The organism is Brachybacterium sp. AOP43-C2-M15, from assembly GCF_052446295.1.
Lineage (GTDB): Bacteria > Actinomycetota > Actinomycetes > Actinomycetales > Dermabacteraceae > Brachybacterium.
In genome coordinates this window covers 55768-167354 of record NZ_JBQSWB010000010.1, presented here as the reverse complement: position 1 = coordinate 167354, position 111587 = coordinate 55768, and the positions used below count along the sequence as shown (strand labels likewise).

105 protein-coding genes and 2 pseudogenes (2 of these 107 only partly in view) are annotated in these 111587 nt (G+C 71.0%); 50 read left to right on the top strand and 57 right to left on the bottom strand.

Annotated elements, in window-relative coordinates; translation table 11 throughout:
• Both mca and ACT3SP_RS12900 read left to right on the top strand, forming a co-directional pair.
• Positions 1-167 carry the end of a mycothiol conjugate amidase Mca gene (gene mca, locus ACT3SP_RS12905; protein WP_444587696.1) on the top strand. Its footprint begins 745 nt before the window's first position, so the window shows 167 of its 912 coding nt (coding positions 746-912); its start codon lies off the left edge, out of view; the stop codon is at positions 165-167.
• On the top strand, positions 164-514 hold the full coding sequence (locus ACT3SP_RS12900) for a hypothetical protein (RefSeq protein WP_444587695.1): 351 nt from the start codon (positions 164-166) through the stop codon (positions 512-514). The genes mca and ACT3SP_RS12900 overlap by 4 nt, the downstream gene beginning before the upstream one ends.
• A 118-nt stretch (positions 515-632) precedes the next feature.
• Here ACT3SP_RS12900 and trhA read toward each other — a convergent pair whose 3' ends face one another.
• On the bottom strand, positions 633-1439 hold the full coding sequence (trhA, locus tag ACT3SP_RS12895) for a PAQR family membrane homeostasis protein TrhA (RefSeq protein WP_444587694.1): 807 nt from the start codon (positions 1437-1439) through the stop codon (positions 633-635).
• A gap of 192 nt (positions 1440-1631) precedes the next feature.
• On the opposite strand from trhA, the gene ACT3SP_RS12890 reads away from it, so the two are divergent.
• The 3 genes from ACT3SP_RS12890 (at position 1632) to ACT3SP_RS12880 (ending at position 5481) form a co-directional block, all read left to right on the top strand.
• The gene (locus tag ACT3SP_RS12890; RefSeq protein ID WP_444587693.1) at positions 1632-2390 is read left to right on the top strand and encodes an isoprenyl transferase; all 759 of its coding nucleotides are present in this window, start codon (positions 1632-1634) and stop codon (positions 2388-2390) included.
• Positions 2391-2666: 276 nt separating this feature from the next.
• The gene (locus tag ACT3SP_RS12885; protein ID WP_444587692.1) at positions 2667-4127 is read left to right on the top strand and encodes a PhoH family protein; all 1461 of its coding nucleotides are present in this window, start codon (positions 2667-2669) and stop codon (positions 4125-4127) included.
• Between the two features lie 433 nt (positions 4128-4560).
• Positions 4561-5481: an endonuclease domain-containing protein gene (locus tag ACT3SP_RS12880; protein WP_444587691.1), complete on the top strand. Its 921-nt coding sequence runs from the start codon at positions 4561-4563 to the stop codon at positions 5479-5481.
• 301 nt (positions 5482-5782) lie between these two features.
• Here the strand turns inward: ACT3SP_RS12880 and ACT3SP_RS12875 are convergent, their stop codons facing one another.
• Both ACT3SP_RS12875 and ACT3SP_RS12870 read right to left on the bottom strand, forming a co-directional pair.
• Entirely contained in the window at positions 5783-7198 is a 1416-nt protein-coding gene (locus ACT3SP_RS12875) for a class II fumarate hydratase (RefSeq protein WP_444587690.1), read from the bottom strand.
• Between the two features lie 153 nt (positions 7199-7351).
• Entirely contained in the window at positions 7352-8263 is a 912-nt protein-coding gene (locus ACT3SP_RS12870; RefSeq protein ID WP_444587689.1) for a carbohydrate kinase family protein, read from the bottom strand.
• A 175-nt stretch (positions 8264-8438) separates the two neighbouring features.
• Here ACT3SP_RS12870 and ACT3SP_RS12865 point away from each other — a divergent pair, with 175 nt between their 5' ends.
• Positions 8439-9167 (top strand): DUF4245 family protein, encoded by a 729-nt coding sequence (locus ACT3SP_RS12865; RefSeq protein ID WP_444587688.1) that lies wholly within the window; start codon positions 8439-8441, stop codon positions 9165-9167.
• Between the two features lie 137 nt (positions 9168-9304).
• Here ACT3SP_RS12865 and ACT3SP_RS12860 read toward each other — a convergent pair whose 3' ends face one another.
• A complete protein-coding gene (locus tag ACT3SP_RS12860) occupies positions 9305-9679 on the bottom strand; it encodes an exodeoxyribonuclease VII small subunit (RefSeq protein ID WP_444587687.1) in 375 nt (124 codons plus the stop codon).
• Positions 9676-11010: an exodeoxyribonuclease VII large subunit gene (gene xseA, locus ACT3SP_RS12855; protein WP_444587686.1), complete on the bottom strand. Its 1335-nt coding sequence runs from the start codon at positions 11008-11010 to the stop codon at positions 9676-9678. The genes ACT3SP_RS12860 and xseA overlap by 4 nt, the downstream gene beginning before the upstream one ends.
• 126 nt (positions 11011-11136) lie before the next feature.
• Between xseA and ACT3SP_RS12850 the strand changes: the two genes are divergently transcribed.
• Both ACT3SP_RS12850 and ACT3SP_RS12845 read left to right on the top strand, forming a co-directional pair.
• Positions 11137-12150 carry a 4-hydroxy-3-methylbut-2-enyl diphosphate reductase gene (locus tag ACT3SP_RS12850; protein WP_444587685.1) on the top strand — a complete coding sequence of 338 codons (1014 nt, stop codon included), beginning with the start codon at positions 11137-11139 and terminating at the stop codon, positions 12148-12150.
• A gap of 79 nt (positions 12151-12229) precedes the next feature.
• Entirely contained in the window at positions 12230-14245 is a 2016-nt protein-coding gene (locus ACT3SP_RS12845) for a vWA domain-containing protein (RefSeq protein ID WP_444587684.1), read from the top strand.
• Positions 14246-14305: 60 nt separating this feature from the next.
• Here the strand turns inward: ACT3SP_RS12845 and ACT3SP_RS12840 are convergent, their stop codons facing one another.
• Together ACT3SP_RS12840 and ACT3SP_RS12835 are read right to left on the bottom strand one after the other, a co-directional pair.
• Positions 14306-15142 carry an ABC transporter permease gene (locus ACT3SP_RS12840; RefSeq protein ID WP_444587683.1) on the bottom strand — a complete coding sequence of 279 codons (837 nt, stop codon included), beginning with the start codon at positions 15140-15142 and terminating at the stop codon, positions 14306-14308.
• 81 nt (positions 15143-15223) lie between these two features.
• The gene (locus tag ACT3SP_RS12835; RefSeq protein WP_444587682.1) at positions 15224-16120 is read right to left on the bottom strand and encodes an ABC transporter ATP-binding protein; all 897 of its coding nucleotides are present in this window, start codon (positions 16118-16120) and stop codon (positions 15224-15226) included.
• 163 nt (positions 16121-16283) lie between these two features.
• Between ACT3SP_RS12835 and ACT3SP_RS12830 the strand changes: the two genes are divergently transcribed.
• Positions 16284-17084, top strand: coding sequence for a TetR/AcrR family transcriptional regulator (locus ACT3SP_RS12830; RefSeq protein WP_444587681.1), 801 nt, complete (start codon positions 16284-16286; stop codon positions 17082-17084).
• Here ACT3SP_RS12830 and ACT3SP_RS12825 read toward each other — a convergent pair.
• The 3 genes from ACT3SP_RS12825 to ACT3SP_RS12815 form a co-directional block, all read right to left on the bottom strand.
• Positions 17075-18856 (bottom strand): ABC transporter ATP-binding protein, encoded by a 1782-nt coding sequence (locus ACT3SP_RS12825; protein WP_444587680.1) that lies wholly within the window; start codon positions 18854-18856, stop codon positions 17075-17077. The genes ACT3SP_RS12830 and ACT3SP_RS12825 overlap by 10 nt on opposite strands.
• Positions 18849-20723: an ATP-binding cassette domain-containing protein gene (locus tag ACT3SP_RS12820; RefSeq protein WP_444587679.1), complete on the bottom strand. Its 1875-nt coding sequence runs from the start codon at positions 20721-20723 to the stop codon at positions 18849-18851. Before ACT3SP_RS12820 ends, ACT3SP_RS12825 begins: the two co-directional genes overlap by 8 nt.
• A 79-nt stretch (positions 20724-20802) precedes the next feature.
• Positions 20803-22011, bottom strand: a complete 1209-nt coding sequence (locus ACT3SP_RS12815) for a DNA recombination protein RmuC (protein WP_444587678.1) — start codon at positions 22009-22011, stop codon at positions 20803-20805.
• Positions 22012-22192: 181 nt separating this feature from the next.
• Between ACT3SP_RS12815 and ACT3SP_RS12810 the strand changes: the two genes are divergently transcribed.
• Positions 22193-23017: a hypothetical protein gene (locus tag ACT3SP_RS12810; protein ID WP_444587677.1), complete on the top strand. Its 825-nt coding sequence runs from the start codon at positions 22193-22195 to the stop codon at positions 23015-23017.
• A 97-nt stretch (positions 23018-23114) separates the two neighbouring features.
• On the opposite strand, the gene ACT3SP_RS12805 is transcribed toward ACT3SP_RS12810, so the two are convergent.
• Positions 23115-23522 (bottom strand): hypothetical protein, encoded by a 408-nt coding sequence (locus ACT3SP_RS12805; RefSeq protein ID WP_444587676.1) that lies wholly within the window; start codon positions 23520-23522, stop codon positions 23115-23117.
• 163 nt (positions 23523-23685) lie between these two features.
• On the opposite strand from ACT3SP_RS12805, the gene ACT3SP_RS12800 reads away from it, so the two are divergent.
• The 3 genes from ACT3SP_RS12800 to ychF all read left to right on the top strand — a co-directional run bounded on the left by ACT3SP_RS12800 (position 23686) and on the right by ychF (position 26839).
• A complete protein-coding gene (locus tag ACT3SP_RS12800; protein ID WP_444587675.1) occupies positions 23686-24738 on the top strand; it encodes a hypothetical protein in 1053 nt (350 codons plus the stop codon).
• A gap of 84 nt (positions 24739-24822) precedes the next feature.
• Positions 24823-25647, top strand: a complete 825-nt coding sequence (locus ACT3SP_RS12795) for a hypothetical protein (RefSeq protein ID WP_444587674.1) — start codon at positions 24823-24825, stop codon at positions 25645-25647.
• A gap of 106 nt (positions 25648-25753) precedes the next feature.
• Entirely contained in the window at positions 25754-26839 is a 1086-nt protein-coding gene (gene ychF / locus ACT3SP_RS12790) for a redox-regulated ATPase YchF (RefSeq protein WP_444587673.1), read from the top strand.
• Positions 26840-27137: 298 nt separating this feature from the next.
• Here ychF and ACT3SP_RS12785 read toward each other — a convergent pair whose 3' ends face one another.
• Positions 27138-28025, bottom strand: a complete 888-nt coding sequence (locus ACT3SP_RS12785) for a transposase (RefSeq protein ID WP_444587715.1) — start codon at positions 28023-28025, stop codon at positions 27138-27140.
• A gap of 120 nt (positions 28026-28145) precedes the next feature.
• Between ACT3SP_RS12785 and ACT3SP_RS12780 the strand changes: the two genes are divergently transcribed.
• The 9 genes from ACT3SP_RS12780 to ACT3SP_RS12740 all read left to right on the top strand — a co-directional run bounded on the left by ACT3SP_RS12780 (position 28146) and on the right by ACT3SP_RS12740 (position 36972).
• Positions 28146-28361: a helix-turn-helix domain-containing protein gene (locus ACT3SP_RS12780; protein WP_444587672.1), complete on the top strand. Its 216-nt coding sequence runs from the start codon at positions 28146-28148 to the stop codon at positions 28359-28361.
• A 6-nt stretch (positions 28362-28367) separates the two neighbouring features.
• Positions 28368-28511, top strand: coding sequence for a TrmH family RNA methyltransferase (locus tag ACT3SP_RS12775; protein ID WP_081014865.1), 144 nt, complete (start codon positions 28368-28370; stop codon positions 28509-28511).
• 94 nt (positions 28512-28605) lie between these two features.
• Positions 28606-30177, top strand: a complete 1572-nt coding sequence (locus tag ACT3SP_RS12770) for a type I restriction-modification system subunit M (protein ID WP_443337890.1) — start codon at positions 28606-28608, stop codon at positions 30175-30177.
• Positions 30174-31100 carry a restriction endonuclease gene (locus ACT3SP_RS12765; protein WP_444587671.1) on the top strand — a complete coding sequence of 309 codons (927 nt, stop codon included), beginning with the start codon at positions 30174-30176 and terminating at the stop codon, positions 31098-31100. The genes ACT3SP_RS12770 and ACT3SP_RS12765 overlap by 4 nt, the downstream gene beginning before the upstream one ends.
• Entirely contained in the window at positions 31097-32272 is a 1176-nt protein-coding gene (locus tag ACT3SP_RS12760) for a restriction endonuclease subunit S (RefSeq protein ID WP_444587670.1), read from the top strand. The genes ACT3SP_RS12765 and ACT3SP_RS12760 overlap by 4 nt, the downstream gene beginning before the upstream one ends.
• On the top strand, positions 32269-35403 hold the full coding sequence (locus tag ACT3SP_RS12755; protein ID WP_444587669.1) for a type I restriction endonuclease subunit R: 3135 nt from the start codon (positions 32269-32271) through the stop codon (positions 35401-35403). Before ACT3SP_RS12760 ends, ACT3SP_RS12755 begins: the two co-directional genes overlap by 4 nt.
• 501 nt (positions 35404-35904) lie before the next feature.
• Complete coding sequence (locus tag ACT3SP_RS12750; protein WP_444587668.1) at positions 35905-36186, top strand: type II toxin-antitoxin system RelE/ParE family toxin; 282 nt, start codon at positions 35905-35907, stop codon at positions 36184-36186.
• A complete protein-coding gene (locus ACT3SP_RS12745) occupies positions 36161-36481 on the top strand; it encodes a HigA family addiction module antitoxin (RefSeq protein WP_444587667.1) in 321 nt (106 codons plus the stop codon). Before ACT3SP_RS12750 ends, ACT3SP_RS12745 begins: the two co-directional genes overlap by 26 nt.
• Complete coding sequence (locus ACT3SP_RS12740; RefSeq protein ID WP_444587666.1) at positions 36478-36972, top strand: HIT family protein; 495 nt, start codon at positions 36478-36480, stop codon at positions 36970-36972. Before ACT3SP_RS12745 ends, ACT3SP_RS12740 begins: the two co-directional genes overlap by 4 nt.
• A 43-nt stretch (positions 36973-37015) precedes the next feature.
• Here ACT3SP_RS12740 and ACT3SP_RS12735 read toward each other — a convergent pair whose 3' ends face one another.
• Positions 37016-37267: a hypothetical protein gene (locus tag ACT3SP_RS12735; RefSeq protein WP_444587665.1), complete on the bottom strand. Its 252-nt coding sequence runs from the start codon at positions 37265-37267 to the stop codon at positions 37016-37018.
• 289 nt (positions 37268-37556) lie between these two features.
• On the opposite strand from ACT3SP_RS12735, the gene vapB reads away from it, so the two are divergent.
• From vapB to ACT3SP_RS12710, 5 genes and pseudogenes are all read left to right on the top strand, one after another.
• A complete protein-coding gene (gene vapB, locus ACT3SP_RS12730) occupies positions 37557-37781 on the top strand; it encodes a type II toxin-antitoxin system VapB family antitoxin (protein WP_444587664.1) in 225 nt (74 codons plus the stop codon).
• On the top strand, positions 37772-38191 hold the full coding sequence (locus tag ACT3SP_RS12725; RefSeq protein ID WP_444587663.1) for a PIN domain nuclease: 420 nt from the start codon (positions 37772-37774) through the stop codon (positions 38189-38191). The genes vapB and ACT3SP_RS12725 overlap by 10 nt, the downstream gene beginning before the upstream one ends.
• 188 nt (positions 38192-38379) lie before the next feature.
• Positions 38380-38571 carry a hypothetical protein gene (locus tag ACT3SP_RS12720; protein ID WP_444587662.1) on the top strand — a complete coding sequence of 64 codons (192 nt, stop codon included), beginning with the start codon at positions 38380-38382 and terminating at the stop codon, positions 38569-38571.
• A gap of 36 nt (positions 38572-38607) precedes the next feature.
• Positions 38608-38727, top strand: a pseudogene (locus ACT3SP_RS12715) (VOC family protein); the annotation flags it as partial.
• A gap of 3 nt (positions 38728-38730) precedes the next feature.
• Complete coding sequence (locus tag ACT3SP_RS12710) at positions 38731-39204, top strand: VOC family protein (protein WP_444587714.1); 474 nt, start codon at positions 38731-38733, stop codon at positions 39202-39204.
• A gap of 30 nt (positions 39205-39234) precedes the next feature.
• On the opposite strand, the gene ACT3SP_RS12705 is transcribed toward ACT3SP_RS12710, so the two are convergent.
• The gene (locus ACT3SP_RS12705; protein ID WP_444587661.1) at positions 39235-40086 is read right to left on the bottom strand and encodes an NAD(P)H-binding protein; all 852 of its coding nucleotides are present in this window, start codon (positions 40084-40086) and stop codon (positions 39235-39237) included.
• 139 nt (positions 40087-40225) lie between these two features.
• Here ACT3SP_RS12705 and ACT3SP_RS12700 point away from each other — a divergent pair, with 139 nt between their 5' ends.
• Positions 40226-40819, top strand: a complete 594-nt coding sequence (locus tag ACT3SP_RS12700; RefSeq protein WP_444587660.1) for a TetR/AcrR family transcriptional regulator — start codon at positions 40226-40228, stop codon at positions 40817-40819.
• 886 nt (positions 40820-41705) lie between these two features.
• Here ACT3SP_RS12700 and ACT3SP_RS12695 read toward each other — a convergent pair.
• Positions 41706-43325, bottom strand: a complete 1620-nt coding sequence (locus ACT3SP_RS12695; RefSeq protein ID WP_444587659.1) for an ABC-F family ATP-binding cassette domain-containing protein — start codon at positions 43323-43325, stop codon at positions 41706-41708.
• Between the two features lie 310 nt (positions 43326-43635).
• On the opposite strand from ACT3SP_RS12695, the gene ACT3SP_RS12690 reads away from it, so the two are divergent.
• Positions 43636-44277: a hypothetical protein gene (locus ACT3SP_RS12690; protein WP_444587658.1), complete on the top strand. Its 642-nt coding sequence runs from the start codon at positions 43636-43638 to the stop codon at positions 44275-44277.
• Between the two features lie 242 nt (positions 44278-44519).
• Here ACT3SP_RS12690 and ACT3SP_RS12685 read toward each other — a convergent pair whose 3' ends face one another.
• The 3 genes from ACT3SP_RS12685 to ACT3SP_RS12675 form a co-directional block, all read right to left on the bottom strand.
• The gene (locus tag ACT3SP_RS12685) at positions 44520-46148 is read right to left on the bottom strand and encodes an alkaline phosphatase D family protein (protein WP_444587657.1); all 1629 of its coding nucleotides are present in this window, start codon (positions 46146-46148) and stop codon (positions 44520-44522) included.
• Between the two features lie 91 nt (positions 46149-46239).
• Complete coding sequence (locus ACT3SP_RS12680; protein ID WP_444587656.1) at positions 46240-47466, bottom strand: N(5)-(carboxyethyl)ornithine synthase; 1227 nt, start codon at positions 47464-47466, stop codon at positions 46240-46242.
• 112 nt (positions 47467-47578) lie between these two features.
• Positions 47579-47818, bottom strand: coding sequence for a PspC domain-containing protein (locus tag ACT3SP_RS12675; RefSeq protein ID WP_444587655.1), 240 nt, complete (start codon positions 47816-47818; stop codon positions 47579-47581).
• A 180-nt stretch (positions 47819-47998) separates the two neighbouring features.
• Here ACT3SP_RS12675 and ACT3SP_RS12670 point away from each other — a divergent pair, with 180 nt between their 5' ends.
• Both ACT3SP_RS12670 and ACT3SP_RS12665 read left to right on the top strand, forming a co-directional pair.
• The gene (locus tag ACT3SP_RS12670; protein WP_444587654.1) at positions 47999-49009 is read left to right on the top strand and encodes a hypothetical protein; all 1011 of its coding nucleotides are present in this window, start codon (positions 47999-48001) and stop codon (positions 49007-49009) included.
• A 132-nt stretch (positions 49010-49141) separates the two neighbouring features.
• The gene (locus ACT3SP_RS12665) at positions 49142-49909 is read left to right on the top strand and encodes a phosphatase PAP2 family protein (RefSeq protein ID WP_444587653.1); all 768 of its coding nucleotides are present in this window, start codon (positions 49142-49144) and stop codon (positions 49907-49909) included.
• Positions 49910-49994: 85 nt separating this feature from the next.
• On the opposite strand, the gene ACT3SP_RS12660 is transcribed toward ACT3SP_RS12665, so the two are convergent.
• From ACT3SP_RS12660 to arfB, 4 genes are all read right to left on the bottom strand, one after another.
• The gene (locus tag ACT3SP_RS12660; RefSeq protein ID WP_444587652.1) at positions 49995-50354 is read right to left on the bottom strand and encodes a TraR/DksA family transcriptional regulator; all 360 of its coding nucleotides are present in this window, start codon (positions 50352-50354) and stop codon (positions 49995-49997) included.
• Positions 50355-50451: 97 nt separating this feature from the next.
• Positions 50452-51537 (bottom strand): LLM class flavin-dependent oxidoreductase, encoded by a 1086-nt coding sequence (locus ACT3SP_RS12655; protein ID WP_444587651.1) that lies wholly within the window; start codon positions 51535-51537, stop codon positions 50452-50454.
• Between the two features lie 181 nt (positions 51538-51718).
• Positions 51719-52327 (bottom strand): 1-acyl-sn-glycerol-3-phosphate acyltransferase, encoded by a 609-nt coding sequence (locus ACT3SP_RS12650; protein WP_444587650.1) that lies wholly within the window; start codon positions 52325-52327, stop codon positions 51719-51721.
• A gap of 131 nt (positions 52328-52458) precedes the next feature.
• Positions 52459-52899, bottom strand: a complete 441-nt coding sequence (gene arfB / locus ACT3SP_RS12645; protein ID WP_444587649.1) for an alternative ribosome rescue aminoacyl-tRNA hydrolase ArfB — start codon at positions 52897-52899, stop codon at positions 52459-52461.
• A 74-nt stretch (positions 52900-52973) separates the two neighbouring features.
• Here arfB and ACT3SP_RS12640 point away from each other — a divergent pair, with 74 nt between their 5' ends.
• Positions 52974-53288, top strand: a complete 315-nt coding sequence (locus ACT3SP_RS12640) for a 4a-hydroxytetrahydrobiopterin dehydratase (protein WP_444587648.1) — start codon at positions 52974-52976, stop codon at positions 53286-53288.
• Between the two features lie 98 nt (positions 53289-53386).
• On the opposite strand, the gene ACT3SP_RS12635 is transcribed toward ACT3SP_RS12640, so the two are convergent.
• On the bottom strand, positions 53387-53596 hold the full coding sequence (locus ACT3SP_RS12635) for a dodecin (RefSeq protein WP_444587647.1): 210 nt from the start codon (positions 53594-53596) through the stop codon (positions 53387-53389).
• A 272-nt stretch (positions 53597-53868) separates the two neighbouring features.
• Here ACT3SP_RS12635 and ACT3SP_RS12630 point away from each other — a divergent pair, with 272 nt between their 5' ends.
• Complete coding sequence (locus ACT3SP_RS12630; RefSeq protein WP_444587646.1) at positions 53869-56319, top strand: sodium-translocating pyrophosphatase; 2451 nt, start codon at positions 53869-53871, stop codon at positions 56317-56319.
• A 28-nt stretch (positions 56320-56347) separates the two neighbouring features.
• Here ACT3SP_RS12630 and ACT3SP_RS12625 read toward each other — a convergent pair whose 3' ends face one another.
• The gene (locus ACT3SP_RS12625) at positions 56348-56713 is read right to left on the bottom strand and encodes a hypothetical protein (RefSeq protein ID WP_444587645.1); all 366 of its coding nucleotides are present in this window, start codon (positions 56711-56713) and stop codon (positions 56348-56350) included.
• A 252-nt stretch (positions 56714-56965) separates the two neighbouring features.
• On the opposite strand from ACT3SP_RS12625, the gene ACT3SP_RS12620 reads away from it, so the two are divergent.
• Positions 56966-58627 (top strand): ABC-F family ATP-binding cassette domain-containing protein, encoded by a 1662-nt coding sequence (locus tag ACT3SP_RS12620; protein ID WP_444587644.1) that lies wholly within the window; start codon positions 56966-56968, stop codon positions 58625-58627.
• A 9-nt stretch (positions 58628-58636) separates the two neighbouring features.
• On the opposite strand, the gene ACT3SP_RS12615 is transcribed toward ACT3SP_RS12620, so the two are convergent.
• The gene (locus ACT3SP_RS12615; protein ID WP_444587643.1) at positions 58637-59536 is read right to left on the bottom strand and encodes an SDR family oxidoreductase; all 900 of its coding nucleotides are present in this window, start codon (positions 59534-59536) and stop codon (positions 58637-58639) included.
• Between the two features lie 148 nt (positions 59537-59684).
• On the opposite strand from ACT3SP_RS12615, the gene ACT3SP_RS12610 reads away from it, so the two are divergent.
• The 5 genes from ACT3SP_RS12610 to betC all read left to right on the top strand — a co-directional run bounded on the left by ACT3SP_RS12610 (position 59685) and on the right by betC (position 67659).
• On the top strand, positions 59685-60635 hold the full coding sequence (locus tag ACT3SP_RS12610; RefSeq protein WP_444587642.1) for an L-lactate dehydrogenase: 951 nt from the start codon (positions 59685-59687) through the stop codon (positions 60633-60635).
• A 245-nt stretch (positions 60636-60880) separates the two neighbouring features.
• Positions 60881-61873, top strand: a complete 993-nt coding sequence (locus ACT3SP_RS12605; protein WP_444587641.1) for a TAXI family TRAP transporter solute-binding subunit — start codon at positions 60881-60883, stop codon at positions 61871-61873.
• Between the two features lies 1 nt (position 61874).
• The gene (locus tag ACT3SP_RS12600; RefSeq protein WP_444587640.1) at positions 61875-63875 is read left to right on the top strand and encodes a TRAP transporter permease; all 2001 of its coding nucleotides are present in this window, start codon (positions 61875-61877) and stop codon (positions 63873-63875) included.
• Between the two features lie 138 nt (positions 63876-64013).
• Positions 64014-66047, top strand: a complete 2034-nt coding sequence (locus ACT3SP_RS12595; RefSeq protein WP_444587639.1) for a BCCT family transporter — start codon at positions 64014-64016, stop codon at positions 66045-66047.
• A 49-nt stretch (positions 66048-66096) separates the two neighbouring features.
• The gene (gene betC, locus ACT3SP_RS12590) at positions 66097-67659 is read left to right on the top strand and encodes a choline-sulfatase (protein ID WP_444587638.1); all 1563 of its coding nucleotides are present in this window, start codon (positions 66097-66099) and stop codon (positions 67657-67659) included.
• A gap of 12 nt (positions 67660-67671) precedes the next feature.
• On the opposite strand, the gene ACT3SP_RS12585 is transcribed toward betC, so the two are convergent.
• The 4 genes from ACT3SP_RS12585 to ACT3SP_RS12570 all read right to left on the bottom strand — a co-directional run bounded on the left by ACT3SP_RS12585 (position 67672) and on the right by ACT3SP_RS12570 (position 71559).
• Complete coding sequence (locus ACT3SP_RS12585; protein ID WP_444587637.1) at positions 67672-68166, bottom strand: flavin reductase family protein; 495 nt, start codon at positions 68164-68166, stop codon at positions 67672-67674.
• Between the two features lie 185 nt (positions 68167-68351).
• Complete coding sequence (locus ACT3SP_RS12580) at positions 68352-69149, bottom strand: VOC family protein (protein ID WP_444587636.1); 798 nt, start codon at positions 69147-69149, stop codon at positions 68352-68354.
• Between the two features lie 120 nt (positions 69150-69269).
• The gene (locus ACT3SP_RS12575) at positions 69270-70016 is read right to left on the bottom strand and encodes a helix-turn-helix transcriptional regulator (RefSeq protein ID WP_444587635.1); all 747 of its coding nucleotides are present in this window, start codon (positions 70014-70016) and stop codon (positions 69270-69272) included.
• Positions 70017-70116: 100 nt separating this feature from the next.
• Positions 70117-71559 carry an MDR family MFS transporter gene (locus tag ACT3SP_RS12570; RefSeq protein WP_444587634.1) on the bottom strand — a complete coding sequence of 481 codons (1443 nt, stop codon included), beginning with the start codon at positions 71557-71559 and terminating at the stop codon, positions 70117-70119.
• Between the two features lie 296 nt (positions 71560-71855).
• On the opposite strand from ACT3SP_RS12570, the gene ACT3SP_RS12565 reads away from it, so the two are divergent.
• Positions 71856-72770, top strand: a complete 915-nt coding sequence (locus ACT3SP_RS12565; protein ID WP_444587633.1) for an NADP-dependent oxidoreductase — start codon at positions 71856-71858, stop codon at positions 72768-72770.
• Between the two features lie 88 nt (positions 72771-72858).
• Here the strand turns inward: ACT3SP_RS12565 and ACT3SP_RS12560 are convergent, their stop codons facing one another.
• Genes ACT3SP_RS12560 through betT form a run of 3 tightly spaced genes read right to left on the bottom strand, consistent with a single transcriptional unit; the run spans position 72859 to position 78159 of the window.
• Complete coding sequence (locus tag ACT3SP_RS12560) at positions 72859-74448, bottom strand: GMC family oxidoreductase (RefSeq protein ID WP_444587632.1); 1590 nt, start codon at positions 74446-74448, stop codon at positions 72859-72861.
• Between the two features lie 29 nt (positions 74449-74477).
• Positions 74478-75962, bottom strand: a complete 1485-nt coding sequence (locus ACT3SP_RS12555; protein ID WP_444587631.1) for an aldehyde dehydrogenase family protein — start codon at positions 75960-75962, stop codon at positions 74478-74480.
• The gene (gene betT, locus ACT3SP_RS12550; protein ID WP_444587630.1) at positions 75955-78159 is read right to left on the bottom strand and encodes a choline BCCT transporter BetT; all 2205 of its coding nucleotides are present in this window, start codon (positions 78157-78159) and stop codon (positions 75955-75957) included. The genes ACT3SP_RS12555 and betT overlap by 8 nt, the downstream gene beginning before the upstream one ends.
• A 387-nt stretch (positions 78160-78546) precedes the next feature.
• On the opposite strand from betT, the gene ACT3SP_RS12545 reads away from it, so the two are divergent.
• Positions 78547-79182, top strand: coding sequence for a dihydrofolate reductase family protein (locus ACT3SP_RS12545; RefSeq protein ID WP_444587629.1), 636 nt, complete (start codon positions 78547-78549; stop codon positions 79180-79182).
• Positions 79183-79185: 3 nt separating this feature from the next.
• Positions 79186-79956, top strand: coding sequence for a DUF899 family protein (locus ACT3SP_RS12540; RefSeq protein ID WP_444587628.1), 771 nt, complete (start codon positions 79186-79188; stop codon positions 79954-79956).
• A gap of 20 nt (positions 79957-79976) precedes the next feature.
• Here ACT3SP_RS12540 and ACT3SP_RS12535 read toward each other — a convergent pair whose 3' ends face one another.
• The gene (locus tag ACT3SP_RS12535) at positions 79977-80783 is read right to left on the bottom strand and encodes an alpha/beta fold hydrolase (protein ID WP_444587627.1); all 807 of its coding nucleotides are present in this window, start codon (positions 80781-80783) and stop codon (positions 79977-79979) included.
• A 48-nt stretch (positions 80784-80831) separates the two neighbouring features.
• Between ACT3SP_RS12535 and ACT3SP_RS12530 the strand changes: the two genes are divergently transcribed.
• Positions 80832-82592, top strand: coding sequence for a GNAT family N-acetyltransferase (locus tag ACT3SP_RS12530; RefSeq protein ID WP_444587626.1), 1761 nt, complete (start codon positions 80832-80834; stop codon positions 82590-82592).
• A gap of 63 nt (positions 82593-82655) precedes the next feature.
• Here ACT3SP_RS12530 and ACT3SP_RS12525 read toward each other — a convergent pair whose 3' ends face one another.
• From ACT3SP_RS12525 to ACT3SP_RS12510, 4 genes are all read right to left on the bottom strand, one after another.
• The gene (locus ACT3SP_RS12525) at positions 82656-83972 is read right to left on the bottom strand and encodes an LLM class flavin-dependent oxidoreductase (RefSeq protein WP_444587625.1); all 1317 of its coding nucleotides are present in this window, start codon (positions 83970-83972) and stop codon (positions 82656-82658) included.
• Positions 83973-83974: 2 nt separating this feature from the next.
• Entirely contained in the window at positions 83975-85432 is a 1458-nt protein-coding gene (locus tag ACT3SP_RS12520) for an O-acetylhomoserine aminocarboxypropyltransferase/cysteine synthase family protein (protein ID WP_444587624.1), read from the bottom strand.
• Between the two features lie 203 nt (positions 85433-85635).
• Positions 85636-85956, bottom strand: a complete 321-nt coding sequence (locus ACT3SP_RS12515) for a putative quinol monooxygenase (protein WP_444587623.1) — start codon at positions 85954-85956, stop codon at positions 85636-85638.
• A gap of 53 nt (positions 85957-86009) precedes the next feature.
• Complete coding sequence (locus ACT3SP_RS12510) at positions 86010-86354, bottom strand: universal stress protein (protein ID WP_444587622.1); 345 nt, start codon at positions 86352-86354, stop codon at positions 86010-86012.
• Between the two features lie 160 nt (positions 86355-86514).
• On the opposite strand from ACT3SP_RS12510, the gene ACT3SP_RS12505 reads away from it, so the two are divergent.
• The 3 genes from ACT3SP_RS12505 to ACT3SP_RS12495 are packed head-to-tail and all read left to right on the top strand — an operon-like array spanning position 86515 to position 89587.
• Positions 86515-87540 (top strand): tripartite tricarboxylate transporter substrate binding protein, encoded by a 1026-nt coding sequence (locus ACT3SP_RS12505; RefSeq protein ID WP_444587621.1) that lies wholly within the window; start codon positions 86515-86517, stop codon positions 87538-87540.
• Positions 87537-88079, top strand: a complete 543-nt coding sequence (locus tag ACT3SP_RS12500) for a tripartite tricarboxylate transporter TctB family protein (RefSeq protein WP_444587620.1) — start codon at positions 87537-87539, stop codon at positions 88077-88079. Before ACT3SP_RS12505 ends, ACT3SP_RS12500 begins: the two co-directional genes overlap by 4 nt.
• The gene (locus ACT3SP_RS12495; RefSeq protein ID WP_444587619.1) at positions 88079-89587 is read left to right on the top strand and encodes a tripartite tricarboxylate transporter permease; all 1509 of its coding nucleotides are present in this window, start codon (positions 88079-88081) and stop codon (positions 89585-89587) included. The genes ACT3SP_RS12500 and ACT3SP_RS12495 overlap by 1 nt, the downstream gene beginning before the upstream one ends.
• Before the next feature lie 119 nt (positions 89588-89706).
• On the opposite strand, the gene ACT3SP_RS12490 is transcribed toward ACT3SP_RS12495, so the two are convergent.
• A complete protein-coding gene (locus ACT3SP_RS12490; protein WP_444587618.1) occupies positions 89707-90513 on the bottom strand; it encodes a SurA N-terminal domain-containing protein in 807 nt (268 codons plus the stop codon).
• A 169-nt stretch (positions 90514-90682) separates the two neighbouring features.
• Positions 90683-91531, bottom strand: a complete 849-nt coding sequence (locus ACT3SP_RS12485) for a MerR family transcriptional regulator (RefSeq protein WP_444587617.1) — start codon at positions 91529-91531, stop codon at positions 90683-90685.
• Between the two features lie 222 nt (positions 91532-91753).
• Between ACT3SP_RS12485 and ACT3SP_RS12480 the strand changes: the two genes are divergently transcribed.
• Positions 91754-92143: a hypothetical protein gene (locus ACT3SP_RS12480; RefSeq protein WP_444587616.1), complete on the top strand. Its 390-nt coding sequence runs from the start codon at positions 91754-91756 to the stop codon at positions 92141-92143.
• Between the two features lie 16 nt (positions 92144-92159).
• Here the strand turns inward: ACT3SP_RS12480 and ACT3SP_RS12475 are convergent, their stop codons facing one another.
• The 5 genes from ACT3SP_RS12475 to ACT3SP_RS12455 all read right to left on the bottom strand — a co-directional run bounded on the left by ACT3SP_RS12475 (position 92160) and on the right by ACT3SP_RS12455 (position 98789).
• Positions 92160-93008: a sugar phosphate isomerase/epimerase family protein gene (locus ACT3SP_RS12475; protein ID WP_444587615.1), complete on the bottom strand. Its 849-nt coding sequence runs from the start codon at positions 93006-93008 to the stop codon at positions 92160-92162.
• 89 nt (positions 93009-93097) lie between these two features.
• On the bottom strand, positions 93098-94270 hold the full coding sequence (locus ACT3SP_RS12470) for a Gfo/Idh/MocA family protein (protein ID WP_444587614.1): 1173 nt from the start codon (positions 94268-94270) through the stop codon (positions 93098-93100).
• 238 nt (positions 94271-94508) lie between these two features.
• On the bottom strand, positions 94509-95975 hold the full coding sequence (locus ACT3SP_RS12465; protein WP_444587613.1) for an MFS transporter: 1467 nt from the start codon (positions 95973-95975) through the stop codon (positions 94509-94511).
• A gap of 543 nt (positions 95976-96518) precedes the next feature.
• Complete coding sequence (locus ACT3SP_RS12460) at positions 96519-97520, bottom strand: transglycosylase family protein (RefSeq protein ID WP_444587612.1); 1002 nt, start codon at positions 97518-97520, stop codon at positions 96519-96521.
• A 348-nt stretch (positions 97521-97868) separates the two neighbouring features.
• Positions 97869-98789: a macrolide 2'-phosphotransferase gene (locus tag ACT3SP_RS12455; protein ID WP_444587611.1), complete on the bottom strand. Its 921-nt coding sequence runs from the start codon at positions 98787-98789 to the stop codon at positions 97869-97871.
• 87 nt (positions 98790-98876) lie between these two features.
• Here ACT3SP_RS12455 and ACT3SP_RS12450 point away from each other — a divergent pair, with 87 nt between their 5' ends.
• Complete coding sequence (locus tag ACT3SP_RS12450) at positions 98877-99398, top strand: globin domain-containing protein (protein ID WP_444587610.1); 522 nt, start codon at positions 98877-98879, stop codon at positions 99396-99398.
• 2 nt (positions 99399-99400) lie between these two features.
• Entirely contained in the window at positions 99401-100150 is a 750-nt protein-coding gene (locus ACT3SP_RS12445; protein ID WP_444587609.1) for a lysoplasmalogenase family protein, read from the top strand.
• Here the strand turns inward: ACT3SP_RS12445 and ACT3SP_RS12440 are convergent.
• The 10 genes and pseudogenes from ACT3SP_RS12440 to ACT3SP_RS12395 form a co-directional block, all read right to left on the bottom strand.
• Complete coding sequence (locus ACT3SP_RS12440; RefSeq protein WP_444587608.1) at positions 100083-101474, bottom strand: TerC family protein; 1392 nt, start codon at positions 101472-101474, stop codon at positions 100083-100085. The genes ACT3SP_RS12445 and ACT3SP_RS12440 overlap by 68 nt on opposite strands.
• 215 nt (positions 101475-101689) lie before the next feature.
• Positions 101690-102016 (bottom strand): plasmid stabilization protein, encoded by a 327-nt coding sequence (locus ACT3SP_RS12435; RefSeq protein ID WP_444587607.1) that lies wholly within the window; start codon positions 102014-102016, stop codon positions 101690-101692.
• 97 nt (positions 102017-102113) lie between these two features.
• Positions 102114-103220: a baeRF2 domain-containing protein gene (locus ACT3SP_RS12430; protein ID WP_444587606.1), complete on the bottom strand. Its 1107-nt coding sequence runs from the start codon at positions 103218-103220 to the stop codon at positions 102114-102116.
• A gap of 131 nt (positions 103221-103351) precedes the next feature.
• On the bottom strand, positions 103352-104332 hold the full coding sequence (locus ACT3SP_RS12425; protein WP_444587605.1) for an ATP-grasp domain-containing protein: 981 nt from the start codon (positions 104330-104332) through the stop codon (positions 103352-103354).
• A 110-nt stretch (positions 104333-104442) separates the two neighbouring features.
• Positions 104443-105261 carry an ABC transporter ATP-binding protein gene (locus ACT3SP_RS12420; RefSeq protein ID WP_444587604.1) on the bottom strand — a complete coding sequence of 273 codons (819 nt, stop codon included), beginning with the start codon at positions 105259-105261 and terminating at the stop codon, positions 104443-104445.
• Positions 105258-106295, bottom strand: a complete 1038-nt coding sequence (locus tag ACT3SP_RS12415) for a FecCD family ABC transporter permease (protein ID WP_444587603.1) — start codon at positions 106293-106295, stop codon at positions 105258-105260. Before ACT3SP_RS12415 ends, ACT3SP_RS12420 begins: the two co-directional genes overlap by 4 nt.
• Positions 106292-107338 (bottom strand): FecCD family ABC transporter permease, encoded by a 1047-nt coding sequence (locus tag ACT3SP_RS12410; RefSeq protein ID WP_444587602.1) that lies wholly within the window; start codon positions 107336-107338, stop codon positions 106292-106294. The genes ACT3SP_RS12415 and ACT3SP_RS12410 overlap by 4 nt, the downstream gene beginning before the upstream one ends.
• A 31-nt stretch (positions 107339-107369) precedes the next feature.
• Positions 107370-108419 carry an iron-siderophore ABC transporter substrate-binding protein gene (locus ACT3SP_RS12405; protein ID WP_444587713.1) on the bottom strand — a complete coding sequence of 350 codons (1050 nt, stop codon included), beginning with the start codon at positions 108417-108419 and terminating at the stop codon, positions 107370-107372.
• Positions 108420-108811: 392 nt separating this feature from the next.
• Positions 108812-109105, bottom strand: a complete 294-nt coding sequence (locus ACT3SP_RS12400) for a hypothetical protein (RefSeq protein ID WP_444587716.1) — start codon at positions 109103-109105, stop codon at positions 108812-108814.
• A gap of 220 nt (positions 109106-109325) precedes the next feature.
• Positions 109326-109397 (bottom strand): annotated as a pseudogene (locus tag ACT3SP_RS12395) (hypothetical protein); the annotation flags it as partial.
• Between the two features lie 10 nt (positions 109398-109407).
• Between ACT3SP_RS12395 and ACT3SP_RS12390 the strand changes: the two are divergent.
• The gene (locus tag ACT3SP_RS12390) at positions 109408-109890 is read left to right on the top strand and encodes a hypothetical protein (protein WP_444587601.1); all 483 of its coding nucleotides are present in this window, start codon (positions 109408-109410) and stop codon (positions 109888-109890) included.
• On the opposite strand, the gene ACT3SP_RS12385 is transcribed toward ACT3SP_RS12390, so the two are convergent.
• The 3 genes from ACT3SP_RS12385 to ACT3SP_RS12375 form a co-directional block, all read right to left on the bottom strand.
• Entirely contained in the window at positions 109880-111064 is a 1185-nt protein-coding gene (locus ACT3SP_RS12385; RefSeq protein ID WP_444587600.1) for a YeiH family protein, read from the bottom strand. The genes ACT3SP_RS12390 and ACT3SP_RS12385 overlap by 11 nt on opposite strands.
• Positions 111061-111219: a hypothetical protein gene (locus tag ACT3SP_RS12380; RefSeq protein WP_444587599.1), complete on the bottom strand. Its 159-nt coding sequence runs from the start codon at positions 111217-111219 to the stop codon at positions 111061-111063. Before ACT3SP_RS12380 ends, ACT3SP_RS12385 begins: the two co-directional genes overlap by 4 nt.
• 194 nt (positions 111220-111413) lie before the next feature.
• Positions 111414-111587 carry the 3' portion of a mismatch-specific DNA-glycosylase gene (locus ACT3SP_RS12375; protein ID WP_444587598.1) on the bottom strand. Its footprint extends 477 nt past the window's final position, so only the last 174 of its 651 coding nucleotides appear in the window; its start codon lies off the right edge, out of view; it ends in the stop codon at positions 111414-111416.

Below are 111587 nucleotides of genomic sequence, written 5' to 3'. Positions count from 1 at the left end.
CCCAGGTCGACCCCGAGGGGCCCTTCTTCCGGATCTCGCACGACGCAGAGACCGCCGCCTGGGGCACCGAGGACTACGAGCTGCACATCTCCCGGATCGGGGTGAAGCTGCCCGAGGACGACCTCTTCGCCGGTCTTCGCCACGAGAGCGTCGAGGCCCGCCCGTGAGCGGCACGGGGACCCTCCTCGCGCTCGGCGAGCTGGGGGCCGCGCCGAGCCCCTCGGACGGCGGCGAGTTCGACGCGGTCAGCGTCTCCCCGGGACTGGCCGGCTTCTTCGCGATGTTCGTGCTGGCGGTGCTCGTGGTGCTGCTCGCGGTCGACATGACCCGCCGCACCCGCCGCGTCCAGGCGCGGGCGCGGGTCGAGGAGCGCATGGAGGCCGCCGAGCGGGCGGAGGGCGAGCAGGAGAGCCCGGACAGGAGTGCGCCGGGCGACGACGCGGGCACTGAGCACGCGACGGACGACGGCGAGCCGGACGCGGGCGGACGACCGCGGGGCGGGGACCCCCGCTGACGTCCATCGTCCCGTCGGCCGCGGCGTGTCGGACGGGGCCTGTCGGACAGGGCCTGTCGGACGGGGGCCGTCGGACGGAGCTGTCGGCCGTCGGGATCTGCCGCCCGCACCCCTGTGCTCAGACCACGGCGACGGTGACGGCCGCGAAGTGGCAGCCGAAGCCGATCAGCGTCCCCGCGTGGAAGATCTCGTGGAAGCCGAACCAGGCCGGTGAGGGATTGGGCCGCTTCAGCGCGTACATGACCGCGCCCGCCGTGTAGGCGAGCCCGCCGATCACCAGCAGCCACACCACGGCCCAGCCGCCGCTGGCGTGCAGCTGCGGCATGTAGAAGACCGCGACCCAGCCCAGCGCGACGTAGGCGGGGACGTAGATCCAGCGCGGGGCTCCGGTCCAGAACAGCCGGAAGCAGACCCCGACCAGCGCCCCGCCCCATGCGATGGCGAGCAGTGTGAGCGCGGGCCGAGGCTCCAGGAGCGCCGCTGCGATCGGGGTGTAGGTGCCCGCGATGATGAGGAAGATGTTCGCGTGGTCGAAGCGCCGCAGCATGATCGCCCGCTGCGGGGTCCAGGTGCCGCGGTGGTAGACCGCGCTGATGCCGAAGAGCATCCCGGCCGTCAGCACGAACACGGCGCAGGCGAGACGGATCGACAGCGTGTCCCCGATCGCGATCAGCAGCAGCCCGATCACCAGGGTGGTGGGGAAGGCGATCAGGTGGAGCATTCCGCGCAGCCGCGGCTTGGGCAGCTGGAGGCCGAGCTGGGTGGCGCGACGGGCCATCGCCCGGGTGAGGGTGCGAGGAGCGAAGGGGAACGTCTCCGCGGTGGGAAGGTCCTCGTCGGCCGGCAGTGCGGTGCCGCCGCTCTCGGCGACGGCCTCGGCCACCTCGCGGGGGGCGGGGTCCTCGGGGAGAGGTGCTGTTCTCATGGGGCAACCGTAACCTACGGCTCCGTAGGTTGGCGGTGCGGCCCCTGTGCCCATCCGGTGTCGATTTGCGGTATCGGTCCGGGCCGGTCGTGATGTCGTCGATAATGGGACGAGCGGTCCGGGCCCGATCCCGCCGCGACGCACCCGGCGCGGCCGGGTCACCACGGACGGCACGAAGGGACGGAGGCTGCGATGGACGATGACGGCCTCCTGTACCGCGTCTACGAACGGCGGCTCACCAAGGAGCTCGACGCCTTCGACCTGCCCCAGCACCTCGGCGTGATCGTCGACGGCAACCGCCGCTGGGCCAAGGAGGCGGGGGAGTCCACGGAGCACGGCCATCGCGCCGGCGCGGCCAAGATCCTCGAGTTCCTCTCCTGGTGCGACGACCTCGACATCCCGCTGGTGACCGTGTGGATGCTCTCCACGGACAACCTGCGTCGGCCGCCCGAGGAGCTCGTCTCCCTCTACGAGATCATCGACACCACCATCGGCCAGATCATCGACGCCGGGTACTGCGTGCGTCTGACGGGCAGCGCCCAGGCCCTGCCCGAGGAGATGCGCACCGGGATCGCCCGCGCCCAGGAACAGGCCTCGGTCGAGTCGAGCCTGACCGTCAACGTGGCCATCGGCTACGGAGGTCGGGAGGAGATCGTCGAGGCCGTCCAGGAGCTGGTGCGCGACCTCGCGGCCGAGGGCCTCGACGGCGAGCAGATCGCCGGGGAGATCACGGTGGACACGATCGCCCAGCATCTCTACACGCGAGGCCAGCCCGATCCGGACCTCATCATCCGCACCAGCGGTGAGCAGCGGCTCTCGGGCTTCCTGCTGTGGCAGTCGGTGCATTCGGAGTACTGGTTCTGCGAGACCTACTGGCCGGGCTTCCGACGCGTCGACCTGCTGCGGGCGCTGCGGAACTTCTGCCGGCGCGAGCGCCGGTACGGCGCCTGAGCCGGAGCGGTGCGCGTGGTGGTGCGGTGCCCGTGCCGGTGCGGCCCCTGAGCCTGTTCGGCCTTTGTGCCCGGCCGGAGCCCGGTCCCTGGGCGGACACCCGTCCCGCCTCCCTGCCGAGCCCTGTGAGCGGTGGCACACTGGCCCTGTCGGGGGATCGGCAGAACTCCCGATGACGATCGGGTGAACGTCGTGCCCGCACCCCGCGGGACGCATCCGACGGCGGCTGCCGACGCGGCTAAGGTCCAGGCATCCGCGCGATTCCGGGAGGCTCCCATGGACGAGACCACCACTGCCCACGAGACGGGGACCGCCGCCGGCGGCTCCACATCGTTCGAGGTCGACGCCCGGGCAGGGGGGATCGGGGAGGCGAATCCCGACGGCGCCCCCGTGGTCCCCTCGCTGCGCCCCGGCGCGGCCCAGCAGGTGCTCGCGGAGATCGAGACCGGTGTGATCACGTACGTCCTCGACACCTCGGTGCTGCTGTCCGATCCGCTGTCCCTGCACCGCTTCGCCGAGCACGACATCGTGCTGCCGATCGTCGTGGTCACCGAGCTCGAGGCCAAGCGCCATCACCCCGACCTCGGCTACTTCGCCCGTCAGGCGCTGCGCATCCTCGACGACCTGCGCGAGCTGCACGGCAACCTCTCCCGACCGCTGCCGATCGGCAAGGACGGCGGCCACGTCCACGTCGAGCTCAACCACATGAGCACCGCCTCGCTGCCGGACGGGTTCCGCCTCGGCGACAACGACACCCGCATCCTCGCCGTGGCCAAGAACCTGCAGCTCGAGGGCAAGAACGTGGTGCTGGTGTCGAAGGACCTCCCGATGCGGATCAAGGCCTCCGCCTCCGGCATCCACGCCGAGGAGTACCGGGCCGAGCTCGCCCGCGACCGCGGCTACACCGGGATGGTCACGGCCGCCGTCGACGAGCAGACCATGACCGACCTCTACGACGGACAGACGGTCGACATCCCGGACGTGGCCCACCACCCCGTGCACACGGGGCTGACCATCACCAGTCCCCGCGGCTCGGCGCTGGGCCGCATCACCCGCGACAAGCAGGTGCGGCTGGTCCAGGGCGACCAGACCGTGTTCGGGGTCTCCGGCCGATCCGCCGAGCAGCGGGTGGCGATCGACCTGCTCCTCGACGAGTCCATCGGCATCGTCTCCCTCGGCGGGCGCGCCGGCACCGGCAAGAGCGCGCTCGCGCTCTGCACCGGTCTGGAGGCCGTGCTCGAGCGCCGCACCCAGCGCAAGATCATGGTGTTCCGCCCGCTGTTCGCCGTCGGCGGCCAGGAGCTCGGCTACCTGCCCGGGGACCAGAGCGAGAAGATGGGGCCCTGGGGCCAGGCCGTGTTCGACACCCTCGGCTCGATGGTCTCCCAGAACGTGATCGACGAGGTCCTCTCGCGCGGAATGCTCGAGGTGCTGCCGCTGACCCATATCCGCGGGCGCTCCCTCCACGACGCCTTCGTGATCGTCGACGAGGCACAGTCCCTCGAGCGCAACGTGCTGCTGACCATGCTCTCCCGCATCGGACAGAACTCCCGGGTGGTGCTCACCCATGACGTCGCCCAGCGGGACAACCTGCGCATCGGCCGTTACGACGGCATCGCCTCCGTGGTCGAGGCGCTCAAGGAGAAGGACCTGTTCGCCCACGTCACGCTCCAGCGCTCCGAGCGCTCGAAGGTCGCCGAGCTGGTCACCCACGTCCTGGACGAGCCGGTTCCCTGAGCCGAGGTGCGGCCGGAGTGGAGCGGCCCGGCGGAGCGGGGCTTCGGCCGAGCGGGCCGCGGCGGAGCGGGGCTGGGGCTCATGGCCGGGAGGGGCCGGGCGGCGTGTCGGGCGGCCGCGAGGGGCTGGAGCAGCGGGTCATGTCCTGGACGGGCCGATGGTGACGTGAGCTGGCGATATCGCCACTCCGCCTCACCATCGGCCCGTCAAAGCACCGACTCACGGGAGCGGAATCACGGGAGCGGAACCCGGCGATCGAGCCAGTCCTGCCAGTGCCGGAAGCATCCCGGGTCCGGAAGCATCCCGAGTCCGGCAGCATCCCGGGTCCGGGAGGGCGCGGCGTACGGTGCGGACCGTTCCTCTCCACGCTCAGGTCATCCACAGTCGTGGCGACTCCACCCACGAGGCAGCGTGGGAATGGTCCGATCGCGGCATGAAGATCCAGGGAGTGATCCTCAAGTCCGAGCTGTCGAGGGTCGAGCCGAATCCTCGTCGCCGCCGTGCCTGGCTGCGCGACGGCACGGTCCGTTCTGCGGGGCAGTGGTACGTGACCTCCGAGGCGCCAGAGGATCTGGTGGCTCTGCTCGCGCTGGGGGTGCGCCCTACCTGCCTGGACGCCGCAGCACTCCATGGATTGTGGATTCCGCTCGGGGACGGTGTCCACGTGTACCGCCCGCGCGTCGTGGACGCTCCGACGCCGACCCCGCGCCTGATGCCGATACGTCGTCACGTCGATCCGGAGACGGAAGAGCTGGTGCCGATCCCGGAACCCGCCGTGGGCGCGTCCCGTCGCAGGCCGCAGCCTCTGGTGCTGCATGCTCCCCGCATGCGGGCGTGGACGGGAGTCGATCCCGTCCCCGACATCATCCAGACCCTGGATCATGCGGCCCGCTGTCTGCCTGCCGTGAAGGCGGCGATCCTCTTCGAGTCCGCGCTCCATCACGGCAAGCTCGGCAGGACGGACATGGAGCGGCTTCTCGAGACGCTCCCGCAGCGGTATCGGTCTCCGCTGTCCCGGGTGCGCTCCGACGCGCAATCCGGCACGGAGACGGCGGTGCGCTGGTGGCTGGAGGAGCGGTGCGCACGGGTCCGCAGCCAGGTGCAGCTGATGCCCCATGTTCGCGTCGACCTGCTGGTGGGCACCAACTGGGTGATCGAGTGCGACAGTCGACGCTTCCACGACGATCCGGACCAGTACCGGGTGGATCGCCGGCGGGATCTGGTGCTGGCTTCTCGCGGGTACCGGGTCACTCGGCTGACCTGGGAGCAGGTCTTCCTGGAGTGGACGGCGACCGAGCGGATGCTGACGACGATGCTCCGCCGACGTGAACATCGCCGTGCCCTGCCCGCATGAGACACCGTGCCCGGGCAGCGGGTCCCGCGGAAGGACGTGTCATCGGCGGGCCGATGGCGTGACGAGCTGTCGATATGGCCAGCTCACCTCACCAGCGGCCCGCCCGTGACACGACCGACAACGATGCCGGGGTGGGGCGGGGCGGGGACCGACTGGCGGAGCGGGTACCGACTGGCGGAGCGGGGCGGAGGGCGAGGACGGGGCGCGCCACCGGTGGTGGGACGCCCCGTCGCTCGGGTCGATCAGGAGCTGATCTGCCGGCAGGAGCTGATCTGCCGGCAGGATCTGATCAGCCCGGTGATCAGGCCTTCGGCGCGGTCATCGACAGCACGTCGAGCGCCTCGTCCAGCTGTGCCTCGGTGAGCTCGCCGCGCTCCACGAAGCCCAGCGCGATGACGGCCTCGCGCACCGAGATGCGCTCGGCCACGGCGTGCTTGGCGATCTTGGCGGCGGACTCGTAGCCGATCAGCTTGTTCAGCGGCGTGACGATCGAGGGGGACGCCTCGGCGTAGAAGCGGGCCTTCTCCTCGTTGGCGACCAGTCCGTCCACGGTCTTGTCCGCCAGCACGGTGGAGGCGTTGGCGAGCAGTCGGATCGACTCCAGCAGGCTCGTGCCCATCAGCGGGATCTGCACGTTCAGCTCGAAGGAGCCCTGGGCACCGCCCCACGCCACGGCGGCGTCGTTGCCGACGACCTTCGCGCACACCATGAGCACGGCCTCGGGGATCACCGGGTTCACCTTCCCGGGCATGATCGAGGAGCCCGGCTGCAGGTCCGGGATCGCGATCTCGCCCAGGCCCGTGTTCGGCCCGGACCCCATCCAGCGCAGGTCGTTGCAGATCTTGGTGACGGAGACCGCGATGGTGCGCAGGGCGCCGGACATCTCGACGAGGCCGTCGCGGTTGGACTGCGCCTCGAAGTGGTTGCGAGCCTCGGTCAGGGGCAGCCCGGTCTGATCGACCAGGTTCGCGATGACCTTCTGCGGGAAGCCGATCGGGGTGTTGATACCGGTTCCCACGGCGGTGCCGCCCTGGGGGACCTCCGCGGTGCGGGGAAGGGCCGCCTCCACGCGCTCGATGCCGTAGCGGATCGAGGCCGCATAGCCGCCGAACTCCTGGCCGAGCGTGACCGGGGTGGCGTCCATCAGGTGGGTGCGGCCGGACTTGACCACGTCCTTCCATGCCTCGGCCTTCGTCTCGAGGGACTCGGCGAGGTGGGTCAGGGCGGGCAGCAGCTGCTCGACCACGCCCTGGGTCACGGCGACGTGCACCGAGGTGGGGAAGACGTCGTTCGAGGACTGCGAGCAGTTCACGTGGTCGTTGGGGTGGGTGTCGGTGCCGGCGTTCGTGGCGAGGGTCGCGAGCACCTCGTTCATGTTCATGTTCGAGCTGGTGCCGGAGCCGGTCTGGTAGGTGTCCACCGGGAACTGGTCGTCGTGCTCACCGGCGATCACGGAGTCCGCGGCGGCGACGATGGCATCGGCGATCGAGCCGTCCAGCACCCCCAGCTCCTGGTTGGCCCGTGCGGCGGCCTTCTTCACCTGCGCCAGGGCGTGGATGTGCGCGGGCTCGAGGCCCTGCCCGGAGATCGGGAAGTTCTCCACCGCACGCTGGGTCTGCGCCCGGTACAGGGCTGAGGCGGGAACGCGCACCTCGCCCATGGTGTCGTGCTCGATGCGGTAGCCGTCCTGCTGCGCGGCGGGCGTGGACTGGTTCATGGAGATGCCTCCCTCGGTGGGTCGTGCGGTGGGACGAACGGTACGGACGATGACGAACGGTACGGACGATGGTGCCAGGCCGCGCGGAGGGACGCGGAGGATCCCGGCGCGCTGGTGTCCCCGAAGGCGTCGTGGACGCTCCCAGGGCGGTGATCAGGTGAGCTCGTGGCTCCACGGCGGGTTGGCGCCCGCCCGGGAGACCGTGACGGCCGCCAGCGTGGAGGCCCGGCGCAGGACAGCCGCGAGATCGTCGCTCGGGATCGAGGCCAGCGCCGGGCGTCGATCCGCTCCCAGCAGGTCCTTGTCCGAGAGGGCGTCGAGGATGCCGGCGGAGAAGGTGTCGCCGGCGCCGACGGTGTCGACGGCGTCGACGACGACGGGGGAGACCTGCACACGCCCCCCGCTCCCGAAGGCGACGGCGCCCTCGGCGCCACGGGTGAGGACGGTCAGCGACGGCCCGAGATCGCGCCACGAGGCGACGACGTCCTCGAGGTCGTCGGTGCCGTACAGCCAGGCCACGTCCTCGTCGGAGGCCTTGACCACGTCGCTCAGCGCGATGCTGGCCTCGACCTGGGGACGCACCCGCTCCGGATCACCCATCAGGGTGGGCCGGGCGTTGGGGTCGTAGCTGATGGTGGCGGTCCTCCGACGGTCGCGCAGCAGGTCGACGACCGTGGAGGCACCGGGCTCGAGGACCGCGGCGATCGAGGAGGTGTGCACGGCGGCGACCTGGTCGGGCTGGCCCGAGGGGTCCGGGTCCCACAGCAGGTCGAACTCGTAGGTCGCGGAGCCGTTCGCGTCGAGCCGTGCCAGGGCGGTCGAGGTGGGCGCGGCCACGGAGCTGCCGGAGGTCAGCTGCACCTCGGACTCGTCCAGGTGCGCCCGGATGGCGTCGCCACGGGCGTCGTCGCCGATCCGGGTGAGCAGGTGGGCGGCGTGGCCGAGGCGGCTGAGGGCCACGGCCACGTTCATGGGGGATCCACCGGGATGCTCTCGACGGGCACCGTCGGCGTCGACGACGATGTCGGTGAGAGCTTCTCCGGCGATGAGGAATCTCGCGGTCACCGCTCGATCATCGCAGGTTTCCGCGGGCGGGGCGAACGCGGCTGCGCGCGAGCGGCGCTCGCGACACCGCGACACCGCGACACCGCGTCGACGATCGGGGCGCTGTGAGGCGGACGACGGCAGGACGACTCCGTTGCTGTGCGCCGCGAGGAGGAGGAGCGGGGACAATGGGCCCATGCACGATGCCCGCTCCGAGTCCCCTGACGCGCCGGCCGAGAACCGCACGGCTCCCGCCGCGCGCACCGAGAACGCTTCTCGTGAGATGCAGGACGCCCGCACGCCGTCGCGGTCACGGGGTGAGAGCACGATCGCTCCCGCCCCGCGACCGCAGCCGAAGTCGGCGTACGAGCTGCCCTCGCGGAAGAACACCGTGCTGCGCAACATGCTGTGGGCGCTGGCCCTGACGATGGCGGTGGTGGTCGTGATCGCGATCGCGTTCTTCGGGGTGGGCAGCGACCTGGAGCGCGAACCGCTGGAGAACTCGGAGCTGGACGTCGCCGCGAGCGCCGAGCGGGCGGGGGAGGTCGCCCCGTTCCCGGTGGCCGTCCCCCGGCTGGACGAGGGGTGGGACGAGCGGTCCGCCCGCTTCACCGACGGACAGAGCCCCCGCTGGGTCGTGCAGTACACCTCACCGACCGGCGGCCTGGTCACGCTGACCGAGGAGTCCGAGGTCAGCGCATCGATGCTCAGCTCGGCGCTGCCCGGCAGCGCGGTCGAGGAGGAGCTCGTCCTCGAGGGCGCCGAGTGCAGCCTGCTGCTCGGCGGGGAGCAGAGCGGCGAGCAGGGCTCCTCGGTGCTCGGCATCGCCTGCGAGGGCGAGGACTGGGGCGTCGTCGTCCATGGGGGGACCGATCGCGCCGAGCTCGAGGAGGTCGCGAGCGCGGCGATCGCCTCGCTCGGCTGACGTCGACCCGGCTCGGCCGACCGGCCGGACCTGCTGCTGTGTCCCGCCAGGCGGGCTGCGGCCTGCCAGGCGGGCTGCGGCCTGCCAGGCGGACCGTGTCCCGACCGGAGGAGCGTGTCCTGACCGGAGGAGCGCGCTCAGCGCTCGGTGGCGTCGCCCTCCCGCCGCGCCGCGACCGCCTCGTCCAGCCGCTCGCGCGCCCCGTCCAGCCACTGCTGGCAGCGGCGGGCGAGCATCTCGCCGCGCTCCCACAGCCCGATGGAGTCCTCGAGACCGCCCTGCCCGGACTCCAGGCGCCGCACCACCTCGACGAGCTGATCGCGGGCGGCCTCGTAGGACAGCTCGGCGATGTCCGTCGGCAGGGGCTGCTCGCCCTCGGCCGGGGTGACGGGCGGAGCGCTCCCGGAGGCCGAGTCCGGGGAGGACACGTCTGCGGAGGTCACGTCGTCGGCGGCCGTGGGGTCGCCCTCGGTCGCGGTGAGGTCGTTCTCGGGGCTGGTGCTGGGGGTCATCGGTTCTCCTCGACAGGGGTGCTGCTCATGGGCTGTGCGGGCGGGGTGTAGGGGTCGGTCGCGGCGTGCTCCACCCCGAAGCGGCCGCCGGCGACCCGCACCGACAGCGCCTGGCCGACGGCGGACTGCTCCGGGGAGCGGACGATGGTGCCGTCCTCGTCCTGGACCACCGCGTAGCCGCGCTCGAGGGTCGCCAGGGGGCTCAGCGAGCGCACCTGCCGGCCCAGGTGGTCGATCTCGTCGGCCGCCCGATCCAGCCGTGACCCGATCAGCGTGCGCGCCAGGGCGATCCTCGAGCGGATCTCGTCGGCCCGACCCGCGAGGATCGTCGAGGGGTTCTCGAGCACCGGCCGGGAGCGCATCGCGTCCAGGGCGGACTGCTCGCGCTCGATCCGTGCCCGGATCGCCGAGCGCAGCCGGGTGCGGCCGAGGTCGAGCTGCTCGATCTCGGCCTGGATGTCGGGGACCACGCGCTTGGCCGCATCGGTGGGGGTGGAGGCGCGGACGTCCGCGGCGAGGTCGATGAGCGGGGTGTCGACCTCATGGCCGATCGCGGAGACGATCGGGGTGCGCGCGCCGGCGACCAGGCGGGTGAGCTGCTCGTCGGAGAAGGGGAGCAGGTCCTCGAGCGACCCGCCGCCGCGCGAGATGATGATGACGTCGACGTCCTCGCGCCCGTCGAGCTCGCGCAGCGCCGCGGAGACCTCCCGCACCGCCTTCGTGCCCTGCACGGCGACCTCGCGGATCTCGAACTGCACCGCCGGCCAGCGGCGACGGGCGTTGACCACCACGTCCCGCTCCGCCGCGGACTCCCGCCCGCAGATCAGGCCGACCACCCGAGGGAGGAAGGGCAGCGGCTGCTTCCGGGAGGCGGCGAACAGCCCCTCCGCGGCGAGCACCCGCTTGAGCTGCTCGAGCCGTGCTAGCAGCTCGCCGAGACCCACCGGTCGGATGTCGTCGGCCTCGAGCTGGAGGCTGCCGCGCTTGGACCAGAACGTGGGCTTGGCATGGACCACCACGCGGGCGCCGGGCACCGGCTCCACCGGGAGGGCGCGCAGCACGTGCTCGCGGACGGGCACGGAGAAGGACATGTCCACGTCGATGTCCCGCAGGGTCATGAAGCTCAGCCCCGCACCCGGGCGACGGTTGAGCTGCACGATCTCGCCCTCGACCCACAGCGGGGACATCCGCGCCACGTACTCGGCGACCTTCACCGACAGCTGCCGCAGCGGCCACGGGTTCTCCGCGGTGGTCTGCGCGGCGGTGGCGGCCGGTGCCGGGCGGGGAGCCGCGGCGGCGTCCGCACCCGGCTCGGGGGAGGTCTGCGTCATGGGTCCACTCTGGCACGACCTCCCGACACCCGCGGGGAGCCGGTGGGACTGTGGACGACCGGCCGCTGTGGAGGGATGGTGAGTCTTGCCCCACCCCCTGCCCCCGCGCCCCGTCCCCCTCCTACGATGGGAGGCGTGAGCACCGGAACCGTCCTTCTTGCCGAGCCCCGCGGCTACTGCGCGGGCGTCGATCGTGCCGTGGTGGCCGTCGAGCGCGCCCTGGAGCACTACGACGAGACCGTCTACGTGCGCCACGAGATCGTGCACAACAAGTTCGTGGTGGATCGGCTGAAGGAGAAGGGCGCCGTGTTCGTCGAGGAGGTCGACGAGGTCCCCGAGGGGGCGCTCGTGATCTTCTCCGCCCACGGCATCTCCCCGCGCGTGCGCGAGATGGCCGAGGAGCGCGGCCTGCGCACGATCGATGCGACCTGCCCCCTGGTGACCAAGGTGCACAAGGAGGCCGTGCGCTTCGCCCGCCAGGACTACGACATCCTGCTGGTGGGCCACGAGGGCCACGAGGAGGTCGAGGGCACCGCCGGGGAGGCCCCTGAGCACGTGCAGGTCGTCAACTCGCCCGATGACGTCGGCTCCGTCTCCGTGCGGGACCCCGAGAAGGTGGTGTGGCTGTCGCAGACCACCCTCAGCGTCGACGAGACGATGGAGACGGTCGACAGGCTCCGCGAGCGTTTCCCGACCCTGCAGGCCCCGCCCAGCGACGACATCTGCTACGCCACCCAGAACCGTCAGGTCGCGATCAAGAAGATCGCCCCGGACGCCGATCTGGTGCTGGTGGTCGGCTCCCCGAACTCCTCGAACTCGGTGCGGCTGATGGAGGTCGCCAAGGAGGCGGGGGCCAGGAGCTCCCACCGCATCGACTCGGTCTCCGAGCTGCAGGACGAATGGTTCGAGGGGGTCGGGACCGTGGGCGTGACCTCCGGTGCATCGGTGCCGGACGTCCTGGTCCAGCAGCTGCTCGCCGAGCTCGCCGAGCGCGGCTACGGCGACGTGCAGCCGGTGCGCACCGCCACCGAGGACCTCATGTTCTCCCTCCCGCGCGAGCTGCGTCAGGAGATGAAGAACCGCGGCGCGAGCGACAGCCGCACGAAGCCCACCGGTGAGCGAGCCACCGCGGAGTCCTGAGCCGGCGGGGCCTGCGGGCCCGTTCCGCCGTCCCTCGTCCGTGATCGCGGGAGCGCAGGACTTTGGGCATGATGGTGCGGTGACCTCCCGCCCGCTGTCCCGTCCGCTCGCGCTCGCGCTCGCGACGATCCTGCTGACGTCCCTGGTCGTGCTGGCGCCGGCCGCGCAGCCGGGCGCCCGCGCCGAGGGGTACAACACCGGGCGGACCGCCCCGTCGATGCTGGTCTTCGACGCCTCGGGCTCGATGCGGGACGCCGACGTCGACGGCCGCTCCCGGATGGACGTGGCCAAGGAGGCCGTCACCACCCTGGTGCCGATGCTCCCCGAGGACGCCACGGTGGGACTGATGACCTACGGCAGCTCCGACGCCGCCACGGCCGCGGACCAGGAGGCCGGCTGCCAAGACGTGAAGATGCTGGTCGAGCCGACGGGCCTGGACCGCGACGGGCTGATCAGCGCCATCGAGGGGGTGGAGCCCTCGGGCTACACCCCCATCGGGCTCTCCCTGCAGAAGGCCGCCGCCGCGCTGCCCGAGGCGGAGATGCGCTCGATCGTGCTGGTCTCCGACGGCATCGACGAATGCGGCGGACCGCCGCCCTGCGAGGTGGCCGGCGACCTGGCCTCCCAGCACCCCGAGCTGCGCATCCACACCATCGGCTTCAAGGCCGAGCAGGACGCCCGGGACGAGCTGTCCTGCATCGCCGAGACCACCGGCGGCACCTTCGCCGACGCCTCGGACGCGGAGACCCTGCGCGACGAGCTGCTGGTGAAGATGACCCGCGCGATCCAGGGCTATGCCACGCAGGGGCAGGCCATCACGGGCGGGACCACGCCCGAGGCGGCCGTCGACCTGCCGCCGGGCTCCTCCCTCGACGTACTCGAGCACGGCAGCGAGGCGATCGACGACGGCGAGGGCTACTCCCGCTTCTACCGTCTGCAGCTCGCGCCCGGCGAGATCGCGCACGTCTCGGCGACCATGGTCCTGCCCGGCGGCGACGGGGTCGACAACCGCCTCGCCCAGCTCCAGCTGCGCACCCGGTCCGTCGACGGCGTGGACTGCAGGATCGGGGACGCCCAGGCGCGCGCGGAGGCCGATCTGGGGGAGGGCCCGATCACCTCGACGATCGCGACGCCGCGCATGGGCGAGACCCCGAATCTCAGCTGCTTCGGCGAGGACGCCGACGGGACGGTGATCCTCGAGGTCGAGCGCACCGGCGATCCTGCCCTCGACGAGGCGGTGCCGGTCGAGGTGCAGTTCTTCGCCGAGGAGTCGGTGGACCTGGACCGCATGCCGCCGCCGGCGACGCACATGCGCCCGCAGGAGCCGCTCGCCGTGCCGACCGACGGCGAGCAGATCCAGCCCGCCTTCTCCTTCGCCTCCGCCGTGCCGGCCCAGGACGGTCCGATGCGGGGCACGATCATCCCCGGCGAGGTGCAGTTCTTCCGGATCCCGGCCGCCTATGCGCAGCAGGTGCGGGCCGCGCTCGCCCTCGGCGACTTCACCGCGCCCGACGGGATGGACCTGACGCTGCAGGCACGGATTTTCTCCCCGCTGCGCGACAGCGTCTACACGGCCGTCCCGCCCTCGAGCGACACCTCCGCCTCCGGCGCATCGGCCGCCGCGGAGCCCGGCGCGACGATGCAGCTGAACCAGGCCGCGCCGATCCAGTTCCGCAACCGCGAGGACGGTGGGGCCGAGGCCCGCTCCTCCTTCCTCACCGGCGACTACTACCTGCAGCTCGCGGTGGTGCCCTCCGAGTACTCCGCGGATCGGCTGTTCGAGGTCCCCTACGTGATCGACCTCGACGTGGTGGGCGAGGCGGGCGTCGGGCCCGAGCTGACCGGACAGGGCGCGGTCGAGGACCGCAGCGCCGCGGATCCCGGCGCCGTCGCCGACCCCTCGGACGGCGGGGGCGAGGGCGGGGCCTCGGACGGCGGCGGGGCGCCGGAGCTCGAGGCCCCGCCGACGGACGAGGAGGCGGGCCGGCTCTCGCTGCCGCCGGTGGTGTGGGCGCTGCTGGGCGGCCTCGGCGGCGGGATCCTCGTCGCGGCGCTGACCATCGGTGCGGTGGCGCTGGTGCGTCGGGGGCGCTGAGGTCGGCGACGGCCTTCCGCAGCGCCTCGCCGCGCCCCGCCGCGCCTCGCCGCGCCGCGCTCAGCGGGAGGTGCGGCGCGGGAACACGTAGGCCGCGACCGCGATCGCGAGGGCGACGAACCCGAGGCGCCACGCCACGGCGACGACGCCGTCCGAGCCCGGTGCGTGCCCGTTCAGCAGCGCCCGGGAGGCGTCGATGAGCGGCGTCATCGGCTGGTGGGCGGCGAAGGCCCGCAGCCATCCCGGCATCGAGTCCACCGGTGCGAAGCCGCTCGAGAGATAGGGCAGGAACAGCAGCACGAAGCCGTACCCGCTCGCCGCCTCCGCGGAGCCGGCGAGCATCCCGAGCGTCGCGAAGACGACCGTGATCACGAGGATCCACAGGGCGATGAGGCCGAAGGAGGCCAGCAGCTGACCCGCCGAGGCGTCGGTGCGGAAGCCGACGGCCAGCGCGACCAGCACCACCATCCCGGTCGCGAGCAGGTTGCGGGCCATCGAGGCGATGGTGTGGCCCAGCAGCACGGTCACCGCCGGGAACGGCATGGTGCGCAGACGGTCGATGAGCCCGGTGGTCATGTCGTTGCTGACCACCACGGCCGTGTAGGAGGCGCCGAAGCCGGCGGTGGTCAGGGCGATCGCCGGCAGCACGTAGGAGAGATAGGCGGAGCGCGTCGGCACCTCGCCCCCGACGCTGATCGCGCCGCCTAGCACGTACACGAAGATCAGCATCATCATCACCGGCAGCAGTACGGCCATCAGCACGGATTCGGGGTCGCGGAAGGAGTGCCGCAGGCTGCGGCGGGAGAGCACGAGAAGTCCGGTGAGGAAGCTCGCCGAGCGCGGGGCGTCGGCACGGCGAGGGCTCGGGGTGGGGCGGGCAGGGGCGAGGGTGGTCATGGCGGCCTCCAGGGGCGGGGTGGGCGGACGATCGGTGCCGGCGTGGGTTGAGGAGTGCGGTGGAGCTCGCAGGCTCCGTGGTCAGGCGCGGGCGGCCACCGGCGCGCGGGGCGCCTCGGTGAGGTGCAGGAACACGTCGTCGAGCGTGGGGCGGTGGACGCTCGCGGTGGCCTCGGGCCAGCGGGCCGCGGCGTGGGCGAGCCGGGCGGCGAGGTCCGCGGTGGTGCCGGTGGTCGGGAGCTCCTCGAGCACCGTGCCGTCGGCGTCGTGCACGTGGACCACCGCACCGCCGACGAGCTCCTTGAGCTCCTCGGCGGTGCCGCCGGCGACGATGCGGCCGTCGTGCAGCACGTGGATCTGCTCGGCGAGCGCGTCGGCCTCCTCGAGGTACTGGGTGGTCAGCAGCACCGAGGTGCCCTCCGCCGCGAGGGTGCCGATCTCCTCCCACAGCACCCGTCGGCTGCGGGTGTCCAGGCCCGTGGTGGGCTCGTCGAGGAACACCAGGCGGGGGCGGGAGATCAGACCGGCGGCGATGTCGAGCTTGCGGCGCATGCCGCCCGAGAGGGTCGAGGCGCGGGTGTCGCGGGAGTCGGCGAGGCCGAAGCGTTCGAGCAGCGCGAGGCCGCGGGAGCGGGCCGAGGCGGCCGGGAGGCCGAACAGCCGACCGAGCATCTCGAGGTTCTCGAGGCTCGTCAGCGCGCCGTCGACTGCGGCGAACTGCCCGGTCAGCGAGATCATCCCCTGCAGGCGGCGACGCTCGTGCCGAGGGTCCAGGCCCAGGACGCGCACGCTCCCTCCGTCGTGGGGCAGGAGCGTGGAGAGGATCTTGATCAGCGTGGTCTTGCCCGCGCCGTTGGGGCCCAGCAGCGCGTGGACGCCGGGCGGCAGGGTGAGGTCCAGTCCGTCCAGGACGGGGTGGGAGCCGTAGGTCTTGGTGAGGCCGTGGATCTCGATCAGCGGGGGCGACGGGTCGGTCATGGCGTGCTCCTGGGGACGGGCCCGGGCGCGAGGGCCGCGAGCGATCTGTGTATGCGACAGACAGTGTAGGTGATACACAGCGTACGGCATCCACAGTGGATTGCATAGACGGTTTCCGCGCGCCGGCCCGGTGGCCCTGGGCGGGAGGTGGGACACTGGCGCCATGGCGGAGAAGAACGAGACCGGACTGCCGCGTGCGGTGATGATCGCGTGGGGCATGGTGCAGGCGCCGCAGCGCGGACCCAGCCGCGGGCTGAGCCATGAGCGGATCGTGGCCGCCGGGATCGAGATCGCCGACGCCGAGGGCCTCGCCGCGGTGACGATGCAGGCCGTCGCGGGCTCGCTCGGGTTCACGACCATGTCGCTGTACCGCTACGTCTCGAACAAGGAGGAGCTGCTGCGCCTCATGCAGGACACCGCCCTGAAGCTCCCCGAGGCGATCGAGCTGCCGGCGGGCTGGAGGGAGGGGATGGGCGCCTGGGCGCTGCTGGTGCGCGACGCGTACCGCGCCCACCCCTGGGCGCTCGAGATCCCCCGGGGGCAGGTCTCGGTGCTCATGCCCTACTCGATGCACGCCGCGGAGCTCGGGATGAGGGCGCTCGCCGAGCTCGAGGTCGACGACGAGTCCAAGCTCGGGGTGATCCTGGTGGTCTCGCAGCTCGCCGCCTCGATGGTCGCGCTCGAGCGCTCCCTGGCCGACGAGGGGCTGGTGGCGGCGACCGGTGAGGGGGTCGCGCTGCTCTCCGAGGTGATCACCGCCGAGCGGTTCCCGCACGTCCACCGTCTCTACGGCCCGAGCGTCTTCGGGAGCGACGCGGGCGCCGACGGCGGTGCGCCGGTGCTCGACGACAGCTCACTGGGGGTGGATGACGAGTACCTGCTCGGCGTGGACCTGCTGCTGGACGGACTCGAGGAGCGCCAGGCGAGGAGCCAGGGGCACGTCGGCACCTCGTCTCACGAGTAGCCGCGCTCCTGGATCTCGTAGAGCTCCCGATAGCGGCCGTCGAGCGCCATCAGCTCCTGGTGGGTGCCCTGCTCGACCACGCGGCCGCCGTCCAGGACCACCACCAGGTCGGCGGCGGCGACCGTCGAGAAGCGATGGGTGACCAGGAGTGTGATGCCGCCGCTGCGGGCGGTCTGCCTCCCTGCCCGCGCGTACCGGGCGAACAGGGCGTCCTCGGTCGCCGGATCGAGGGCCGAGGTGGGTTCGTCGAGGACACGCAGCAGCGGTGCCGTGCGCATCATGCCGCGGGCGATCGCGAGGCGCTGCCACTGGCCGCCGGAGAGACCGCGCCCGCCCGTCCAGCTGGTGCCGAGCACGGTTCCGAGACCCGCGGGGAGCGCCGACAGCACATCGGTCGCGGCGGCCTCGTCGAGGGCCCTGCCCGCGGCCCCCGGATCGTCGACCGCGGGCAGGTCGCCGAGCCCGATGCTCTGCTGCGCGGTGTACTCCAGGCGAGCATGGTCCTGGAACGCGCCGGCGCTGCGCTCCCGCCATGCGGCGACGTCCAGCTCCGTCAAGGGCGTGCTGTCGACCGCGATCGTGCCCGAGTCCAGGTCGTGCATGCCCAGCATCAGGTCGACGAGGGTGGACTTCCCGGCGCCGTTCTCGCCGACCAGGGCCACGGTCGTGCCGGCGGGCAGGCGGAGATCGAGCTGGTCGATGGCGGGCGTGCCGCTGCCGGGCCAGGTGAAGGTGACGTCCCGCAGCTCGATCCCGTCGGCGAGGCGACGAGGCGGGGCGAGGTCTCCCGGGTGGGCGCGGGAGTCCTCCCGCACCCGGTCCTCGAGCCACAGGTACCGGTTCACGGCCCGCAGGCTGTTCTGGAGGGAGGTGATCCCCATGCTGATGCTGCGCGCGGCGTTCTGCAGGTTCTCCAGGCTCGTCACCGCGACCGTCATCGCCGCGAGGGTCACCGCGCCGGCGATCGCGTCGATCCCCATCCAGGCGATGACGGCGACGGCGGGCACGTAGAACAGCAGGGACATGGCCAGCGTCAGCACGGCGACGCGGCGCGCGGCAGAGACCGCGGGCGCGGTCCACGCCTCGGCGGCGCGGCGGAGGCGCGTGAGCAGGAAGCCGCGGGCACCGTAGAGGCGCACCTCGCTCGCGCCGGAGCGGTCCGCGGTGAGGTCCATGAGCGCGCCGAGGCGCCGTGCGGGCTCGGCACCGGCGTCCTCGGCCGCCTTCTGGATACGGGTGATCCGACCCGTGATCAGGATCTGGGGGATCCCGGCGAGCGCGACCAGGGCGAGACGCCAGTCCGCGCCGATCGCGACGATCAGGGCCGTCAGCGGGGCGATGAACGAGCGCAGGGCGTTCATCAGCGAGTTGTAGCCCATCCCGACGGCGCCGCCCCGCTCCCGCAGCGCCTGCACGATGTCGAGGGTCTCCGGATCGCTGTGGTGGGAGAGAGTGCGCAGGCTCGCCAGCAGTTCCGCGATGCGGGCCTCCGAGCGGTCGGCCATCGCCTGCAGCAGGCCCACCCGATACCGGGTCCCCCAGATGGAGAGCACGGCGTTGGTGCCCACCACGGCGGCGACGAGCGCGCCGCCGAGCAGCGCGATCCGGGCGTCGCCGGCCACGACGCCCGCGACGATCATCCCGTACAGGGCGGGGGAGAGACCTTCGAGCAGCTTCGCGACGGACTCGAGGAAGGCGAACACCGCGGCTCTCGGCGAGGTCGCCCAGCTCTCGCGCAGGAGGTGGCGGATCGGCCGCAGCTGCTCACGCATCCCGGCCGCCTGCCTGCGCGAAGCGCCGGGCCTGCAGGGTGAACATCTCGGCGTAGCGTCCGCCGTGGGCCATCAGCTGCTCATGGGTGCCGTCCTCGACGATGCCTCCGTCCTCGAGCACCACGATCCGGTCGGCGCGCCGCACGGAGGACAGCCGGTGGGAGACCAGCAGTGTGGTGACCCCGCCGGTGAGCGCCATCAGGTCCTGGAACAGGGCGGCTTCGGCCCGGACGTCCAGGGCCGACGTCGGCTCGTCGAGGATCAGCATCTGCGCGCCGTCGTCGACCGCGGCGAGCGCCCTGGCCAGGGCGAGGCGCTGCCACTGCCCGCCGGAGAGGTCGGTGCCGCCCGTGCGGCCCGGGGACAGCGGCGTGGCGAGGCCGGAGTGCTGGGAGTCCAGCCGGGAGAGGATCTCGCCGCCCCCGGACCGGTGCAGCAGCTCCCCGACCCGCGCGGGATCCGCGTCGCGGCCCATCATCACGTTGTCCTGCACGTCGAGGGGGAGCCGGGTGAAGTCCTGCAGGATCATCGCCACCTGCGGTCTGCCCTCGGCGGCCGGCCGCACGGGCTCGCCGCCGAGCCGCACGGTCCCTGCCTCCGGCGTCTCGAGCCCGGCGATCAGCGACATGAGCGTCGACTTCCCGGCACCGTTGGCCCCGACCACGCCGACGGTCTGTCCCGCGGGGATCACCAGGTCGAGGTTCTCGAGGACGGCACGCTCCTGCTGCGGATAGCCGAAGGTGAGGCCCGTGATCGCGAGGCCTGTGCTCGCGAGGCCCGTGCTCGTGACGGCCGTGCTGTCGACGTCGGGGGACGAGGACCGCGGGTCCCCGGCGGCCCCCGGTGCCGAGGTGTCCTCGCCCCCGAGCTCCGCGAGCAGCTGCTCGGTGTCGTGATGGGTGCGCGCGGCCTTCAGCAGCAGGCTCTGGGGGTCGCCGATCGGGCCGAAGCGGTCGACGACGGCCGCCGAGGCGGCGATGATGGTCGCCAGGTGCCCGACGTCGAGCTCCCCGGCCAGAGCCTGCCGGACCGCGAACAGGACGGCACCGACGAGGCCGACGGCGGAGACCAGCGCCACGACATCTGCCTCCCTGGTGAGCGGAACATCCGCCGTGAACAGCGGGGAGCCGCGGCGGTGTCCCCCGAGCCGTGGTCGCAACCACGGCAGGATCCCGAACAGGCGCACCTCGCGCGCCGTGCTCTCGCCCGCCGCGACCTGGAACGCGTAGCGGGTGCGCCGGCTCTCCTCGCTGAGGTCGCTGCCGCTGATCGTGTCCAGCAGGTGCCCGAGGTAGAGCATCCAGACGCGGGAGACGACCAGGGCGAGGCCGAGGAGGAGCAGCGCCGCGAGGGGATTCCACGCCGCCACGATCACGAGCGGCGCGATCCCGGTGAGGCGGGCCGCGACGACGGCGACCGCGTTCTGCGGGGCACCGAGGATCTGCCAGGAGCGGCTGTTCTCGATCAGCCGAGTGGCGCGGGAGGTGGTCGAGGAGTCGTCGAGGTGCCCGATGCCCGCGGGGCGCATCAGGATGCCGGCCAGGTGCGCGCTGCGCTGTCGGCGCACCCGGGCATCGAGCTGTGCCGTGAGGACGCTGCTGATCGCACCCAGGACGGGTGTGGCGAGCAGACTCGCTCCGAGCAGGACGATCCCGTGGACCAGGCGGGTGGTGGCGCGTCCTTCCTGGACGACGTCGGCAAGTCCACCGACCACCTGTCCCAGGCCCAGGAGGGTCCCTCCGGCGGCAGCCGTCTCGCCGACGATCACCAGGACGAGGGCGGACGCGCGCCAGGGGGAGGAGGCCGCGAGGAAGCGCAGCAGACCGGCCTGGTCGGCGAGGTCGGTGCGCAGGCTGATCCGTCGCACTGGAGGCTCCCCGGGCTGCATGGGCTCAGGCTGTCACAGTTCCACGGCGCTCATCCGTCGTTCTCCGTCGTGACCCCGGTCAGCCCGCCGAGCGTCCCTCGCGCTCCTGCGCCTCGCCCCGAGGACTCGCGAGATCCTGGATCTCCGCCTCCTCGAGGGTGCGGGCGCGGCGGGTGAGCTGATCGACCTCGTCCAGCGCGGAGCCGGTCAGCCCGAGGTCCTCGAAGCGCCGCGCGGTGACCATCACCCGCGACTGCAGGGAGCCCACCGCCTCGTTGAAGGCGGCGACCGAGGAGTCCAGGGAGCGGCCCACCTTGCCCAGGTGCCCGGTGAAGGTGCCCAGCCGGTGGTGCAGCTCGCGCCCCGCATCGAGCACCTCGCGGGCGTCGCGGTTCAGGGCGTCGGTGCGCCAGGTGTGGGCGACGGTGCGCAGCAGCGCGACCAGCGTGGCGGGGGAGGCGATGACCACGTCCCGGCCGAAGGCGTCCTCGAGCAGGGCCGCATCGGTCTCCAGCGCCGCGGCCAGCACGCCGTCGCTGGGCACGAACAGGACCGTGAACTCCGGGGTGTCCCCGAGCGCCTTCCAGTACGCCTTCGAGGAGATCACGCCGACGTGATGGCGCAGCGCCTTCGCATGCGCCGTCCGTCGCGCGGCGGCGCGCTCGGGGTCGGTCTCCTCCGTCGCGTCCAGATAGGCGTCCATGGGGGCCTTCGCGTCGATCACCACGTGGCGGTCCCCGGCGAGATGGACGACGAGATCGGGGCGCTGGCCCTTCTCCCCGTCGGCCCGGGTGCCCGCGAGCTGCTCGCTGAAGTCGACGTGCTCGAGCATGCCGGCCGCCTCGACGATCCGCCGCAGCTGCACCTCGCCCCAGCGTCCCCGCGCGGTGGGGGCGCGCAGCGCGGCGGTGAGCGCGCTGGTACCGCTCTCGAGGGACTGGGCGCGCTGGGCGAGCTGGCTCAGATGCGAGCGCAGCGCGCCCTCGGCGTCGACGCGGGCGGCCTCGGAGCGGGCCAGGGAGCGTTCGAGATGGGAGAGGGTCGACGTGATCGGGGCGAGCGTGCGCTGCAGCTCGGCCTCCCGCTCCTCCTCGGCGGCGTCGCGCCGGGCCACGTCCCGCTCGTGACGCTCGTCGGCCAGGCGCAGGAGCTGCCCGGAGGCATCGCCCTGCGCTCGCCGCCGCAGCTCCGCGACCCGTGCCCGCTCGCGCATCAGCAGCCAGGTCGCGGCGGCACCGAGGGCCGCGCCCAGCACGATCCCCAGCAGGAGCATCTGTGTTCCGCTCATGGGTCCAGCACACCACGGGGGCCCGACGGACGAGGGGCACCGCGCCGAGGCGGCGCCGTCGGCCGGACGGCGCCCCATGCGGCGCTTGCGATACTCGGTGCACGCGCCGCACGGTGCGGCGACATCGCGACGAGGGCGCCGATGGGCGAACGGCGAGGGGACGGCCATGGGGGAGAGGGCGATGCACCAGGAGGCGGACGGACCGCACGGCCTGCCGAGCGGCACCGATCGGCGCCGGCGGATGCGCCGCCTCCTCGCGCGCCTCGTGCTCGGGCTCCTCCTCGTCATCGCGCTGGTGCTGTCCCTGATGCTCCTGCGCGTCCACCTGCTCCTGCCCCGCACCGCCCAGCAGGAGGCGACGGAGGGCTACGAGCGGGCCTCCTCGGCGTTCGCCGATCTCGCGGCCGCGGACGCCGCCGCGCTCGATGACGAGTTCGGGGCCCCGCTCGGCACGTCCCGCACCGTGGCCTGCTCCGTGGGCACCGCCGAGCAGGGGTGGTTCGTCGTCGACCACCTGAACACCTGCGTCCTGCGGGAGGTCGAGACCCGGGCGCAGTCCGGAGCTCTGGAGGACTCTGCGGCCCGGGCGGCGCAGCTGCTTTCCGGGGTGCCCGCGTGGCAGGAGCAGGAGGGGTATCTGCTCTCCCCCGACCCGTCCACGGAGGAGTCCGGCGGGAGCGCGTGCGCCTCCGTCGTCGAGTCGAGGCTCCCTGCGGATGACGGCGTGTCCGGGCGCGAGGAGAGCATCGACCTGGCCGCCGTCGTCCTCGCGGATCCCGGATCCCTCGACCCCTGCCTGCGGGGGATGTCGGCGGGCGGCCGCGCACTCGAGGAGAGCATCGTCGAGGTCCCGAACGGCGCGGAGGAGATCGACACGGATGGAGGGGGAGCGCTGGTCGTGGTGCGCGAGACGCGTCTGTCGAGCACGTCCCTGGGCTGCCTGCCGCTGCCCCTGTTCTGCGAACCGGCGACCACCACCCCGCGCCTTCCCGATCTCGGTTCCTGATCTCCTGCGGTGTCCCGGTGGTCTCTCGCGAGGTCCCGGCCGGAGGGCGCCGGGACGGCGCCGGTGCGGGCGCGCGGGAGGGTGCTGCGGGCGGGCTTCAGGAGGGCAGCGAGCCGGTGCGGATCAGGTGGTCGAACTCCTGGGCGAAGCGCTCGGCGTCGACCTTGCGGTTCGGCACCATGGTGATCTCGCGCCCCGAGGCGGGAGCCACCCGCACCTTGGAGAAGAGGCCCGGACGGTAGCGGACGCCCGTGACGTCGGCGGCGGGGACCTCGCGCTTGATCTTGGCCTTCTTGAGGGGGCCGGCCACGGCGGCGAGGAGGAACCGGGCGCCGGTCGCGATCATGACGTCCGGGAAGTCGCCCGCGACGCCGGGGAGCACCAGCAGCACCTCCTCCTCGGGGTGGAGCAGCGAGGGGATGTCGCGGCGCAGCCCCGGGCTGTTGAACAGCTCGTTGCGGTTCAGGGCGGTCGCGTAGGTCATGGCGGCGCGAGTGGTGGTCATGGCTCGAGTCTAGGGACGCTCGAGGGGAGCGGCGAGGGAGAGGGCCCGCGGCGGCGATGGGCAGTTCTCCCCATGGCCGATCTCCCCGGGCCGCTCTACCGTGGAGTCGCAGGGTGAGAGGGGCTCGCCCGAGACGACGCGACACGAGACATCGAGGGTGGACATGAACGGCTTCCTGGGGGCGGACACCGACGCGCTCCGCGCGCACTCCGACAGGGTGGCGCAGGGCGCGCGAGCACTGCTGGAGCTCCGGGACACCCTGGAGCCGCTGGTCATGAACGAGGAGATCTGGCGCGGGACCGACGCCGAGAGCTTCCGGCAGTCCTGGTCCGGCGGCACCTCGACGATGTTCCAGCTGCGCTCCGAGGAGCTGACCGGACGCGTCGACGAGCTGCAGCGGCACGCCGAGGAGCAGGACACCGCCTCCGAGGTGGACGGTGAGGGCTTCGGCGGGCTCGAGGGCCTCTTCAAGGGGGATGCGCCCTTCAGCCCGCTGGGGTTCCTCAAGGACCTGATCTCGAAGGGGCAGGGGGTCTACAAGGGGATCAAGTCGCTCGTCGACTACATGCGCCGCATCCCCTCCGCCGCCGATGAGTTCGCCGATCTCGCCCGGCGCGGGCTCCAGGGGCTGTGGAAGCAGTCCTACCTCGACGAGCTCTTCAAGGGCGGCAAGGGCTGGCAGGCAGGGGCCGAGAAGCTGCTGGGGAAGCTGGGGATCCCCACCTCGATCGGGAACGTCGAGCCGCTCAAGTTCCTCAACAAGCTCGACGATGTCGCGCCGTGGCTCAAGACGGCCGGCAAGGGGATCGGGAAGGCGCTGCCGTTCCTGGACGTCGGCCTCGGCGTCCATCAGATCGCGACGGCGGACAACTGGTACGACCGCTCCAGCGGCATCCTCTCGACCGCCGGGGGCGCGCTGCTGATCGCCGCCCCGTTCACCGGACCCGCGGCACCGGTGGTGGGCGCGATCGGCGCCGGGCTGAGCCTGGTCTCCGCGGGGATGGACCTCGGCAAGCTGGTCTACGAGAACTGGGACGGCATCACCTCCACCGTCAGCAACGCCGCCTCCAACGTGGTGGACTTCGCCGCGGACACCGCCTCCACCGTCAGCGACGCCGTCGGCAACGCTGCGGAGACCGTCTCCGACGGGCTGAGCAATGCCGCCTCGGCCGTCAGCGACGGTCTCGGCAAGGTCGGGGACGCCTTCGGGTTCTGATCCGCTCGGGCCCTGACCCGCACCCACAACGCCGTCGACCCGCCGACAGAGGCGGGCCCGAGTTCCCCCATCTAGGATGACGTCATGAGCAATCCCGCACTGTTCACCGAGCGTGATGCCGCCGGTGCCTACGAGATCCTCGCCGCCGCCGCCGAGGCGCCGTCGGTCCTGGCCGTGCTCACCGACGAGGAGCTGCTGGCCCTCGGCGGCAAGGACGCGGTCCAGATCGCCGGCTCCCCGTTCCTCGATCAGCTCGACATCCCCGACGAGGCATCCGCCTCCATCGCGCTGCGCTCGCTGATCGCGCGAGGGCTGGTCACCCTCGACGACGAGCAGGCCGAGGCCGAGGGCGACCAGCTCTCGACGCAGGCTCCCGGGACGGCCCGGGTCGCGCAGCTCGACCGGACGCTCGCCGGCCTCATGACGCTGCGCGGCGCGCCCCGTGCGCTGCTGAACCTCACCCGGCGGGTCGCGGATCAGTCCACCGCCATCACGGTGTACGTCTTCCCCGAGGGCGGACTCCTCGAGGAGCTCGTCACCGCGGACGGCTATCACCACTTCAGCGTGCCCACCCGCGAGGCGATGCCGGCGCGCCTGGCGCGCTACGTCGATCAGGCACAGGTCGCCGGCGCCGAGGACCGCCCTGTCTACGAGGGGTCGGTGGAAGGCCTCGAGGACCCTGCGGATCCGACGGCCCAGCGGCTCGCGGACACGCGAGCGCTGACCGTGATGACTGCGGCCGACGCCGACGGGACGGGCGCGCAGGTGAGCCTCATGGCCACCTCGGAGGCGGTCCTCGCCATGGACACCCCGGACGGGGCGGGAGAGAGCACCGAGGTGCGCGAGCTCAGCGCGGAGGGTCTCCTCGCCCTGCTCGATGCGGCGATTCCCGAGGTCGCCGGCCTCTGATCCGTCCTGCCGATCCGCTGATCGGCCCGGCCGATCTGCTCGGCGTCTGCGATGTCACCCGCCGGTCGGCGGTCAGGGCGCCGACGGCCCCGTAGAATCAGCTCCCGTGGCTCTTACTATCGGAATCGTCGGTCTGCCCAACGTCGGCAAGTCCACCCTGTTCAACGCCCTGACGCGCGCTGAGGTCCTCGCCGCGAACTACCCGTTCGCGACGATCGACCCCAATGTCGGCGTGGTCCCGCTGCCGGACCCGCGCCTCGCGGAGCTCGCGACGGTGTTCGGCAGTCAGAAGCTGCTGCCGGCGACGGTGTCCTTCGTGGACATCGCCGGCATCGTCAAGGGCGCCAGCGAGGGGGAGGGCCTGGGCAACAAGTTCCTCGCCAACATCCGTGAGGCCGACGCCATCTGCCAGGTCACCCGTGCGTTCTCCGACGCCGACGTGACCCGCGTGGAGGGCTCCACGGATCCCTCGGGCGACATGGAGGTCATCACCACCGAGCTCATCCTCGCCGATCTCCAGACCATCGAGAACTCGATGCAGCGCCTGGAGAAGGACACCAAGCGCGGGCTGGTCGACGCCGCGGTGCTCGAGAACGTGGTCAAGGCCAAGGCGCTGCTGGAGACGGGGAAGACCCTCTACCAGGGTGCGAAGGACGCCGGCATCGACCTCGACGCCGTGCGCGAGCTGCAGCTGATGACCGCCAAGCCCTTCATCTACGTGTTCAACACCGATGAGGAGGGCCTCGCGGACGAGGCCTCCCAGCAGGCGCTGCGGAACCTCGTCGCCCCGGCCGAGGCGATCTTCCTGGATGCCAAGTTCGAGTCCGAGCTGATCGAGCTCGACGCCGAGGAGGCCGCGGAGATGCTCGAGAGCACCGGCCAGGAGGAGTCGGGCCTGGATCAGCTGGCTCGCGTCGGCTTCGACACCCTGGGCCTGCAGACCTATCTCACTGCCGGCCCCAAGGAGTCCCGCGCCTGGACGATCCCCAAGGGCGCCACCGCTCCCCAGGCCGCCGGCGTGATCCACACCGACTTCGAGCGCGGCTTCATCAAGGCCGAGATCGTCTCCTTCGACCAGCTCATGGAGGCCGGATCGATGGCCGAGGCCAAGGCCAAGGGCTGGGTGCGTATGGAGGGCAAGGACTACGTCATGCGTGACGGGGACGTGGTGGAGTTCCGCTTCAACGTCTAAAAATGGCCTCTGACCAGGGGTTTTACCTTCGCAGCTTCCGATCTGGCTCGTCGGGCGAGTTCCGATCTACCATCAGTTGCTTAGCGTTTATGCCGCTGACCTGCGCTTTTAGTCGGCCCCTGCGGAACTTCTGCGGGGGCCGATTCTCGTTTCTGCGGTGCGGGAGCGTCTCTGGGACGCAGCGTCGGCTGGCCAGTGCTGTGGCGGGTTCACGTCGTTCGGCGCGCGATCTCTCGGGCGGTGCGCTGACTCAAAAATCAGTTTGACTCAAAAGTCGGGTGCCCAACAGCGCCGCGGTTCACTGGGGCAGGTCTCGTTCTGCCAGAGTGCGAGTGATCTCGTCCCATTGGGAGCTCGCGGCCAATTGGCGGTGCCGGCGCAAGGCGGTCTGCCATGACCCGAACTCCGCTGGCAGCTCGCGCCACGTGATGCCGGTGCGGGTCTTGTAGAGAGCCGCGTCGACGATCGTGCGTATGTCAGTGCGTGGACGCCCGCGGCGAGGGCCCTCTTCTGAATGAACGATGTGCTTGATCCAGCTCCATTGTTCATCTGTGAGTCGTTGATAGCCAGGCTGGAGGCCTTCGATGTCGCTGCTATCGTCACCGTCGTTCGTCTGGTCATCAATTCTCATGGCTTTGACTACGCCGCGGATGACGACGCATATGGTGCATCGGGCGGTGGGTTCAACGTAGAGAGGGGACTGCCCGGCCAGGGTCTCGACGTGCTGACAGGTCAGTTCCACACGCCAGATGGCGCTTCGGTCGATGCGCAATGAGGACGGGTACAGGAGCTGTCGGAACTCATCGCGCTGAGTCGGCGAAAGCGGCGGGAACGGGCAGCACAGGTGGCAGTGCTCCACCCTGTTGCCCGCGAGACGCCAAACGCCCATGTTGCACGCCTCATGTTCGGCTCGGAACTCGGCATTGTCGGCGTCGATCAACGCAATGCTCTCTTCATCGGTTCCCAGGGCTGGGTCACCGAGAAGGGCACGCCCACACGCGCGGCATGGTTCGCCCGCTGCATAGGCTTGATACGGCAACTGGGGGTCGTTGCCTGCCCACTCCTCTCGCTTTGCCTCCTCCGCTTGGGCCCACGATTCCGAGAGCAGTGCCCTGCTGCGTGGTGTGTGCAGGACGCGGGGGAGGGCGTTCGGGCCGTCCTCTGGGATCTGTTGTGGGTCGGGCATCGTCACGCTCTCCTTCGAGGTCTGATGCGGGCGCGGGGCGAGTCGTGCGCGAACACCCGGGCCGCAACTGGAAGCGATAACTTCCTGGAAGTCATGACTACCAGGCATGAGGCTGGATGTGTGACAGAACCGCTGAAGAAGGCGCTCGGAGCGCAGGTGCGCGACCTGCGTCTTGTGCGCCACCTGTCGCAGGAAGGTCTTGCCGAAGAACTCGGAGTGTCGACTCGGTACCTTGCCGGCATCGAGCGTGGCGAGCGCAACCTCACGCTGGATTCGGTCGACGCCCTCGCCGAGCAACTCGGCGTCGAGGCGCACGCACTAATCGTTCGTCGGTGATGCTCGTTGCGTGAGCTGGAGGGCCACGGCATCACGCCTGAGACCGACGCACTGCTCGATTGCCGGGTCACGATCCCGATGAGTGGCCGCGTCGACTCGTTGAACATGACGGCCGCAGCGGCTGTGGCGTTCAACGAGTCGACGCGGTGATGATGCGGGAAGCCCGAGTGTCAGTGGCACCCGATATCGTGAGAGCAAATACCCCAACACCGTGATTGCGCAGTGGCGCGGAGGAGCACGACCTATGGCACCGACCACCAAAGAGGCGCAGCGAGCTGAGTTGCACAAGACGATCTGGCGCATCGCGAACGACCTGCGTGGCAGCGTCGACGGGTGGGACTTCAAGTCCTACGTGCTGGGCATGCTGTTTTATCGCTTCATCTCCGAGAACCTCACGGCGTACCTCAACAAGCACGAGCACGATGCGGGCGACGTGTCGTTCGACTACCGGCTGGTGGCGGATTCCGACGCGGAGTTCGCTCGCGACGAGGTCGTCGCGGAGAAGGGGTTCTATATCCTGCCGTCCGACCTGTTCGCCAATGTGCGCGATCGTGCCTCGGGCGACGAGAATCTCAACGAGACGCTCGAGCGGGTCTTTAAGAACATCGAAGCGTCGGCGATGGGTACGGACAGCGAGGACGACATCAAGGGTCTGTTCGATGATCTGGATGTCAACAGCAACAAGTTGGGCTCAACTGTCGCCAAGCGGAATCAGAAGCTGGTGAAGCTGCTCGACGCGATCGGTGACCTGCCGCTGGGGCGGTGGGAGGACAACTCGATCGACCTGTTCGGTGACGCCTACGAGTACCTGATGCAGATGTACGCCGCCAACGCCGGCAAGTCTGGTGGGGAGTACTACACGCCGCAGGAGGTCTCCGAGCTGCTGGCGCGCATCACGGTGGTCGGCAAGAAGCAGGTCAACAAGGTCTACGACCCGGCGGTGGGCTCCGGGTCGCTGCTGCTGAAGTTCGACAAGGTGCTCGGCAAGAACAACGTCCGACAGGGGTTCTACGGTCAGGAGATCAACCTGACCACGTACAACCTCGCGCGGATCAACATGTTCCTGCACGACGTCAACTACGCCGATTTCAACCTCGCCCACGGCGACACCCTGACCGATCCACAGCACTGGGATGACGAGCCGTTCGAGGCGATCGTCTCCAACCCGCCTTACTCGATCAAGTGGGACGGCGACGCTAACCCACTGCTCATCAATGATGAACGGTTCGCACCGGCAGGAGTCCTCGCGCCGAAGTCGAAGGCCGACCTCGCGTTCACGATGCACATGCTCAGCTGGTTGGCGGTGAACGGCACGGCAGCGATCGTCGAGTTCCCTGGAGTGCTGTACCGCGGGGGAGCGGAGAGGAAGATTCGGCAGTACCTCGTTGACAACAACTACATCGATACCGTGATCCAGTTGCCGCCCGACCTGTTCTTCGGCACGACGATCGCGACCTGCATCCTCGTGCTGAAGAAGTCGAAGAAGACCGGCGACGTGCTGTTCATCGATGCTTCGGCGGAGTTCAAGCGGGTCGGCAACAAGAACAAGCTGCTCGAGGAGCACCAGGCGAGGATCCTCGAGGCGTTCACGACGCGCGAGCCCGAGGACTACTTCACCACCGTCGTGAGCAACGAGGACATTGCCGCCAACGACTACAACATCGCGGTGTCGTCGTATGTAGAGGCCGAGGACACTCGCGAGGAAGTCGACATCGCGGAGTTGAACGCCGAGATCGCGCGCATCGTCGCGCGCCAGGCCGAGCTCCGCACGGCGATCGACGAGATCGTGGCGGATCTGGAAGGTGCGCGGTCATGACGGACATGCCCAATTGGGAAGGCTTCATGATCCCGACGCTCAAGGTGATGAGCGATGGCATCATCCGCCACTGGCGCGAGTTTCAGCCTCTCGTAGCTGATCAGGCGCAGCTCACCGATGAGCAGAAGAAGGAGATGCTTCCGTCCGGGAGCGCGCTCAAGTATGAGAACCGCATCGGCTGGGGCGTCTCGTTCCTGACGAACGTCGGCGCGCTCAGACGTCCGAAACGCGGTCACTACCAGATCACCGATGCCGGCAAGCAGCTCATCGAGCTGTTTCCGAACGGTGCCAAGGAACGTGACATCAAGGCGCTCGGTGCGGATCCCAGCTCGCCCATCCGCGAGTACGTGGCGACCACGACCCGCAAGACGAGCGCGCCTGCAATGACCGCTCCGACCGAAGAGTCGTCGATGACTCCTACCGAGCAGGTGCAGAGCGGCATCGAGCGCATCCACGACGAGCTCGCGGTCGAGCTGCTCACTCGGCTGCAGGACAAAGACCCAGGCTTCTTCGAGCAGGCGGTTGTCGATCTCCTGCTGTCAATGGGCTACGGCGGCACCACCGGGGCCGGCAGCGTCACCCAGCTCAGCAACGACGGAGGCATAGACGGTGTCATCGACCAGGACATCCTCGGCCTCAATCGCGTGTACATCCAGGCCAAGCGTTACCAAGACGGCAACGCTGTCGGACGCCCCGACCTCCAGGCGTTCGTTGGAGCACTCAGCGGTAAAGCCGACAGTGGCGTCTTCATCACGACCAGCCGCTTCTCCGACGGCGCACGCACCTACGCCGAGAACGTGCCGACCCGCATCATCCTGATCGACGGCACACGCCTGACGAGCCTGATGATCCGCTACGGCGTTGGCGTGCAGGTGAAAGAGACCTATAAGGTCGTCGAGATCGATGAGGACTTCTTCGCATGAGCCGCATCGATGACCTGATTCAGGAGCTGTGCCCGGACGGAGTGGCTGGTCGTCCACTCGGATCGCTTGGAACTCGGAACAAGGGTACAGCGATGACCGCGTCGAAGATGAAGACCATCGGTGGAGGCGGCCCGATTCGTGTGTTTGCTGGCGGACAGACTGTTGCCGATGTCGCTGAGGACGCGATACCGGCGAAGGATATCGTGCGCGTTCCGAGCATCATCGTCAAGTCGCGCGGGCACATCGGATTCAGCTACTACGAGCGTCCGTTCACCCACAAAACTGAACTCTGGTCCTACACGATCGATGCCCCTGGAGTCGATCAGAAGTTCGTCTATTACTACCTGCTCACACAGGTCGAGAAGCTCCAGGTTTTGGCGCGGGCAACATCGGTGAAGCTCCCTCAGCTAAGTGTTAGGGACACCGATACGCTAAATGTCCCGGTGCCGCCTTTCGAGGTGCAGCGGGAAATCGTGCGAGTACTGGATAAGTTCACCCAGCTGGAAGCGGAGCTGGAAGCGGAGCTGGAAGCGCGGCGCGCCCAGTACGAGCACTATCGTGCCGAGTTCCTGACATTCAGGGGAGAAGTTCCCCGCCGCCGTTTGGATGAAGTCGCCGTTTATGTCAACGGTAAGGCCCATGAGAAGCTTGTGGTTGATGGCGCAGAGATTCCACTAGTGACTGCACGATTCATCTCTCGGAATGGTGAAGCCAATCGATACGTTCCACTTGAGGACGTGCTCACGCCGGGGAGATCCGGCGATGTTGCCCTGGTGCTGAGTGACCTGCCGAATGGGCGGGCGCTGGCTCGGACGTTCTTCGTTGATCGCGACGATAGCTATGCAATCAATCAGCGGGTCGCACGGATTACCGTGAAGGACACGGCAGAGATGAATCCAAAGTTTCTTCACTTTGTGCTAGACCGCAACCGTGGACTACTTAAGCACGATAACGGAGTTGATCAGACCCACTTGAGTAAGGGGCAGGTAACGGGACTCGAGATTCCGGTTCCGAGCATCGAAGAGCAGGACCTAATCGTCGAACATCTCGAAAGGTTCGACGCTCTGGTCAACGACATCAGCATCGGTCTCCCGGCTGAACTCACTGCCCGTCGCAAGCAGTACGAGCACTATCGTGATCGGCTGCTGACGTTCAAGGAGCTGAAAGCATGAGTGATGCATCAGCGCGTACGTACGATCCGATCGCTGTCTCGTCGGAGAGCACGGTCGTCGCTGAGTATGTTCACGATCCGTTGCAGGCTGATGCGTATCAGTCGGAGTCTGCACTCGAGAAGGAGGTGATCCAGCTCCTCGAGGGACAGGCCTACGACTACCTGCCGTTCACCTCCGAGGCGGAGCTGGTCGCGAATCTTCGCGTGCATCTCGAGAGGGTCAACAGGATCACCTTCTCGGATGCCGAGTGGGAGCAGTTCTTCACGACGAAGATCGCAGGTGCCAACGACGGCATCGTCGAGAAGACGGTGCGTGTGCAGGAGGATCACGTCCAGATCCTCAGGCGCGACGATGGTACGACGAAGAACATCGCGCTGATCGACAAGACGAATATCCACAACAATCGGCTGCAGGTCATCAATCAGTACGAGATCGGACGCGGTGAGGGTGACACTGTCGATGGCGGTGCGAGGTACACCAATCGCTACGACGTGACCGTGCTCGTCAACGGGCTGCCGATGGTGCACATCGAACTGAAGCGTCGCGGTGTGGACATCCGGGAGGCATTCAACCAGATCAACCGCTATCAGCGCGACAGCTTCTGGGTCGGCTCGGGCCTGTTCGAGTACGTGCAGTTGTTTGTGATCAGCAACGGCACGCTCACGAAGTACTACTCCAACAGCACTCGCAACAGGCACCTGGCCGAGCAGAAGAAGACTGGCAGTACCAGCAAGGGCAGGAAGACGAGTAACTCGTTCGAGTTCACCAGCTGGTGGGCCGACGCGAACAACAAGCCGATCACCGAGCTGACGGCGTTCGTGAAGACCTTCTTCGCGAAGCACTCGCTGTTGAACATCCTCACGAAGTACTGCGTGCTCACCGCGGATCGCGACCTGCTGGTGATGAGGCCGTACCAGATCGTCGCCACCGAGCGGATCCTGCAGAAGATCCAGATCTCGACGAACTACAAGACGCTCGGCACGCTCGATGCCGGAGGATACGTCTGGCACACCACCGGATCGGGCAAGACGCTCACCTCGTTCAAGGCAGCGCAGCTCGCATCGAAGATGCCGGGTGTGGACAAGGTGTTGTTCGTCGTCGACCGCAAAGACCTCGACTACCAGACGATGCGTGAGTACGACCGGTTCGAGAAAGGGGCGGCGAACTCGAACACGTCGACGGCGGTGCTGAAGACGCAGCTCGAAGACCCCAGTGCGCGGATCATCATTACGACGATCCAGAAGCTGTCGACATTCATCAGGGCGAACAAGGGCCACGAAGTCTTCTCGGGCCACGCGGTGATCATCTTCGATGAGTGCCACCGTTCGCAGTTCGGCGACATGCACACCGACATCACACGCGCGTTCAAAAAGTACAACCTGTTCGGATTCACCGGCACGCCGATCTTCGCCGCGAACGCCGGCAGCGGTGGAAACCCTCAGCTGCGCACGACAGAGCAGGCGTTCGGCGACAAGCTGCACACTTACACGATCGTCGACGCCATCACAGACAAGAACGTGCTGCCGTTCCGGATCGACTACATCAACACCATCAAGGTCGGAAACCCCGACGACTCACAGGTGTCAGCGATCGACCGCGAGCGAGCTCTCCTGGACGTGCGCCGGATCCGGGACGTCGTGGCATACACCCTGGAGCACTTCGATCAGAAGACGAAGCGCTCATCGAGCTACGAACACGCAGTCGTGACGAACGTCGCCGACTCGGTGCGGGGCCGGCGTCAGGCGGAGGCAATCAAGGAGCGGAAGCGAGTGCGCGGATTCAACGCGCTGTTCGCGACCGCGTCGATCGATGCCGCCCGCCGTTACTACAACCAGTTCCAACTACAGATGGAGGAGCTGCCACCGGACAAGCGGCTGAAGGTCGGACTGATCTTCAGCTACGGCGCGAACGAGGCCGAAGCCGACGGAATCCTCGATGATGAAGCGTTCGACACCGATGCGCTCGACCGTGACACGCGCTCGTTCCTGGAAGACGCGATCCAGGACTACAACGACATGTTCGGGACCAGCTACGACACGAGCGCCGACCGGTTCCAGAACTACTACAAGGACCTGTCGCAGCGGATGAAAAACCGCGAGATCGACCTTGTCATCGTGGTGAACATGTTCCTCACCGGCTTCGACGCGACGACGCTGAATACACTGTTCGTCGACAAGAACCTGCGCGCCCACGGCCTGATCCAGGCATACTCGCGCACGAACCGCATCCTCAACTCGGTGAAGACCTACGGCAACATCGTCGCCTTCCGCGACCTCGAGGAAGAGACGAACGCCGCGCTGGAGCTGTTCGGCAACAAGGATGCCCGAGGCGTCGTCCTGTTGAAACCGTACGGCGACTACTACGGCGAGTACGTCGACAAGGTCACCCAACTGCTCACGTACTTCCCGATCGGGCAGCAGATCGCGGGGGAGCAGGCGCAGAAGGACTTCATCCAACTGTTCGGCGCGATCCTGCGGCTGCAGAACATCCTCACATCGTTCGACGACTTCGACGGCAACGATCCGCTCACAGAGCGACAGCGGCAGGACTACACCAGCATCTACCTGCGGCTCCGCGACGAGTACACGCGAGACCGTGACGGCGAGAGGGAAGTCATCAACGATGACGTCGTGTTCGAGATTGAACTCGTCAAGCAGGTCGAGATCAACGTCGACTACATCCTCATGCTCGTCGAGAAGCTCCGCGCCGAGAAGGGCGACGGAGAGGACAAAGAAGTCCGCGCCGAGATCACGCGCGCTGTCGATGCGAGCCCGACCCTGCGAAGCAAGCGCGACCTCGTCGAGGACTTCGTCGAGTCGGTGTCGCTGCAGGGCGCGGTCGATGAGCAGTGGCAGTCGTATATCTCCGCGAAGCGCGAGGCTGAGCTTCAGGAGCTCATCGAAGCGCACAAGCTCAAGCTGGAGGAGACGCAGTCGTTCGTGGATGAGGCGTTCCGGGACGGACAGCTGCGCACGGCGGGAACTGAGATCACCCGCATCCTGCCGCCAGTGTCACGGTTCAACCGCGAGTCCAACCACGGCGACAAGAAGAAGCGGGTCATCGAAGCGCTCTCCAGATTCTTCGAGCGGTTCCGCGGGCTTGCCTTGGGGGATGAAGAGTCTAGGGACTGAGGCCAGCAATGAGTGGGATCATGGGCTCATGACCGAGGACAACCCCGAGCGCGCGCCGAGGGTCATTCGCTGTGAGCACTGGTCCGATGACGCTGGTCGATACTACGGCTGGCACCACCATGAAGGTCCCCACGCGTGCGACTGGAGGAATCACGACGGAGAGTGCCCGTACCAGGCGAGCGTTGGCAGTAGGGCGAACCTGTAGGTCCAGCTTGCAGATCTGAGCAGGCGTGCGTGAGGCGCAGCCTGTACAACAGCCTGCGCCAGCCAGTCCTCCATCAGCCCGCCAGTCACCTCGGGTGCTATCGTGGTCGGCAGCCGCCGATGGGCAGTGCCTGCGAGGCCGCAGCACCCTGAATCGCCAGGTCAGAGGTTCAGAATCCCGCTTCCCGGCACCCCATGGGACAGCCTTAGCGCCAAATGTTCCGAAATCGCCGGAACTCGGTGGAGTTCCGGTTCAACGTCTAGCGTCAATAACGGCATCCGTTATGCACTGGTCTCGTGATCAGATCGTTCGGCAGCAAGGACACCGAGCGCATCTGGCATGAGCAGTACGTCGAGCGCGTCGACCGGACGGTGCAGCGGGCGACCCTGCGTGAGCTCGAGCTGATCCATGCGGCGAAGGATGTCGAGGACCTCCGGGTACCGCCGGGCAGCCGCCTGGAGCGTATGGTCGGCGACCGACCCGGGCGGCACAGCATCCGCGTCAACGCGCAATGGCGTCTCTGCTTCGTCTGGAGAGAGGGAGGTGCGGACGATGTCGGACTCGTCGACTACCACTGAGAGCGACCTGATCGAGCCGATCCACCCGGGAGAGATCCTGATGGAGGGTTTCATCGAGGGCTTCGGGATCACGCAGAGCACGCTCGCCGTGTCCATCGGTGTGCCACCGCGCCGGATCAACGAGATCGTGCGCGGCAGGCGGGGGATCACTGCTGATACGGCGATCCGTCTGGCGCGATACTTCGGGACGTCCGAGGAGCTGTGGATGAACCTGCAGACGAACTACGAGTTGCGTCTGGAGCGCCGGGCGCTGCGTGACAAGGTCGCTGCGATCACCCCTCTCGCGGTCGCATGAGCGACTGGCGCTCGGATCGCGTGGGGTCCGCGCTCGCGGGAGAGAACCCGACCGTGCTGGCGGAGTTGGACCAGTCGTTCGCGGTGATCGGGGACGTGCAGTGGCTGCCGGGATACTCGCTCGCGCTCACGAAGGTTCCTGGAGTTGATCGGCTCTCCGATCTGCCACGGGCGCAGAGAATCGGCTACCTGGCTGATGTCGATCTTCTCGCGTCGGCCGTCGAGGTGGTCTGCCGTCGTCGCGATGGGGCGTTCCGTCGCGTGAACGTGGGGATCCTCGGGAACGCGGACGCGTTCCTGCACGCCCATATCTGGCCGCGCTACGACTGGGAGCCGGAGGCTCTGCTGACGAAGCCGGTGTGGCTGTACCCGTCGGCGAACTGGTCCGATCCGCGCCACGCAGTGGGCGCAGCCCACGACGGTCTGCGATCGGACCTTGCGGCAGAGATCGCTCTGTCCCGGAACTCGGCGGAGTTCCGCTTCAACGTGTAGTCGCGTCCCAGCGCGCTGTGGCCCGCAGGCGGCTCGAGGTGCGTCAGGCAGGATCAGTGAACGACACCGGCTTGCCGTTGGCGCGGGCGTAAGCGATCTCCTCGCCCGTGGACTCTCCGATGTATCCACCGGGGCTGACCACCAGCACCCGATCAGCCAGGTCGTTCTTGTGCACGTGGAGCATGTCCAGCATCGTCTTCTGCTCACTCGAGATCGAGCCAGCGGCGTCTCCCGCCTCGCCAGGCGCGACGACGATGATGGCGGCGAAGGTGAGGCCGCGGTTCGCGTCGCGCATCTCTCCCGCGGACCGGGCGGAGCCGCAGATGTAGACGATCTCGGGTCGATCAAGCACAGTTCGGTCTCTCATCTCAGTCTCTCATCGCCAAGGTGCGCCTCGATCGGTGGAGCGTGACCACACCGACGCTGTGTGGTCGGTGGAGTAGCCCGTTGGCGACCTGCGCGCGACCCGGGTCCGTTCGGGCCTTGACGGATGGCTTCCCGTGGGGCGAGCGACGACGCGTTGATCGGGCGGCACTCGACTCCGTGTGTGATATCGCGATGTCATCTTGACGGAGGCGGTCACGATGACGAACGTGCTGATCCGTGGACTGAGTGAGGCTGCTGTCGAGCGCATCGATGCTGAGGCGGCGGCGCTGGGGCTCTCGCGCAACGAGTTCCTTCGCCGGCGACTGGAGCAGCACGTCTCGACTCCGGTCGCCGCGACGGTCGCTGCCGATGACTGGAGTCGCTCGGCGGCGGCCTTCGGAGACCTTGCTGATCCTGACGTGATGGATGCCGCGTGGCGGTGACGAGCTGGCTGGTCGACAGGTCGGCATACGCGCACAAGCAGGCGGGCCAGGCGGCGAGCATCGCTGCGTGGAACTCGCGCATCGAGCGGGGGCTGATGCGCCTCTCGACCGTGACGCGGCTCGAACTCGGCTTCTCCGCCCGCTCGGGTGAAGCAGGTCGCGAGGCGTTCGGGCTGCCGCCGCTGTCGCTCATGCCGATCGAGCACCTCACGCCCGCGATGGAGGACCGCGCCTTCGAGGTGCAGATGCTCCTTGCCGACCGTGGCCAGCACCGCGCTCCGTCCATCCCGGATCTGCTCATCGCAGCGACCGCGGAGAAGGCTGGGCTGACGGTCCTGGCCGTTGACCAGGACTTCGATCTCATCGCCGAGGTCACCGGTCAGTCCGTGGAGACGCTCGCGCTGGTCTGACTCATCGAGGTCGTGCCGCCGGGCCATGAGACGGTCGTCCGTGCCCGAAGGCGGTGGAGTCCCGCCTCGCCGTCTGGCACCGGCGGGACGCAGCGGCCGAGAGGCTCCAGCGTTGATCGAAGCGCGCATCAGCGGTGTGCCACGATGGATCAGATCCCCGTCGACGACGATGGGGGAGTGAGGACGCCATGGACATGCTGAGGACCTACCCCGAAGGTGTCACCTCGTGGGTGGACATCGAGTACGCGGACCTCGCTGCGGGGCGTGACTTCTACGGCGGGCTGTTCGGCTGGGCGTTTCGAGATGTCGGGGACGGGCAGTACCTGGTCGCGCAGGTGGACGGACGCGAGGTGGCGGGCCTCGGCACGCAGGGCGATTAACCGCCGTCCGGAGATGGCGCTCGGTGGAACACCTATGTGGCGGTCGACGATGCCGACCGTGTCGCCGACCGCGTGGTGACGGCGGGCGGGCGCGTCGTGTCGCCTCCGACGCCGGCGGGCGATGCCGGACGGCTCGCTCTGTGCGAGGACGCCGAGGGTGTGCCGTTTCGGCTCTGGGAGGCCGCGAAGCGTCCCGGTGCTCAGCTGACCAACGCGCCGGGGACCTGGAACTTCAGCGACCTGCGCGCCGCCGATCCCGCCACGGCCGAGGCCTTCTACTCGGCAGTGTTCGGTTGGGAGATCGTCGATCTGGGCTTCGCTGCGATGATCCGGCGACCCGGGTACGGCGACCACTTGGCCGCGACCGTGGATCCGGGGATCCACGATCGCCATGCGGAGGGCGCGCCGCCGGGCTTCTCCGACGCCATCGGCTGGCTCGGCGCGGCGCCCCAGGGCGCATCACCGAGCTGGCACGTGACTTTCGCCGTGCAGGACCGCGACGGGATCGCCGCCGCCGCCGAGCGACTGGGCGGCACCGTGCTCTCCACCGAGGACACCGACTGGACCCTCGCTGCGCTGGTGCGTGACCCCCAGGGCGCCGACTTCACCGTGAGCCAGTACTCACCGTCCTGACTCGATGAAGGACCCCACGGGACCGTCCCCTCACCTCATCTGCTCGGTCAGCAGCTCGGCGATGCTCCGCGGTTCCCGGGCGAGGAGCCTGGAGAGGGTGGAGTCGGAGCGGGCGAAGTAGCCGCTCCGTGTGGCCTGGAACATCGACAGGGTGAAGCGCGCCGCCGGTTCCGGCGTGCCGGCCGCGACCTCCTCGGCGACCCACGTCTCGTCATCGACGATGGCGCGCTCGATCTGGCGGCCGGTGAGCTCGGACGCCGCTGCGGCGAAGTCCGCGAGGGTGACCGGCGATGGCGGGACCAGGTCGACGGGGCCCTCGACGGGGACGTCCCCGGTGAGGATCGCCGCAGCGGCTTCGGCTGCGTCTCGGCGGTCCACCCAGGGGAACGGCCCGTCGGCGGGCTTCGCGATCATCCCCGTGCTCTGCCATGGACCGAGGAGCTGCCCCAGGTCCCCGTAGAAGCCGTTGCGAAGGGCGGTCCACGGGACGCCGACGTCCGCGAGGTGCTCCTCCGTGGCGGCGTGGATCGCCAGCGGCGGGTACGGAGTGTCGACACCTGCCCCATGAGCGCTGGTGTAGAGGATCCGCTCTGCCCCTGCGGCCGCGGCCGCGTCGATCGCTCTGCGGTGCTGGGCGACGACGTCCGCCGTGATGTCGCTGGAGGAGACCAGGAGCACCTGCTGCGCGCCGGCGAAGGAGTGGCGCAGCGAGACCGGGTCGTCGTAGCTTCCTCGTCGCACGCGGACGCCGCGCCGTGCGAGGTGGTCTGCGCGTGACGGGTCGCGGACGCTGACGCCTATCCGTTCTGCAGGGATCCGCCGCAGGAGATGCTCGACGGTGGCTCCGTTGAGGGTTCCGGTGGCTCCGGTCACGACGATCATGGCGGCGTCCTTCTGTCGAGGTGCACATGGCGATCAGCGCTGCGCACATTAAGTTGACTCATGTGGTCAACTTGCGGTCGCGTAGCATGGTGCATGAACTTGACCGGCGTGGTCAAGTTGTGGCGTCCCGGAGGTGACGATGACCGATGCAGAGCCCTCGCCCGTGCTGCGAGTCGATGCGCGCCGGAACGCTGACCGGATCCGTGCAGCAGCTGTGCGGATGTTCGCCGAGCGCGGGCTGTCCGTGCCCCTCGAGGACGTGGCAGCGGCTGCTCGCGTCAGCAAGGCGACCATCTTCAACCGCTTCGGGGGGCGTATCGGGCTGATCGACGCGGTCATCGATGAGCTCGTGGCGGGGGAGCTGACGGATCTCATCGAGCGCGTGCGAGCAGTCCCGGACGTCGGCGAACGGATCTGCGCCTACGTCCGTGCGTTACGGGATCTCCAGTATCGGCTGCCGGCGGTCAACGGAGTCCTGCTGCAGCAGTTCCCCGATTCCGAGGCGCTCATGGACCTGTGCCGCACGGGAGAAGCCTTCCACGGCGAGCTCGTCACGCAGGGCCATGCCGTCGGCGTCCTGGCCGACGGGTTCATGGCAGGAGACTTCCATGCCCTGGCCACTGACAACGCTCTCGCGCTCGAACACGGCGCTCGGCCAGCGCGGGTGGACTACGACCGGCGCACCACCTACGTCCTCGGAGGGATCTGTCCATCCGTGCAGCTGTCGGGGTGATCCCCACCGCCGTTCCGGGGTCGATCCGCTTCGGGGCGCGGTGACGTTGCACGTCAGCGCCTCGTGCCGGGAAGTCGGAAAGGTGTCGTCCCTGGCCGGGAAGGACGAGGCGAGGTGGCCATCGTGCTGCGGTCGGCCCGGAGGGGGCTGGCGGAACCTGCGGAGGTCCGATCGACTCGTGAGCCGTCGGCCGGTGGCGCGCGGTTCACCTCTGCCGTCAGGCCTTGCAGCGATCCCTGTCGGAGGACTCGGCAGCGGAGGTGGGTCTCGCTCGCGTAGGCGGAGGTCTCGAGGCGTTCGAGCTCGATGTGCTGCCCAGGCCCGCGAACAGCGAGATGCCGACGCCCAGAGGCACCGGTGCGACGTCCCCGAGCTGCGGGAGCGCACTGTCGACGTCGGCGCGCTGCCTGTGCTCGCGGCGCTGGGGCGCTGCCTCCGCGACTCGCACGCAGCGGAATTCCGGGTCGCCGACATGGTCCACGACCTCCTGCTCCTGGACGGCCCCCGCGACGCCACGGCAGCGAAACTCGCCCGCATGCTCGCGATCGACGTCCTCCGGGACGCCCTGGCCGAGTGATCCGGTGACGGTCTCCCTGTCCCTCGGGCCGTCCGCCGTCGAGGTCGTCCGCGAGGAGGCGCACGGGCTGCTCACCGGGAACGGTCCGACGGACGGGGCATGAGCGCCCTGTCGACTGCGCCGTGACGCGTGCTTGCGATAGATCCTGACCGCGGAGGCGACCCGCGGACGCCGATCACCGGTTCATCGGCCGCGCCTCGGAGGCGGATTCGCGCGGCCTCCTCGGGATCGGCCGCCTCCTGCAGCGCGGCGACGAGATCATGCGCGGTCGTCAGAGGATCACCCATTCCTCGATGCTGGCCGGAGCCTTCAGGGCGCGGCGCCGATCCGGCGTTCCGTGAGGGCGTCGTTGCGGAGCTCGAGCACGAGGTCCGGCGCCAGCTCACGCAGGAAGGCGTGGTCGTGACTGACGACCAGCACGGCCCCGCGGTAGGACCGGAGCGCATCCAGCAGCTGGCCCGAGGTCTCGAGGTCGAGGTTGTTCGTCGGCTCGTCGAGCATCAGCAGCTGCGGCGGCGGGTCGGCCAGCAGCAGCCGGGCCAGCGCGACCCGGAAGCGCTCACCCCCGGAGAGCGAGCCGACGGGACGGTGCGCGGCCTCCCCGCGCAGGAGGAACCTGGCCAGACGGTTCGTCAGCTCGCCGTCCGGTGTCCCGGCGGCGGCAGAGCGCACGACATCGAGCGCCGAGGCGCTCTCGTCGAGGTCGTCGAGGCGCTGGGGCAGGTACCCGACGCGGTCCGTGCGCAGCGTCGACGCCGCGCGGACGGCGGGGACCGCGCCCGCTCCGGCGCCCGAGCAGGGGCGGCCCAGCAGGGCACGCAGCAGGCTCGTCTTCCCCGCGCCGTTCGGGCCGGTCAGGGCCACGCGCTCGGGTCCCTGCACGATCCAGGTGCGCTCCCCGTCGCCGAGCTCCGCGAGGCGCCGGGCCGAGGCGACACCGGGGTCCGGCAGGTCGATGTGCACCGAACGGTCCTCGCGGACCCGTCGCTCGGCGGCGTCGAGGGCGCGGCGGGCCTCGTCCTCCTTGCGCTGCACCTCTCCGCGCAGCCTGCCCGCGGACACCTGCGCCTCCTGGGCACGGAGCTTCATGATCACCCGCGGGCGGCGCTTGTTCTCGTAGTCCTTCTTCGCATACCGGGCGCGACGGGCCAGCGTCGTCTCGGCCTCGATCCGCTGGCGCTTCTCCTTCGCCAGCGCCTTCCTCGCCTCGACCTCGGCCTGCCGGGCGGCCGCCTGCTCCGTCTCGAGCCGGGCCCGCCACGTCGAGTAGGGCCCGCCGACGGTCGTCAGCTCGTGCGCGTACAGCTCGGTGGTGGTGTCCATCAGGTCGAGCAGCTCGGTGTCGTGGGAGACGACCACCAGGGCGCCGCTCCAGGACCTCACGAGGTGGTGCACCTTCTCGCGGGAGTCCCGGTCGAGGTCGTTCGTCGGCTCGTCCAGCAGCGTGACGGCCGCGCCGCGCAGCCGGATCCCGAGCAGCGCGACGAGCATCGCCTCGCCGCCGGAGAGCTCACCGACGCGGCGCTCGAGCATCTCCGGGCCGAGGCCGGCCTGGTCGAGCGCGGCGTGGCTGCGGGCCTCGACGTCCCAGTCCTCGCCGACCTCGTCGAATCGTGCGGGGTCGACGTCGCCGTCGGCGATGGCGCGCACGGCGTCCACTGGGCGTGCCACCCCGAGGACCTCGACGACGCGCGCGTCGTCGTCGAGAGTGAGGTCCTGCGGCAGGTGGGCGACGTCGCCGTCGGTCGTGAGGTGGCCGGAGGTCGGCGTGAGCTCGCCGGCCGCGAGGCGCAGCAGGGTCGACTTGCCCGAGCCGTTGCGGCCGATGAGTCCCGTGCGCCCGGTGCCGAACGTCCCGGACACGCCGTCGAGGGCGATGCTCCCGTCGGGCCAGAGGAACGTCACCTGATCGAAGGTCAGTGCGGACATGGTGATCTCCTGTGATCGATGCATGGCGGTGCTGATCACGGGCCGATTGCCCCGCACGGAGTGCCGGTGGCCCCGGTGGGGACGGGCATCGACGGATCAGCGTCGGGGCGCTGCGCGATGCTCCCACCGCGGCGGGCGTGCGTCGTCGATCAGCGCGGGTCACGCGGTCGCGTCGGGATTCCTCACCGGTTCGCTCGATTCGACGGGGACAGGAGACTGGGAGGGTAGCATCCCCCGACGCACCCGCGCACCCGCGCACCCGCGCGGCCGAGGGGCGGCGGAGCCCGGGGACGAGGAGCGAGGAGGGGCCGTGAGCCATTGGACGGACTGGAAGGGCCCCGAGCCCTCTCTCGGCCTGGTGGTCCTGCTGCCCGGGCGCGGATACACCTGCTCGATGCCGCTGCTGAACTTCGCCGGCCAGGTGGCGATCCACCACGGCTGGGACGTGCGCGCGGTCAGCTGGGAGGCGTCGGAGAGCTGGGGGCCCGAGCGCGTGGGGCACGAGCTCGCGGCGGCGATCGGTGAGCATCCGGGGCCGGTCCGCGTGATCGGCAAGTCCCTGGGGACGATGGCCGCGCCGTACGCCGCCCAGCAGCGCATCGACGCCGTCTGGCTCACGCCGCTCCTGACCCTCCCCGCGGTGACGCGGGGGATCCAGGAGCATCCGGGGCGGCAGCTCCTGGTCGGCGGCACCGGCGACACCATGACCTGGGACGGCAGGATCGCTGCCGCGCTCGCCGCCGATGCGCTCGACGCCGACGTGCTCGAGATCCCGGAGGCGGACCACGGCATGCAGGTCCCCGATCCGGTGCGCACGGCGGAGATCCACGTCGAGGTGGTGCGTGCGATCGACGGCTGGTTCACCGCCGGCGATGCCGCACGCTGGGACGATGTCCCTGCGCGGGGTGCCGGCGTAGGGTCGGGATCTCTCGATGCTCGAGGAGGGCAGTGATGCTGAACTGGTTGTTGAAGCTGCGACGGGTGCGTGGAGATGCCCGCGCCGTCCGCAAGGGCCCCGAGGCCGTCGGCAGGCGCGCCGGTCGGCGCGCGGTGAACCGGGCGGCCCGGCGCGCACTGCGGTAGCGGGGCACGGGCCACCGTCGTGCCGTGGCCTCCGGGAACTCCGGGAACTCCGGGAACTCCGGGAACTCCGGGAACTCCGGTGACTCCGGGCGGGCCGGCGCGAGGGGGAGCTCAGCGCTGCGGGGTGAGGGTGCGGGTGTACTGCACGTCGCCGTTCGCATCGATCAGCTCGACGGTGAACGCCTCGCCCTGCGGGGCGACCTCGACCCGGCCGAAGAACTGCCCGGTGCCGTCGCGCGGGGAGCCCATCGCGGGGCCGGCCTTCTGGAAGTCCACCCGGGGCCCGAAGGTTCCGTCCATCTCGTTGGGTCCGAAGGAGCCGGCGTTGATCGGACCGGCCACGAACTCCCAGAAGGGGTCGAAGTCCGTGAAGGCCGCGCGCTCGGGCGAGTAGTGGTGGGCCGCGCAGTAGTGGACGTCGCCGGTCAGGAACACCACGTTCCGCGTGCGCTGGTGCTTGATCCCCGCCAGGAGCCGTGCGAGCTCGAGCTCGCGTCCCAGGGGAGCGCCGTCCTGCGCGTTGGCGATGGATTCCTGTCCCTCGCCGTCCGGGACCACGATGCCGAGCGGGAGATCGGCGAGGATCACCTTCCACGTCGCCTGTGATCTGCGCAGCCCCTGCAGCAGCCACTGCAGCTGCTCCTCGCCGAGCATCGGCGTGGAGCGCTGCTCGAGCCCGTCCGTGTTCTCGCCCTTGTGGGTGCGCATGTCGAGCACGAACACGTCCAGGTCGGGGCCCCGCTCGATCCGGCGGTGGATGCGCTGCGGCTCGAAGCCGGTGCCCGGGGACAGGGCGCGGGACTCCGCGATGGGCTGGTACTCCTGCCAGGCGCGTCGGCCGCGGGCGGCGAGGACGTCCACGTCGCGGACGGTGTAGCGGTCGTCCTCGAGGATCTCGCCGGGCCACCAGTTGTTCGTGGTCTCGTGATCGTCCCAGGTGGCGATGACGGGGACCTCGGCGTTCATCGCACGGATGTTCTCGTCCATGAGGTTGTAGGCGTGGCGTCCCCGGAACTCCCGCAGCGTCTCCGCCACCTTCGCGACCTCCTCGGTCACCACGTTGCGCCACACGGCGCCGTCGGGCTCCTCCAGGGTCTCGGCGATCGGGCCGTCCGCATAGACGGTGTCGCCGGCGTGGAGGAGGAAGTCGGGGGCGAGGGACCGCATCGTCTCGTAGCCGAACATGCCGCCCACGTCGGGGTTGATGCCGTAGCCCTGGCCGGCGGTGTCCGCGGTCCACACGAAGGTCTGCGCACCGTCGGACCTCCGGCCCGGGGCGGTGCTGAAGCGGCCGATGCCCACCTCTCCCCGGCGACCGTTCTCGTCCTCGAAGAACAGCTCGGTCTCGAACGCGGTGCCGGCGGGCAGGCCGTCCGCGCTGATCCGGGCGGTGAAGTCGGTGTCCGCCGTGGCCCAGGGGCCGCGCAGGCGGATCGGCCGGCCGTCCTCGCCCGCCTCCCTTCCGCGTCGTCGACCGCCGGACGTGAGCCGGCGCCCGTCAGCGTCGAGCGCGTGCAGGACGGCGTGCAGCCTGCCGTCGGCGGAGGACCGGGACCACAGCACCGCGGAGCTCGAGGTGACGTCCCCGGTCTGCAGGCCGGACGGGAGCGTCAGACGGGAGGTCGCGGGGCCCGCGGGCACGACCGGTGCGGCGTGTGCGGCGACGGGCAGGGTCGAGGCGAGCGCCGCAGCGGCGCCCCGGAGCACGGTGCGGCGGTTCGGCGCAGGGGATCTGTCCATGGTGCCAGTGAAGCGCCCCGCCGTGACGGGCTCGTGGCAGGGGGATGAACACAGGGGGACGGGTCGCGCGCGGCCCTGTCGTGCGCGGTGCTCATCGCCGCACAGGATGCGGGTGCTCCTCCTCGCGCCGCTGGAAGTCCAGGATGCTCCGGTTCCGCACCTGACCGTCGCGGATCTCGATCGCGCGGGAGATCGTCATGCTGTCCTCCCACGCGGCGGGTCCCTCCATGACGGTGCGCAGGAAGGGCAGCAGCGCCTCGCTGATCTCCCAGGTCGCCGCATTCCACAGGTAGGACGGGCTGTGGTCCACGGCGTAGTGGTCCACGCCGGGGCCGACCGTGAACATCGGGTCGTCGAACCCGGTGGGCCGGGCCCATTCGAAGCCCATCCCCGCGTCGCAGGAGACGTCGATGATCAGCGATCCGGCGGCGAAGGCCCCCAGGTCGGCGGTCCGCAGGTACGTCAGGGGCGCGGAGACGTCCTGGAGGGTGCAGTGGACGACGATGTCGTGGGAGGCCAGGAACTCCGGCAGCGGGACGATGCCCTGCTGCGAGAGGACCTCGCTCTCGTGGAGCTCGCCCTCGTCGGTGTCGAGCTGGATGATCTGCGCACCGTGGATCGGCGAGGCCACCGCCGCGACCCCGCGCTGGGTGAGGATCTCGATGTCGTGGATGCCCTGGGCGTTCAGCGCCGTGACGGCGCCGCGCGCGGTGGCGCCGAAGCCGATCACCACGGCGCTGCGCCGCGGGCCGTAATGGCCGGAGATGCCGGTCAGGCTCATCGCGTGCAGGACCGAGCAGTAGCCGGCGAGCTCGTTGTTCTTGTGGAACACGTGCAGGCCGTAGTGGCCATGGCGGGTCCAGTGGTGCATCGCCTCGAAGGCGATGAGCGTGAGCCGCCGGTCGATCGCCGCCTGGGCCATCTCCGCGTCCTGCACGCAGTGCGGCCAGCCCCACAGCACGCGGCCCTCGGGGATCTCGTCCAGCTCGGCGGCCTGCGGCTTGGGCAGCAGCAGCACGTCGGCGGAGGCGATCACCTCGTCCCGCTCGGCGATGCGCCCCACGCGGGAGGCGACGAACCCGGGCTCCAGGGAGAGCCCGGCCCCGTAGCCGCGCTCGACGATCATCCGTGCGCGGATGTCGGGGTCGATGCGGTCCAGGTGGTGGGGATGGATCGGCAGGCGTCGCTCGTTCTCCAGCGAGGAGCCGGCGAGCAGGCCGAGGGTGAGCAGTTCCGCGTGCGGCTCGGGAGCCGGCGCGGAGCCGCTGACGCTCGCAGGGTCCAGCGGCGCTGGGGAAGGTCGTGCGGTGCCGGTCATCCGGACTCCCATCATCGGGGAACCGGTGTCAGCTCCGTCCATGACTGTACGCGTCCCCCGCGGCGGGGCGGCGACCGGCGGGCGGCCGGGCGGTGACGGGAGAACGGCACGGTCACCGGGAGAGCGCGCGCTCCAGCGGGATCGAACCGTCTTCCCACGGGGTCAGGATCCAGACGACCAGGTAGGCGCCGAAGCCCAGCACGGGCAGCAGGAAGGAGGCCAGGAGCAGCGCGCGGACCAGCCAGACGTCGATCCCGAACTTCTCGGCGAGGCCCCCGCCGATGCCGGCGAGGACGCGTCGGGGCCCGCGCCGGTATCCGAGGCCGCGGAGGGTGTCGAAGAGTGATCTCATGCCGAGGACGATACGCAGGGCCGGGGGCGCCGCGCAGTGGTGCTGACCCTCGAGGCGGGCGGGGGTCATCCCCACCCCCGTCGCAGCCCCCCGGTCCGCTCGCCCTCGAGCGGTCCGCAGGCCGCGTCGGGATCGGGCGGGTCGCCCTGCTAGCGTGACGCAGAGCCGAAGGAGGCCGACGTGTCCGCTGACCACACCCTGCCCGCGGAGCTCTCCCGGTTCCTCGCCGAACGCACGCGTCGGCCCGGACCGGCGGGGGAGGACGCCCCTGCGGATCCCGCCGCGCGCGCCGAGCACCTGCTGCAGCTCGCGTGCCTGAACTACACCCGGGACCGCCCTGGGTCGATCCGCCGTGCCCGCGCGCTGCTCGCCGCGGAGCCGGAGCTCGCCACGGCCGACGTGTTCACCATGGCGACCACCGGGGCGCACGAGGAGCTCGCACGGCACCTCGAGGACGATCCCGGTGCCGTGCACGCGAGCGGCGGACCGTTCGACTGGCCGCCCCTGCTCCACCTCGCCTACGGTCGGCTCGGCGACGGGCCCGGTCGCTCGGCCGTCCGCACCGCGGAGATCCTGCTCGCGGCGGGAGCGGATCCCGATGCGGGCTTCCTCTGGAACGGCGAGATCCCGCCGTTCACCGCCCTCACCGGCGTGCTCGGCGGCGGTGAGCAGGACCAGCCGCCCCACCCCGACGCCCTGACCCTCGCGAGGATGCTGCTCGCGGCGGGGGCGGACCCCAACGACGGCCAGGCCCTGTACAACCGCATGTTCCGCGAGGACGACTCCCATCTCGTGCTCCTGTTCGAGCACGGGCTCGGAGAGCCGAAGGATTCGGTCTGGAGGCGACGCCTGGGCGACGGCTCCTTCGCGGACGCGGCCCTGCCCACGCCCCAGCAGATGCTCACCGAGCAGCTCCGCTGGGCCTCCGGCCACGGGATGCTCGCTCGCGCGCGGCTGCTGCTCGAGCACGGGGTGGACCCCGACGGTCGCGGTCACCACCCCGGCTACGGCGACCGGACCTCCTACCGCATCGCCGTGACCTCAGGGTTCCCCGAGGTCGCCGCGCTGCTCGCCCACGCCGGTGCGGACACGGGCGCCACGGACACCGCCCGCACCGCCCACACCGCCGACACCGCCGACACCGCCCACAGCGCCCGCACCACCGATGCCCCGGACGGGAGGCGGGAATGAGATCCGCCTCACCCGATTCCGGTCCCCGGAAACCACTCCGGAACGGCGGAACTCAGAATCGTGTGTGGAGTTCGTGAGCTTCCACTCCGTCCTCTTCCGCGGGTCACGAGCGCTTTCTAGACTTTCTCAACGATGGTCGCCGAATCCCAGACTCCGTCCGACGCCCTGGTCGATCCCCGCCTCGCCAAGGGCCTCCTCGGCGACCCGAGCCGCAGCATGTTCGACCGTCTGACCTCGGTCCCCGTCCTCGCCGCCGCGCTGACGGGCCTCATGCTGCTGGCCGCCAGGCCCCTCAACGACCTGGACCTCTTCCTCGCCAAGCGCTGGCTCTACCGCGTCGAGCCGTCGTTGCTGCCCTTCGCGCAGAACGTGCTGGACCGCATCGCCGGACAGGCCGTCTGCCTTCCCGTCCTCGCCGTGGTCGCGATCGTGATCGCACGGCGCCGGCGCTCCTGGCGCCCCATCGTGATCGGTCTCCTCGCCGAGGCGGGATTCCTCCTCGGCGTCGGATCGCTGAAGGTGCTGACCGCTCGCGGCGTCACCTACGAGCGCGACCCGCGATTCTTCGAAGCCGGGTTCTTCGAGATGGGCTCGAAGGGGATCAGCTTCCCCTCCGGCCATGCTGCCGAGGCGGTGCTGATCTACGGCGCGGCCGTCTATCTCATCGCGAACTACACCGGGGCGTCGGACCGTCTCGTGCGCATCCTGCGCTGGGTCGTCGTGGCGATCACGATCAACTCGGTCGCGGTCTCGTTCCTCATCGGCTGGCACTGGGCCACCGACCTCGTCGGCGGAGTCCTCGCCGGAGGCCTGGTCCTCCGCCTCATCGTGGAATGGGACCGGCGCTCGCGTCGACGCGCCGAGGAGGGCGAGCCCCGCACGACCATCTCGGCTGCCTGACACCGCGCTCCGGCACGGCCCACGTCGTGGTCGGTGGGGGCGGGCTCGTGGAGCGGCCGCCGACCCGGACGGCGACCACACGCGCTCAGGGCGCGCAGTCGATGCAGGTGGTCGCCTCCGGCCTGACCTCGAGTCGTGCCGGGGCGATGGGGCGGCCGCACACGCGGCACCGCTCCTCCTGACCCCGCTCGGTGCGGGAGAGGGCCTCGTCGATCGAGGCGAGCTGGTCGCGCTTGGCCTGCTTCAGCCCCTCGAGACGGTCCCACTGCGAGGACAGCGGCACACCATCGGGGTCGTGCTCGTCGTCGTCGCTGAGCCCTTCGCGGGTGCTGCGCAGGGCGGTGAGCTCGTGCTCGATCTCCGTGAGCTGCGCGAGCACCTCGGACCGCCGTGCCTCGAGGCGGGCGCTGCGGGGACCCGCGGCGGGATTCTCCTGGTCGTCCATCCCGCCAGTCTGTCGGACCGCCGGCCTGCGGCACCGCCTGCCTGGGGGAGTGCCGCGCTGCCGGGCGCTCCTCGTGCTGCGGGAACGGGCCGGGCGATCAGGTCGCTGACGGGGACCAGCCCAGCATCGGCCCCAGACGGGCGGCGATGTCGGTGAGGATCTGGGCGTAGTCCTCGTGCTCGAAGCTGAACGGGAGCGCGAAGGCGACCTCGTCCACCTCGCGGAAGCCCGCGTGCGCGTGCAGCTGCTCGGCGATCTCCTCGCTGGTGCCGACGAGGTCGGGGGCGAACAGCATGCCGCGGGGACCCTGCGGGCTGCGGGTGCGGGGCAGGCGCTCCTGGGCGTAGTCGCGGTACCTCCGCTCCTGGGCGGCGGTGGCCGAGTCCGTGGGGATGACCACCAGGCCCTGCGAGACCCGGGACGGGGCCTCGGGAGCATGCTCGGCGGCCGCGGACCGGAACGCGCGGATCTGTGCGGCCTGCACCGCGGCGAAGTCGGGCTCCTCCTCGGGGTCCGGGAAGATCACGCTGCTGGAGAGCAGGTTCATGCCGTTCCGCCCCGCCCAGACGGCCGAGTCCATGCTTCCGGCCCCGTACCAGAGCCGGTCCCGCAGACCGGGGGAGTGCGGCTCCACGCGGCGGGAGAACTCCTCGACCACACCCTGCTTGCCGGAGAACTCGCGGACCGGGTCACCGGCGACGAAGCGCAGCAGGTGGGAGACCCGCTCCTTGGAGAAGTCCTCCGCCTCCGCGGTGTGGGGATGGAGCGCGTCCCTGACGGTCTCGTACTGCATCGGGGTGCCGACGCTGACGCCCGGGTTGACGCGCCCGCCGGAGAGCAGGTCCACGGTCGCGAGGTCCTCGGCCAGGCGCAGCGGGTTCTCCCAGCCCAGCGGCGTGACCGCGGTGCCCAGCTCGATGCGGCGCGTGCGCTGCGAGGCCGCGGCCATGACCGCCACCGGGGAGGAGATCCCGAACTGCAGGTGCCGGTGCCTCAGCCAGGCGCTGTCGAAGCCGAGGTCCTCGCCGAGCTCGATGATCCGCAGGGTCGACTCGTGGCCGTCGGCCGGGTGCTCCGGGTCGAACAGCCCGATGGTGAGGAAGCCCAGACGGCGCAGGGGCCGGGGGACGACAGGTTGGGGAGCACCCGGCGTGGGCGCCTCGGGCGGGGGGACGTCCGGCATGGGGGCACCTTCTTCGCGGGCAGGGGGCGGGAGATCGCCTGAGGCGCATCGTAGGGGACCGGTCGGTGGTGCTGCGGGGCCGTCTCCTCGGCAGGCAGGGACGGCGCCGGACCGGCACCCGCGCGGGGCCGTCCAGGCATCACGGAACCGGGCCCCGCACCGTCACGGGCCCGATGCAGGATCAGCGCGGCTCGGGGGAGCTGCTCCCGGGCGCCCCCGGCGCCTGGTCCTCCTCGCGCAGGCGCGGCTCGACCCGCGCCGCGGGGTGGTACCCGGACTTGTCCGCGTAGAACGCCCGGATCCGGTCCATGTCGGCGCGGATGTCGTCGCCGAGCGTGATCCGCGGCCCCAGCCCGGTGGTCATGGTGGTGCGATCCACGAAGCCGAGCGTCACCGGCAGGCCCGTCTCCCGGGCGATGCGGGCGAAGCCCGACTTCCAGTGCGTGTGCGCGCCCCGGGTGCCGTCCGGGGTGACCACGAGCCCGAACACGTCCCCCGCCCGCACCTGCTCCACGACCTCGGCGACCACGGCGCTCGGATCCCGGCGATCCACCGGGATCCCGCCCAGGGTGCGCATGATCGGGCCGCGCCAGGAGGTGAACAGGGTGTGCTTGCCCAGCCAGCGCAGCCGCACCCCCAGCCGCCAGGCGATCGCCAGCATCAGCGCGAAGTCCCAGTTCGAGGTGTGCGGGGCGCCGATGATCACCGTGGGGCGGTCCGGGGTGTGCGTGGAGACCAGCTTCCACGGGCTGACGGCCCAGAAGGCGCGGGCGAGGAGGCGACGGAGCATCTGCTCAACCTAGGCCAGTCGCGCGTCCTCGGAGGCGCGGACGCGCTGGGGCGTGCCGGGCGAATGCGACCTCGCCGCGCCGCGGGGCGGTGCAGCCGTGCACCGCTCCGGGCAGCTGCGGTGCGGGCCCGTCAGTCCGCGCCGGGCCGACGGCGGGTGTGCTTGAGCTCCGCCCGTCGGCGCTTCGCCTCCAGTCGCCGACGCTTCGACCCCTTGGTGGGCCGGGTCGCTCGACGCACCACGGGCGGTGCGACCGCCTCGCGCAGCAGGGCGGCCAGTCGTTCGCGCGCCGCCCGACGGTTCTGGCGCTGGGAGCGTTGCTCGGCGGCGGCCACGGTGAGCACGCCGCCCGCGAGCTTCGTCGAGAGCCGGGAGAGGACCCGGGCCCGCTGGACCTCGTCGAGCGCGCCGGTCGTGGTCAGGTCGAGGCTCAGCTGCACGCGGGAGTCGGAGGTGTTGACTCCTTGCCCGCCCGGCCCCGAGGCATGGGAGAACTGCTCGACCAGCTCCGCGGCGGGGACCCGCAGACCGCGGGGCGCACCGGGCCCCGGGGTCACCAGCAGATCGTCCATGCCTCCAGTGTCCCGTACGACCGCGTCCTCCCGCAGGGCTGGCCGTCGGCCCCCGGAGGGCGCACGATGGTGGCATGGCTGATCCGAAGAAGACCCTGTCCTCCGCCGAGATCGAGGAGGCCGCGCTCGACGACTGGCGCCGCGAGGGGGAGACCCTCACCGCCCGCTTCTCCACCGGCGACTTCGCGACGGGGCTCGCGCTGGTCGACCGTATCGGCGCCTCCGCCGAGGAGGCGGACCACCACCCGGACCTCACCCTGACCTATCCCGAGGTCACCGTGACCCTCTCGAGCCACGACGTCGGCGGGATCACCAGCAGGGATCTCGACCTCGCCCGCATCGCCAGCGAGCACGCCGCGGCCCTCGGCGTCAGCGCCTCGAGCGACTGAACCGGGGTGGGGGTGTCCGGGACGGCGGCGCCGCGGTCCTCGGGCACCGACCGAGCGCGCCGGCCCGTGCGGTGTCGACTCGCTCGGCCGGAGCGGGCTCAGGACTCGTGCCGGAAGCCGATCTTGATCGTCACCTGCCAGTCGGCGACGTAGCCGTCCACGATGTGCCCGCGGGTGGACTGCACCTCGAACCAGTCGAGGTTCCGCAGGGTTCGGGATGCCTCGGCGAGAGCGTTCTTCACGGCGTCGTCGGTGCTCTCCGGTGAGGTGCCGACGATCTCGGTGACGTTGTAGACGTGGCCTGCCATGGTGACCTCCTGGTCGTCGACCGCGGGGCCGGACCCCGCGGGATCGGTGCGATCACGCTACGCCTCGGGGGGTGCAGGGGCCAGAGCGGATCGGGGCCAGGTGAGGGCGTCGTCGCACGGCACAGGCCCCCGGACTCCGCAGACCCCGGAATCCGCAAACGGTGTTCTCCGGGCCTCATCACCGCTAGGGTGCCCTGATCAGGGCTGTGCACTGGCTCACAGTGCACGGCGATCTCCAGGACCCGACCCCACGACGACGTGCGGAGGACCTCATGACACCGGATTCCCTCACCCTCTCCGCGGCGAGCCTCGGCACCGTCGCGGTGATCGTGGTGATCGCTCTGATCGCGATCGCCATGGCCCTCAGGTTCCGCACCGAGGTGCTGCGCGCACACACCGGGACCGAGGCGATGAACGAGGTCGCCGGTGCCGTCCAGGAGGGCGCTGCGGCGTATCTCCGTCGCCAGCTGCGCACTCTCGCCGTCTTCGCCGCGATCGCCTTCGTGCTCCTGCTGCTCCTGCCCGCGCACGGCGTCGAGGGCGCCGAGGGGCTGTTCCTGCGCGGCGCCCGGTCGGTCGCCTTCCTGGTCGGTGCCGCCTTCTCCGGCCTCATCGGCTACCTGGGCATGTGGCTCGCGGTGCGGGCGAACGTGCGCGTGGCCGCGGCGGCCCATGAGACCGGACGGGACCCGGCGATGCTCATCGCCGTGCGCACCGGAGCCTGCGTCGGCATGGCCACCATCGGCTTCGGCCTGCTGGGCGCGGGGATCGTGGTGCTGGTCTTCCGCGGCAACGCCGCGCTGGTGCTCGAGGGCTTCGGCTTCGGCGCCGCGATGGTCGCGATGTTCATGCGCGTCGGCGGCGGCATCTTCACCAAGGCGGCCGACGTCGGCGCCGACCTCGTGGGCAAGGTCGAGCAGAACATCCCCGAGGACGATCCCCGCAACGCCGCGACCATCGCGGACAACGTCGGCGACAACGTCGGCGACTGCGCGGGCATGGCCGCTGACCTCTTCGAGTCCTACGCCGTCACGCTCGTCGCCGCCCTGATCCTGGGCCGCGCCGCCTTCGGCGAGGCGGGCATGGTGTTCCCGCTGATCGTTCCCGCGATCGGCGTGCTCACCGCGCTGATCGGCATCTACCTCACCACTCCGCGGACCGGGCAGAGCGCGCTGACCACCATCCGCCGCTCCTTCCTGCTCTCCGCGGTCATCTCCGCGGTGCTGTGCACGGTCGCGGCCTTCCTCCACCTGCCGGGCAGCTTCGCGGAGCTCGGCATCCAGGACGTCACCGCCGCGATCGACGACCCCCGCCTGGTGGCCTCGGGCTCGGTCGCGATCGGCATCGCGCTCGGCGTGCTGATCCTGTACCTCACCGGCTACTACACGAGCACCGAGGACCGCCCCGTGCGCCAGGTCGCCGCGACCTCGCGCACCGGCGCCGCCACCGTGGTGCTCTCCGGCTTCTCGCTGGGCCTGGAATCCGCCGTGTTCACCGCCCTGGTGATCGCCGGCGCCGTGTTCGGCGCCTTCCTCCTGGGCGGGGCCGGGGTCGCCGGGCTGTTCGCGATCGCGCTGGCCGGCTGCGGTCTGCTGACCACTGTGGGCGTGATCGTCGCGATGGACACCTTCGGGCCGGTCACCGACAACGCCCAGGGCATCGCCGAGATGTCCGGGGACGTCGACGGCGAGGGCGCCCAGGTCCTCACGGAGCTCGATGCCGTCGGCAACACCACCAAGGCGATCACCAAGGGCATCGCGATCGCCACCGCGGTGCTCGCCGCGACCGCCCTGTTCGGCTCCTACACCGACTCCATCCGCGGCGTGCTCGGCGATCGGTACGAGGACTTCCTCGCCCAGTCCGTGGTCTTCTCCCCGCAGACCCTGGTGGGCGTGATCATCGGCGCGGCCGTGGTGTTCCTGTTCTCCGGCCTCGCCATCAGCGCCGTGGGCCGCGCCGCCGGCGCCGTGGTCTACGAGGTGCGCCGCCAGTTCCGCGAGATCGACGGGATCATGGAGGGCACCGCCAAGCCCGAGTACGGCAGGGTCGTGGACATCGTCACCCGCGATTCCCTGCGCGAGCTCGCGACCCCTGGCCTGCTCGCCGTCGCCGCCCCGATCGCGGTGGGCTTCGGCCTCGGCGCCCCGGCGCTCGCCGGCTACCTGGCCGGTGCCATCGCCTGCGGTGTGCTCATGGCGATCCTGCTCGCCAACTCCGGCGGTGCCTGGGACAACGCCAAGAAGATCGTCGAGGACGGCCACCACGGCGGCAAGGGCTCGCCCGCCCACGAGGCGACCATCATCGGCGACACCGTCGGCGACCCGTTCAAGGACACGGCCGGCCCCTCCATCAATCCGCTGATCAAGGTGATGAACCTGGTCGCCGTGCTGATCGCCCCCGCGGTGGTGGGGATGAGCGCGCTGAGCGGCGAGGCGAACCCGATGCGGTTCCTGATCGCCGCGGTCGCGGTGGCGGCGATCGCCGTGGCCGTCACGATCTCCATCCGTCGCGGCGTGGTGCTGGACACCGAGGACGTCGATGCCGACGTCGGCGCCGACGACTCCGACCCGACCGACACCGACCGCACCGACACCGACCCCTCCGACACCGACCCGACCGGCTCCACCGACGACGTGGCGCCGGGGACGGTGACGACCGGACGCCGCGCGGCGTCCGAGGGTGCCGAGCCCTCGGCACGGGACCGGGCCCGTCGCTCGGACTGACGCGTCGCCCTGACGACAGAGGGGCGCGTCAGAGGCGTCCGCCCGCCGCCTGCCCGTCTGCGACCTGCCCGCTCGTCGGCGACGGGGGCGGATCCGAGACCGGGCGGGCCAGCAGATCGAGCGCCAGCGCCACCGCGGCCTCCGGGGTGTCCGCCGCGCGGAGCACCGGTGCCGGAGACGCGGACGAGCCCACGAGCCATGCGGGAGAGCCCTCCTCGCCCCTGCGCGCCACGACCACGACGCCGTCGGGACGGCGTATGCGCAGCAGCGGGCGCTCCGGGTCGAGCTGCGACGACGCGGCGATCTCGGGGCGCGCGGCGACGAGATCTCGCCGGATGCGGTCGCACTCGAGCCAGTCGCCGAAGGCGACGGCGAGGCCAGGGGTGAAGCGCATGAGGGGTCCTTCCACAGAGCCGGGCTCCGCCGCCGACGGGGAGGGTCGGCGCGCGAGGAGGTGCCGCGACTCCGACGGAGGAGGGCACGAGCAGATGATGCGACACGTGTACGACACTCGAGCCGCCCTGCGTACGAGGTCCTGCGACCGCAGACCGCCGACCGCCGCCCGCTGCCCGCCGACCGACGACCGCCGACCGGCCTCCGGTGCGAGGCGTCGCGGCGCCGGCGCGCGAGGTGGAAGGATGGTCCGATGACCGCCACCCTCGTCACCCACGGCCTTGCCGGAGGGTACGGCCACCGCACCCTGTTCGACGGTCTCGACCTCACCGTCGCCCCGGGTGACGTGATCGGCGTGGTCGGCGCGAACGGCGCCGGGAAGTCCACCCTGCTGCGCCTGCTCGCCGGGGTCGAGGCCCCGCAGGAAGGTGCCCTCACGCTCTCCCCGTCGGACGCCTTCGTCGGCTGGCTGCCCCAGGAGCACGAGCGCGTCCCGGGCGAGACCGTCGCCGCATACGTCGCCCGCCGCACCGGCTGCGCCCGGGCGACCGCCGCGATGGACGCCGCCGCCACCGCGCTCGAGCACGAGGCGCCACGCGGCGGGCCGGATCCGGCCGACGTCTACGCCGCCGCACTGGACCGCTGGCTCGCCAGCGGCGCCGCCGACCTCGAGGAGCGGCTGCCCGTCGTGCTCGCCGACCTCGGTCTCCCCTGCGGACCCCGCGAGGTCCAGCAGATCACGATGACCTCGCTCTCCGGCGGTCAGGCCGCCCGGGTGGGACTCGCCGCGCTGCTGCTGTCCCGCTTCGACCTGGTGCTGCTGGACGAGCCCACCAACGACCTCGACCTCGACGGCCTCGCCCGGCTGGAGACCTTCGTGCAGGGCCTGCGCGGGGGAGCGGTGCTGGTCAGCCACGACCGCGAGTTCCTCGCGCGCTGCGTCACCGAGGTGCTCGAGCTCGACCTCGCCCAGCACTCCCATCGGCTCTTCGGGGGCGGCTACGAGGCCTACCTCGAGGAGCGCGCGACGGTGCGCCGCCACGCCCGAGAGCACTACGAGCAGTTCGCGCAGAAGAAGGAGGACCTCGTCTCCCGCGCCCGCACCCAGCGCGAATGGTCCAGTCAGGGCGTGCGCAATGCGATGCGGACGTCACCGGACAACGACAAGGTGCGTCGCCGCGCCCAGAGCGAGTCCAGCGAGAAGCAGGCCCGGAAGGTGCGGCAGATGGAGAGCCGGATCGCGCAGCTCGAGGAGGTCGAGGAGCCGCGCAAGGAGTGGCAGCTGCAGTTCACCATCGGGGCCGCACCGCGCTCGAGCTCCGTGGTCGCGACCCTCTCCGGCGCGATCGTGTCGCAGGGCGACTTCACCCTCGGGCCGGTCTCGCTCGAGGTCGGCGCGGGAGAGCGCATCGGGATCACGGGCCCCAACGGCGCCGGCAAGTCCACCCTGCTGCGCCTCCTGCTCGGTGAGACGCCGGCCGACGAGGGCTCCGCCTCGCTGGGTGCGAGCGTGCGGATCGGCGAGATCGACCAGGCCCGCTCGCTGTTCACGGGTGCAGCGCCGCTCGCCGACGCCGTCCAGGCGCAGCTGCCGGGGACGATCCCGGCGGACGTGCGCACCCTGCTGGCCAAGTTCGGGCTGCGCGCGGACCATGTCGGCCGCAGCGCCGCCGAGCTGTCCCCGGGGGAGCGCACCCGCGCCGCGCTCGCCCTGCTGCAGGGCCGCGGCGTGAACCTGCTGGTGCTCGACGAGCCCACCAACCACCTCGACCTGCCCGCGATCGAGCAGCTCGAGCAGGCGCTCGAGAGCTACCGGGGCACCCTGCTGCTGGTCACCCACGACCGCCGCATGCTGGAGACGGTGCGCACCGATCGCCGCTGGCAGGTGGAGGGCGGACAGGTCTCCGAGCGCTGACCCGGGCAGTCATCGGCGCGGACGGTCCCCGGGGCGGGGCACCTTGGTGCGCAGCGCCCAGAACAGCATCCGCCCCATCGCCGTGGGCCCGTACCGGACCCCCTCCCGGAAGGGCCCGTCGGACCGCAGCGCGGCGTCGGATCCGCCGTCGACGAACACGATCTGCCCGGCCATGAAGGAGTTCTCCTCGCTGACCATCCAGGCGATCGCGTCCGCGACCGCCTGCTCGGGACCTGGGAAGCCGAGGGGCTGGGGGAGCGCGGAGGCGAGCAGGCGCTCCCGGGCGCGGTCGGGGGGCGGCGAGGGCCGCCCCGCGCCCTCCGCCTCCGCCGAGACCACCCCGGGCGCGATGACGTTCAGGACCACGCCCGTGCCCGCCCAGTCGTCCGTCGTCGCCGACTGGCGCACCCACCGGTTCAAGGCCGTGTGCGTGGACCGGTGCACCCGGTCGCCGCGTCCGGCGGAGATCGCGTGCTCGGCCGCGAGATGCGCAGCCTCCTCGTCACCGCGCAGGCAGGCGGCGATGACGTCCTCCTCGCCAGGCGCCAGGGAGGAGGACGAGGAGAGGATCGCGACCCGGGGCGAGGTGCGACGGCGCAGCAGGGGGCGCAGCCCGGCCAGGGCCGCGAGGGTGCCGAAGTAGTTCACGTGGACCGCGTCGGTGCCCGGGAAGAGGACGTCATCGGCGAGGACCAGGCCGTCGACGCCGCCGGGTGCGAGCTTCTCGACCTCGGCGACCAGCAGATCCCGGCCGAGGTCGCCCACCAGGTCCACCTGCACCTCGCAGTCAGGGCGCCGCCCGCAGCGGATCACCCGCGCGCCGCGGTCGGCGAGGGTGCGTGCCGCGAGCGCGCCATGGCCGTCGTCGGCTCCGGTGACGACGTAGGTCCGGCCTTCGTGTCGGGGCATCATCGGCTCCCTGGGTCTCCCGGTCACCGGCGGGACCGCACGGCGCCTCGCGATCGAGGGTATGACCTCCGAGAGTACGCGGGATGGGCCCCGAGGTCACGGGAGGAACGTCCTTCCCGGGGCCGGGAGCTCTCCGTACTGTGTCCGCATGATCGAGAACTCGAAGCTCACCGTCGTCGGGGCGGGCGCCGTCGGCTCCTCCGTCGCCTACGCCTCCCTCATCCGCGGCTCCGCCCGCCACGTCGCCCTCTACGACATCGACGCGGCCAGGACCGAGGCCGAGGTGCTGGACCTCGCCCACGGCACCCTGTTCACCCCCGCGAGCGACATCAGCGGCGGCTCCGACCTCTCAGTGGCCGAGGGCTCCCACGTCGTGGTCATCACCGCCGGAGCCAAGCAGAAGCCGGGCCAGACCCGGATCGAGCTGGCCGCCACCAACGCGGGGATCGTCGGCTCGCTCATGCGGCAGCTGCTCGAGGTCGCGCCCGAGGCGATCTTCGTGATCGTCACCAACCCCTGCGACGTGCTCACGATGCTCGCCCACGAGGCCTCCGGCCTGCCCGCCGAGCGCGTGTTCGCCTCCGGGACGCTGCTGGACTCCTCCCGCCTGCGCTGGGAGATCGCCCGTCGTACGGGCGTGGCGCCCACGAGCGTGCACGCCCAGATCGTCGGCGAGCACGGGGACACCGAGTTCCCGCTGTGGTCCGCCGCCCGCCTCAACGCGGTGCCGATCCTGGACTGGAGGGGCGAGGACGGTGAGCCCCGCTTCACCCTGGACGAGCTCGATCGCATCGCGGTGGACGTGCGCGATGCCGCCTACACGGTCATCCGGGGCAAGGGCGCGACGAACCACGCGATCGGGCTGTCCAGCGCCCGCATCGTCGAGGCGATCCTCGGCGACGAGAACGCGGTCCTGAACGTGGCCACCGTCCTCTCCGACTTCCACGGCATCGACGGCGTGGCCCTGTCCGTGCCGTGCCTCGTCGACGCCGGCGGCGCCCGCCCGATCCACGAGACGCCCTTCGCGGAGCACGAGCTCGCCCGGCTGCGCGCCTCGGCCGACGCGCTCGAGGAGGTCGCCGCCGGCCTGCGCGGCTGACCTGCGCGGCTGACCTGCACGGCTGACCCGCGCGGCCGGCGTGCGCCGCCGATCCGCGCGACCGTCGGCGCGGGGCCCGGACAGTCCGTTACCGCACTGTTGCCCTCCAGGTGCCCATAACGCGGGGAGGAACCTGCACAGGTGTGCTGTGATGGGAGGCACCCATCACTCGGACCGGTCCCTCGGTGCGGTCGGTCCGTTCCGGAGCACACGACCGCGCTCGATCGCGCTGCTGAGGAGCAACCATGACCATCCGACGACGGACTTTCGCGACACTGGGCCCGCTGACGGCCCTCGGACTGCTCGCCGCCTGCGGCAGCGAGAACGGCGGCGGCGACGGCGGCGGGGACGAGGGCGACTTCGTCACCGATCTGACCCTCGGCACCGGCGGCACCGGCGGCGTGTACTACCCGCTGGGCGGCGAGTACGCGGCCATCTACGAGGCCAACATCGACGACGTCTCCGTCAGCTACACCGATTCCGGCGCCTCGGTGGAGAACATCGGCAAGATCTTCCAGGAGGAGTGGCAGCTCGGCATTGTCCAGTCCGACACCGCGAACTCCGCGGTGGCCGGCTCCGGCGAGTTCGAGGGCGCCCAGGTCGACAACCTCGGCTGGATCGCCGGGCTCTACCCCGAGGCCGCCCACATCGTCACCCTGGCCGGGAACGGCATCGAGAACCCGGCCGACCTCGCGGGCAAGCGGATCGCCGTGGGCGACGTCGGCTCGGGCACCCGTGCGGTCTCCGACGCCATCCTCGCCGCCTACGACATCGGCGAGGGCGACTACGAGCCCTTCGAGCAGGACTTCGCCAGCTCGCTCGACCTCCTCCGGGACAACAACATCGACGCCTCGGTGTTCGTGGTCGGCACCCCCACCGGTGCCCTGGGAGACCTCGCCGCGACCAACGACGTCGCCCTGGTCTCGGTCGATGAGGACAAGGCCGAGCAGGTGGCCGCGGAGAGCCTCTTCGACGTGTACACGATCGAGCCCGATGCCTACGACTTCCTCGAGGAGCCGGTGGTGACGCTCTCGGTCGCGGCGGCGCTGGTCGCCTCGACCACCCAGGTCAGCCCGGACCTCGCCTACGAGATCACCAAGGCGACGTTCGAGCACGCCGACGAGATCACCCTGGCGCAGAGCGACCTGATCGGCCACGACTTCGCGCTCTCGGGCCAGGGGGACGTCCCGCTGCACCCGGGCGCCGAGAGGTACTACGAGGAAGAGGGACTCCTCTGAGATGAGCACGGAGGACCACGAGGACTCTCCAGCGGTCCCGGCGCTCGAGGTCGACGAGCAGACGCAGCAGGAGGCCGAGGCGCAGGCCGAGGAGGTGCTGCGCGAGCACGACACCGCCAGCCGGTACCGCACGAAGCTCGGGCTGTGGGCGTGGGTGGTGGGCGGCCTGTCGGTCGCCCTCACCCTGTTCCACCTGTACACCGGCATCTTCGGATCGCGTCCGTCCCTGATCCAGGGCGCGATCCACCTCGGTGCGGCGGCGTCGCTCATCTTCCTGCTCTATCCCGCGGGGAAGAGGGTCGAGCGCCGCGGCGGGAAGATCGGCATCCCCTGGTGGGATGCAGTCCTCGCGGTGGTCGCGCTCGCGGTCAACCTCTACATCGTGGTCCGGTACTCGCACCTGACCAGCAATCTGGTGCAGATCATGGGCTTCGACACGATCGACTACGTCGTGGCGACGCTCGGCATCGTCCTCACCCTCGAGGCGACCCGTCGCTGCGTGGGTCTGCCGATCGTGGTGATCGCCTCGCTCGCGATCGGCTACTCCACGCTGATCGTCGGCCAGTCCTGGCAGAGCTACGCGGTGGGCACCTACTTCACCTCCAGGGGCGGGATCTTCGGCACCCCGATCCAGGTCTCCTCCACCTTCATCTTCCTGTTCCTGCTGTTCGCGGTCGTGCTGATCCGCACCAACATCGGCACTCTCTTCAACGACCTCGCCTTCCGGCTCACCGGCCGCTTCACCGGGGGTCCCGCGAAGGCTGCGGTCGCGGCCTCGGGCCTGCAGGGCATGATCTCCGGCTCCTCGGTGGCCAACACCGTGGCCTCGGGCTCCTTCACGATCCCGCTGATGAAGCGGGCCGGTTTCCGACCCCATTTCGCGGGCGCCACCGAGGCCACCGCCTCCACCGGCGGTCAGATCATGCCCCCGATCATGGGCGCCGCGGCGTTCATCATGGCCGAGTACACCGGAATCCCCTACAACGAGATCATCATCATCGCGGTCATCCCGGCGGTCCTCTACTTCCTGGGGGTGTTCCTCTCGGTCCACTTCGAGGCGAAGCGCATGCGGATCTCCGGCATGCCCTCCTCGCAGCTGCCCGGATGGAAGAGCATCCTGCTGCGGCTGGACCTGCTGCTCCCGCTGATCATCATCGTCTCGATGATGCTCTCCGGCTTCTCGCCCGCCCGCGCCGCACTGTGGGGCGTGGCGGTCGCCTTCGCCCTCAGCTTCCTGCGCCGCTCGACCCGGCTCTCGCCGCTCGGCATCATCCAGACCCTCGAGGCCGGTGCCCGCACCGCCCTGCCCGTGATCGCGGCCTGCGCGACCGCGGGCATCGTGGCGGGCACGGTCACCGGCACCGGGCTGGGGGGTCGGCTCGGCAACGCCGTCATCAACATCGCCCAGGGCAACTTCCTGCTGGTGCTGCTGATGACGATGATCGTCTGCCTGATCCTGGGCATGGGCCTGCCGACCACCGCGAACTACGTGGTCACCGCGACCGTCGCGGCGCCGATCCTGATCAACAACTTCGACGTGCCGGTCATCGCGGCCCACATGTTCGTGTTCTTCTTCGGCATCCTCGCGGACGTCACCCCGCCGGTCTGCCTGGCCGCCTACGCCGGGTCCGGCATCGCCGGCTCCAACCCGATGAAGACCGGTGTGACCGCGCTGCGGCTGGCGATCGCCGGCTTCCTCATCCCCTTCGTGTTCGTCCTCGAGCCGTCGCTGCTGCTCGAGGGCCCCGTGAGCGATCTGATCCCGGCCCTGGTCACCGTGGTCCTGGGGATGGTCGCCATCGCCAGCGGCCTGGCCGGGTACCTCTTCGGGGACGCGACCAGACTCGAACGCGCCGTGCTGATCGTCGGTGGTGTGCTGATGGTCTACCCCTCGGTCATCGTGTCGATCATCGGCATGGCGCTCGCACTGCTCATCGTCGCGCTGCAGCTCGCTCGTCGCGGCCGTGACCGGAGCGAGAGGGGCACCCCTGCCACTGCCTGAGACCTGCCTCCGCCTGAGACCTGCCTCCGCCTGAGACCTGCATCTGCCGGAGAACGGCTGCTGCCTGACCGACCCCTCCGCCCCAGACCGGCGCCGTTCGAGACGCGCCCTCCTGCCCCACCCGAACGGAGCCACGACATGACGGACGAGCACGAGCCCGACCCCAAGCCCAAGCCCTGGGAGGCACGGGGCGAGCGACGCGGGTCCCGGGGACGCCCGGCAGGGAACCCGCTGGCGAGCATCGACTACTCGCGGCCGAAGTACCCCCATGACATCCACCCGGCCCTCGTCCCGGGGATCGGCATCGACGAGCAGCGCCGTCGCTACGGCGTCGACATGTTCGTGTTCGGCGTCGCCGGCATCCTCGCCGTGGCCTTCGTGATCTGGGGAGTCCTCAACCCGGCGAGCGTCGGGGAGGTCGCCAACGCCGCCTACGGGTGGGTCATGACCCACCTCGGCTGGCTCTTCAACGCTGTGGCCACGGTGGTGCTGGTCACCCTGCTGATCCTGGCCTTCTCCCGGTACGGGCGGATCCCGCTGGGCAAGGACGGGGAGACCCCGGAGTTCTCCACCTTCTCGTGGGTGGCGATGCTGTTCGCCGCCGGGCTCGGCATCGGTGTGATGTTCTGGGGCCCCTCGGAGCCGCTGACGTACTTCCTGTCCCCGCCGCCGCTGACCAACGAGGCCGAGTCCGTCGAGGCGCTGCACGGGGCGCTCGCGCAGACCTACTACCACTGGGGATTCCACGCCTGGGCGATGTACGCGCTGGTGGGCGGAGCCGTGGCCTACGCCGCCTATCGGCGCGGGCGCACCCTGCTGATGTCCTCGATCTTCGAGCGCCTCTTCGGCAAGAAGCACTCCGAGGGCTGGGCGGGCCAGCTGGTGGACGTCTTCGCGATCATCGCGACCCTGTTCGGCACCGCCGCCGCGCTCGGCATCGCGGTGCTGCAGATCGGCGAGGGCTTCGTGATCGTCTCCGGCGCCTCGCAGCTGACCAACACCATGATGATCGTGATCATCGCCGTGCTCTCGATCGGCTTCGTGCTCTCCGCGGTCTCCGGCGTCTCCCGCGGCATCCGCTACCTCTCGAACATGAACATCGTGCTCACGATCGGCTTCGCCGGAGCACTGTTCATCCTGGGGCCCACGCTCTTCCTGCTGAACCTGCTCCCCTCGGCCGTCATGGAATACCTCGGCTCGCTGCTCGAGCTGATGGCGCGCTCGTCCTCCTGGGGCGCGGACACCCTCGACTTCCAGTCCGCCTGGACCGTCTACTACTGGGCCTGGTGGATCTCCTGGTCGCCCTTCGTGGGAGTCTTCATCGCGCGCATCTCCCGCGGCCGCACCATCCGCCAGTTCGTGCTCGGGGTCATCCTCATCCCCTCCTCCCTGCTGTTCCTGGCCTACGGCATCATGGGCGGCACCGCGATCTCGATGTACCGCGACGGCTCCCTGGGCCAGATGGACTCCGTGAACCCGGCCCAGGTGCTGTTCACGATGGTGGAGAACCTGCCGTTCGCGGAGTTCCTCCCGATCCTGATCATGGTCATCCTGGCGATCTTCTTCATCACCGCCGCGGACTCCGCCTCCGTCGTGATGGGCATCCTCACCACCCAGGGCAGCCAGAGCCCGCCCAAGCCGGTCGTCGTCTTCTGGGGTCTGGTGATGGGCGGCATCGCGGTGGTGATGCTGCTGCTGGGCGGCGAGACCGCGCTACAGGGACTGCAGTCGCTGGTGATCATCACCGCGGTGCCCTTCGCCCTGGTGATGCTCCTGATCATCGTCGCCTGGCTCCGGGAGCTGCGCAGCGACCCCCTCACCCTGCGCCAGCAGTACGCGGAGGCGGCGATCGACAACGCCGTGGTGGACGGCGTGGACCGGTTCGACGACGACTTCAGCCTGCAGGTGGTCCGCACGGAACCGGGCGAGGGCGCGGGGGCCGCGGTCGACTCCACCGACGGGGAGTTCACCGAGTGGTACCAGCGCACCGACGAGAACGGTCGGCCGGTCGGCTACGACTTCGCGACCGGGCAGTGGGCCGACGGCTGGAATCCCGAGACGGGGGCGATCGAGGTCGTCCCCCTCACCGGGGGATCTCCTGCGGACGAGGACGGCGCCGTCGGGAGCCCTGAGGGTCCGGGAGAGCCTCCCGAGCACCCCGCCTCCCGCTGACGCCCGGCGCCCCACCACCTCCCGACACGAACGGAGCAGTGCACCTCCCATGAGACCGAACATCGTCGTCATCCAGGCCGACCAGATGGCGGCCCAGGCGCTCGGCGCCTACGGTGATGCGGCCGCCCGCACTCCGCACATCGACGCCCTCGCCGCCGAGGGCGCCGTCTTCGACAGGGCATACTGCACCACCCCGCTGTGCGCCCCGTCCCGCGCGTCGATGATGACGGGGCGGATGCCCTCCGACATCGACACCTACGACAACGGCGACGACTTCGCAGCCTCCCTGCCGACCTTCGCCCACCACCTGCGTGCCGCGGGATACCACACCGCGCTCGTCGGACGCATGCACTTCATCGGCCCGGATCAGCATCACGGCTTCGAGCAGCGTCTGACCACCGACGTGTACCCGGCCGACATGGACATGGTCCCCGACTGGCGGCGCGATCTCGGTGACCGCCTGCAGTGGTACCACGACGCCGACGCGGTCTTCTCGGCCGGCGTCTCCCAGGCGACGGTGCAGCAGGACTTCGACGACGAGGTGGCCTTCATGTCCCTGCGCCACCTCCACGACCGGGTGCGGGCGAACCAGGCCGCAGGGGAGGACATCCCCTTCCTCATGGTCACCAGCTTCATCCATCCTCATGATCCGTACGAGCCGCCGCAGGAGCACTGGGACCGCTTCGCGGACGTGGACATCCCCGCGCCCGCGCATCCGGAGGTCCCCGACCCCGCGCAGGATCCCCACAGTCACCGGCTGCGGGCCATGAGCGGCTTCGATCGTCGTGACCCCAGCGCGGAGGAGGTGCGCCGGGCCCGGCGCTCCTACTACGCCGCGGTGAGCTACATCGACGACCTGGTGGGACGGATCATGGAGCGCCTGGAGACCCTGGGACTCGCCGAGAACACCGTGGTCCTGGTCACCAGCGACCACGGCGACATGCTGGGCGAGAAGGGGCTGTGGTTCAAGATGTCGCCCTACGAGCAGTCCTCGCGCGTGCCGCTGATCCTCCGCGGTCCGGAAGACCTGATCCCGTGCGGGCGGTTCGCGAACCCGGTCTCCCTGCTGGACCTGCTGCCCACCCTGGTGGAGCTCTCGGGGGCGCCGACGCCCGCCGCGGGCGCTCCGGCCCCACCCACGACGGGGCGCTCCCTCCTGGAAACGGCCCGCCGCGAGCTGGACGGCCGGGACGGTCCCGAGGACCGCGACATCGTCATCGAGTACCTCGCCGAGGGCACGCAGAGGCCCCAGCTGACCCTGGTGCGCGGCCGGTACAAGCTCGTGCTCTGCCCCGGGGATCCCGATCAGCTGTTCGACCTGGAGACGGACCCGCAGGAGCTGCGCAGCGCCGCCGCGGACCCCGAGCAGGCACAGCGGGTCCGCGAGATGCGGGACGCGCTCGAGTCGCGCTACGACCTCGCGCAGCTCGAGCGGTCCGTGCTCCAGAGCCAGTCGCGGCGGCGGCTGGTCGCCGCGGCGCTCCAGAACGGGGTGCGCCGCCCCTGGGACCTCGTGACGGAGCCCGAGCAGCGCTACGTGCGCGGCGACTTCTGGGGCGCGGTGAAGTACGGCCAGATCCGCCTGGCGGGCACGGACCCGTCCACGGACTGAGCCGCCGACGCCTCAGGCCGGCAGGTCCTCCGTGACCAGCTCCTTGAAGCGGCTGCGGTGGAAGACCATCGCCTCCGCCTCGGGGATGCTGTCGATCGAGAGCACCTCGAGCAGCACCAGGTCATGGTCCCCGGCCCGCATCCGGTCGTGCAGGTGCACGGTCATCCGGGCCGGGGACTGCCGCAGGGTGAGGGCGCCGCGCTCGTCGACGGCGACGTCGACCCCGTCGAAGCGTCGTGCACGATCCGAGGCCGCGAGCTGGCGCGCGATCGGGGCCTGCGCGCGCCCCAGCACGCTCACCCCGAGATGCCCGTGCTCTTGCAGCACCGGCCAGGTGAGGGAGCTGTGCTGCACCGCGAGGGAGACCAGGGGCGGGTCCAGGGAGACGCCCACGGTGAACGTCGAGGCGACCAGGCCGTGTCGGACCCCGTCGATCTCGGCGGCGACCAGGACCACCCCCTGCGGGAAGTGGGAGTACGCCTCACGGAGCGCGATGTCGGTCAGCATGGCGTCGACTGTAGGCCTCCGACGGCCACTGGTGCAGGTCAGCTGCACGATCTGGGACCGCACCGTCATCTGCCGTCATCCGTGCTGGTCACGCGTGGGGCCACCTCGTGAGCGGGGCCACGTGGCGAGGGGGCGGCACGGGATGGAGGTCGACCGGTGACGCGTTCGCGATCCTCGCCTCCCGCTCAGCCCTCGGGGGCGGCCTCGCTCATCGCGCTGATCTGGAAGGTCGCGCCGTCGGGGTCGGCGATCGTGGCGATGGTCCCGAAAGGGGAGGGGGTCGGGCCGTCCAGCACCTTCCCGCCGAGCTCCACGACCCGGGCCAGCGCCGCATCGCTGGATTCGACGCCCAGATAGATGCGCCACCCGGTGGCGTCCTCGGGCATCACGCCGGTCGCGTCGCAGAGTCCCCAGCTCGCGGTCTCGCCCGGACCGTTGGTCGAGTAGCGGAAGTCCGGGTCGGACATCTCCTCGGTCATCGGCGCCAGCTGGGCGTCGAACACCTCGGTGTAGAACGCGGAGGCCTCGTCGAACCGGTGCGTCATCAGCTCGAACCAGACGGGCGAGCCGGGCGTGCCCGTGAACTCGAAGCCCTCGAGCGTTCCGGCCTGCCACAGGCCGATGAGCGCGCCCGTGGAGTCCAGGACGACCGCCATCCGACCGTACTCGCTGATCGCGTCGGGCTCCACCACGACCATGCCGCCGGCGGCCCTCGCCGTCGCGGCGCGGGCGTCGACGTCGTCGACGGCGAGGTAGACACCCCATTCGGAGGGCAGCGGCCGGCCCTCCGGGCAGGTCATGCCCGCGATGTTCATCATGCCGCCCACCAGGGCGCCGTCGTTGCGGATCAGGTGGTAGTGGCGGAAGTCCTCGCCGAGGTCCTCGAACTCCCAGCCGAACAGACCGCTGTAGAAGGTCTTCGCCACGTCGGTGTCGGTGATGCTGAGGTCGAGCCAGGTGCTGGTGCCGGTGCTGCGGGACATGATTCCTCCTGGAGTCGGGGCCTGTGGCCCGGGATGCTCCTACGCTAGGCAGATCCGTGCACGAAGGTTTGTCCGATCCTGCGCAGCCGGGTGAGGGCGGCTGCGGGCGAGAGCCTCCGCTCAGCGACGGCAGAGACTCGGCAGGGCCGAGAGCAGCGGCGGCCGGAAGGCTCCCCGTGCGTCGGCGAACGCGAGCGTCACCTCGCCGGCGATCGTGAGCGGCTCGGGATGCACGGCCACCAGCGGCGCCTCGGGCACCAGCATGTCGAGCGGGTCCGCGTGCGCGGGCACCGCGAAGCCGAGCAGGAACGGCGCCCCCTCGCACAGCGGCAGGTCCACGTGCGGGACGCCGGAGACGAGCATCCCGGAGCGGGGGAGCCCGATCGGTGCCGGATTCGGATACCAGCCCACCCAGACCGAGGGGTCCCCGCGCGTCTGGGCGCTCTCGGGCAGCTCGAGATGCACCCGGACTCCCAGCGGGCTCGGGCGCAGCAGCGCGAAGGGACGCGGCGGGCGGTCGCTGATCCGGTCGGCGAGCCGGCGCAGCTGCCCGGGGGCGACCCCGACGGTGCTGCGGAAACGACGGCTGAAGCTCGAGAGCGAGTCGAAGCCGACGGCGCTGGCCACATCGATCACCGGATCATCCGCTGCGAGCAGCATCCTCTTCGCGGAGTCGATCCGCAGCGCCGTGAGGTACTGCCCGGGGCCGATGCCCAGCCGGGCGGTGAAGATCCGCGTGAAGTGGAAGGGGCTGTACCCCGCGTGCTCGGCCAGATCGGCGACGCTGAGGGTGGCCCGCTGATCCTGCGCACGCTGCAGCACGGAGGAGAAGCGGTCCTCCGCGATCGGGGCTGTGAGCACGGTCACGCCCCGAGTGTACGGTCCTGGACCGACGGCTGACGAGCCACCGGGCCTGACGAGTCCGCCGGGCCCGACCGGTCCGCCGGGCCCGATGAGCCCGCGATGCTCAGTCCTCGCCCTCCACCTCGGGCAGCGGCCGGGTGCCGCGCAGGAAGATCGAGCCGATCACGCCGGCGCCGGCGATCACCCCGGAGACCACGAAGGCCACGTTCACGCCGTGGATCTGCCCCTGCATGCCGTGCTCGGCGGGGTCGAGAGCGGCGACGGTCATCACCGTGACCAGCACGGCGGTGCCCACCGAGGCGGCGATCTGGCGCAGGGTGTTGTTCACCGCCGTGCCGTGGGGGATCATCCGGCGCGGCAGCTGGTTCAGCGCGGCGGTGGTCACCGGCATGATCACCATCGCCGTGCCCAGCATCCGCGCCGCGTTCACCACGGCGATGTACACCATCGAGGTGGTCGGGGTGAGGACGGCGAGGAGGAACGAGGTCACGGCGACGAGCGTGAAACCGATCAGCGCGAGCCAGCGCGCCCCGTAGCGGTCGAAGATCCGCCCGGTCACGGGAGACATCAGCCCCATGACGGCCGCTCCCGGCAGCAGCACCAGACCGGACTGCATGGCCGAGTGCTCGGTCATGTTCTGGATGTACAGCGGGATCATCAGCATCCCGCCGAGCATCGCCATGAACACCAGCATCCCCAGCACCGTGCCGAGGGTGAACAGGCCGTGACGCAGCACCCGCAGCTCGAGCACCGGCTCCTCGAGGTGCAGCTGGCGGTGGACGAACCACACCAGCGTCACCGCGCCGAGGACCAGCGGGACGAGCGTCTCCAGGCTCGTCCACCCGGCGTTGCCGGCGTTGCCGAGGCCGAACAGGAGGCCGCCGAAGGCGACGGTCGAGAGCATGATCGAGAGCATGTCGAGCCGTGGACGCGTGTTCTCGGTGACGTCGCGCAGGATGAAGTACGCGACCGCGATGTCCGCCACGGCGATGGGGATCATCATCAGGAACAGGGTCTGCCAGGGGAAGTGGTCCACGATCCAGCCGGAGAGGCTGGGGCCGAGGGCGGGGGCGAAGCTGATCACCAGCCCGAACATCCCCATCGCCTGGCCGCGGCGGTCACGAGGGAACAGCGCGAAAAGGATCGTCTGCATCAGCGGCATGATGATGCCGCCGCCCGCCGCCTGGACCACCCGCCCCAGCAGCAGGATCGAGTACGCCGGCGCCAGGGCGCACAGAAGGGTCCCCGCGGTGAACAGCCCCATCGCCGCGAAGAACAGGGTGCGGGTCGGGAAGCGCCGGATGAGGTACGCCGTCACCGGGATCATGATCCCGTTGACCAGCATGAAGATCGTCGTGACCCATTGCGCGGAGTTCGCGGTGATGTCGAAGTCGCGCATGAACACCGGGATCGCGGTGTTCAGCAGGGTCTGGTTGAGGATCACCACGAAGGCCCCGGAGACCAGCACCGCCAGGACGATGTTCGGATTCACCTCCAGCGGCGCGGAGACCTCCTCGCGCGGGGTCCCGCCGTGCCTCTGCTCCACGGTCGGAACCTCTCCCGTCTCGATCGCCACTGGATCCTTTCCCCGCTCGTCGTGTCGCGCCGGCGCCCTCCCGTTCCCCGCGGAGCCGCGCCGATGCGCGCCCGGCCCGCAGGGGCCGTGCGATGAGCGAGGGGTCGGCGCCGATCCTCGCCCTCGACACTAGGCGCGAAGTTGCACTGGATGCAAGGTGGCGGGCCGGTGGCAGCTCCGCCGACGCCTACCGTCGGCCTCCCCACCTCCGAGCGGACGCCAGGAATGTCCTGCCGCTGCGACACGTTGTCCCCACCATGCGTGCCATGACCTATTCCGAGTACGGCGACCCCTCCACCCTCGAGCTCAGCGACGTCCCGATGCCCACGCTCGGCCCGGGCAACGTGCTGATCCGGGTGGAGCGCGCCGCCGTCAACCCCGTCGACTGGAAGGTGATGAGCGGCGGCCTGGACTCCCTCATCGACGCGGTCTTCCCCGTCATCCCCGGCTGGGACGTGGCCGGGGTGGTCGAGGCCGTCGGCCCCGACGTCCCCGAGCTCGCGCCCGGCGACCGCGTCGCCTCCTACGGCCGCAAGGACGTCATCCACGGCGGCACCTTCGCCGAGTACGTGGCGCTGCCCGCCACCTCGGTGGCGGTGATCCCCGACGGCGTGGACGTCGACGCCGCCGCGGGCCTGCCGCTGACCGGGCTGACCGCGCTGCGCAGCCTCGACACCCTGGAGCTGACCGGCGAGGACACCCTGCTGATCCATGCCGCCTCCGGTGGCGTGGGGCACCTCGCCGCGCAGCTGGCGCGGGAGCGGGGGGCCACCGTGATCGGCACCGCCTCCGCCCGCAACCACGAGAAGCTCCGCGGCCTCGGCATCATCCCCGTGGCCTACGGCGACGGCCTCGTCGATCGGGTGCGCGAGATCGCGCCCGACGGCGTGAGCACCGTCGCGGACTTCGTCGGCGGCATGCGCGAGGAGACCCTCGCGCTGCTGGCGGACGGCGGCCGACACATCTCGATCGCCGACCCGTCCGTCGAGGAGACCGGCGGGCGCTGGATCTGGGTGCGCCCCGACGGCCCGCGCCTGCGCACGCTCCTCGAGAAGGTCGCCAGCGGCGCCCTGCACGTCGAGATCGACCGGACCTATCCGCTCGCCGAGGCGGCGACGGCCTTCGCGACGAGCAGGGAGGGCTCGGCCTCCGGCAAGCTCCTCATCGACGTGACCCGCTGAGCAGCTCTCGAGGAGCAGCTCTCGTGTGCCAGGGGCGGTCCCTCCGCGAAGCTCGGGACCGCCCCGCCGCACACCGTCCCTCTGCCGATCAGGCCCGCTCGCCGCGGATCAGATCTGCGGCGCGCTCGCCGATCAGCATGGTGGTGATGTTGGGGTTCACCGCGACCAGCTGCGGCATGACCGAGCCGTCGACCACGCGCAGCCCCGTGACGCCCTTGACCCGCAGCTGCGGATCCAGGGGCGCCATGTCGTCGTCCACCGCACCCATCCGGCAGGAGCCCGCCGGGTGGTAGACGGTGTTGTGCGTCTTCGCGACGTACTCGGCGATCTCCTCGTCGCTCTGCACGTCCTCGCCGGGGAACAGCTCCCGGCCGCGGTAGGCGTCCATCCCGCTCTGCGCCACGATCTCGCGCGCCCTGCGGATGCCCGCCACCGCGACCCGCATGTCGTGGCCGTCCTCGTCGGTGAAGTAGCGCGGGTCGACCTTCGGCTTGTCGCGGTAGTCGATCGAGCGCAGCCGCACCGTGCCCCGCGAGCGGGCGTGGGTGACGTTCGGGGTGAGCGCGAAGGACTCCGGCGAGGTGGGGTAGCCCTGACGGCGGGTGTGCATGTCGAAGGGCACCGAGCCGTAGTGCATCATCAGGTCCGGCAGGTCCAGGCCCTCCTCGGTGGGGGAGAAGATCCCGATCTCCCACCACTGGGTGGACTCGCGGGTCATCGTCCGGGTGGACTCCCAGGAGATGACGGCCTCGGGGTGGTCCTGCAGGTTCGAGCCGACGCCGGGGGAGTCCACGCGCACCTCGATGCCCACCTCGCGCAGGTGGTCCGCCGGACCGATCCCGGAGAGCATCAGCAGCTTCGGGGAGTCGATCGCGCCGGCGGAGAGGATCACCTCGCGTCGGGCGTGCATGAGCGAGGAGCGGTCGAAGGCGTTGTCGATGTACTCCACGCCCGTGGCGCGCTGCTCGTCGTCGAAGAGCACCCGCATCACCTGCAGGCCGGTGAGGACGTGCAGGTTCTCGCGCTCGAGGTTCGGGTGCAGGTAGGAGACCGAGGACGAGGCGCGGGTGCCGTCGGCCTGACGGTTCACCTGGAACCAGTTCGCGCCGTTGACCACGGTCTCGAAGTCGTTGAACGTGGCCTTCGGGATGCCGGCCTGCTCGCAGGCCTCCAGCAGCGCGACGCCGACCGGATCCTCGGGCGGCACGTCCATCAGGTGCACGGGCCCGTCGGTCCCGTGGCCCTGCCCGCTGCGGGACAGGTTCGTCTCCAGGCGCTCGATGAGCGGCAGGATCGTCTGCGCGTTCCAGCCCTCGGCGCCCATCTCCTCCCACAGGTCCATGTCCTCCGCCGGCGGGTGGAAGGCGATGCAGGAGTTGTGCGAGGAGCAGCCGCCGAGCACCTTCGCGCGGGCGTGGCGCATGAAGGAGTTGCCGTTCTCCTGCGGCTCGATCGGGTAGTCCCAGTCCAGGCCGGACTCGAGCAGCTCGGGCCAGCGCTTGAGCTGCAGCACCTCCTGGTGCTCGAGGTCGGAGGGGCCCGCCTCGAGCAGGGCGACGTCGACGGCGGGGTCCTCGCTGAGCCGGGCGGCGAGCGCGGCGCCGGCGGAGCCGCCGCCGACCACGAGGTAGTCGAACTCGGCGACGGGGTTCTCGGACGTGAGGTCCTTCAAGGACATGTCTCCAGCTTCCTCTCGGGGGGTGTCGGTCAGCTCTTGCGCGGGAACCAGCCGGAGACGGCCGGCTCGGTGTTCTCGTAGATGTGCTTGGTCTCGGTGTACTCCTCGAGACAGGAAGGGCCCAGCTCGCGGCCGATGCCGGACATCTTGAAGCCTCCCCACTCCGCCTGCGGCAGGTAGGGGTGGTAGTCGTTGATCCAGATGGTGCCGTGGCGCAGGCGCCGCGAGACCCGGTTCGCGACCCCGGAGTCCGAGGTCCACACCGCGCCGGCCAGGCCGTACTCGGTGTCGTTGGCGATCGCGATCGCCTCGGCCTCGGTGGAGAAGGTCTCCACGGTGATCACCGGGCCGAAGCCCTCCTCGACCACGGCGGGATTGTCCGAGGTGCAGCGGTCCAGCACCGTCGGCGCGTAGAAGAAGCCCTTCTCGTGCTCCGGTCCGCCCCAGTGCCCGCCGGTGCGCAGGCGCGCACCGGCCTCGATGCCGCGCGTGACGTAGTCGGTGACCTTGTCGCGGTGCTCCTTCGAGACCAGCGGGCCGGTCTCCGCCGCCTCGTCCATCGGGCCGCCCATGACGATGCCCTCGGCGCGCTCGACCAGGTCGTCCACGAACCTCTCGGCGATGGTGTCCTGCACGATCAGGCGGGTGCCGGCCGAGCAGACCAGTCCCGAGTCCAGGAAGCCGGCGTTCAGGGCGTTGTCGAGCGCCGCCTCGTAGTCGGCGTCGGCGAAGACCACGTTGGGGTTCTTGCCGCCCAGCTCGAGGGCGACCTTCTTGATGCCCTGCGCGGCGGACTCGGCGATCTTCCGCCCGGTGACCAGTCCGCCCGTGAACGAGACCAGGTCGATCTCCGGATGGGAGGAGAGGGGGGCGCCGACCACGCCGCCGTCGCCGAGCACGAGGTTCGCGACCCCGGCCGGGAGACCGAGCGCGTCGAGCACGTCCATGATGAGGATCGTGGTGTGCGGGGTGAGCTCGGCCGGCTTGATGACGAAGGAGTTCCCGGCGGCGAGCGCCGGGGCGATCTTCCACGAGGCCTGCAGCAGCGGGAAGTTCCAGGGCGTGATCATCCCGCACACGCCGACCGGCTCGTGCACCACGCGGGAGATGACGGAGGCGTCGCCCGCGTCGACCAGGCGGCCCGGGTTCTGGTCCGCGATCTTCCCGAAGTAGCGGAAGCAGGCGGTGATGTCGTCCATGTCGCCCTCGGCCTCGACCAGGCGCTTGCCGGTGTCGAGGGCCTCGGCGCGCGCGAACTCGTCCTTGCGCTCGACGAGGGCGTCGGCGACCTTCAGCAGCAGGTCCCCGCGCCGGGAGGCCGGGGTGTCGGCCCAGATGCCCTCCTCGACGGCGCGTCGGGCGGCGAGGACGGCGCGCTCGACGTCCTCGGCGGTCGCCTCGGAGACCACGCCCACCTCGGTCCCGTCGGCCGGGCAGGTGATGGTGCGCGTCCGGCCCGAGGAGGAGGGCGCCCAGGCCCCGTCGATGTACAGGGTGGCGATGCTGTCAGTCATGGCTCTCCTTGGTCGCGGTGGTGTCCGCCGTGCGGGGGCCGGGGACGATGTGATCGGTGTCGATCCAGGTGTCCGGTGCGGTCACGGGGATCGTCCCGGTGGCCGTGCTGAGCTCCTGGCTCATGGTCAGGTACATCATGTGGGCGTCGTAGGCGTCCAGGACATCGGCGATGACCTGCTCCTTCGTGTATCCCATGATGTCGCGCCCGCGCGATCCCAGGCGGGAGAAGATCTCGATGCGGTAGTAGGTGTCCTTCACCGCGGAGAGGTTCGCGGCGAAGCTGGGCGTCGAGTAGGCCACCGGGTAGGCCTGGTACTTGAAGTCCTCGGACTCCGGGAAGGAGACGACGAGGTCCACGAAGGGCAGGCCGCTGTCGGGGTGGGATCCGCGATGGCAGGAGACGTCCGCCCCGAGCTTCGCGATCTCGCTGCCCACCTCCTCGATCGCGGGGGCCGCGACCTCGTCGACGAACTCCGTGGCCTGCTCGGACGAGGCGTAGGTCATGCGGTGCTGCAGCCGCTGGCGCCAGGTGCCGCCCTTGCCGGTCTCGCGCACCCGGCTGGTCAGCAGCGCGGGCAGGGAGGCCTGGCGGGACTCGAGGTTCATCTGCTCCGTGCGCAGCACCTTCCACAGGCTGACCATGACCAGGTAGACGAGGACCGACAGGGGAAGCCCCACCATCACCGTCGCGGCCTGCAGCGTGTACACGCCGTCGATGAACAGCATCACCAGGGTCAGCACGCCGGTGATCACGGCCCAGACGATGCGCAGCCAGGGCGCGCCGTCGGAGTCCGTCGTGGAGTCCTTCGACGTCATGTTGGCCATCACCAGGGAGCCGGAGTCCGCGGAGGTGACGTAGAAGAACAGTCCCGTGACCACGGCGAGGGAGACGGTGAAGACCGCACCCGGGTACTGCTCGAGCAGGTTGAAGAAGCCCGACTCGGGCAGGTTGACCGCGAGGTCCAGGAACTCCTCGTCGCCCGCGAAGCTCAGCGCCGCGTTGCCGAAGATCGAGACCCACAGCAGGATGAAGGAGAACGGGATCAGCAGCACGCCGATCACGAACTGGCGCAGGGTGCGGCCGCGCGAGATGCGCGCCAGGAAGAGGCTCACGAACGGCGCCCAGGCGATCCACCACGCCCAGAAGAACAGCGTCCAGTCCGTCATCCACTGCTCGGCCGGGTAGCCGAGCTCCGCGGAGCCCTCGGTGTAGGCGAAGGTGTTCATCAGCATCCCGGGGAAGCGGGAGAAGAAGTCGCCGATGTTCTGGACCAGGGCGTTGAGCAGGTGGTGGGTGCTGCCGGAGAAGAGCACCCACAGCATCAGCACGATCGCGAGGATCACGTTGAGCTCGGAGAGGCGGCGGATCCCCTTGTCCACGCCGGAGACGGTGGACAGGACCGTGATGAACACGGCCAGCGCCATCAGCGCTATCTGCACGCCGATCGAGGTCGGGATCCCGAACAGCGCCGCCAGTCCGTAGTTCAGGAAGACGACGCCGATCCCCAGGGAGACGGCGATGCCGAAGATGGTGCCGATCGTCGCCCCGATCTCCGCGACATGGCCGACGGCCCCGTGGATCCGCCGGCCGAAGATCGGGGCCAGGGCGGAGCGGATGGACAGCGGCAGGTGGTAGCGGTAGGCGAACAGTCCGAAGGCCATGCCCATCAGGGCGTACATCGCCCAGCCCGGGATGCCGTAGTGGAAGATCGTCCACAGCGGCGCCATGCGGGCGGCCTCCTCGGAGCCCGCCGGGAACTCCGGCGGGGTGAGCAGGTTGGTCGCGGGGCCGGAGATGCCGAAGAACATCAGGTCCACGCCGATGCCGGCGGCGAAGAGCATCGCCGCCCAGGTGAACAGGTTGTACTTGGGCAGCGAGTGGTCGGGCCCCATCCGGGTGTGCCCCACCCGGGAGAACGCCACGATCAGCACGAAGATGACCACGATCGTCGCGGTGAGCACGTAGTACCAGCCGAAGTTCGTCGCGACCCAGCCCATGGCACCGAAGATGACGGTCTCGGCGGTGTCCGGCCAGAAGGCCGCGAACAGCACGAAGGCGACGATCACGGCGGCGGTGCCGAGGAACACCGGCCAGTTCACGGGGGAGTGCGCCGCCCTCGTGGGCGGGGCGCCGCCGGGATCGCTCCCGGGGCCGGGGGAGCCCGTGGGCGGGGAGACGTCGGCGGCGTCAGTCATCGCGGTCCTTTCGAACGACGTGCGAGCGGCGCGGACCGGATCGCACGTGCGAGCAGGCCCGACGGGGGAGAGGGTGCCGGAGGCGGGACGCCGCTGTGCACGGGGCCGACCGCCGACGCTCGACGACACTAGGACGAGTCGCGCAGGGACGGTGGGGATATTCCACGCCGACGTGACGCACCTGTCAACAGGCGGCGATCTCCTGACCTCGTACGCCGGTCAGTAACCGCGTCGGCCTGGGACCGCTTGGGTCAGGAGCCGCGTCGGCCTGGAACCGCGTCGGCCAGGAGTCGCGTCGGCCATGGACGCGGCGCCGCAGGAGTGCTTGGCTGGAGGGGAGCCGTCCTCGGCGCCCGCCGAGGAGGACCTGCCCGAGGAGCGATCGCCATGGGCGATGCGAACGTGAAGGCCCCGGCCGTCGGCGCCGGGCAGCTGCTGGTCGACCTCATCCTGTCCCTCGACGGCTGCGCCGGGGGAGAGGGCTGGCCCGGCTGGTGGGGGCTGCAGAGCCAGGAGTACCTCGACTGGCTCGGCGAGCAGCCGGACGCCGTGACCCTGATGGGCGCGACCACCTACCGCCTGATGTCGCAGATGGCCGAGCAGGCCCGGCAGATCGACATCTCCGCCGAGGAGAGGGCCAGCTTCGCGCAGATGGAGCAGACGCCGAAGATCGTCTTCTCCACCACTCTGGAGGAACCGCTCAGCTGGCCGAACACCACCCTGATCGGCACCGACGCGGTCGAGGCGGTGCGCGAGCTGAAGCGCACCGCCGCCGCGCCGCTGACCACCACCGGCAGCATCCGGCTCAGCCACTCGCTCCTGAGGGCCGGGCTCGTGGACCGCTTCCGCGTGGTCCTGTTCCCGGTCATCACCGGCCGCACCGGTCTGGAGCGGATCTGGGAGCGCTTCGAGGACTTCGCCCTCGAGCTCGTGCACTCGCGCACCTTCGACGGCGGCCTCCAGCTGCTCGAGTACGTGCCGACGCACCTGGTCCGACCGCCCGGCACCGCATGGGAGCGATGAACGATGGACACCACCTCGGAGCACGTCACCGGCCGACCGCCCGTGGTCGACATGGAGGCCTGGCAGGCCGCCCGCGACCACCTGCTGGTGCGGGAGAAGGCCCACACCCGCGAGGGCGACGCGATCGCGGCCGCCCGCCGACGCCTGCCGATGGTCGAGATCGACGGGAGCGCGGAGGTGGTGGGCCCCGTCGGACCGGTGCCCTTCACCTCGCTCTTCGGCGAGCACGACCAGCTCGTGGTCTACCAGCACATGTGGCACGACGGCGCCCCGCACCAAGGGCAGTGCGAGGGCTGCACCACCACGGCCTGGCATCTCCACGACTCCACCTACCTGCACGCCCACGGGGTGGCGCTCGCGATCCTCACCACCGGACGCTGGGAGGAGGTCCACCCCTTCACCACCTTCATGGGCTACAAGCGGGTGCCCTGGTACTCGGCGCGCGAGGCACCCGCGCCGATCGGCGGCGACATGGGGCACCTCGCGAGCTTCCTGCGCGACGGGGACCGGGTGTTCCTCACCTACCGCACCACGGGGCGCGGCAACGAGCGGGTGAACTACTCGCTCGGGCTGCTGGACATGACCCCGTACGGCCGCGGCGAGGAGTGGGAGGAGACGCCGGAGGGCTGGCCCGCGGGGCGGCACGCCTGCTGGTCCTGGCGCACCGACGCGGAGGGGACGCCCACCTGGGGCGGGACCAGCAGACCGCTCCCGCAGTGGGCGCGGCCCGGAGCCGCTCCGGTGACGACGCTCGGGCGCCGCGAGGACCGCTGAGACACGATGTCCGCCGCAGGTCAGGACGCGGCGAGGGAGCGGCGACGAGCGCTCGCGGCGACGTCGGCCGCGAGCACCGCCGGCCACCCGGAGAGCTCGTGCGGAGTCGCGGCGACCTGCAGGGTCGCCTGCGGGAGCAGGTCCACGAGCGCCTCGGCGGTCGAGAGCGGATGGCTCGGGTCCTCCACCCAGGCCAGGATCGAGGTCGGCACCGGGAGCCGGGCGATCTCCTCCCGGGACGGCAGATCGCTGAGCGCCGCTCCTCGGTACACCGAGGGCAGGAGGTCCTCCGGCACCTCGGGCGATCCCTCCGGAGCGCCGACCATCGTGGGCGGAGGCTCGGCGATCGCGGCGGCGGCCTCGACGAAGCGGCGCAGCCCGTGCTCCTCGATGAGGGCGGCGGCCGCCCGGTAGGTCTCGGCCTGGGCGACGCGGGTCTCCCACGCCGTGGGCGGGATCATGAGCGTCAGCCCGCTGAACCGGTCCGGCGCGGCCACCGCGGCGTGCAGCAGCGTCGCGGCGCCCATGGACGGTCCCACCCCGTGCACCTGCTCGCCGGGGAACACCTCGTCCAGCAGGCGCAGCAGGTCCTCCGCGAGAGACCGCCACCGGTAGTCCTCGGGCACGGCGCGCCCGCTCGAGCGACCGTGCCCCCGCGCGTCGAAGCGCAGCAGTCTGGTCCCGCTCAGACCGCATCCCAGATCGAGGTCCAGCACCCGTTCCCGGGCCCGGCTCGAGGCGAGGCCGTGCAGCTGCACCACCGGGTGGCCGCCCTCGTCGCTCACCTCGACGGCGAGCGCGGCCCCGGGGATCACGATCGTGCTCATTCGTCCTCCTCGCCCGGGCCTGCCCCGATGGGCCGATAGGTTACCGCCATGAGGCTCACCAACGTCGCACATCTCCGGCTGCCGTTCGGGCGCCTGTACGGCTATGCGACCACCCCCGGCGAGCAGGGCGCGGAGCTGCCGCTCTCCTTCGACCAGCGCCGGCACGTCGGAGCGGGGGACCGCGCCGGGTCCTGGACGGCGCTCTCGCTCACCCTTGACCGACCCGTGCCGCGGGAGCGGCTGGGGCAGGCGTGGCTCGAGGTGATCGCCCGGCACGGCACCCTGCGCACCGGCTTCGCCCCCGGCGACGGGAACGGACCGGAGCTCCACGAGATCCCGATGGGCGAGGGGCGCTGGGTGGAGCATCCGATCGCGCCGGGCCAGGCCCCGAACGACGCCCTGCGGGAGGTCCTGGACGCCACCTGCCGCCCCTTCTCGCGGCCCTCGCACCGCCTGTGCGTGCTCGAGACCGCGGCCGGCCCCACCCTGATCCTGGCGGCGGATCACGCCCATGTGGACATGTGGTCGATGCTGGTCCTCGCCCGTGACCTGCTGGCCCTGCTCGACCCCGCGACCGCGGGCGTCGTCCCGGCAGCGGTCCCCGCCTTCGCCGAGCACACCCGGGCCCTCGCCGCGCGCGAGTCCGCCCCGGCGGAGGTGCACCGCCGCTGGGCGGAGATCCTCGGCGCCGGCGACGACGTCATGCCCCGCTTCCCCCTGCCGCTCGGCGAGAGCCTCCCGCAGCCGGAGCGGGTCGAGGTGAGGGACGTGCTCGACGTGGACGAGGCGGCGGCCTTCGCGACCCGGGCCCGCGCCGAGGGATCCTCGACGCTGGGGCTGACGGTCTCGGCCATGGTGGCGGTCACCCGCGAGCTCGCCGGGTCGCCGCTGCGCGCGGTGTTCCCCGTGCACAGCCGCTACGAGCCCGCCTGGCACGACTCCGTCGGCTGGTTCATCACCAACTCGGTGCTCGAGGCCGACGACCCGGAGCCCGCCGCGTGCACCGCCGCAGTGAAGGAGGCGATCCACCTGGGGTCCTGGCCGCTCGAGGACGTGCTGCGTCCCTGGGGCGGGATGCCCGAGGCGCCCGGCATGTTCGCCGTGTCATGGCTCGCGATGAACCGCCTTCCCGTGCGTCTGGACTCCACCGCACTCGAGGCCCAGTACGTCAGCGCCACCACCCGGACCGACGGCGTCATGCTCTGGCTCGTGCTCGATGACGCCGGCCTGCACCTGCGCTGCCGCTATCCCGACACGCTCGAGGCGCGGCAGAACGTGGGCGGATGGCTCGACGGGCTGATCCGCAGGCTGCAGGAGCTGGGCCGCACCGGAGTGGGGGAGGTGCTGGAGACCTCGGGCGGCACGATGCGGATCCAGCGCGCCTCGCGGGAGGACGTCCCCGCGATCGTCGCCCTGCTCGCCGACGACGAGCTGGGCAGGCAGCGGGAGGTCGAGGACCGTGACCGCTACGACCGGGCCTTCGACCTCATCGACCGCGACGACGCCCAGTTCCTCGCCGTGGTGCGCCAGGAGGACGGCACGGTCGTGGGCACGATGCAGCTGAGCGTGCTCCCGGGCCTCTCCCGCGGCGGCACCACCCGCCTGCAGATCGAGGGGGTGCGGGTGGACGACTCGGTGCGCTCCCACGGGGTCGGTGCTGCGATGCTCGACTGGGCCCACCGCCACGGACGGGCCCGCGGGGCCACGCTCGCTCAGCTCACCACCGACCGCTCCCGCGACCGGGCGCACCTCTTCTACGAACGGCTGGGATACGTCGACAGTCACCTGGGCCTCAAGCGCTCCCTGTGATCGGGGGAGGGGACGGCGCGGCGACTCGGCCCCGGACCGCTCGATCACCGCAGGGACGCAGGCTCAGAAGTCCCGCAGGTTCGCACCCACCCCGCCCGGTGGGTGCTCGCGCCGCAGGATCCCGCGCCGCCGCAGCGCCGGGACCAGGTCGTCGAGCATCCGGTGGACCGTCACGGGGTGCAGGTCGCCGGAGAAGAGGAAGCCGTCGGACCCGGCATGCTCCCCGGCCTCCTCGATGAAGTCGGCGAGCTCCTCGGCGGTGCCGACGAACCCCCTCCGCTCGGAGAGCCGACCGAGCCGGGCGTGCTGGGCGAGGATCTCCCGCAGCGGGGCGTCGGGGTCCTCCGCATGCTTCCCGCGGAGGCCCGCGATGGTGCCGCGGGAGACGTGCTCCCCGAAGACCCCGGGGCCCAGGGGTGCGTCGAGGTCCAGGCGGGTCAGGTCCGTCTCCGCGTCCGAGGACCACGCTTGGGCGATGCGCGCGAGATCGGCCTCCTCGGGTCGCGCAGAGGCGGCGACGAGGCGGTCGGCCTCCTGCGAGCTCGCCACCAGCTGGGGCTTGAGCACGAACAGGGTGCGGATCGCCTCCTGGCGGTCGTGCTCCGCGGCGGCGTCGAGCACCCGCTGCCGGTAGCCGCGCAGGGAGTCGATGTCGAGCCGGGCCAGCGCCAGCTGCACGTCGGAGTGGGCGCCGGCGAAGGCGATGCCGCGCGGGGAGCCGCCGGGGGAGGCGATCAGCGGCGCGCCGTCGTCGAAGGGCATGGCGTTGAGCGGACCCTCCAGGCGGAAGTACTCGCCGTCGTGACGGGACGTGCTGATCCGGGAGGCGTCGGCGTAGCGCCCCGTGGCGACGTCCTCGACGACCGCACCGGGCGACCAGCTCGACCACAGCTCCTCGATCGCCGAGATCCAGTCGTCCGCGCGGTCGTAGGCGGCGTCATGCCCGAGCCGCTCCTGGCCCAGGTGGCGGGCGCTGCTGACGTCGGTGACCACGTTGACCCCGGCGCGGCCCGCGCTGAGGTGGTGCAGGGTCGCGAGCTGCCGGGCGGCGGTGTAGGGGAGGACCGCGCCGACGTTCACGGTGGGCACGATCCCGATCCGCTCGCTCGCGTCCAGCAGGTAGGGGGCCAGCATCAGCGGATCGTGCTTCGGGCCGCCGTAGGCCCCGCGGACACGGAGGTCGAGGGTGCCGGGGGATCCGGCGGACAGCGCGTCCTCGATGATCAGCAGGTCCAGCCCGGCCTGCTCGAGGGTGCGCACCGACTGCTGGTACAGATCGGGGCGGCGCCAGTCGTAGCCCCACTCCCAGTCGGGGCGGCCCCAGCCGTGGGGACCGAAGCCGCGCGAGAGGAACCACCCGAAGTGCTGAGGGCGTGCCATGGTCAGCGGCCCTCCCCGCCCGCTACGGCGAGCACTGCCGGCGCATCCGCCCGGGCGCCATGGGTCGGGACACCGTGGGTCGGTGCGGCGAGGGTGATCGAGGCGAGCGCCTGCTCGAGATCCGCGAGCAGGTCCTCCACGTCCTCGATGCCGATGGAGAGGCGAAGCAGGCCCGGGCCGACCCCTCGCTCGGCCAGCTCGCCGGCGGTGCGCTGGACGTGGGTGGTGGTCGCGGGATGGAGGACCAGGGAGCGCACGTCCCCCAGGTGGGTCATCCGGGTGAAGATCTCGAGGCTGTCATGGAGCGCGCGGGCGGCCTCGAGGCCGCCGGTCAGCGTCACGGAGAGGACGGCTCCGTAGCCGGAGCCGAGATATCTGTTCGCCGTCCGGTGATGCGGGCTGGTGGGCAGCCCCGAGTAGTCGACGCGCTCGACCAGCGGATGGGAGGCGAGGTGCCCGGCGATCCTGAGCGCGTTGGCGCTCTGCCGCTCCATCCGGAGCGACAGGGTCTCCAGCCCCTGCTCGACGAGGAAGGCGTTCAGCGGCGAGGCGACACCGCCCAGCCGGGGGATGACGAGGCCGCGGAGGTAGTCCGCCAGGGAATCGCGCCCGGGCCCGGAGGGGAGCGAGCCGGTGGCGAGAGCCTCGCTGATCTGAGGGAAGCGCCCACCGTCCCAGGGGAAGGAGCCCCCGACCACGATGAACCCTCCCAGCACGGTGCCGTGGCCGGCGAGGAACTTGCTCGCCGAGTGCACGACGACGTCCGCGCCGTGCTCCAACGGACGGCACAGATAGGGGGTGGCGAGGGTGTTGTCGACGATCAGCGGGGCACCGTGCGCATGGGCGATCTCGGCGATCCCGGCGATGTCCGAGACGTCGTTGAGCGGGTTGGGGATCGTCTCGACGAAGGCGGCACGGGTGCGGTCGGTGAACGCGGCGCGCCAGGCATCGAGGTCCTGGGGCCGGTCGACGAAGGTCACGGTGACACCGAAGCGGGCCAGGTGCTCGTCCAGCAGCGCGCGCGTGCCCTCGTAGATGCTCGAGGAGGCGCAGAGGTGGTCGCCGCTGTTCAGCAGCCCGGTCAGCGTGCCGGAGATCGCGGCCATCCCGCTGCCGACGAAGATCGCCTCGGCGCCGGCGGCGTCGGTTCCGCCCGCGTGGCCGGCCTCGCCGCCGTCGCCCGCCTCGAGCGCGGCGAGTCGTCGCTCCACCGACCGCGCCGAGGGGTTCCCGTGGCGCGTGTAGACGTCGCCGCTCTCGTCCTCCCCGGAGAACCGGGCATGGGCCTGCGCGAAGTCGTCGAAGACGAATCCGGCGCTCAGGTGCACCGGGGTGGCCCGCGGGGATCCGGGCGGCGTGTCCGTCGATCCCAGGGTCCCGGCGTGCAGCTGACGCGTGGCGAATCCCCGCGGACGGCGCGCGTCGCGGTCCCGGAGCCGGTGCAGTGGGGGAGAGCTCACGGTGCTCCCTTCGTCGTGGGGACGGGCCACGTCGCGATCCGACCATGGCGCGACTTCTGGGCGACCTTAGCTGCGCCATGGACAGAGGGCGACCGCTCCGTCACATCCCGTCATCCGCACAGCGCGGCACGACGGACCGCGTCCGGCGAGGCGGCGGTCGGCCCGGGGTCCGCATCGGCGCGGGCGCGATCGGCGCCCTCTCCTCACTCGACGCTGAGCTCGCCCATCGGGCCCCAGCCCTCGCCCTCGACCTGGTGGGAGACGATCTGCGGGGTCGCGGCGAGGTACTGCGGGAACTCCTGCTGCATCGTCGCGAAATGGGGGGAGTTCACGTGCGGGCCCGCGCCCTCGTCGGTGAACGCCTCGATGAGCACATAGGTGTTCGGGTCCTTCACGCTGCGGGACCACTCGAACCACAGGTTGCCGGGCTCGGCGAGGGTGGCCTCGGTGAACTCGCGGGAGAGCTCCGGCCACCGGTCGGCGAACTCGGGCTTCACGGGGAACTTCACGTTGATCAGGATCATCGGGGCGTCCTTTCGGGGAGGGAGCGGGACCGGCCGTTCGGGGCGGGTGCGGATCAGGCCTTCACGCAGATGACGGGCTTGTTCGCCTCGAGGATGATCTGCTGGGCGGAGGAGCCGAGGAAGAGCTTGGCGACGGCCGTGCGGTGCCGCACCCCGATGACGAGCGTCGAGATGTCGTCCCGCTCGGCGCGGTCGATGAGGTCGCCGACGGGGGAGTGGCCGCGATCGTCCGGATGCTCGACGGTCTCCCGGACCTCGCCGATCTCGGACGCCGGGGTGTGCGTGCCCTCGAGCAGGAACAGCACGAGGTCCTCACCCCGTCGGCGTGCCTCCTCGATCCCGTAGCGGTAGGCGGCCTTCCCAGCGGGGGTGTCGGTGCCGGCGACGAGGACGGTCATGGGGAGCTCCTTCACGAGGCGGTGGTCGGCACCCTAGTCGATGGGTGACCAGCGGCACGAGTGCACGGCGGATCGTGCGTACACTGTCGGGTCTGCTCACCGCGGCGCAGGTCGGCGCGGTGCCGCGACCCCCTCAGGACCACGACGAAGGAGACGTGCCATGGCACACGCGGACGAGCCGGCGCCGCCGCCGGAGCCGCCGCCGGAACCCAGCCGCCGCCGCGCGCTGAGCATCGGATTCGGGGTGCTCGCCGCCCCCGTCATCGCCGCCGCCGCCCACCAGTCCATCACGGCGAGCGCCGGCGGGACCAACGTGCGCTCGAACCTCACGCTCGTCGCCCCTGCCGCGGCCGGCGGCGGCTGGGACGCCTTCCAGCGCGAGATGCAGCAGGCCATGCGCTCCAACTCGCTCGTGGGCAACGTGCAGGTCGTCAACATCCCGGGAGCCGGCGGCACCATCGCGCTGGGCAGCGTCGCCCAGCTGGACCAGCCCAACACCCTGATGGTCGGCGGCACCGGTCAGATCGCGGCCCAGATCCAGTTCGACACCGCCTCCGTCATCTCGGACGTCACCCCGATCGCGCGCGTCGTCGAGGAGTACGCGCTGGTCACGGTGCCCGCAGAGTCCCCCTATGAGGACCTCGACGCACTCGTCGAGGGGTGGGCGGCGGATCCTGCGCAGCTGGCATGGACCGGCGGCGGCTCCTTCGACCAGCTGGTGATGACCGATCTGGCCCTGGCCGCCGGGATCGATCCCGGCCAGACCACGTACATCCCCTCGGACGGCGGCGGTGAGGCCATCCAGGCCCTTCTCAACGGGACCGCCCAGGCCACGGCCGGCGGTTTCGCGGACATGTACCCCCAGATCGAGTCGGGTCGCCTGCGCGGCCTCGGCGTCGTGGCACCCGAACCGCTCGACGGGATCGACATCCCGACCCTCGTGGACCTCGGCTACGACGTCACCCTCACCAACTGGCGGGCCATGTTCGCCCCGCCGGTGGTGGACGAGGACCAGGTCGCCGAGCTCGAGCTCCTGCTCGAGGAGGCGGTCGCGACCCCCGAGTGGAAGGACGCCGTGGCGCGCAACTACTGGGAGGAGGTCCCTCTCGGCAGCGCGGACCTCGCGCAGTACGTCACCGAGGAGACCGAGCGGATCGCCGCCCTGTTCGAGGAGATCCGAGGATGACCCGGGAGGAGCCCGCTGCGACCCCCGACCCCGCACCGCCGCCGTCCTCCGGGCAGCACGGCTTCTGGCACGGGCGCTCGGCCCTGCTGATGCCCGGTCTGCTCGCGGCGTTCAGCCTGTTCCTGCTGATCGGTGCGGTGCTCATGCCCGCCGGTGACACCGACTTCCCCGGACCCCGCTTCGTCCCGGTCATCCTCGGCGGCGTCGGCCTGCTGCTGGCGGTGCTGCTCGCTCTCGGCGTGCTGCGCACCCCGGAGCCGGTCGCCGAGACCTCCGGACGTCGTCACCGCACCCACTCCGACTTCGCCTCCCTCGGCTGGGTGGCCGGCGGATTCCTCGCCTTCGCCCTGCTGATGCCCTGGCTGGGCTGGATCCTCGCGGGCGCCCTGCTGTTCTGGTGCACCGCCCACGGCTTCGGCTCCCGTCGCCCGCTCTTCGACATCCTGATCGCGCTGTTCCTCAGCTCGGTCGTCTACCTGATCTTCGGCACCGGGCTGGGACTGATCCTGCCCTCCGGGATCCTGGGGGGAGGATTCTGATGGAACAGCTCGATCTGCTGATGCAGGGCTTCGCCGGAGCCCTCACACCGGTGAACCTGCTCTGGGTGGTCGTCGGCTGCCTGCTGGGCACCGCCGTCGGCGTGCTCCCCGGCCTCGGGTCCTCGATGGCGGTGGCGCTGCTGCTGCCCATGACCTTCGCCCTCGATCCCACGGCGGCTTTCATCCTGTTCGCGGGCGTCTACTTCGGCGGCCTGTTCGGCGATTCGACCATGGCGATCCTGCTGAACACCCCGGGGCAGGCCTCGGCCATCGCCTCCACCTTCGAGGGCCATCGGATGGCCAATGCGGGCCGTGCCCCGCAGGCCCTGGCCACCGCCGCGATCGGTGCCTTCATCGGCGGCATGGTCGCCTCGGTCCTGGTCGTGTTCGTCTCGCCCACGCTGGTGGCGCTCTCCTCCGCGTTCGGGCCCCCGGAGTACTTCGCCCTGGCGCTGTTCGCCTTCATCGCCACCTCCTCCGTCGTGGCCGACAACGTGCTCAAAGGGCTCGCGGCGCTCGTGCTGGGGATCGGCATCACCCTGATCGGGATCGACGGCGTCTCGGGCCTGCCCCGCTTCACCCTGGGCTCGCCGCAGCTGTTCGACGGCATCTCGCTGGTGACGGTCACCGTCGCCGTCCTCGCGCTGGGCGAGGTGCTCTTCGTCGCCTCGCGGGTGCGCCGCGACCGGGAGGACCTGCGCGTCCGCGCCGGCGGGGGCCGCCCCTTCCTCAGCAGGAAGGAGCTGGTCGAGGCCGCGCCGGCCTGGGGGCGCGGCACCGTGATCGGGCTCCCCTTCGGTGTGATCCCGGCCGGGGGCGCCGAGGTGCCCACCTTCCTCGCCTACGAGGCGGAGCGGCGCCTGGACCGGCGGCGGAAGGAGCCGAAGTTCGGCAAGGGCGCCATCCGCGGTCTCGCCGCGCCGGAGGCCGCCGGCAACGCGACCACCGGCATGGCGATGGGCGCCCTGCTGGCGCTGGGCCTGCCGGTGTCCGCGACCGCCGCCATCATGCTCGCCGCCTTCCGCCAGTACGGCCTCCAGCCGGGACCGCTGCTGTTCGAGAACAACGCCGAGCTGGTGTGGGCGCTGCTGGCGAGCTTCTTCCTGGCGATGGTCGTGCTGCTGGTGATCAACCTGCCCTTCGCCCAGCTGTGGGCGAAGCTGCTGCTGATCCCGAAGCCGTACCTCTACGGAGGGATCACGCTGTTCTGCGGCCTCGGGATCTGGGCCGTCTCCGGCGCCGTCTTCGACCTGGTCCTGCTGCTGGCCATCGGCGTGCTCGGGTTCCTCATGCGTCGCTACGACTACCCGGTCGCGCCGCTGATGATCGGCATGGTGCTGGGACCGCTCGCGGAGTCCTCGCTGCGCGACGCGCTGCTGTCCTCCGTCGGCGACCCGCGGGTGCTCGTCTCGAGCCCGATCACGATCGTGATCTACGTGCTCCTGCTCGGCGTCGTCGCGCTCTCGGTCCGCAACGCGGTGCGCGCGCGGACCCGCCGGGACCTCTGAACCACCGGCGCCGGACTCGGGCACCGGACCACCGGGAGCGCGGCAGGGCCCGCCGGCGATTGCCGACGGGCCCTGCACGCGCTGCGCCGCCTCCGCCCGGGGGGAGTGAGGCCGCGGGGTCACAGGTTGACGGTCACCTCGCCGGCCTCCCGCAGCTCCGCGGCGATGGAGGTCGCCGCCTCGTTCTGCTGCTGGGTCACGGTCTGCTCGGCGAGCTGCTCCTTGACGTCCTCGAAGGGCGGGATCTGCGAGGAGTCGCCGCCGCTGTCGGACTGCTGCTCGACGAGCGCGTCGTACTGCTCCTTGAGCTCCTCGTCCGACGGCTGCTCGATGTCCGCCTCCTGCTCGATGTAGGCGGTGAGCTCGAACTGCGAGGCGGCGTCCTCGCGCACCTGCTCCTCGCTGACCCCCTGCTCACCGAGCGCGGAGACCACCTCGTCGGCCGAGCCGAGCCCGTTCTGCTGGGCGATCTCCTCGAGGGTCGCGTCGACGTCCTCCGGCGTCGCCTCGATGCCGGCCTCGTCGGCCCCCTGCAGCAGCAGCTCGTTGTCCACCAGCTGGTTCGCGACCTGCTCCTTGAGGTCGGCCTGATCGACCTCCTCGCCGGTGCTCTGCTGCTGCATGGCCATCTGCTGGAGCTGGCTCTCGTAGACGGTGCTGAACTCGTCCTTGGTGATGTCCTCGCCGTTGACGGTGGCCACGACGTCCGGCACGTCGGAGAGGTCGGCCTCGGGCGCCTCCGGCGCCGCACCGTCCTGCCCGGCCAGCGGGGAGTCGCCGCCGTCGCTCGCGGCGGGCTGCTGCCCGCCCTGGTCGCTGCCGCCCGAGGCGGACTCGTCATCGCTGCATCCGGTCAGGGCGATCGCCGCGGTCAGGCTGACCGCGGCGAGCGTGCGCCGGAGTGTCCGGCTGCTGGGAACCTTCACTGTGCCTCCTGAGATCGTTGGCGCGGGCGACGCTACGCCCCGAAACCGGGAATCGTGTTGCAGGAGCACCCAGTCGCCGGTCAGGAAATGGCATTCCGTGCGATGTCTCTCGGGACGGGGCAGGGCCCGGGAACAGCGTCCCGGGCCCTGCGCCCTGCGTGGAGGCGGATCACTCCGCGGGGGAGGACGCCCCGGACCCGCATCCCTCCACGAGGTGCTCGAGCGCGTAGACCGTCATGGCGTCGCGCACGTGCTCGGCGAACGCCCGCCCGTCCACCGTGAGGGTGGCCCCGAACCGGGGATCGGCGACGTACATGTCCCCGAGGCCCACGAAGGCGTCAGCGCCCGGCTCCTTCCCTCCCCAGCCCGCGCCGATCCAGGCGTGCAGCCGGGCCGTGAGCGCCTGGACCTCCTCGTGCTCCGCGGGCAGGCCGCGCTGCGAGGTGTCCGCGAAGCCGGCGACCAGCGCATCGATCTCCGTGCGGAACTCCTCCTTCTCGGCGGCGCTGAGCGCGCGCCACCATCGGTCGGAATCGGCGTAGGCCTTCTCGCCCCACCTCTCCTCGACCTCCTCCCGGTACTGCGTGTGGTCGAATCCGTCGAACATCGTGTCCGCCATGATCTCTCCTCCTGTCTCGAGACTCCGGATCGTGGTGCGCACCGAGTCGGCGATGCGGGCCAGGCGCCGCTGCTCGTGCTCGAGCTGCTCGGCGTGCTCCCGCAGTGCGGAGACGACGTCGACCCGCTCCTCGAGCACGCCGCTGATCTCCGGGAGTCCGAGACCCAGCTCCCGCAGCACGAGGATCCGCTGCAGGCGCAGCAGGGCATCGCGGTCGTAGAACCGCAGCCCGCCGTGGCCGGTGCGGCTCGGCGAGAGCAGGCCCACCTGCTGGTAGTGGCGCAGCGTGCGACTGGTGGTGCCGGTGATCCTCACGATCTCCTGCATCGACCACTCCTGCTGCGCCCCCTGGTCCTGCTGCGTCCCCGGGTGATGCTGCGTCCCCTGATCGGCTCTCATGGCTCCTCCTCTCGGCGTCCTGTGCCCTCGGCCCGGGCGGCGGCTCGTCTGCGCCGCTCCCCTCGGTGCCCGCCCCATCCTTGCGCTTGACGCCACGTCAAGCGCAAGGCGGTTCTCGGAGACGTTCCGCGGACGGATGCTCCTCAGGCGTCCTCGATCCCGCCGCGTCCTGCTCACCTCCGTCTTTCTCCACGAACCGGGAGCCGCCCCTAGGGTGGGGCCATGGACATGAAGGTTCCCGAGGACTGCGGAAACTCGCCCCGGATGGCGATCGTGGCGGAGTTCGCCGCGGCCTGGGCGGCGGAGGACGACACGGCCGTGCGCGAGCACCTGCACGAGGACCTCCGCTGGGTGCTCGTCGGCCAGACGCGGGCCGACGGTCCGACGGACGGCGCCGACGGGGCCGGCCCGGTCCCGCCGCCCTTCTCCGCAGAGCGCGGGGAGATCCTCACGGTGCTGAACCACGGCCGCCTCGCCGCCTGCGACGGATATCTGATGCGCGGCGACGAGCGCGTGGACTTCTGCCACGTGCTGCGGTTCGCCGGCACGACGAAGAGTGCGAGGATCCGCGAGGTCCGCACCTACCTGCAGCCCTCGACCGCGGAGGGCTGACAGCGCCCGGGGCCGCTCAGTACCCGATGGAGCGCAGGTACTCGCGGGACTCGCGGATGCAGTCGATCGGGTCGCGGCCGTAGGTGTCGTCCTGCTCGATGAGGAAGTACTCGGCGCCGGCCCGCTCGGCGGCGGGCAGCAGATCCGGCCAGTTCATGTTGCCCTGGCCCACCTCGGCGAACTGGGACAACGACTGGAACACGCCGTGGAACTCCGACCTGTCCATCTCCCCGGACTCGAGCTTCGCCACGGTCTCCGCAGGCAGCGGGGCGACCCGGAAGTCCTTGACGTGGATGAGCTTGCAGGCGCCGGTGTAGGCCTCGAGCATGTCCAGCGGTGCCATCCCGCCGCGCTGGACCCAGTGGAGGTCCACCTCGAACAGCAGCGACGGGGCGACGCGGCGGACGATGTCGAAGATGCGCTCGCCGTCGAACTGGATGAGGTCCACGTGGTGGTTGTGGTAGCACAGCGTGACGCCCTGCTCGGCCAGACGAGCGGCGTAGGGCTCGACCGAGGCGGCCCACTCCTCGCAGGCCTCCTTCGAGGTCATCGCCGAGAGCGGCATCATGCCGATGCGCAGGAAGCGGGCCCCCGTCCTCCGGCAGGCCCCGACGGCGCGGTCGAACTCGGTCTCGAGCGCGAAACCGTTGCCGCCGGGGGCGATCGACGCGCTCATGGCGGCGGTCTCGACGTCGAAGTCGGTCCCGCCGCGCACCAGGTCCTCGATCAGCTCGTCGGTCATCTCCACCTGGGAGACTTCCACGGCGCCGATGTCGAGCTCGCGCACCTGGCGCAGCACCTCGTACATCCCCTGGTCGTTGATCTGGTCCTTGAGCATCATGAGCTGGAGTCCGAGGACGGGCATGGGTGTTCTCCTTCGACGTGTGCGTTATGGGGTGGTGGGGTGCGGCCCGGGCCGACGACAGGGCCCGCCCCGGGCCGCACCGGGGGTGCTCAGGAGCGGGCCCCGAACTTCCCCTCGGCCTCGATGCGCCGGTTGAGCTCGGCGAGGTACTCCTCGGCCGGGTAGTCCACGAGGTCGATCTCGCGGCCGGTCCAGGCCGACAGCTGCATGCCCGAGGCCAGGCGCACGCCGTTGATCCCCTCGGCGCCGTCGGCGATCAGCGGGGTGCCGTCGTTGACGTGCGCGGCGAAATTGCTGAGCACGTCGATGTGCTGCTGGCCCCAGGCAGACTCGTACTCCTTCTCCTCGACCGTGTAGGTGTCGGAGGGGTCCACCTCGCCGCGGAAGAGCCGGGCGACGTCCTGCATGGACAGCGTGTCGCTCAGCGCGCGCTCGTCCTCGGTGAGGCGGTACACGGTCACCTTCTTCGAGGAGTCCACGACGATCTTGCCCTTGTCGAAGAGCATCTCCAGGCGGTCGGTGCCGATGATGTCGTTGGTGGAGGTCATGAAGTGGCCGGTCGCGCCGTCGCCGAAGTCGACCAGCGCATTGACCTCGTCCTCGGTCGCGATGTCGCGCCGGAAGCCGAAGGCGAGCTTCGCGAACACCTTCTGCGGCGTGCCGCACAGCCACTGCCACAGGTCCAGCTGGTGCGGGGCCTGGTTGACCAGCACGCCGCCGCCCTCGCCGCCCCAGGTCGCGCGCCACTCGGACTGGTCGTAGTAGCCCTGCGGGCGCCACCAGGTGGTGATGATCCAGGAGGTGTGGCGCAGCGCGCCGAGCTCACCGGAGTCGATGAGCGCCTTGAGGTCCGTGTAGACGGGATTGGTGCGCTGGTTGAACATGATCGCGAAGGTGGTCTCGGGATGCTCGGCCGCGAAGGCGTTCATCTCCTCGACCTGCTTCGTGTAGACCCCGGCCGGCTTCTCGGTGAGGGTGTGGATGCCCTTGCCGATCGCGGTGATCGTCATCTCCGGGTGGAGGAAGTGGGGGACGGTGGTCACCACGGCGTCGACGTCGCCGGAGTCGAGCATCGCGAGGTGGTCGTCGTAGAAGGGCACGCCCGGGTGCTTCTCCGCGGCGAGCTCCTTCTTCGCGGGGTCGACGTCGGCGATGGCGCCGAGGGTCATGCCCGGCACCCTGCCCTCGCTGATGACACCGGCGTACATGCCGCCCTGGGTGCCGAGTCCGATGATGCCGAGCCGAACGTTCTTCTCCGACATGCTGTCTCCGTTCTGTGGTGGGTGGTCGTGGTCGCCGTGGTCGCCGTGGTCGCCGTGGTCGCCGTGGACGGGTGGACGGGTGGGCGGGTGGGGGATGGTCGTGGTCTGTGGGCGGCGGGGCGGGCGCGGGGCCCGCCGACGGATGCGGTGCCGATGACCTGCGGGCAAGCGGTCTCCGATATGAGCCTACCGCCGTCGGCCGCCTCGATCCGAGGCGCGGCCGACGGCGGGGGCCCGCTCAGGCCTCGCGGTTCTCGGCAGCGGCGGCGTGGCGCTCCTCGAGCAGCGCGACGTTCTCGTCGACCCGCTTCTTGGACAGCGGATACCAGAAGGCCAGCGCCAGCACGGAGGCGAGGGCGAGGCCTGCGGGGAGCAGGGTCGAGAGGTTGTAGATGCCCTCGAGCACGCTCTCGGGCTGCTGCACCCCGCCGGGCAGGTAGCCGATCCAGCCGAGTGCCCAGCCGGAGAGGCCGCCGGCGATCGCCTGGCCCAGCTTGCGGGCCCAGGAGTACATGCCGTAGACCGTGGCGTCGTTGCGCTCGCCGGTGCGGATCTCCTGGTGGTCGATCACGTCGGTGATGAACGCCCAGATGAGGATGTTCAGCGCCGCGACGCCGAGCATCAGCAGCGCGTAGCCGACCATGAACACGTAGGGGCTGTCGGTGCGGATCAGGAACAGTGCCACGCCCGAGAGGACGGCCAGCGTCATGCCGACCACGCCCACCTCCTTCTTCCCGAAGACCTTGGCGAGCTTGGAGGCGAAAGGCACCAGCAGCAGGGTGGGGGCGAGGCCCACGAAGTTGACCGCGCTGAGCAGCTGGCCGTTGTTGAAGTACTCGTTGAGCAGGTACGGCATCATGCCGCCGAGCATCATGAAGGCGATCAGCATGAACAGCGACGTCGCGATGAGGCCGGTCAGGCCGCGGTTGGTGACCAGGGTGCCCATCATCTGCACGAAGCCCATGCGCTGCTCGCGGGGCTTGGGAGGCGTCTCGATCCGCTCCTCGACGTTCACGAAGCACAGCAGGTAGCAGATGACCGCGAGGATGCCGCAGCCGGCGGCCGCCAGCATCATCCGGGTGCCGGAGATCTCCGAGCGGCCGGCGACCTGGACGAACACGATCAGCGGCAGGAGCACGGAGATCGCGAGGTTCGCGAGGGTGGCGCCGAGGGAGCGGAACACCGAGAGCGAGGCGCGTTCACCGGGCTTGTTCGAGATCACCGAGGCCATCGAGCCGTAGGGGATGTTGATCAGGGTGTAGAAGACCGAGCCCCACAGCACGTAGGTGACGATCATCCAGCCCAGGCGGGTGCCGTAGCTGCCGTCCTGCAGGAAGGGCGAGAACATCAGGAACGCGGCGACGGTGACCGGCAGGCAGATGCGCAGCAGCCACGGCTTGAAGCGGCCCGAACGGCCCGGCTTCATCACGTCGATGAGGCGACCTGCGCCCACATCGGTGAAGGCGTCGAGGATGCGGGCGGCGAAGAGCAGGGTGCCCACGTGCGCGGCGTTGATGCCCATGACATTGGTGTAGAAGATCAGGAAGAACGTGGACTGGAGGATGAACGTGAAGTCGTTCCCCCAGTCGCCGAACATGTAGCCGATCTTGTCCCGGAAGCCGAAGGGGCGCTGGCCCGTCGGCGTCGTCGACATCGGCGGGGCGGGCTTCCCCGGTGTGGGAAGAGTGTGCTGCGGGATGCTCATCGTCGTGCTCCTCGAGGCTCATCGTTGAGTAGCGGCGAGCGTCCGGGCGCCTCTGGGCGCCGGGGTGCTGACTCGCTGTGCTCGCCGGGGGCAGCCGGGCGAGCGGTGGTCCGAGTCTGGCGAGACGGCAACTTCTCACGACCTTGTTGCCAGGAGTTGCACGACGGGAAGCTGCTTCGAAGAGTGTCAACTCATGAGTAGCAATCCGTTCACCTGGGGAGTTGCGATAGTGGGCGCGATGAGAGCCGTGTCACTGCAGCGGCGGCACCGGCGCGGAGGACGGAAATATTGCCGCCGGTTGCCCTCGGGGCTGGGTTTCCCGCCAGGTCCGGGGCGCCGTCGGATCCGGGACGTCGGCAGGCCTGGGACCCTCCCAGGTCCGCGCGCGCGAGGGTCTCGACGCCTCCGGGAGGTCGACGGCGTCGTCGGCGGCACGACGAGGGACGGCCGGGCCACCGGTAAGGGTGACCCGGCCGTCCGGGGGAGTGCGGCGAGGCCGCTCCGCGGCTGCAGCCCTCTGCAGGGCCGCGGCCGCCGTGGGGATCAGTAGAGGTTCAGGAAGGTCTGCAGGATCTCCACGGTGTCCTCGTCCATCTCGTCGGAGCCGTTCTGCTCGGCGCCGACCTCGTGCTGGAGGCCCGCGACGGTCTTCTCGCCGACGGTGCCGTCCTGGTCGGTCCCGACCCAGGCCTGGAGCGCGAGGGTGGTCTCCTCGTTCATCTCGCCGGTCTGCTCCACGCCCAGCCAGTCCTGCAGCGCGGTGACGGTCTTCGGGCCCATCGTGCCGTCGACCTCGAGGGTGCCGGCGACGGAGAGGTCGCCCGTGGCGTGGGAGCCGGCCTCGGACTCCTGCGCCGGCTGCTCCTGCTGCTCCTCCTGCTGTGCCGGCTCCTGCTCCTCCTGCTCGGGCTGCTCGGTCTCCTTGGTGAAGCCGTTCTCGTCGCAGTTGCCGGGGATGCCGTCGCCGTCGCAGCTCCAGTCGCCCTGGGGCTCGGAGCTCTCGCGCTCGGCCGAGCGGTCCGCCTGCTGCTCGGACTCACGGCTCGGCGTGGAGTCCTGCTGGTCGCCGTCCTGCGCGGAGTCCTGCGAGGAATCGGAGTCCGAGGAGTCGGAGTCCGAGGAGTCGGAGTCCTCCGGTGCGGGAGCGCCGCCGGTGTCCGCACCGCCGGTGAGGTGGACGCCGCAGTTCGGCCAGGCGCCGGCGCCCTGACCCGCGAGGACCTTCTCGGCCACCGCGATCTGCTGGCTCTTGGAGGCCTGGTCGGCACTCGGCGCGTACTCGGTGCCGCCATAGCCCTCCCAGGTCTGCTGGGAGAACTGCAGGCCGCCGTAGTAGCCGTTGCCGGTGTTGATGGACCAGTCGCCGCCGGACTCGCACTGAGCGACCTCGTCCCAGCCGCCGGCCGCGTTCGCGGCGGTGCCGGTGCTGAGCATGCCGGCGGCGACGAAGGCGCCGCCGGCGAGGGCGACCGCCGAGCGCGTCAGGCTGCGGCGCATCGGGGAGGCGGTGGGGGTTCTCTTGGCGTGCGTGCTCTGCTTGGACATGGACACGTCCTCTCGCATATCTCGCGGGTGCGCGAAGCCCGCAGGCGGCGGGTCTCGCGGTGTCGAACGTCGGCCACGCTAGGGGGTCCCCTCCCCGTCCCGGCAAGCAGTCCCGGGGGGAGATGACGGAGATTTGACCGTTCCTCGACGCGGCGACAACTCGCGTCTTGACGTCAAGCGGGGCTGTGCCCAGGGGTGATGCTCCGGAGGGTGGGTGGGCGTCCGCGAGTGTGAGATGACCTCGGCGGTGTCGCCCAGGTCACTGCGCAGAGGACGACCGCGCCACGGGCGCCGTCGGCCCCGCAGGCGACGCAGGCGACGCCACCGGCTCCTCGTCCGGCTGCGCGCTCAGCCCGCGTCGGGCGGGTTCAGCACCGCGGCGGCCGCCTCCCGATGCTCGGCAGCGCCGGTCTCGAGCGCGAAGAGCCCGTACCCGATCGGACCGGCGGAGAACATCTCGGCGCAGTGCTCCGCGCAGCGCGGCCAGAGGCGCCCGCCGCCCGCGGTGTAGGCGGCGGTCGCGAGCTCGAACACCTCGGGTGGGGCGCTGACCTGGTGGAACATCAGGTCCTTGGCGGGGTCGCCGATCGCGGCGGTGGTCCAGTCGAGGATCCCCGAGATGCGCTCGCCCTCCACCAGGGTGTGGCCCGGGTAGATCTCGCCGTGGGTGAGCACCGAATGCTGCGGCCAGTAGCTGTCCTCGGCGATCCAGGCCTCCCACCGCTCCCGCAGCGACGCGGCGATCTCGAACGCCCCGGCGACCCTCTCGAGATCTCGGCTCCACGCCTCCCGCACCTCCGTGGGGGTGCGGACCTCGATGCCCGTCGCGGCCGCCTCGTCCTGGTCGATCGCGTGCAGCTGCGCGACGACCGACCCCAGCGATTCCGCATAGGTGCGGGAGGTGATGTCGAGGTGCCAGGTCACCTCGCCGTCGGCGGCGACGCTGAGCGCCGGTTCGCCGGGCAGCAGGGGATAGGCGATCAGGGCGGAGGTGCTGATGCGCCAGTCGGGCACGGCGACCTCGAGCTGCGGTGCGATCGCCGCCAGGAGCCGCCCCTCGACCTCCGCGCGGTCGAGCACGTCGGGCCGGCGGGGGATGCGCAGCACCCAGTCCCGGCCGTCATGAGCCCGGGCGATCGCGACCCGGAAGTCGAGCCCGATCTCCTCGGTGCGCAGGGTGCTCCCGTCGAGGTCGAGACCGTGGGCGGAGGCGAGAGACAGCAGCGCGTCCAGATCGTCGGGAGGGGTGGGGACGTCGTGGTCGGACATCGCCCCAGCGTGCCATCGCGGGTGCGGACGTCGCCAGGGCTTTTCCCCCGCCGCAGGGACGCGTAGCCTTGTCATGTGCGCGGGAGCATGCGACGGAGCATCTACGAGGCGGCAGGCGGCATGGACGCCATGGAGCGGGTCGCCCGGCAGTGGCATGTCGAGGCGCTCGCGGACCCCCTCGTCTCCCACGCCTTCTCGCACGGATACGCCGAGGACCACGTGGACAGGCTCGCGTGCTATCTCGCAGAGGCGCTCGGCGGGCCGGAGGCGTACTCCCGTCGGTACGGTGCCCCCGCGCACGTGGACCGGCTGCATGCGGGCAACGGCTCCCATGAGGAGATGGACGCCGCAGCGATCGCGGCCTTCGCCCGCGCGGTCCGGGCGGCCGCCGTCCCGGAGCCGGCGGCTCGCGCCCTCACCGACTACTGGGCCTGGGCCACTCGCGGGCCGATGGCCGCGCATCCCGACTCCGCTGCCTCGGTGCCCGCCTCGCAGGGGGTCCATCGGTACGGCTGGGGCGGACCGCTGAGCAGCCCCGTTCCCGACCAGGACTCCGACCCGGGCACCGACATCGACCCGGACACCGACACCGGCTCCGCCGAGGGGTGACCATGCGGGCCGCGATCGCCGGGCTGGTCGTGGTCTCCGCCGTCCATCTCGCGGCGCAGCTGCTCGGCCTGGTCGTTCTCGCGGCGCTCACGCAGGTGCTGCTGATGCCGCTGCTGGCGCTCGCACTGTGGCGAGGAACCCGGAGCCCTCGCGCCCGTCTCGTGACCCTGGTGCTCGTCGCCCTCGGCTTCTCCTGGATCGGCGACGTCATCCCGCGCCTGGTCGGCGGGGACGCCGGTTTCCTGGGGATGGTGGGCGGCTTCCTGGTCGCGCAGCTCGTCTACGCGGCGGCCTTCTGGCCGTATCGGCGAGGCTCCCTGCTGGGCGGGGGCCGGACCGATCGCGGGAGGTGGGGGCGCCGTGCGGCACTGCTGCCCTATCTCGCGGTGGCGCTGGTGACCGTCGTGCTGAGCGCAGCGGGGGCCGGGCCGCTGCTGCCGGCGGTGATCCTCTACGCCGGGGCGATCACGGTGATGGCGGTGCTGTCCACCGGCGTGGGCCGTCTCGGCGGGCTCGGCGGCGCGGTGTTCATGGTCTCCGACGCGCTGATCGCCCTGGAGGCCTTCGCTGTCCTGACCCTCCCGGCGCACCCGGTCTGGGTGATGACCACGTACATCACCGCCCAGCTGCTGATCGTGCTGGCGGTGCACCGCCTCGCCGTCCCGCACGTGCGCGGGGGGAGGGTCAGCGACGGCGACTCGCGGCGTGATCCGCCTTGGCCTGCTCCCGCTCGCGATGCTTGGCCTCCTTGAGGGCGAGGTCCTCCTCCTCCTGGGCCACGGTGATGACGTTGCCGCTGGGGTCGGTCGCGACGGTGCCGTCGGGGCGGGTGACCACGAGGCCCGCGGGCTGGTCGTCGGAGCGCTCCCCGCGCTCGTTGTGCGCGAGGCGCGCGTCATGGATCCGGTGGGCGTCGGCCAGCAGGTCGCGCACGTTCTTCTCGGCCACGACGATGTCCTCGTACTTCGCCGGGAGCCCGTCGACGATCTTCTCGTGGGAGATCATGCGGTCGTACATCGCGTCGCGCCGCTCCTCGAAGGTCGCATAGGTCATCTCGATGTATGCCTGCGCCTCGCGGTGGGCGTCGTTCACGGCGGCCTGCGCCCGCCCCTTGGGGGAGAACAGCGAGGCGAGCACCGTGATGGTGAGGACCCCGATGATGACGGTCAGCGAGAGCGAGGTGGTGATCTCGGGGACGGCGTGGATCGGCTCGCCGCCGTTGAGGAAGAACAGCTCGTTCTCGTGCAGCGCGTGGACGACCAGCTTCACGCCGATGAAGGCGAGGATGATCGACAGGCCGTAGGAGAGGTACACCAGGCGGTCCAGCAGGCCGTCGATGAGGAAGTACAGCTGGCGCAGGCCGAGCAGCGAGAACACCGTCGCGGTGAACACGATGTAGGTGTTCTGGGTCAGGCCGAAGATCGCGGGGATCGAGTCCAGGGCGAACAGCAGGTCGGTGCCGCCGATCGCGATCATGACCAGGAGCATCGGGGTGAGGACCCGCTTGCCGTTCTCGATCGTGAAGAGCTTGTCGCCGTCGAACTCGTCGGTCGCCGGCAGGACCTTCTGCACCAGGCGGACGAAGATGCCGTCCTCCTGCTCCGCGTCGGGGTCGTGCTTGAGCTCCTCGATGATCATCTTGGCAGCGGTGTACAGCAGGATCGCGCCGAAGAGGTAGAAGGCCCAGGAGAACGCATCGATCGCGGCCGCGCCGAGCGCGATCATGCCCGAGCGGGCGATGATCGCGAAGGTGATGCCGAACAGCAGCACCTTCTGCTGGTCCTCCCGGGGCACCGAGAAGGCGCCCATGATCACGAGGAACACGAAGAGGTTGTCGACCGAGAGCGCCTTCTCGGTGACGTAACCGGCGAAGTACTCGGTGCCCATGTCCGCGCCGCCGAAGACGAGCACGCCGACGCCGAACAGCAGGGCGATGCCGACGTAGATGGCCGACCAGACGGCGGCTTCGCGGATGGTGGGGATGTGCGCCTTGCGCACGTGGAAGAAGTAGTCGAAGGCCAGGAGGCCGAGGACACCCACGATGGTGAGGGCCCAGACGAGGGGAGAGACGCTCATGGTTCTGCTTTCCGGGGTCGGGTCGTGGACCCGGGTCTCTCCACCCGTCGATCTGCTCGATGGGCCACCGCGCCCGGAGGTCTGATGTCAGTCCTCGTGATGACGTGCGCAGCGTGGCGGATACTCCCCCGTTGCCGACTCGGATTCTACATGGGCGACCCGGCTCCCGGGGAAGGGGCTGCGAGGGGCATCACGGCGCGGCGGGCGACGTCGGATCATCGATCCTCGACCGCGTCCCGCAGCTCCTCCTTGTCCATCTGCGAGCGCCCCTCGACGCCCTGGCGCTTCGCGTCCTGGTAGAGCTGCTCCTTCGTGCGGCCCTCCGCGCCGCTGTGGGAGCGCTCGCCGCCGCGCTCGGACGGGGACTTGTCCTCGAGCGATGTGCGGTCGGCCTCTCGGGACTCGCCCTCCTGCGCACGGGTCTTGTTCACGGTGCGGGCGGCGACCTCCTCGGCCTCCTGCTCGGAGGCGCCCTGCTCGCGCTTCCCCTCCTTGATGTGCTGGTACTGCCGCTCGCGCTTCGCGCTCCAGGCCTCGGGCATCGTGGTCCTCCTCGTGCGGTGGTCCTGCCCTGCGCCGTCGCGGCCACAGGGCGGGGCGGTGTGGTCCCCGACCGACCGGCCGGACGCCTGTGCCCGATCACTCGCGGCGCGAGTCCCCGGACATCGATCCGATGCTGTTGGACGGGGTGGTCCCGTCGCGCCAGCGCAGCAGCGCGCCGACGCCCTCCGGGATCCCGTCGGCGCCCTCCTCGAGGGCGGAGACGGCCGCATCGGTGGCCAGAGCGCCCCGCAGCAGCTCCTCGATGCCGGCCGGTTCGTGGCCGCTGGCGAAGACGAGCTCCTCGACCTGACCGCGCTCGAGCGCCTGGGAGACCTCGCTGGCACCGCCCACGGAGGCGCCGTCGCGGGCCTGGCTCTCCTGGAAGCGGGTGGCGAGCTCCTGCTGGCGCGCGGCGATGAACTCGCCCGTGGCGCGCGTCAGCTCCTCGCGGAAGGGTCCCTTGTCCAAGGGGGCGCCCCGGGATCCGCTGGAGATCTCGATCAGCCGGTCCCGGGTCTCCTTGCCCAGGGCGTCGCGCAGCAGACCCATGGCGCGCACGTCGCCGCTGAGCATGACCATGTCGACCCGGTGCTCGCGCAGCGTCTTCTCGACGGCGGCGGCGACGGCGTCCGCATTGCGCTCCCAGGAGTCCTCGACACGCGCCTGGGAGTTGTTCGCCCGCCATCCGTGCTGGGAGCCGCCGCCCAGGTTCGCCTTGTGCAGCACGTCGTGCCCGCCCTCGACGGTCGCGTCCTCGCCCAGGCCGTTGGGGCCGTGGGCGATCGAGGGGTTCTCCGGGGCGCGCAGGTGGAGGTCGGCTCCGGCCCGATCCACGACGACGAGCAGCTGGCTGACCGCGAACGGGGTCAGCTGCAGCAGCGGGAGCAGCTGGGGGAACTCTCCGCGGTGCGCGGACTCCTGCAGCGGCGGGGCGGGGAGCACCCGGTCCACCAGGATCCCCTCGTCGGTGGCGAAGATCGATCGGCCGTGCCGACCGCCCAGCGGGGACGGGCTCAGCACCGTCTCCTCGATGGCGGCGAGCACCGCGTCGGGTGCGCCGTCGGCGTGCAGGCGGGCACGCATCTGCGCCCACCGCGCCTCGAGCTCGCCGGCCGCGTGCGGATCGGTCCGGGTGGTGTCGAGATGGACCGAGAGGAAGGGGCCGGACTGTTCGAGGACGGGCGTGAGCCAGGGCAGTTTCACAGGGGACCTCCGACGTGCTCGACGTGCGGGGGAGCGAGGGTCCCGATGGGCCTCGTCGCCCCGCCTGGGTCTGCTCAACCCTTCCACGCGGCGTCGGTCCTCGCAAGCAGGAGCCGCGGGGGCGGGACTCCTCAGACGGGTGTCGAGGATCCCGACGGGAGCGCGGCGTCGACGGGCTCCTCCGCCTGCAGCAGGGCCCCCAGCCAGCGGGCGATGCGGCGAGCGGCGGAGACCTCCAGCGCGTCCTCGACCTCGGGGTTGTAGTTGGTGTTGGTGTTGATGTCGTAGGGGACGGTGCGGCCGTCGACCGTCCTCATGTACTCGACCCCCGCGATCTCGATGCCGAGCTCCGCCAGCAGCGCCGCGAAGCGCCGGATCAGCGGATCCTCGGCGGTGACCTCCGGACGGAGGCGGAACATCGGCTCGGACGACGGGAGCGCGCAGGCCTCGGCGGGGCACAGCTCGAAACCGCCCTGCGAGGTGTCGACCCGGACCGCGTACACGAACTCGCCCCCGACGAACTCCGCCCGCGTGATCGCGGGCTCCTCGGAGACCAGCAGCTCCTGCAGCAGGGTGATGCCGTCGGCCGCCTCCTCGAAGTCCGCCCCCCGGACGTAGGCCGCGAAGGACTCGTGGTCGTCGAAGCGTCGGACCCCCAGGCCCTTGCCGCCCTGGTTGTGCTTGGTGAGGAAGGGGGCCTCGAAGCCCTGGGCCGCCTCCACCAGTCCCTCGCGTCCGAACACCGCGAGGGTGCGGGGGACGTCGAACCCCGCCCGCCGCAGGGCGGCGTGCTGGAGGATCTTGCTGACCTCGAGATCGGCGATCGGCTGGCCGTTGACGACCCGTCGGCCCCAGGAGTGCGCCCAGGCGGTCACCGAGCGGGCGGCGTCCTTCGCCAGCGGTGCCCCGCGGGTGTGGGAGGAGGCGCTGAGCCGGGACCAGATCACGCCGCGCGGCGGCTCCGCGTCCAGGTCGAGGGTGCCCGTGCCGAGCGGCCATTCCACGAGCGGCACGCCCTCGGCCTCGAAGGCCCGGCGGAAGGGCGGCAGCCACTCGGGGTTGTCGTGCAGCACGTGCACCGCGGGCTGCGCTGCGGCGGACGGGTCGGGCATCATCTGCTCCTTGGGGTGACGAAAGCTGACCTTCAGCGTAGTCGCTGCGGCCGCGGTGCAGTCGCTGCGGCCGCGCCCCGTGGGCGCGAGCCGGCCCGGGGGAGCGCGGGTCAGGCGGTCCCGGGGCGGGGCGCCGTGCGGTGGCGCCCGATGGGCAGCATCAGCGGAGTGCCCGAGACCGGGTCGGTGATGATCCGGCTGTCCAGACCGAACACCGCCGCCACCCTCGCCTCGGAGAGCACCTCCGCCGGCGGGCCGCAGGCGGCGACCTCGCCGCCGGCGATCATGACCAGCTGATCGCTGTACCGCGCGGCCAGGTTCAGGTCGTGCAGCACCATCGCGACCGTGATCCCGCGGACATGGTTGAGGTCCGTCAGCAGATCCAGCACCTCGATCTGGTGGCTCACGTCGAGGAAGGTGGTGGGCTCGTCCAGCAGCAGCAGGTCGGTGTCCTGGGCCAGCGCCATCGCGATCCACACCCGCTGCCGCTGGCCGCCGGAGAGCTCGTCCACCGGCCGCTCGGCGAGGTCCGCGGTGCGGGTAGCGTCCAGCGCCGCGGCGACCGCCTCGTCGTCGGCGGCGGACCACCGCGAGAAGATCCCCTGATGGGGGTGGCGCCCCCGCCCCACCAGGTCCGCGACCGTGATCCCCTCGGGAGTGATCGGGGCCTGGGGCAGCAGGCCCAGCGTGCGGGCCAGCTGCTTCGCGGGCATGCGGTGGACCTGCTCCCCGTCGAGCAGCACCCGGCCGCGGCGCGGGGTGAGCAGACGGGACATGGAGCGCAGCAGCGTGGACTTGCCCGAGGCGTTGGCGCCCACGATCGCGGTCACCTTCCCCGGCAGCAGATCCAGGTCGAGCCCCTCGATCACGGTGCGCTCGCCGTAGCCGAGCGTGAGGTCCTGCACCTGCAGGGTGTGGTCGGTGGTCACAGGGAGCTCCCTCGACGGTTGACGCGGACGATGAGGTACAGCAGGTAGGGCGCGCCGAGCACGCCGGTGACGACGCCGACCGGGTAGCGGGTCCCGGTGGCGAACTGGCCCACCAGGTCCGCGACCAGCACCAGCAGGGCGCCGACCGCGGCGGCGGGGAGCAGCGGTGAGCTGCCGGGGCCGACGATCCGGGCGGCGATCGGGCCGGCGAGGAAGGCGACGAAGGCGATCGGGCCGCTCGCGGCGGTCGCGAAGGCGATCAGGCCCACCGCGGCGACCACCACGACCAGGCGGGTGCGGCCCACCCGCACGCCGAGCGCCTGGGCGGTGTCGTCGCCGAGCTGGGTGGCGCGCAGCTCCGCTCCCCGCGACAGCAGCACGGGACCGAGCACCACGAGCGCCGCCAGCACCGGCAGCGCCTGCTCCCAGGAGGTGTTGTTCAGGCTCCCGGTCAGCCAGCGCAGCGCCTCCTGCAGGTCCCACTGGCCCGCCTTCGACAGCACCCAGTCGGTGAGGCTCGTGAGCATCGCGGAGATGCCGATGCCCACCAGGATCAGCCGGGTCCCGACCACGCCGCCGCGGTAGGAGAGCAGGTAGATGGCCAGTGCCACCGCCAGCCCGGCCACGATGGCCAGCAGCGAGACCGCGGGGCCGGACAGTCCCAGGATCACGATGCCGAAGGCCGCGGCGGCGCTCGCCCCCGAGGAGATGCCGATGATGTCCGGGCTCGCCAGCGGATTGCGGAGCATGGTCTGGAAGGTCACCCCGCCCAGCCCGAAGCAGGCGCCCGCCAGCACCGCGAGCACGGCGCGCGGGAGGCGCAGCCTGCCCACGGTGAAGCTCGCTCCGGGCACGTCCTGGCCCTGGAGCACGGCGATCACCTCCGCGGGCGGATAGGTGGTGCGCCCGACCATGAGGGTCAGGCAGAACACGGCGAGGATCGCCGCGGTGAGCGCGCCGATGGTCAGCGCGGCGCGGCGACCGCGCCGCCGGCGCACCGCGGCGACGCGCTCGAGGGTGGTCGGGGTGCTCACAGGTGGGCCAGCTTCTGCCGGCGCACGATGGCGATGAAGAACGGAGCGCCCAGCAGGGCGGTGACGATGCCGACGGCGAGCTCGTCCGGGCGTGCCACGATGCGGCCCAGCACGTCCGCGGCGGTCAGCAGCGCCGCGCCCGCGACGGCGCTGAAGGGCAGCAGCCAGCGGTGGTCGGAGCCGATCAGCAGCCGGCAGGCGTGGGGGACCACCAGGCCGACGAAGCCGATCGGGCCGGTCACGGCGGTCGCCGCGCCGCACAGCACCACCGCTCCGAGGGCGGAGACGGCGCGGGTGAGCGCGACCCGCTCGCCGAGTCCGGCGGCGAGCTCGTCGCCGAGCGCGAGCGTGTTCAGGCCGCGCGCGCTGAGCAGGCACAGCACCAGACCCACCAGCAGGAAGGGGCCCACCTGCTGCAGGGACGCGTAGGTGCCGCCGCCCACGCCGCCGATCTGCCAGGAGCGCACGCTGTCGCCGATGTCGGAGCGGGGGAGCACCACGGCGCTGATGAACGAGGTCAGGGCCGCGCCGGTGGCGGCGCCGGCGAGGGCGAGCTTGAGGGGCGTGGCACCGCCCTGCCCGAGCGAGCCCAGGGTGTACACCAGCAGCGCGGTCAGGGCGGCGCCGAGGATCGCGACCCAGATGTAGGAGGAGGCGGCGGCGAGACCGAACCACGCGATGCCGACCACCACCGCGAGGGAGGCGCCCGTGTTGATGCCGAGGATGCCGGGATCGGCCAGCGGGTTGCGGGTCACGCCCTGCATCACCGCGCCGGAGACGCCGAGCGCGGCACCCGCGAGGACGGCGAGCAGGGTGCGGGGGACGCGCTTGGCGACCGCGGCGGGACCGAAGCCGTCGGTGGACCCGCCGAGGGCGGCGAGGATGTCCCCGGGGCCCACCTCGCGCGATCCGATCGTCACCGAGCAGGCGGCGATCAGCACCAGCGCCGCCGTGAGCAGGAGCAGTCGGAGCGCGCGAGCGCGGGACGAGCGCCGCAGGAGAGCGGAGGTCGTCCCGTGCGCGGTGGGAGCGGTGGTGGTCATGGAGCGGTGCCGGCCCTCGAGGGAGCGCTGATCAGGCGGAGGCGCCGGCCGCGCGCTCGAGCTCGACGAGGTACTCCTCGAGGATGTACGAGATCGCCAGCGGGGTGGGGTTCGCGGCGGTGCCCAGCGGGCTGTCACCGGGCAGGTGCACCACGGCGCCGTTCCTCACGGCCGGCATCTGGGAGAGCAGCGGATCCCCTTCCAGGGCCTCGACCAGCGCCGCGTCCCCGTAGGTCACGATGATCTCGACGTCGTCGAACACGTCGGCCTGCTCCGCGCTCACCGAGGAGGAGAACTCCTCGGTCTCGGCGGAGGCGTCCTGCACGCTCTTCGCGATCGTCATCCCGAGGTCCTCGAAGAACATGGTGCGGGTGTCGTGGGCGGTGTAGAAGTTCACCGTGGACAGGTCCGAGGTGTCCACGTGGGTGAGGAACATGACGGACTTCCCCTGGATCCCGGGGTGCTCCGCGACGGCGGCCCCGATCTGCTCCTCGAGCTCGGTGATCAGGGCCGCGCCCTCGTCCGCCAGGCCCAGGCCCGCGGCGTTGACGGTGATCATGTCCCGCCACGAGGTGCCCCAGGCGACCTCGGGGAAGGGGATCGTGGGGGCGATCTCGGAGAGGGTGTCGTAGTCCTCCTGCGTGAGCCCGGAGTAGCCGGCGAGGATCACCGACGGGCCGGTGTCGGCCACTCCCTCGAAGTCGATGCCGTCGGACTCGTCGAACAGCACCGGGGTCTCGGCGCCGAGCTCCTCGAGCTTCGCCTCGACCCAGGGCAGCAGGCCGTTGTCGTCGTCGTCGCCGAAGTTCGCGGCGGCCATCCCGGCGGGGACGACGCCGAGGGCGAGGGGCACCTCGTGGTTCGCCCAGGCCACGGTGGTGACGACGTCCACGGTCTCGGGGATCTCCGTGGTGCCGAAGGCGTGCTCGACGGTGGTCGCGCCGCCGGCATCGGTGCCGTCCGCGCCGTCCGCCCGGTCCCCGCCGTCCTGCCCGGAGCTGTCCGAGGAGCATGCGGCGAGCACGGCGGCCAGAGCGGCGGCGGAGCCGCCGGCGAAGAGACGACGGGACAGGAGGGTCATGGGGACACCTTTCGGGGGACCGCGGAGCGGCGAGGGGCCGAGCCCGGGCGGGGTCGGAGCTGCGAGGAGGTGTCCCCTGGCGGGGCGCGGTCCGGGGCCTCGCCGCGCAGGGCGAGGGGTGCCGGGGCCCGACGGCCGACGGAGGCGCCTCGATGCACAGCTTAGGTTTGCCTCACCAAAGTTAGTGCGTGGACGCGCTGTCCGCAAGTTCGCGGAGGGGGCGGCCGGTGGTGCAGTGCGGGCGGGAGCAGGGTGGTCGCCTCGCGCGCACGGGGGAGTGTGCGCGAGCTCACGCCGAGGTGCCCCGGCCGGGAGGCGCGGCGGGCGGCGGCTCTCGGCACCGGGGATCGTCCGGTCCTCGCCAGGGACGTCACGGCACCGGTGGCGGCTCCTCAGACGCCGACGCCCGCGAAGGCACCCCGGAAGCGCGCCGCCGGATGCTCCGCGGGCAGCGTGTCCGTGCCGTTCAGCCGGCTGCGCAGCGTGCCGCACTGCTCCGGCAGCCGCCCGCGCTCCCGCAGGATCGGAGAGACCAGCTCGGCGAAGTCGCGGACGGTGTCGTAGGAGTGGTACTGGCGCAGGTTGATGCCGTCGATGCCGTCGACGTCGAGCCAGTGCTCGATCGCATCGGCCACCACCTCGGGGGTGCCGGCGACGAAGAAGCGGTCCTGCCACGCCTCGTCCACCGAGTCCAGCAGCTCGCCGACGGTCGAGGCGCCGCTGCGGCGGCCGACGGGCGTGTCCGGGGGGGAGCCCCTCGGCCTCGAGGGCCTCGGCGATGGTCCGGTCGCGGGGATGGTCCATGGCGCGGATCGGCACGGACTGGTGCACGAGCATGCCCTCGGTGGAGCGGTGCTCCCTGTACTGGGCGAGCTTCGCGTCCACCTCCTGCTGGGTGCGGCCGGTGATCACCGCGGCCTGCACGACGAACTTCGGATCGGAGGGATCGCGGCCGGCCTCCTCGGCGGCGGCGCGCACGGCGGGGACCGTGCGCTCCCGCACCCGGGTCTACTCCCAGGGCAGCGGATCCACCGCGGCGACCGATCCGCTGGTCCAGCAGCTGGTGGGACGGCTGTCGGCGAAGGTGGCCTCCGCCCAGGACGCCGTCCTGGCGGCCGCCCGCGCGCTCTGCCTCGCCCAGAGGGCCGTCGGCACGCAGGACCAGCAGCGGCTCACCGATGAGGCGGAGCTGCGCACCGTCCAGGCGCAGATCACCGCGGTCGCGGACGTCCTCTCGGTGACCACCGAGCTGTTCGAGGTGGGAGGGGCCTCGGCGACCTCGCGCGGTCGAGCACTGGACCGCCACTGGCGCAACGCCCGGACCCTGGCCTCGCACAACCCGGTCATCTATCAGGAGCGGGCCGTCGGGGACCGGCTCCTGAACGGGACCGACCTGCTGTACTTCTGGTCGACGGGGGAGACGCGGCCCGGGGCCGCGGACGCCGAGCGCGGAGGCCGCCTCAGAAGCTGAAGTCGCGGAACAGCACCACGGCCAGACCCAGCCCCACCACGAGGTTCACGAGCGTCGCGGCGGCGAACACCACGATCGGCTTCCACCCGGACTCCCGGATGCTGGAGGCGTTGAACTCGAGGCCGATCGAGACGAAGGCGAGGGTCAGCGCCCACACCTGGATCTCCTTGGCGGCGTCCAGGCGCGGCTCGAGCTGCTCGGCGCTCAGCGTCTCCCCGAGCGCGGTGGCGATCACCGAGGCGAGCAGGAAGCCGAGCACGAACTTCGGGAACCTCTCCCACAGCATCGCCAGGGACCGTCGGTCACCGAACCGGCCGGGCCGCGCGGCGCCGTCGGCCGGCGCGACGCGGAAGGAGAAGTAGAGGGTCAGCAGGACCGCGACCACGCCCAGCAGGGCGTTCTGGGTGACCTTGACGATCGAGGCGATCTGCAGCGGCTGCTCCCCGGCGACCGCGCCCGCGGCCGTCACCGCGGCCGTGGTGTCGATGTTCCCGCCGATCCAGGCCCCCGTCACCGCCGGCGGCAGGCCCATCAGGTCCGCGAGCCAGGGCAGCAGGAAGATCGAGGGCACCGCGAAGACGATCACGAGCGTCGCGGTGTAGGCGAGCTGCTCCTTCTTCGCCTCGACCGCGCCCGCGGCGGCGACCGCCGCGGAGACCCCGCAGATGGACAGGGCGGAGGCCAGCAGCGCCCGCAGCTTGTCGTCCAGGCCGAGCAGCCCGGCGAACCACCAGGTGAACAGGAACACGACGGTGATCAGCAGGATCGCCTGGACGACCGCGGGACCGGCCGCCCGGACCACCACCGCGAAGTTCACGGTGGCGCCCAGCAGCACCAGGCCGACCTTGATGAACAGCTCCGTGCGGAACGCGGCGGCCATCCGTCGTCGCAGCCCCGCGAGGGAGAGGACCGCGTTGGCGGCGAACCCCAGCGCGATCGCATAGACGGGATACTCGACGGCCTCCGCCACCTGCCCGATCGCGGTGCCGGCGGCGACCGCGGGCACGAGGTCGGTGAGGACGGAGACCGCTCCGGCGAGGAGCAGCACGATCACCAGGCCGAGGGCGGTCCAGAGCGGCGAGGTCGTGGCCCCGGGCTCCGGAGGCTCGCTCGGTGCCGGATCGCGCTGCTCGGGAGCCGTCGAACCGCCGGACGCGGGGTGCGCGGCGCTCATGGGATCAGCTCCGGGCCGATCAGGCCGAGCATGCAGGCCGCGAAGATCAGCAGGCCCGCGATGGTCGCGATCCAGTCCTCGGTCAGCGAGAACCGCTTGTGGTCATCAGGGTGCTCAGCGTGCTCAGGGTGCTCGGGGCGGTCGCTGCGGCTCACCGCTGGCTCCTTCGGATCGAGAGGTCCCGGGGATCCGGCCCTCCCGGAGGGGTCGGGCCGGACCTTGGCACCCTAAGCCATCCGCGGTCTCCTCCGCGGTGCCGCACCAGGTCGTTCCCCGTCCGTTCCCCGAGACGTCGGGCGGCGGTCACTCCCGTCGTGGGCCCGCCCGCAGCGGGCTCTCCCGTCGGGGGTCACCCCTCGTCGACGTGCTCGACGCCCGCGGCGCGGGCCACCTCGCGCCAGTCCTCGGCGAGGGACGCCACGGTGGCGTGGGCGTTGAGCCCGCTGGGCTGCGGCACCACCCACAGCTGCACCGCCTCCGGCCAGCCCTCGATCCTCGAGGCGTCCTGCCGGCCCGGACGGGC

Bases quoted from the DNA above. Each gene is read 5' to 3' on its own strand.
- ACT3SP_RS12535 (WP_444587627.1), bottom strand. From the start codon at position 80,783: ATGAGCACGATCGTGATCCCCGGGGCCGCGCTCGCCGTCGAGGTGAGC.
- ACT3SP_RS12740 (WP_444587666.1), top strand. From the start codon at position 36,478: ATGAGCGACTGGCGCTCGGATCGCGTGGGGTCCGCGCTCGCGGGAGAG.
- ACT3SP_RS12525 (WP_444587625.1), bottom strand. From the start codon at position 83,972: ATGGCACGCCCTCAGCACTTCGGGTGGTTCCTCTCGCGCGGCTTCGGT.
- ACT3SP_RS12830 (WP_444587681.1), top strand. From the start codon at position 16,284: ATGGCGGAGAAGAACGAGACCGGACTGCCGCGTGCGGTGATGATCGCG.
- ACT3SP_RS12605 (WP_444587641.1), top strand. From the start codon at position 60,881: ATGACCATCCGACGACGGACTTTCGCGACACTGGGCCCGCTGACGGCC.
- ACT3SP_RS12825 (WP_444587680.1), bottom strand. From the start codon at position 18,856: ATGCGTGAGCAGCTGCGGCCGATCCGCCACCTCCTGCGCGAGAGCTGG.
- ACT3SP_RS12630 (WP_444587646.1), top strand. From the start codon at position 53,869: ATGACACCGGATTCCCTCACCCTCTCCGCGGCGAGCCTCGGCACCGTC.
- ACT3SP_RS12810 (WP_444587677.1), top strand. From the start codon at position 22,193: ATGCACCAGGAGGCGGACGGACCGCACGGCCTGCCGAGCGGCACCGAT.
- ACT3SP_RS12875 (WP_444587690.1), bottom strand. From the start codon at position 7,198: ATGAACCAGTCCACGCCCGCCGCGCAGCAGGACGGCTACCGCATCGAG.
- ACT3SP_RS12620 (WP_444587644.1), top strand. From the start codon at position 56,966: ATGACCGCCACCCTCGTCACCCACGGCCTTGCCGGAGGGTACGGCCAC.
- ACT3SP_RS12650 (WP_444587650.1), bottom strand. From the start codon at position 52,327: ATGCTCCGTCGCCTCCTCGCCCGCGCCTTCTGGGCCGTCAGCCCGTGG.
- ACT3SP_RS12530 (WP_444587626.1), top strand. From the start codon at position 80,832: ATGAGGCTCACCAACGTCGCACATCTCCGGCTGCCGTTCGGGCGCCTG.
- ACT3SP_RS12815 (WP_444587678.1), bottom strand. From the start codon at position 22,011: ATGAGCGGAACACAGATGCTCCTGCTGGGGATCGTGCTGGGCGCGGCC.
- ACT3SP_RS12565 (WP_444587633.1), top strand. From the start codon at position 71,856: ATGACCTATTCCGAGTACGGCGACCCCTCCACCCTCGAGCTCAGCGAC.
- ACT3SP_RS12480 (WP_444587616.1), top strand. From the start codon at position 91,754: ATGGACATGAAGGTTCCCGAGGACTGCGGAAACTCGCCCCGGATGGCG.
- ACT3SP_RS12880 (WP_444587691.1), top strand. From the start codon at position 4,561: ATGAAGATCCAGGGAGTGATCCTCAAGTCCGAGCTGTCGAGGGTCGAG.
- ACT3SP_RS12440 (WP_444587608.1), bottom strand. From the start codon at position 101,474: ATGAGCGTCTCTCCCCTCGTCTGGGCCCTCACCATCGTGGGTGTCCTC.
- ACT3SP_RS12475 (WP_444587615.1), bottom strand. From the start codon at position 93,008: ATGCCCGTCCTCGGACTCCAGCTCATGATGCTCAAGGACCAGATCAAC.
- ACT3SP_RS12625 (WP_444587645.1), bottom strand. From the start codon at position 56,713: ATGCGCTTCACCCCTGGCCTCGCCGTCGCCTTCGGCGACTGGCTCGAG.
- ACT3SP_RS12610 (WP_444587642.1), top strand. From the start codon at position 59,685: ATGATCGAGAACTCGAAGCTCACCGTCGTCGGGGCGGGCGCCGTCGGC.
- ACT3SP_RS12860 (WP_444587687.1), bottom strand. From the start codon at position 9,679: ATGACCCCCAGCACCAGCCCCGAGAACGACCTCACCGCGACCGAGGGC.
- xseA (WP_444587686.1), bottom strand. From the start codon at position 11,010: ATGACGCAGACCTCCCCCGAGCCGGGTGCGGACGCCGCCGCGGCTCCC.
- ACT3SP_RS12505 (WP_444587621.1), top strand. From the start codon at position 86,515: ATGGCACACGCGGACGAGCCGGCGCCGCCGCCGGAGCCGCCGCCGGAA.
- betT (WP_444587630.1), bottom strand. From the start codon at position 78,159: ATGACTGACGCCGCCGACGTCTCCCCGCCCACGGGCTCCCCCGGCCCC.
- ACT3SP_RS12885 (WP_444587692.1), top strand. From the start codon at position 2,667: ATGGACGAGACCACCACTGCCCACGAGACGGGGACCGCCGCCGGCGGC.
- ACT3SP_RS12600 (WP_444587640.1), top strand. From the start codon at position 61,875: ATGAGCACGGAGGACCACGAGGACTCTCCAGCGGTCCCGGCGCTCGAG.
- ACT3SP_RS12890 (WP_444587693.1), top strand. From the start codon at position 1,632: ATGGACGATGACGGCCTCCTGTACCGCGTCTACGAACGGCGGCTCACC.
- ACT3SP_RS12465 (WP_444587613.1), bottom strand. From the start codon at position 95,975: ATGAGCATCCCGCAGCACACTCTTCCCACACCGGGGAAGCCCGCCCCG.
- ACT3SP_RS12495 (WP_444587619.1), top strand. From the start codon at position 88,079: ATGGAACAGCTCGATCTGCTGATGCAGGGCTTCGCCGGAGCCCTCACA.
- ACT3SP_RS12640 (WP_444587648.1), top strand. From the start codon at position 52,974: ATGGCTGATCCGAAGAAGACCCTGTCCTCCGCCGAGATCGAGGAGGCC.
- ACT3SP_RS12665 (WP_444587653.1), top strand. From the start codon at position 49,142: ATGGTCGCCGAATCCCAGACTCCGTCCGACGCCCTGGTCGATCCCCGC.
- trhA (WP_444587694.1), bottom strand. From the start codon at position 1,439: ATGAGAACAGCACCTCTCCCCGAGGACCCCGCCCCCCGCGAGGTGGCC.
- ACT3SP_RS12655 (WP_444587651.1), bottom strand. From the start codon at position 51,537: ATGCCGGACGTCCCCCCGCCCGAGGCGCCCACGCCGGGTGCTCCCCAA.
- ACT3SP_RS12500 (WP_444587620.1), top strand. From the start codon at position 87,537: ATGACCCGGGAGGAGCCCGCTGCGACCCCCGACCCCGCACCGCCGCCG.
- ACT3SP_RS12660 (WP_444587652.1), bottom strand. From the start codon at position 50,354: ATGGACGACCAGGAGAATCCCGCCGCGGGTCCCCGCAGCGCCCGCCTC.
- ACT3SP_RS12795 (WP_444587674.1), top strand. From the start codon at position 24,823: ATGAGCAATCCCGCACTGTTCACCGAGCGTGATGCCGCCGGTGCCTAC.
- ACT3SP_RS12435 (WP_444587607.1), bottom strand. From the start codon at position 102,016: ATGCCCGAGGCCTGGAGCGCGAAGCGCGAGCGGCAGTACCAGCACATC.
- ACT3SP_RS12785 (WP_444587715.1), bottom strand. From the start codon at position 28,025: ATGCCCGACCCACAACAGATCCCAGAGGACGGCCCGAACGCCCTCCCC.
- ACT3SP_RS12745 (WP_444587667.1), top strand. From the start codon at position 36,161: ATGTCGGACTCGTCGACTACCACTGAGAGCGACCTGATCGAGCCGATC.
- ACT3SP_RS12700 (WP_444587660.1), top strand. From the start codon at position 40,226: ATGACCGATGCAGAGCCCTCGCCCGTGCTGCGAGTCGATGCGCGCCGG.
- ACT3SP_RS12585 (WP_444587637.1), bottom strand. From the start codon at position 68,166: ATGCTGACCGACATCGCGCTCCGTGAGGCGTACTCCCACTTCCCGCAG.
- ACT3SP_RS12515 (WP_444587623.1), bottom strand. From the start codon at position 85,956: ATGATCCTGATCAACGTGAAGTTCCCCGTGAAGCCCGAGTTCGCCGAC.
- ACT3SP_RS12405 (WP_444587713.1), bottom strand. From the start codon at position 108,419: ATGACCCTCCTGTCCCGTCGTCTCTTCGCCGGCGGCTCCGCCGCCGCT.
- ACT3SP_RS12555 (WP_444587631.1), bottom strand. From the start codon at position 75,962: ATGACTGACAGCATCGCCACCCTGTACATCGACGGGGCCTGGGCGCCC.
- ACT3SP_RS12695 (WP_444587659.1), bottom strand. From the start codon at position 43,325: ATGTCCGCACTGACCTTCGATCAGGTGACGTTCCTCTGGCCCGACGGG.
- ACT3SP_RS12540 (WP_444587628.1), top strand. From the start codon at position 79,186: ATGGACACCACCTCGGAGCACGTCACCGGCCGACCGCCCGTGGTCGAC.
- ACT3SP_RS12450 (WP_444587610.1), top strand. From the start codon at position 98,877: ATGCGACGGAGCATCTACGAGGCGGCAGGCGGCATGGACGCCATGGAG.
- ACT3SP_RS12545 (WP_444587629.1), top strand. From the start codon at position 78,547: ATGGGCGATGCGAACGTGAAGGCCCCGGCCGTCGGCGCCGGGCAGCTG.
- ACT3SP_RS12805 (WP_444587676.1), bottom strand. From the start codon at position 23,522: ATGACCACCACTCGCGCCGCCATGACCTACGCGACCGCCCTGAACCGC.
- ACT3SP_RS12560 (WP_444587632.1), bottom strand. From the start codon at position 74,448: ATGTCCTTGAAGGACCTCACGTCCGAGAACCCCGTCGCCGAGTTCGAC.
- ACT3SP_RS12635 (WP_444587647.1), bottom strand. From the start codon at position 53,596: ATGGCAGGCCACGTCTACAACGTCACCGAGATCGTCGGCACCTCACCG.
- ACT3SP_RS12445 (WP_444587609.1), top strand. From the start codon at position 99,401: ATGCGGGCCGCGATCGCCGGGCTGGTCGTGGTCTCCGCCGTCCATCTC.
- ACT3SP_RS12760 (WP_444587670.1), top strand. From the start codon at position 31,097: ATGAGCCGCATCGATGACCTGATTCAGGAGCTGTGCCCGGACGGAGTG.
- ACT3SP_RS12510 (WP_444587622.1), bottom strand. From the start codon at position 86,354: ATGACCGTCCTCGTCGCCGGCACCGACACCCCCGCTGGGAAGGCCGCC.
- ACT3SP_RS12485 (WP_444587617.1), bottom strand. From the start codon at position 91,531: ATGAGAGCCGATCAGGGGACGCAGCATCACCCGGGGACGCAGCAGGAC.
- betC (WP_444587638.1), top strand. From the start codon at position 66,097: ATGAGACCGAACATCGTCGTCATCCAGGCCGACCAGATGGCGGCCCAG.
- ACT3SP_RS12460 (WP_444587612.1), bottom strand. From the start codon at position 97,520: ATGTCCAAGCAGAGCACGCACGCCAAGAGAACCCCCACCGCCTCCCCG.
- ACT3SP_RS12385 (WP_444587600.1), bottom strand. From the start codon at position 111,064: ATGAGCGCCGCGCACCCCGCGTCCGGCGGTTCGACGGCTCCCGAGCAG.
- ACT3SP_RS12615 (WP_444587643.1), bottom strand. From the start codon at position 59,536: ATGCCCCGACACGAAGGCCGGACCTACGTCGTCACCGGAGCCGACGAC.
- ACT3SP_RS12470 (WP_444587614.1), bottom strand. From the start codon at position 94,270: ATGTCGGAGAAGAACGTTCGGCTCGGCATCATCGGACTCGGCACCCAG.
- ACT3SP_RS12840 (WP_444587683.1), bottom strand. From the start codon at position 15,142: ATGACCACCCTCGCCCCTGCCCGCCCCACCCCGAGCCCTCGCCGTGCC.
- vapB (WP_444587664.1), top strand. From the start codon at position 37,557: ATGACGAACGTGCTGATCCGTGGACTGAGTGAGGCTGCTGTCGAGCGC.
- ACT3SP_RS12765 (WP_444587671.1), top strand. From the start codon at position 30,174: ATGACGGACATGCCCAATTGGGAAGGCTTCATGATCCCGACGCTCAAG.
- ACT3SP_RS12580 (WP_444587636.1), bottom strand. From the start codon at position 69,149: ATGTCCCGCAGCACCGGCACCAGCACCTGGCTCGACCTCAGCATCACC.
- ACT3SP_RS12835 (WP_444587682.1), bottom strand. From the start codon at position 16,120: ATGACCGACCCGTCGCCCCCGCTGATCGAGATCCACGGCCTCACCAAG.
- ACT3SP_RS12720 (WP_444587662.1), top strand. From the start codon at position 38,380: ATGGACATGCTGAGGACCTACCCCGAAGGTGTCACCTCGTGGGTGGAC.
- ACT3SP_RS12675 (WP_444587655.1), bottom strand. From the start codon at position 47,818: ATGAGATCACTCTTCGACACCCTCCGCGGCCTCGGATACCGGCGCGGG.
- arfB (WP_444587649.1), bottom strand. From the start codon at position 52,899: ATGGACGATCTGCTGGTGACCCCGGGGCCCGGTGCGCCCCGCGGTCTG.
- ACT3SP_RS12755 (WP_444587669.1), top strand. From the start codon at position 32,269: ATGAGTGATGCATCAGCGCGTACGTACGATCCGATCGCTGTCTCGTCG.
- ACT3SP_RS12770 (WP_443337890.1), top strand. From the start codon at position 28,606: ATGGCACCGACCACCAAAGAGGCGCAGCGAGCTGAGTTGCACAAGACG.
- ACT3SP_RS12680 (WP_444587656.1), bottom strand. From the start codon at position 47,466: ATGACCGGCACCGCACGACCTTCCCCAGCGCCGCTGGACCCTGCGAGC.
- ACT3SP_RS12595 (WP_444587639.1), top strand. From the start codon at position 64,014: ATGACGGACGAGCACGAGCCCGACCCCAAGCCCAAGCCCTGGGAGGCA.
- ACT3SP_RS12800 (WP_444587675.1), top strand. From the start codon at position 23,686: ATGAACGGCTTCCTGGGGGCGGACACCGACGCGCTCCGCGCGCACTCC.
- ACT3SP_RS12705 (WP_444587661.1), bottom strand. From the start codon at position 40,086: ATGATCGTCGTGACCGGAGCCACCGGAACCCTCAACGGAGCCACCGTC.
- ACT3SP_RS12685 (WP_444587657.1), bottom strand. From the start codon at position 46,148: ATGGACAGATCCCCTGCGCCGAACCGCCGCACCGTGCTCCGGGGCGCC.
- ACT3SP_RS12850 (WP_444587685.1), top strand. From the start codon at position 11,137: ATGGGAGGCGTGAGCACCGGAACCGTCCTTCTTGCCGAGCCCCGCGGC.
- ACT3SP_RS12410 (WP_444587602.1), bottom strand. From the start codon at position 107,338: ATGACCACCACCGCTCCCACCGCGCACGGGACGACCTCCGCTCTCCTG.
- ACT3SP_RS12865 (WP_444587688.1), top strand. From the start codon at position 8,439: ATGCACGATGCCCGCTCCGAGTCCCCTGACGCGCCGGCCGAGAACCGC.
- ACT3SP_RS12455 (WP_444587611.1), bottom strand. From the start codon at position 98,789: ATGTCCGACCACGACGTCCCCACCCCTCCCGACGATCTGGACGCGCTG.
- ACT3SP_RS12735 (WP_444587665.1), bottom strand. From the start codon at position 37,267: ATGCGCGACGCGAACCGCGGCCTCACCTTCGCCGCCATCATCGTCGTC.
- ACT3SP_RS12425 (WP_444587605.1), bottom strand. From the start codon at position 104,332: ATGCCCGACCCGTCCGCCGCAGCGCAGCCCGCGGTGCACGTGCTGCAC.